The sequence below is a fragment of the Halomonas sp. B23F22_20 genome (assembly GCF_043496985.1).
In the GTDB taxonomy this organism is placed as follows: domain Bacteria; phylum Pseudomonadota; class Gammaproteobacteria; order Pseudomonadales; family Halomonadaceae; genus Halomonas.
Genome location: NZ_JBIEKH010000009.1, coordinates 57,672 through 170,942 on the forward strand (window position 1 = coordinate 57,672; position 113,271 = coordinate 170,942).

General features: G+C 66.2%; 102 protein-coding genes, 1 tRNA gene and 1 pseudogene (1 of these 104 cut by a window edge). 42 read left to right on the plus strand and 62 right to left on the minus strand.

Annotated features, from left to right (window positions below; genetic code table 11):
• A protein-coding gene (rho, locus tag ACGTN6_RS09130; protein WP_016853467.1) for a transcription termination factor Rho crosses the window boundary here: on the minus strand, positions 1 to 1,077 show its 5' portion. The gene continues 183 nt to the left of window position 1, outside the view; the window shows 1,077 of its 1,260 coding nt (coding positions 1–1,077); its start codon is at positions 1,075 to 1,077; the stop codon falls past the left edge of the window.
• Positions 1,078 to 1,515: 438 nt separating this feature from the next.
• Here rho and ppx point away from each other — a divergent pair, with 438 nt between their 5' ends.
• Positions 1,516 to 3,045: an exopolyphosphatase gene (gene ppx, locus ACGTN6_RS09135; protein WP_394591134.1), complete on the plus strand. Its 1,530-nt coding sequence runs from the start codon at positions 1,516 to 1,518 to the stop codon at positions 3,043 to 3,045.
• Between the two features lie 6 nt (positions 3,046 to 3,051).
• Here the strand turns inward: ppx and tilS are convergent, their stop codons facing one another.
• The 17 genes from tilS to rpsB form a co-directional block, all read right to left on the minus strand.
• Positions 3,052 to 4,332, minus strand: coding sequence for a tRNA lysidine(34) synthetase TilS (gene tilS / locus ACGTN6_RS09140; RefSeq protein WP_394591135.1), 1,281 nt, complete (start codon positions 4,330 to 4,332; stop codon positions 3,052 to 3,054).
• Between the two features lie 200 nt (positions 4,333 to 4,532).
• Entirely contained in the window at positions 4,533 to 5,486 is a 954-nt protein-coding gene (locus tag ACGTN6_RS09145) for an acetyl-CoA carboxylase carboxyltransferase subunit alpha (protein ID WP_394591136.1), read from the minus strand.
• Between the two features lie 143 nt (positions 5,487 to 5,629).
• Positions 5,630 to 9,139, minus strand: coding sequence for a DNA polymerase III subunit alpha (gene dnaE, locus ACGTN6_RS09150; protein WP_394591137.1), 3,510 nt, complete (start codon positions 9,137 to 9,139; stop codon positions 5,630 to 5,632).
• A gap of 59 nt (positions 9,140 to 9,198) precedes the next feature.
• The gene (gene rnhB, locus ACGTN6_RS09155; RefSeq protein ID WP_394591138.1) at positions 9,199 to 9,810 is read right to left on the minus strand and encodes a ribonuclease HII; all 612 of its coding nucleotides are present in this window, start codon (positions 9,808 to 9,810) and stop codon (positions 9,199 to 9,201) included.
• Positions 9,807 to 11,012, minus strand: coding sequence for a lipid-A-disaccharide synthase (gene lpxB / locus ACGTN6_RS09160; protein WP_394591139.1), 1,206 nt, complete (start codon positions 11,010 to 11,012; stop codon positions 9,807 to 9,809). Before lpxB ends, rnhB begins: the two co-directional genes overlap by 4 nt.
• A gap of 5 nt (positions 11,013 to 11,017) precedes the next feature.
• Positions 11,018 to 11,785: an acyl-ACP--UDP-N-acetylglucosamine O-acyltransferase gene (lpxA, locus tag ACGTN6_RS09165; RefSeq protein ID WP_394591141.1), complete on the minus strand. Its 768-nt coding sequence runs from the start codon at positions 11,783 to 11,785 to the stop codon at positions 11,018 to 11,020.
• On the minus strand, positions 11,782 to 12,225 hold the full coding sequence (gene fabZ / locus ACGTN6_RS09170; RefSeq protein WP_183388661.1) for a 3-hydroxyacyl-ACP dehydratase FabZ: 444 nt from the start codon (positions 12,223 to 12,225) through the stop codon (positions 11,782 to 11,784). The genes lpxA and fabZ overlap by 4 nt, the downstream gene beginning before the upstream one ends.
• A 104-nt stretch (positions 12,226 to 12,329) precedes the next feature.
• Positions 12,330 to 13,367 (minus strand): UDP-3-O-(3-hydroxymyristoyl)glucosamine N-acyltransferase, encoded by a 1,038-nt coding sequence (gene lpxD, locus ACGTN6_RS09175; RefSeq protein ID WP_394591143.1) that lies wholly within the window; start codon positions 13,365 to 13,367, stop codon positions 12,330 to 12,332.
• A gap of 382 nt (positions 13,368 to 13,749) precedes the next feature.
• Complete coding sequence (gene bamA, locus ACGTN6_RS09180; protein WP_394591144.1) at positions 13,750 to 16,107, minus strand: outer membrane protein assembly factor BamA; 2,358 nt, start codon at positions 16,105 to 16,107, stop codon at positions 13,750 to 13,752.
• Between the two features lie 91 nt (positions 16,108 to 16,198).
• Positions 16,199 to 17,554, minus strand: coding sequence for a sigma E protease regulator RseP (gene rseP / locus ACGTN6_RS09185; protein WP_394591145.1), 1,356 nt, complete (start codon positions 17,552 to 17,554; stop codon positions 16,199 to 16,201).
• A gap of 30 nt (positions 17,555 to 17,584) precedes the next feature.
• The gene (ispC, locus tag ACGTN6_RS09190) at positions 17,585 to 18,769 is read right to left on the minus strand and encodes a 1-deoxy-D-xylulose-5-phosphate reductoisomerase (protein WP_394591146.1); all 1,185 of its coding nucleotides are present in this window, start codon (positions 18,767 to 18,769) and stop codon (positions 17,585 to 17,587) included.
• On the minus strand, positions 18,766 to 19,572 hold the full coding sequence (locus ACGTN6_RS09195) for a phosphatidate cytidylyltransferase (protein WP_394591147.1): 807 nt from the start codon (positions 19,570 to 19,572) through the stop codon (positions 18,766 to 18,768). The genes ispC and ACGTN6_RS09195 overlap by 4 nt, the downstream gene beginning before the upstream one ends.
• Positions 19,565 to 20,323 (minus strand): polyprenyl diphosphate synthase, encoded by a 759-nt coding sequence (gene uppS, locus ACGTN6_RS09200; protein ID WP_394591148.1) that lies wholly within the window; start codon positions 20,321 to 20,323, stop codon positions 19,565 to 19,567. The genes ACGTN6_RS09195 and uppS overlap by 8 nt, the downstream gene beginning before the upstream one ends.
• 72 nt (positions 20,324 to 20,395) lie before the next feature.
• A complete protein-coding gene (frr, locus tag ACGTN6_RS09205; protein WP_394591149.1) occupies positions 20,396 to 20,953 on the minus strand; it encodes a ribosome recycling factor in 558 nt (185 codons plus the stop codon).
• A gap of 4 nt (positions 20,954 to 20,957) precedes the next feature.
• Positions 20,958 to 21,722, minus strand: a complete 765-nt coding sequence (pyrH, locus tag ACGTN6_RS09210; protein WP_183388669.1) for a UMP kinase — start codon at positions 21,720 to 21,722, stop codon at positions 20,958 to 20,960.
• 109 nt (positions 21,723 to 21,831) lie between these two features.
• Positions 21,832 to 22,701: a translation elongation factor Ts gene (tsf, locus tag ACGTN6_RS09215; protein WP_183388670.1), complete on the minus strand. Its 870-nt coding sequence runs from the start codon at positions 22,699 to 22,701 to the stop codon at positions 21,832 to 21,834.
• 146 nt (positions 22,702 to 22,847) lie between these two features.
• Entirely contained in the window at positions 22,848 to 23,588 is a 741-nt protein-coding gene (gene rpsB, locus ACGTN6_RS09220; RefSeq protein ID WP_394591150.1) for a 30S ribosomal protein S2, read from the minus strand.
• A gap of 281 nt (positions 23,589 to 23,869) precedes the next feature.
• Here rpsB and map point away from each other — a divergent pair, with 281 nt between their 5' ends.
• The 7 genes from map (at position 23,870) to ACGTN6_RS09255 (ending at position 31,839) form a co-directional block, all read left to right on the plus strand.
• Entirely contained in the window at positions 23,870 to 24,661 is a 792-nt protein-coding gene (gene map, locus ACGTN6_RS09225) for a type I methionyl aminopeptidase (protein WP_394591151.1), read from the plus strand.
• A gap of 10 nt (positions 24,662 to 24,671) precedes the next feature.
• Positions 24,672 to 27,350, plus strand: coding sequence for a [protein-PII] uridylyltransferase (locus tag ACGTN6_RS09230; RefSeq protein ID WP_394591152.1), 2,679 nt, complete (start codon positions 24,672 to 24,674; stop codon positions 27,348 to 27,350).
• A 228-nt stretch (positions 27,351 to 27,578) separates the two neighbouring features.
• A complete protein-coding gene (dapC, locus tag ACGTN6_RS09235) occupies positions 27,579 to 28,778 on the plus strand; it encodes a succinyldiaminopimelate transaminase (RefSeq protein ID WP_394591153.1) in 1,200 nt (399 codons plus the stop codon).
• A 16-nt stretch (positions 28,779 to 28,794) separates the two neighbouring features.
• Positions 28,795 to 29,133, plus strand: a complete 339-nt coding sequence (locus ACGTN6_RS09240) for an arsenate reductase (protein ID WP_183388675.1) — start codon at positions 28,795 to 28,797, stop codon at positions 29,131 to 29,133.
• Positions 29,134 to 29,192: 59 nt separating this feature from the next.
• Positions 29,193 to 30,218, plus strand: a complete 1,026-nt coding sequence (dapD, locus tag ACGTN6_RS09245; protein ID WP_394591154.1) for a 2,3,4,5-tetrahydropyridine-2,6-dicarboxylate N-succinyltransferase — start codon at positions 29,193 to 29,195, stop codon at positions 30,216 to 30,218.
• A 51-nt stretch (positions 30,219 to 30,269) separates the two neighbouring features.
• On the plus strand, positions 30,270 to 31,445 hold the full coding sequence (gene dapE / locus ACGTN6_RS09250) for a succinyl-diaminopimelate desuccinylase (RefSeq protein ID WP_394591155.1): 1,176 nt from the start codon (positions 30,270 to 30,272) through the stop codon (positions 31,443 to 31,445).
• 7 nt (positions 31,446 to 31,452) lie between these two features.
• Positions 31,453 to 31,839, plus strand: a complete 387-nt coding sequence (locus ACGTN6_RS09255; RefSeq protein ID WP_394591157.1) for a hypothetical protein — start codon at positions 31,453 to 31,455, stop codon at positions 31,837 to 31,839.
• Between the two features lie 179 nt (positions 31,840 to 32,018).
• Here ACGTN6_RS09255 and ACGTN6_RS09260 read toward each other — a convergent pair whose 3' ends face one another.
• Complete coding sequence (locus ACGTN6_RS09260) at positions 32,019 to 32,483, minus strand: cold-shock protein (RefSeq protein ID WP_394591158.1); 465 nt, start codon at positions 32,481 to 32,483, stop codon at positions 32,019 to 32,021.
• A 359-nt stretch (positions 32,484 to 32,842) separates the two neighbouring features.
• On the opposite strand from ACGTN6_RS09260, the gene ACGTN6_RS09265 reads away from it, so the two are divergent.
• The gene (locus tag ACGTN6_RS09265) at positions 32,843 to 33,088 is read left to right on the plus strand and encodes a SlyX family protein (RefSeq protein WP_394591159.1); all 246 of its coding nucleotides are present in this window, start codon (positions 32,843 to 32,845) and stop codon (positions 33,086 to 33,088) included.
• A 128-nt stretch (positions 33,089 to 33,216) separates the two neighbouring features.
• Here the strand turns inward: ACGTN6_RS09265 and trxB are convergent, their stop codons facing one another.
• The 3 genes from trxB to ACGTN6_RS09280 form a co-directional block, all read right to left on the minus strand.
• Positions 33,217 to 34,167 carry a thioredoxin-disulfide reductase gene (gene trxB / locus ACGTN6_RS09270; RefSeq protein WP_394591162.1) on the minus strand — a complete coding sequence of 317 codons (951 nt, stop codon included), beginning with the start codon at positions 34,165 to 34,167 and terminating at the stop codon, positions 33,217 to 33,219.
• A 133-nt stretch (positions 34,168 to 34,300) separates the two neighbouring features.
• Positions 34,301 to 34,903: a peroxiredoxin gene (locus ACGTN6_RS09275; RefSeq protein WP_394591163.1), complete on the minus strand. Its 603-nt coding sequence runs from the start codon at positions 34,901 to 34,903 to the stop codon at positions 34,301 to 34,303.
• 166 nt (positions 34,904 to 35,069) lie between these two features.
• Positions 35,070 to 35,279 (minus strand): CPXCG motif-containing cysteine-rich protein, encoded by a 210-nt coding sequence (locus ACGTN6_RS09280; RefSeq protein WP_394591164.1) that lies wholly within the window; start codon positions 35,277 to 35,279, stop codon positions 35,070 to 35,072.
• A 164-nt stretch (positions 35,280 to 35,443) separates the two neighbouring features.
• Here ACGTN6_RS09280 and acnA point away from each other — a divergent pair, with 164 nt between their 5' ends.
• Positions 35,444 to 38,191 carry an aconitate hydratase AcnA gene (gene acnA, locus ACGTN6_RS09285; RefSeq protein WP_394591165.1) on the plus strand — a complete coding sequence of 916 codons (2,748 nt, stop codon included), beginning with the start codon at positions 35,444 to 35,446 and terminating at the stop codon, positions 38,189 to 38,191.
• A gap of 169 nt (positions 38,192 to 38,360) precedes the next feature.
• On the opposite strand, the gene ACGTN6_RS09290 is transcribed toward acnA, so the two are convergent.
• From ACGTN6_RS09290 to radC, 10 genes are all read right to left on the minus strand, one after another.
• Positions 38,361 to 40,040, minus strand: coding sequence for an NAD-dependent malic enzyme (locus tag ACGTN6_RS09290; protein WP_394591166.1), 1,680 nt, complete (start codon positions 40,038 to 40,040; stop codon positions 38,361 to 38,363).
• A 182-nt stretch (positions 40,041 to 40,222) separates the two neighbouring features.
• Positions 40,223 to 41,248, minus strand: a complete 1,026-nt coding sequence (gene trpS / locus ACGTN6_RS09295; protein ID WP_394591167.1) for a tryptophan--tRNA ligase — start codon at positions 41,246 to 41,248, stop codon at positions 40,223 to 40,225.
• A gap of 141 nt (positions 41,249 to 41,389) precedes the next feature.
• The gene (ald, locus tag ACGTN6_RS09300) at positions 41,390 to 42,505 is read right to left on the minus strand and encodes an alanine dehydrogenase (protein ID WP_394591169.1); all 1,116 of its coding nucleotides are present in this window, start codon (positions 42,503 to 42,505) and stop codon (positions 41,390 to 41,392) included.
• Positions 42,506 to 42,698: 193 nt separating this feature from the next.
• Positions 42,699 to 43,133: an acyl-CoA thioesterase gene (locus ACGTN6_RS09305; protein WP_394591170.1), complete on the minus strand. Its 435-nt coding sequence runs from the start codon at positions 43,131 to 43,133 to the stop codon at positions 42,699 to 42,701.
• A gap of 21 nt (positions 43,134 to 43,154) precedes the next feature.
• The gene (locus ACGTN6_RS09310; RefSeq protein ID WP_394591171.1) at positions 43,155 to 43,475 is read right to left on the minus strand and encodes a putative signal transducing protein; all 321 of its coding nucleotides are present in this window, start codon (positions 43,473 to 43,475) and stop codon (positions 43,155 to 43,157) included.
• 64 nt (positions 43,476 to 43,539) lie between these two features.
• Complete coding sequence (locus ACGTN6_RS09315; protein ID WP_394591172.1) at positions 43,540 to 44,736, minus strand: class I SAM-dependent rRNA methyltransferase; 1,197 nt, start codon at positions 44,734 to 44,736, stop codon at positions 43,540 to 43,542.
• 84 nt (positions 44,737 to 44,820) lie between these two features.
• A complete protein-coding gene (gene mutM / locus ACGTN6_RS09320; protein ID WP_394591173.1) occupies positions 44,821 to 45,642 on the minus strand; it encodes a bifunctional DNA-formamidopyrimidine glycosylase/DNA-(apurinic or apyrimidinic site) lyase in 822 nt (273 codons plus the stop codon).
• A gap of 123 nt (positions 45,643 to 45,765) precedes the next feature.
• On the minus strand, positions 45,766 to 45,921 hold the full coding sequence (gene rpmG / locus ACGTN6_RS09325; RefSeq protein ID WP_016856547.1) for a 50S ribosomal protein L33: 156 nt from the start codon (positions 45,919 to 45,921) through the stop codon (positions 45,766 to 45,768).
• Between the two features lie 24 nt (positions 45,922 to 45,945).
• Positions 45,946 to 46,182: a 50S ribosomal protein L28 gene (gene rpmB / locus ACGTN6_RS09330; RefSeq protein WP_126483875.1), complete on the minus strand. Its 237-nt coding sequence runs from the start codon at positions 46,180 to 46,182 to the stop codon at positions 45,946 to 45,948.
• A 239-nt stretch (positions 46,183 to 46,421) separates the two neighbouring features.
• Entirely contained in the window at positions 46,422 to 47,096 is a 675-nt protein-coding gene (gene radC / locus ACGTN6_RS09335) for a RadC family protein (RefSeq protein WP_394591174.1), read from the minus strand.
• A 123-nt stretch (positions 47,097 to 47,219) separates the two neighbouring features.
• Between radC and coaBC the strand changes: the two genes are divergently transcribed.
• Genes coaBC through slmA form a run of 5 tightly spaced genes read left to right on the plus strand, consistent with a single transcriptional unit; the run spans position 47,220 to position 52,016 of the window.
• Entirely contained in the window at positions 47,220 to 48,458 is a 1,239-nt protein-coding gene (coaBC, locus tag ACGTN6_RS09340; protein WP_394591175.1) for a bifunctional phosphopantothenoylcysteine decarboxylase/phosphopantothenate--cysteine ligase CoaBC, read from the plus strand.
• 38 nt (positions 48,459 to 48,496) lie between these two features.
• Positions 48,497 to 48,964: a dUTP diphosphatase gene (dut, locus tag ACGTN6_RS09345; RefSeq protein WP_183388693.1), complete on the plus strand. Its 468-nt coding sequence runs from the start codon at positions 48,497 to 48,499 to the stop codon at positions 48,962 to 48,964.
• A gap of 50 nt (positions 48,965 to 49,014) precedes the next feature.
• Positions 49,015 to 50,412, plus strand: a complete 1,398-nt coding sequence (locus ACGTN6_RS09350) for a phosphomannomutase/phosphoglucomutase (RefSeq protein WP_394591177.1) — start codon at positions 49,015 to 49,017, stop codon at positions 50,410 to 50,412.
• Between the two features lie 34 nt (positions 50,413 to 50,446).
• Positions 50,447 to 51,349 (plus strand): acetylglutamate kinase, encoded by a 903-nt coding sequence (gene argB, locus ACGTN6_RS09355; RefSeq protein ID WP_394591179.1) that lies wholly within the window; start codon positions 50,447 to 50,449, stop codon positions 51,347 to 51,349.
• A gap of 55 nt (positions 51,350 to 51,404) precedes the next feature.
• The gene (gene slmA / locus ACGTN6_RS09360; RefSeq protein ID WP_183388696.1) at positions 51,405 to 52,016 is read left to right on the plus strand and encodes a nucleoid occlusion factor SlmA; all 612 of its coding nucleotides are present in this window, start codon (positions 51,405 to 51,407) and stop codon (positions 52,014 to 52,016) included.
• Between the two features lie 203 nt (positions 52,017 to 52,219).
• Here slmA and rpoH read toward each other — a convergent pair whose 3' ends face one another.
• The 4 genes from rpoH to ftsY form a co-directional block, all read right to left on the minus strand.
• Positions 52,220 to 53,086: an RNA polymerase sigma factor RpoH gene (rpoH, locus tag ACGTN6_RS09365; RefSeq protein WP_183388697.1), complete on the minus strand. Its 867-nt coding sequence runs from the start codon at positions 53,084 to 53,086 to the stop codon at positions 52,220 to 52,222.
• Between the two features lie 124 nt (positions 53,087 to 53,210).
• Positions 53,211 to 54,182, minus strand: a complete 972-nt coding sequence (gene ftsX, locus ACGTN6_RS09370) for a permease-like cell division protein FtsX (protein WP_394591180.1) — start codon at positions 54,180 to 54,182, stop codon at positions 53,211 to 53,213.
• A complete protein-coding gene (ftsE, locus tag ACGTN6_RS09375; RefSeq protein ID WP_394591181.1) occupies positions 54,179 to 54,847 on the minus strand; it encodes a cell division ATP-binding protein FtsE in 669 nt (222 codons plus the stop codon). The genes ftsX and ftsE overlap by 4 nt, the downstream gene beginning before the upstream one ends.
• On the minus strand, positions 54,844 to 56,283 hold the full coding sequence (gene ftsY / locus ACGTN6_RS09380) for a signal recognition particle-docking protein FtsY (protein ID WP_394591182.1): 1,440 nt from the start codon (positions 56,281 to 56,283) through the stop codon (positions 54,844 to 54,846). Before ftsY ends, ftsE begins: the two co-directional genes overlap by 4 nt.
• A 91-nt stretch (positions 56,284 to 56,374) precedes the next feature.
• On the opposite strand from ftsY, the gene rsmD reads away from it, so the two are divergent.
• Entirely contained in the window at positions 56,375 to 57,025 is a 651-nt protein-coding gene (gene rsmD / locus ACGTN6_RS09385; RefSeq protein ID WP_394591183.1) for a 16S rRNA (guanine(966)-N(2))-methyltransferase RsmD, read from the plus strand.
• A 230-nt stretch (positions 57,026 to 57,255) separates the two neighbouring features.
• The gene (locus ACGTN6_RS09390; RefSeq protein WP_394591184.1) at positions 57,256 to 57,465 is read left to right on the plus strand and encodes a cell division protein ZapB; all 210 of its coding nucleotides are present in this window, start codon (positions 57,256 to 57,258) and stop codon (positions 57,463 to 57,465) included.
• A gap of 7 nt (positions 57,466 to 57,472) precedes the next feature.
• Here ACGTN6_RS09390 and rimI read toward each other — a convergent pair whose 3' ends face one another.
• The 7 genes from rimI to prfB form a co-directional block, all read right to left on the minus strand.
• Positions 57,473 to 57,937 (minus strand): ribosomal protein S18-alanine N-acetyltransferase, encoded by a 465-nt coding sequence (rimI, locus tag ACGTN6_RS09395; RefSeq protein WP_394591185.1) that lies wholly within the window; start codon positions 57,935 to 57,937, stop codon positions 57,473 to 57,475.
• On the minus strand, positions 57,930 to 58,751 hold the full coding sequence (locus ACGTN6_RS09400) for a hypothetical protein (RefSeq protein ID WP_394591186.1): 822 nt from the start codon (positions 58,749 to 58,751) through the stop codon (positions 57,930 to 57,932). The genes rimI and ACGTN6_RS09400 overlap by 8 nt, the downstream gene beginning before the upstream one ends.
• Complete coding sequence (locus ACGTN6_RS09405; RefSeq protein WP_183388704.1) at positions 58,748 to 59,059, minus strand: BolA family protein; 312 nt, start codon at positions 59,057 to 59,059, stop codon at positions 58,748 to 58,750. The genes ACGTN6_RS09400 and ACGTN6_RS09405 overlap by 4 nt, the downstream gene beginning before the upstream one ends.
• Positions 59,060 to 59,102: 43 nt before the next feature.
• Positions 59,103 to 60,515 (minus strand): MFS transporter, encoded by a 1,413-nt coding sequence (locus tag ACGTN6_RS09410; protein WP_394591187.1) that lies wholly within the window; start codon positions 60,513 to 60,515, stop codon positions 59,103 to 59,105.
• A 196-nt stretch (positions 60,516 to 60,711) separates the two neighbouring features.
• Complete coding sequence (locus tag ACGTN6_RS09415) at positions 60,712 to 61,098, minus strand: hypothetical protein (RefSeq protein ID WP_183388706.1); 387 nt, start codon at positions 61,096 to 61,098, stop codon at positions 60,712 to 60,714.
• Between the two features lie 231 nt (positions 61,099 to 61,329).
• Positions 61,330 to 62,865, minus strand: a complete 1,536-nt coding sequence (lysS, locus tag ACGTN6_RS09420; RefSeq protein WP_394591188.1) for a lysine--tRNA ligase — start codon at positions 62,863 to 62,865, stop codon at positions 61,330 to 61,332.
• Between the two features lie 101 nt (positions 62,866 to 62,966).
• Positions 62,967 to 64,065 (minus strand): peptide chain release factor 2 gene (gene prfB, locus ACGTN6_RS09425; protein ID WP_394591189.1). Its coding sequence is split into 2 segments (ribosomal slippage): positions 62,967 to 63,989 and positions 63,991 to 64,065, totalling 1,098 coding nucleotides; the frame shifts between segments, so codons are not numbered across the junction.
• A gap of 252 nt (positions 64,066 to 64,317) precedes the next feature.
• On the opposite strand from prfB, the gene ACGTN6_RS09430 reads away from it, so the two are divergent.
• From ACGTN6_RS09430 to ACGTN6_RS09445, 4 genes are all read left to right on the plus strand, one after another.
• A complete protein-coding gene (locus ACGTN6_RS09430) occupies positions 64,318 to 65,898 on the plus strand; it encodes a peptide ABC transporter substrate-binding protein (RefSeq protein WP_394591190.1) in 1,581 nt (526 codons plus the stop codon).
• Between the two features lie 151 nt (positions 65,899 to 66,049).
• Positions 66,050 to 66,976, plus strand: coding sequence for an oligopeptide ABC transporter permease OppB (gene oppB / locus ACGTN6_RS09435; RefSeq protein WP_394591192.1), 927 nt, complete (start codon positions 66,050 to 66,052; stop codon positions 66,974 to 66,976).
• Positions 66,977 to 66,980: 4 nt separating this feature from the next.
• Positions 66,981 to 67,871 (plus strand): ABC transporter permease subunit, encoded by an 891-nt coding sequence (locus tag ACGTN6_RS09440; RefSeq protein WP_394591193.1) that lies wholly within the window; start codon positions 66,981 to 66,983, stop codon positions 67,869 to 67,871.
• A 176-nt stretch (positions 67,872 to 68,047) separates the two neighbouring features.
• On the plus strand, positions 68,048 to 69,649 hold the full coding sequence (locus ACGTN6_RS09445; RefSeq protein ID WP_394591194.1) for an ABC transporter ATP-binding protein: 1,602 nt from the start codon (positions 68,048 to 68,050) through the stop codon (positions 69,647 to 69,649).
• A gap of 67 nt (positions 69,650 to 69,716) precedes the next feature.
• Here the strand turns inward: ACGTN6_RS09445 and ACGTN6_RS09450 are convergent, their stop codons facing one another.
• Positions 69,717 to 71,054: an OmpP1/FadL family transporter gene (locus tag ACGTN6_RS09450; RefSeq protein WP_394591195.1), complete on the minus strand. Its 1,338-nt coding sequence runs from the start codon at positions 71,052 to 71,054 to the stop codon at positions 69,717 to 69,719.
• A gap of 379 nt (positions 71,055 to 71,433) precedes the next feature.
• On the opposite strand from ACGTN6_RS09450, the gene ACGTN6_RS09455 reads away from it, so the two are divergent.
• From ACGTN6_RS09455 to ACGTN6_RS09490, 8 genes are all read left to right on the plus strand, one after another.
• Positions 71,434 to 71,901 carry a MerR family transcriptional regulator gene (locus ACGTN6_RS09455; RefSeq protein WP_394591196.1) on the plus strand — a complete coding sequence of 156 codons (468 nt, stop codon included), beginning with the start codon at positions 71,434 to 71,436 and terminating at the stop codon, positions 71,899 to 71,901.
• The gene (locus ACGTN6_RS09460; RefSeq protein ID WP_394591197.1) at positions 71,898 to 74,471 is read left to right on the plus strand and encodes a heavy metal translocating P-type ATPase; all 2,574 of its coding nucleotides are present in this window, start codon (positions 71,898 to 71,900) and stop codon (positions 74,469 to 74,471) included. The genes ACGTN6_RS09455 and ACGTN6_RS09460 overlap by 4 nt, the downstream gene beginning before the upstream one ends.
• A gap of 155 nt (positions 74,472 to 74,626) precedes the next feature.
• Positions 74,627 to 75,046 carry a VOC family protein gene (locus tag ACGTN6_RS09465; protein WP_394591198.1) on the plus strand — a complete coding sequence of 140 codons (420 nt, stop codon included), beginning with the start codon at positions 74,627 to 74,629 and terminating at the stop codon, positions 75,044 to 75,046.
• 515 nt (positions 75,047 to 75,561) lie between these two features.
• Positions 75,562 to 76,080, plus strand: a complete 519-nt coding sequence (locus ACGTN6_RS09470) for an Hcp family type VI secretion system effector (protein WP_379812983.1) — start codon at positions 75,562 to 75,564, stop codon at positions 76,078 to 76,080.
• Positions 76,081 to 76,154: 74 nt separating this feature from the next.
• On the plus strand, positions 76,155 to 78,329 hold the full coding sequence (locus ACGTN6_RS09475) for a type VI secretion system Vgr family protein (protein ID WP_394591199.1): 2,175 nt from the start codon (positions 76,155 to 76,157) through the stop codon (positions 78,327 to 78,329).
• 1 nt (position 78,330) lies between these two features.
• Positions 78,331 to 79,485 carry a DUF2169 family type VI secretion system accessory protein gene (locus tag ACGTN6_RS09480; protein ID WP_394591200.1) on the plus strand — a complete coding sequence of 385 codons (1,155 nt, stop codon included), beginning with the start codon at positions 78,331 to 78,333 and terminating at the stop codon, positions 79,483 to 79,485.
• On the plus strand, positions 79,475 to 81,175 hold the full coding sequence (locus ACGTN6_RS09485; protein WP_394591201.1) for a DNA/RNA non-specific endonuclease: 1,701 nt from the start codon (positions 79,475 to 79,477) through the stop codon (positions 81,173 to 81,175). The genes ACGTN6_RS09480 and ACGTN6_RS09485 overlap by 11 nt, the downstream gene beginning before the upstream one ends.
• Positions 81,176 to 81,511, plus strand: a complete 336-nt coding sequence (locus ACGTN6_RS09490) for an immunity protein YezG family protein (protein ID WP_394591202.1) — start codon at positions 81,176 to 81,178, stop codon at positions 81,509 to 81,511.
• Positions 81,512 to 81,603: 92 nt separating this feature from the next.
• Here the strand turns inward: ACGTN6_RS09490 and ACGTN6_RS09495 are convergent.
• Positions 81,604 to 81,834 (minus strand): annotated as a pseudogene (locus tag ACGTN6_RS09495) (IS3 family transposase); the annotation flags it as partial.
• A 408-nt stretch (positions 81,835 to 82,242) separates the two neighbouring features.
• Here ACGTN6_RS09495 and ACGTN6_RS09500 point away from each other — a divergent pair.
• The 7 genes from ACGTN6_RS09500 to ACGTN6_RS09530 all read left to right on the plus strand — a co-directional run bounded on the left by ACGTN6_RS09500 (position 82,243) and on the right by ACGTN6_RS09530 (position 87,609).
• Positions 82,243 to 82,809, plus strand: coding sequence for an HNH endonuclease (locus tag ACGTN6_RS09500; RefSeq protein ID WP_394591248.1), 567 nt, complete (start codon positions 82,243 to 82,245; stop codon positions 82,807 to 82,809).
• A gap of 12 nt (positions 82,810 to 82,821) precedes the next feature.
• Positions 82,822 to 83,193 carry an SMI1/KNR4 family protein gene (locus ACGTN6_RS09505; protein ID WP_394591203.1) on the plus strand — a complete coding sequence of 124 codons (372 nt, stop codon included), beginning with the start codon at positions 82,822 to 82,824 and terminating at the stop codon, positions 83,191 to 83,193.
• A 464-nt stretch (positions 83,194 to 83,657) separates the two neighbouring features.
• Entirely contained in the window at positions 83,658 to 84,794 is a 1,137-nt protein-coding gene (locus tag ACGTN6_RS09510; protein WP_394591204.1) for a hypothetical protein, read from the plus strand.
• A gap of 19 nt (positions 84,795 to 84,813) precedes the next feature.
• Positions 84,814 to 85,578, plus strand: a complete 765-nt coding sequence (locus ACGTN6_RS09515; RefSeq protein ID WP_394591205.1) for a PoNe immunity protein domain-containing protein — start codon at positions 84,814 to 84,816, stop codon at positions 85,576 to 85,578.
• Positions 85,575 to 86,387: a PoNe immunity protein domain-containing protein gene (locus ACGTN6_RS09520; RefSeq protein ID WP_394591207.1), complete on the plus strand. Its 813-nt coding sequence runs from the start codon at positions 85,575 to 85,577 to the stop codon at positions 86,385 to 86,387. Before ACGTN6_RS09515 ends, ACGTN6_RS09520 begins: the two co-directional genes overlap by 4 nt.
• An 81-nt stretch (positions 86,388 to 86,468) precedes the next feature.
• Positions 86,469 to 86,831, plus strand: coding sequence for a hypothetical protein (locus tag ACGTN6_RS09525; protein ID WP_394591208.1), 363 nt, complete (start codon positions 86,469 to 86,471; stop codon positions 86,829 to 86,831).
• Positions 86,832 to 86,850: 19 nt separating this feature from the next.
• The gene (locus tag ACGTN6_RS09530; protein WP_394591209.1) at positions 86,851 to 87,609 is read left to right on the plus strand and encodes a PoNe immunity protein domain-containing protein; all 759 of its coding nucleotides are present in this window, start codon (positions 86,851 to 86,853) and stop codon (positions 87,607 to 87,609) included.
• Positions 87,610 to 87,715: 106 nt separating this feature from the next.
• On the opposite strand, the gene ACGTN6_RS09535 is transcribed toward ACGTN6_RS09530, so the two are convergent.
• The 10 genes from ACGTN6_RS09535 to ffh form a co-directional block, all read right to left on the minus strand.
• Positions 87,716 to 89,515, minus strand: coding sequence for a single-stranded-DNA-specific exonuclease RecJ (locus tag ACGTN6_RS09535; protein ID WP_394591210.1), 1,800 nt, complete (start codon positions 89,513 to 89,515; stop codon positions 87,716 to 87,718).
• Positions 89,516 to 89,634: 119 nt separating this feature from the next.
• Positions 89,635 to 91,023 carry a threonine synthase gene (thrC, locus tag ACGTN6_RS09540; RefSeq protein WP_394591249.1) on the minus strand — a complete coding sequence of 463 codons (1,389 nt, stop codon included), beginning with the start codon at positions 91,021 to 91,023 and terminating at the stop codon, positions 89,635 to 89,637.
• Between the two features lie 89 nt (positions 91,024 to 91,112).
• Complete coding sequence (locus ACGTN6_RS09545; RefSeq protein WP_394591250.1) at positions 91,113 to 92,429, minus strand: homoserine dehydrogenase; 1,317 nt, start codon at positions 92,427 to 92,429, stop codon at positions 91,113 to 91,115.
• Between the two features lie 72 nt (positions 92,430 to 92,501).
• On the minus strand, positions 92,502 to 93,242 hold the full coding sequence (locus ACGTN6_RS09550; RefSeq protein ID WP_394591212.1) for a DsbC family protein: 741 nt from the start codon (positions 93,240 to 93,242) through the stop codon (positions 92,502 to 92,504).
• Positions 93,243 to 93,245: 3 nt separating this feature from the next.
• Positions 93,246 to 94,148 (minus strand): site-specific tyrosine recombinase XerD, encoded by a 903-nt coding sequence (gene xerD / locus ACGTN6_RS09555; RefSeq protein WP_394591213.1) that lies wholly within the window; start codon positions 94,146 to 94,148, stop codon positions 93,246 to 93,248.
• 117 nt (positions 94,149 to 94,265) lie between these two features.
• Positions 94,266 to 94,622 carry a 50S ribosomal protein L19 gene (gene rplS, locus ACGTN6_RS09560; protein WP_183389110.1) on the minus strand — a complete coding sequence of 119 codons (357 nt, stop codon included), beginning with the start codon at positions 94,620 to 94,622 and terminating at the stop codon, positions 94,266 to 94,268.
• A 157-nt stretch (positions 94,623 to 94,779) separates the two neighbouring features.
• On the minus strand, positions 94,780 to 95,541 hold the full coding sequence (trmD, locus tag ACGTN6_RS09565) for a tRNA (guanosine(37)-N1)-methyltransferase TrmD (RefSeq protein WP_394591251.1): 762 nt from the start codon (positions 95,539 to 95,541) through the stop codon (positions 94,780 to 94,782).
• Positions 95,542 to 95,558: 17 nt separating this feature from the next.
• On the minus strand, positions 95,559 to 96,110 hold the full coding sequence (gene rimM, locus ACGTN6_RS09570) for a ribosome maturation factor RimM (RefSeq protein WP_394591214.1): 552 nt from the start codon (positions 96,108 to 96,110) through the stop codon (positions 95,559 to 95,561).
• A gap of 37 nt (positions 96,111 to 96,147) precedes the next feature.
• A complete protein-coding gene (gene rpsP, locus ACGTN6_RS09575) occupies positions 96,148 to 96,396 on the minus strand; it encodes a 30S ribosomal protein S16 (protein ID WP_247854816.1) in 249 nt (82 codons plus the stop codon).
• Between the two features lie 209 nt (positions 96,397 to 96,605).
• The gene (ffh, locus tag ACGTN6_RS09580) at positions 96,606 to 98,006 is read right to left on the minus strand and encodes a signal recognition particle protein (RefSeq protein ID WP_394591215.1); all 1,401 of its coding nucleotides are present in this window, start codon (positions 98,004 to 98,006) and stop codon (positions 96,606 to 96,608) included.
• Positions 98,007 to 98,224: 218 nt separating this feature from the next.
• Here ffh and ACGTN6_RS09585 point away from each other — a divergent pair, with 218 nt between their 5' ends.
• Complete coding sequence (locus ACGTN6_RS09585) at positions 98,225 to 99,025, plus strand: cytochrome C assembly family protein (protein ID WP_394591216.1); 801 nt, start codon at positions 98,225 to 98,227, stop codon at positions 99,023 to 99,025.
• Positions 99,026 to 99,083: 58 nt separating this feature from the next.
• The gene (locus ACGTN6_RS09590; RefSeq protein ID WP_394591217.1) at positions 99,084 to 100,370 is read left to right on the plus strand and encodes an HlyC/CorC family transporter; all 1,287 of its coding nucleotides are present in this window, start codon (positions 99,084 to 99,086) and stop codon (positions 100,368 to 100,370) included.
• A gap of 1 nt (position 100,371) precedes the next feature.
• Here the strand turns inward: ACGTN6_RS09590 and ACGTN6_RS09595 are convergent, their stop codons facing one another.
• Complete coding sequence (locus ACGTN6_RS09595) at positions 100,372 to 101,019, minus strand: 1-acyl-sn-glycerol-3-phosphate acyltransferase (protein WP_394591252.1); 648 nt, start codon at positions 101,017 to 101,019, stop codon at positions 100,372 to 100,374.
• Positions 101,020 to 101,078: 59 nt separating this feature from the next.
• Positions 101,079 to 101,696, minus strand: coding sequence for a TetR/AcrR family transcriptional regulator (locus tag ACGTN6_RS09600; RefSeq protein ID WP_394591218.1), 618 nt, complete (start codon positions 101,694 to 101,696; stop codon positions 101,079 to 101,081).
• A gap of 185 nt (positions 101,697 to 101,881) precedes the next feature.
• Between ACGTN6_RS09600 and ACGTN6_RS09605 the strand changes: the two genes are divergently transcribed.
• Positions 101,882 to 102,565, plus strand: a complete 684-nt coding sequence (locus tag ACGTN6_RS09605) for an SOS response-associated peptidase (protein ID WP_394591219.1) — start codon at positions 101,882 to 101,884, stop codon at positions 102,563 to 102,565.
• A 2-nt stretch (positions 102,566 to 102,567) separates the two neighbouring features.
• Positions 102,568 to 105,399 (plus strand): insulinase family protein, encoded by a 2,832-nt coding sequence (locus ACGTN6_RS09610; RefSeq protein WP_394591220.1) that lies wholly within the window; start codon positions 102,568 to 102,570, stop codon positions 105,397 to 105,399.
• Positions 105,400 to 105,508: 109 nt separating this feature from the next.
• Here the strand turns inward: ACGTN6_RS09610 and sbcB are convergent, their stop codons facing one another.
• The 4 genes from sbcB to minC form a co-directional block, all read right to left on the minus strand.
• A complete protein-coding gene (gene sbcB / locus ACGTN6_RS09615) occupies positions 105,509 to 106,999 on the minus strand; it encodes an exodeoxyribonuclease I (protein WP_394591221.1) in 1,491 nt (496 codons plus the stop codon).
• Between the two features lie 75 nt (positions 107,000 to 107,074).
• Complete coding sequence (gene minE / locus ACGTN6_RS09620; RefSeq protein ID WP_183389100.1) at positions 107,075 to 107,326, minus strand: cell division topological specificity factor MinE; 252 nt, start codon at positions 107,324 to 107,326, stop codon at positions 107,075 to 107,077.
• On the minus strand, positions 107,323 to 108,141 hold the full coding sequence (gene minD / locus ACGTN6_RS09625) for a septum site-determining protein MinD (protein ID WP_183389099.1): 819 nt from the start codon (positions 108,139 to 108,141) through the stop codon (positions 107,323 to 107,325). Before minD ends, minE begins: the two co-directional genes overlap by 4 nt.
• A 74-nt stretch (positions 108,142 to 108,215) precedes the next feature.
• Positions 108,216 to 108,965, minus strand: a complete 750-nt coding sequence (gene minC / locus ACGTN6_RS09630; RefSeq protein ID WP_394591222.1) for a septum site-determining protein MinC — start codon at positions 108,963 to 108,965, stop codon at positions 108,216 to 108,218.
• 259 nt (positions 108,966 to 109,224) lie between these two features.
• On the opposite strand from minC, the gene ACGTN6_RS09635 reads away from it, so the two are divergent.
• Positions 109,225 to 112,002, plus strand: a complete 2,778-nt coding sequence (locus ACGTN6_RS09635) for a DUF349 domain-containing protein (RefSeq protein ID WP_394591223.1) — start codon at positions 109,225 to 109,227, stop codon at positions 112,000 to 112,002.
• 71 nt (positions 112,003 to 112,073) lie between these two features.
• Here ACGTN6_RS09635 and phbB read toward each other — a convergent pair whose 3' ends face one another.
• Positions 112,074 to 112,820 (minus strand): acetoacetyl-CoA reductase, encoded by a 747-nt coding sequence (gene phbB / locus ACGTN6_RS09640; RefSeq protein ID WP_394591224.1) that lies wholly within the window; start codon positions 112,818 to 112,820, stop codon positions 112,074 to 112,076.
• A gap of 202 nt (positions 112,821 to 113,022) precedes the next feature.
• On the opposite strand from phbB, the gene ACGTN6_RS09645 reads away from it, so the two are divergent.
• A tRNA-Met gene (locus ACGTN6_RS09645) sits at positions 113,023 to 113,099 on the plus strand.
• The last annotated feature ends 172 nt before the right edge of the window (positions 113,100 to 113,271 follow it).

Sequence of the window (113,271 nt, forward strand, 5' to 3'; positions counted from 1 at the left end):
GTTGAGGGCCGGGTAGACGCGCTTCTCGGCGAGCTTGCGGTCCAGGTGGGCCTCCATGTTGCCGGTGCCCTTGAACTCCTCGAAGATCACCTCGTCCATCTTGGAGCCTGTGTCGACCAGCGCCGTGGCGATGATGGTCAGGCTGCCGCCCTCCTCGATGTTGCGCGCCGCGCCGAAGAAGCGCTTGGGCTTCTCCAGGGCGTGGGCATCGACACCGCCGGTGAGCACCTTGCCGGAGGACGGCACCACGGTGTTGTAGGCACGCGCCAGGCGGGTGATGGAATCGAGCAGGATCACCACGTCCTTCTTGTGCTCGACCAGGCGCTTGGCCTTCTCGATCACCATCTCGGCGACCTGCACATGGCGCGCCGGCGGCTCGTCGAAGGTCGAGGCCACCACTTCGCCACGCACGGTGCGTGACATCTCGGTGACCTCTTCCGGGCGCTCGTCGATCAGCAACACGATCAGGTGGCACTCGGGATTGTTGCGCGTGATGGAGGTCGCGATGTTCTGCAGCATCAGCGTCTTGCCCGCCTTGGGAGGCGAGACGAGCAGGCCGCGCTGGCCCTTGCCGATGGGAGCGGTGAGGTCGATGATCCGTGCCGTGAGGTCCTCGGTGGAGCCGTTGCCGATCTCCATGCGCAGCCGCTCCTGGGGGAACAGCGGCGTGAGGTTCTCGAAGAGGATCTTGTGCTTGGCGTTCTCCGGCTTGTCGAAGTTGATCTCGCTGACCTTCAACAGCGCGAAGTAACGTTCCCCTTCCTTGGGCGGACGAATCTTGCCGGAAATGGAGTCGCCCTTGCGCAGGTTGAAGCGCCGAATCTGAGAGGGCGACACGTAGATGTCATCGGGGCCGGCCATGTAGGAACTGTCGGCACTGCGCAGGAAGCCGAACCCGTCCTGCAGGATCTCCAGCACGCCATCGCCGTAGATGGCCTCGCCGCTCTTGGCGTGCTTCTTGAGGATGGCGAAGATGATGTCCTGCTTGCGGGAACGCGCCAGGTTGTCGATGCCCATCTCGCGGGCAATCTCCAGGAGTTCCGGCACGGGCTTTTGCTTGAGTTCGGTAAGATTCATCGGTGTGTTCAGAAGTTGCTCGTGAAAGCCGGGCAGTCGTGCGCCGTATGGGAAAAGAGGCGAGACGTTAACGCCGCGTGGATGCGTTCAGAGCCCGGACAGGCTGCTTCTCGTCGAATGCGATTCATGGACACCGGCGGGCAACCGAAGGGATGCCGGGCCAGTCTCAAAGCGAGGGAGCAGGTTCGTTTTCGCCTGAATCAGCGCATCGGGCCGAAGGCCTACAGCGTGGGCTGATTGCAGTGGGCTATCTGACGACTTGAAAAGTGACCGGGGCGAGCTCGCCATGCGCGGTCGGAAAGCATTCGGAACAGGCGAACGACTCGATACTAGTCAAGGCCGAAGCGAAACGCAATACCCGGCATGTCCTCTGCCAGAGCGATTGACAAGCCCGATAGGCACCCGCAACCTTTGGCCAGTCACCCTGAAGGACCCGCCATGACAGCGCCCAAGGACCGATTCGCCGCCGATAACGGCACGCCCGACCACGCTCCCCGACGCCTCGCCGCCATTGACCTCGGCTCCAACAGCTTCCATTTGCTGGTGGCCAATTACCAGGACGACCGCCTGCAGGTGGTCGCGCGCCAGGGCGACAAGGTCCAGTTGGCGGCCGGCCTCGGCGATGACGGCCTGCTCGACGAGGCCGCCATGACCCGCGCCCTGGACTGCCTGGCCCGCTTCGCCCCCTTCCTGGAGGGCATCGCGCCGCGAGACCTGCGGGTGGTCGGCACCAACGCCCTGCGCGACGCTGACAACAGCCAGGAATTTATCGACCGCGCCGAAGCGCTGCTCGGCACCCGCATCGAGATCATCGCCGGTCGCGAGGAAGCTCGTCTCATCTACCTGGGCGCCGCCCAGGCGGTAGCCGAGGAGGGCCGGCGCCTGATCGTCGACATCGGCGGCGGCTCCACCGAGTTCATCATCGGCGAAAACTTCGAGCCCCAGGCGCTGGAAAGCCTGAGCATGGGCTGCGTGACCTTCACGCGGCGCTTTTTCGATACCGGCGAGCTCACCGAGAAGCGCATGCGCCGCGCCGAGCTGGCCGCGCTGTCCGAACTCGCCAACATCCAGAAGCCCTTCCAGAAGCTCGGCTGGAGCGATCCGGTCGGCTCCAGCGGCACTATCAAGGCCGCCGCCGCGGCGATTGCCGCCGCCGGCCAGTCCCCCGAAGGCGTTATCACTCGCGCGGGCCTGCAGGATCTGCGCAAGCGGCTGCTCAAGTGCAAGCGCCTGGACAAGGTTGCCATGGACGGCCTCAAGGCCGACCGCGCCAGGGTATTCCCCGCCGGCATCGCCATTCTGGGCGCCATCTTCGAGGCCTTCGAGCTGGAGGAGATGCGCTATTCGGACGGCGCCCTGCGCGAAGGCGTGCTCTACGACATGGCGGGACGCAACAGTCCCGAGGACTCGCGACTCAAGACCCTGGCCAATCTCGAGCGAATCTACGGCGTCGATACCCGGCAGGCCGACAATGTCGCCGCCACGGCCCTGGCCTTGTTCGACCGGGTCCGTGAGGCATGGCAACTGGACGACGACCAGGCGCGCTTTCTCGAGTGGGCAAGCCGGCTCCACGAGATCGGCCTGGCCATTTCCCACAGCCAGTTCCATCGCCACGGCGCCTACCTGCTGGAACACTCCGACCTGGCCGGTTTCTCACGGCCGGAGCAACGGCTGCTGGCCTTCCTGGTCCGCGCCCACCGGCGCAAGTTTCCGGTCAAGGAGTGGCAGGCACTGCCCACGGCCGAGCAATGCCCCCATGGACGGCTGGCCCGCCTGCTGCGTCTGGCGGTGATTCTCAACCACTCTCGGCCCGAGCATCCTCCGGCCCTGCCCGACCTCGAGGTCGACGGCGAAGCGCTGGTCCTGCGCCTGACCATCGAAGAGCCGAGCCTGCTGTTCGCCGACCTGGAACAGGAAATCGCCTATCAGCGGGCCGCCGACCTGAACCTGGCCCTCGCCACCGACTGAGTCCGCTCAGTCGGGGCGCCAACCCTCGGCACAGGCCAGCCAGCCCGAGGGGCGCCCTACTGCGACGACCCGCTCACCGTGCCAGGCCACCAGCAGTCCGGCACGCTCCCACGGTGGCAATGCCCACTCCTGGCATAGCCGCTTGATATCACGATTGCCGCGTCCCTCCAGGCGCAGGCGCTCGCCACCGAGTCGCGGCGCCAGCACCAGCGCCGCCGGCCGCCCGTCCTCGCGAACCAGCTCGGAGACGAGCATTCCCAGCGGCGTGGGAATCGACGCACGACCATCCCACTCGGCGCGCCACTCGGCCGGCAGCGACGCGACCGGCGCCAGCAGATAGAGCGCGCCCCGCCAGACACGCGCCTCGCCGCCTTCCCAGGAGACACGCACCTCGGCGTCACGGCGCGCCTCGAGCTGCTCGAGCAGGGTCGCCAGGCGAGCGGCGGGCGGCGATGGCACTCCCTGCCGACCCAGGCAGTGACGAATCAGCAGCCGCCGGCGCGGCGGCGAAAGGCGCGACAGGGCCGCGACCGGCAAACGCCCGGGATCGCCGGAGAGCCGAGCCAGATCCTCGGCGGCAAACTCTTCGAGCAGGCCGTCGGCTTCGCCGGCAAGCCGAGCGCTGCGCGCCAGCGACGCACCGGCGACCGGCCAGCGCTCGGCCAGCAGCGGCAGCGCCCGATGGCGCAGGAAGTTGCGATCCAGGCGAGTGTCGGCGTTGCTTGGATCCTCGACCCAGCAAAGCCTCAGACGCGAGGACTCGGCCTTCAGCGCCGCGCGAGAGACGTCGAGCAGCGGGCGGACGAGGCAACGTCCCTCGAGGTTTCGCACCGCCGGCATGGCGCCGAGCCCGCGTGGGCCGGCGCCGCGCAGCGCCGCCAGCAGGAAGGTCTCGGCCTGGTCGTCGCGATGCTGGGCCAGCCACAGGGTCTCACCGGCGCCGACGCGGCGGGCGAAGGCCGCATAGCGGGCGACCCGCGCCTCGCCCTCCAACCCCCGCCCCGCCGAGACGTCGACCGCCGCGCGCTCCACGTAGAGAGGCACCCCAAGCCGGGCGCAGAGCCGCCGACAGTGACGCTCGAAATCGTCACCGGCGGCCTGCAGGCCGTGATGCACGTGCAGCGCCCGCAGCGGCCGCGGATAACGCCGGCAGGCATCCGCAGCCAGGGTCAGCAGCAATGCGGAATCGAGCCCGCCGGACAGCGCCACCCAGACACCGCGCCCCGGCGGGGTCTGGGCCAGGGCGCGGTCGATCGTGCGTTGCAGGGGAGAAGACGAGAGGCTCATGGACAGGGAGACCGCTCAGGCATGTTGAAGGGAAAACTTCCCCAAGCCAGATACCGGCAGCGAATGCCCCTCAGAGCCAGCGCCCTCTTCGAGCGAAGGCAAGACAAGGCAAAAATCGGCGAAAAGACGGAGTTTACAAGTTAGTAAATGAGTACTTTGAGCCGATTTTTAACGCCGTATGGCCGAGCGCAGAAAGGGCTTTACACAGGAGCGCCGTAGGACATCAGCCGCTGGTACCGCCGCTCGAGCAGCTCATCGGTCTCCATGCCACCCAACCGGTCGAGGCTCTCCGTCAGGGCGGTGCGGATGCGCTCGGCGGTGCCCCTCGGCTGGCGATGGGCGCCACCGAGCGGCTCGGGGATCAGGGTATCGACGAAGCCCAGCTCCTTGAGGCGCTCGGCGGTGATACCCATGGCCTGGGCGGCATCTGACGCCTTCTCCGCGCTCTTCCACAGGATGGAGGCGCAGCCTTCGGGAGAAATCACCGAATAGGTGGAATACTGCAGCATGGCCAGCTCGTCGCAGACGCCGATGGCCAGCGCGCCGCCGGAGCCGCCCTCGCCCACCACGGTGGCAACGATCGGCGTCTTGAGCCGCGACATCACCGCCAGGTTGTAGGCGATCGCTTCACTCTGGCCGCGCTCCTCGGCGTCGATGCCCGGATAGGCGCCCGGGGTGTCGATGAAGGTCAGCACCGGCATCTTGAAGCGCTCGGCCATCTCCATCAGACGGCAGGCCTTGCGGTAGCCCTCGGGGCGCGGCATGCCGAAGTTGCGGCGCACCTTCTCCTTGACGTCGCGGCCCTTCTGGTGACCGATGACCATCACCGGCTTGTCATCGAGCCTGGCCACGCCACCAACGATGGCGGCGTCATCGGCGAAGTTGCGATCGCCGTGCAGCTCGTCGAAGTCGGTGAAGACGTAGTCCAGATAGTCGAGGGTGTAGGGCCGCTGCGGGTGGCGCGACAGCTGGGACACCTGCCACGGCGTCAGATCCTTGAAGATCGACTCGGTCAGCTTGCGACTCTTCTCCTCGAGCCGGCCGATCTCGTCGCTCAGGTTGACCTGGCTGTCGTTGCCGACCAGGCGCAGTTCCTCGATCTTGGCCTGGAGCTCGGCGATGGGCTGTTCGAAGTCTAGGTAGTTGGGGTTCATGGGCTAGCCTTGTCTCGTCGGCCGGAGAGGCGACCGGGGGGAAGCGTCAAATGCAGTGCATTATCGCACCCTGACACGTCCACGCAAGGCGGGCCAGGGCGGATGCACATTGTCTGTTCTCACGGCCCAGTGTTCTCGCGGTCTCAACGGTAGCGCAGCCGCACGCCGTCCTGGCCCTCGACCTCGCGCAGGGCGATCAGCAGCTCGTCGGAGGGGGTGACCTTCCACTCTTCGGCCAGCTCCAGCCAGCCGCTGGCTTCGGGGTTTCGATAGCGCAGTCGCACCGGCAGCCCGGCGTCGTTGCGATAGGGGGCCAGGCTGTCGCGCAGGCTGTCCACCAGACGGCCGTTGGCCTTCTCGCCATCCAGCGCCAGCTCCACCGCCTGGCCATAGCGGGTGCGCGCCTCGACCATGGGCGTGATCTCCTTGCCGCGCAGGCGCAGCCCCCCCGAATAGTCGTCGCTCTGCACTTCGCCCTCGACGATCAGCACCTGGTCGGTATCGAGCTGTCCGCGCACGGCATCGAACAGCTCGCCGAACAGCGAGGCCTCGATGCGCCCGGTACGATCATCCAGGGTGACGAAGGCCATGGTATCGCCGCGCTTGGACTTCATGGTGCGCATGCCCACCACCAGCCCGGCGACCCGCTGGGGTTCCCGGGACGGCTTGAGATCGGCGATGCGCGTGGAGACGAAGCGCTCCAGTTCCTTCTCGTACTCGTCGATGGGGTGGCCGGTGAGATAGAGCCCCAGGGTATCCTTCTCGCCGGCCAGGCGCTCCTTGTCGGTCCAGTCGCGCACCCGGCGATAGTCGGCATAGACGTCGCTGTCGGCCTCCTCGTCCGAGGCGGCAAAGGCCTCGCCGAACATGTCCATCATGCCCAGGTTCTGGTTGGCCTGGTTCTGGGCCGCGGCCTTGAGGGCAGCCTCCAGCGAGGCGGCCATCACCGCGCGGCTCGGCCCCAGGTTGTCCAGCGCCCCGGAACGGATCAGCGCCTCCAGGGTGCGCTTGTTCATGCGCTTGGGGTCGACCCGCTTGCAGAAATCGAACAGGTCGCGGAAGGCGCCGCCCTCCTGGCGGGCCTCGACGATGGCACCGATCGGGCCTTCGCCGACGCCGCGAATGGCGCCCAGGCCATAGACCACGCGCCCCTCGTCGTCGACGGTGAACTTGTAGCCACCGACGTTGACGTCCGGCGGGGTCACCGTGAGCTTGAGATGGCGACACTCCTCGATCAGCGGCACCACCTTGTCGAGGTTGTCCATCTCGGTGGACATCACCGCCGCCATAAAGGGCCCAGGGTAATGGGCTTTTAACCAAGCGGTTTGATACGACACCAGGCCATAGGCCGCGGAGTGCGACTTGTTGAAGCCGTAGCCGGCGAATTTTTCCACCAGGTCGAAGATATTGCCCGCGAGATCCTTGTCGATACCGTTCTCGGCACAGCCTTCCATGAAGCCGGCCCGCTGCTTGGCCATCTCCTCGGGCTTCTTCTTGCCCATGGCGCGACGCAGCATGTCGGCCTGGCCCAGGCTGTAGCCGGCCATCACCTGAGCGATCTGCATCACCTGCTCCTGGTACAGGATGATGCCGTAGGTGGGCTCGAGCACCGGCTTGAGCAACTCGTGCTGGTAGTCCGGATGGGGATAGGAGATCTCGGCCCGGCCGTGCTTGCGGTTGATGAAGTCGTCGACCATGCCCGACTGCAGCGGCCCGGGGCGGAACAGCGCCACCAGGGCGATCATGTCCTCCAGCGAGTCTGGCAGCAGGCGCTTGATCAGCTCCTTCATGCCGCGGGATTCGAGCTGGAACACCGCCGTGGTCTCGGCCTTCTTGAGCATCTCGAAGGTCGGCTTGTCGTCCAGCGGGATGCCGTCGATGTCGAGCGGCCCCTGCCCTTCCACGGCGCGAACCTTGTCGACCATCTCCAGCGCCCAGTCGATGATGGTCAGGGTGCGCAGGCCCAGGAAGTCGAACTTGACCAGCCCGGCGTCCTCGATGTCGTTCTTGTCGAACTGCACCACCAGCCCGTTACCGTCCTCGTCGCACAGCAGCGGCGAGAAGTCGGTGAGCTTGGTCGGCGCGATCACCACGCCGCCGGCGTGCTTGCCGGTGCCGCGGGTGATGCCCTCGAGTTTCACCGCCATGTCCCAGATTTCCTGGGCTTCCTCGTCGGCCTCGAGGAAGTCCTTGAGCTGGGGTTCGTCCTCGATCGCCTTGGCCAGCGTCATGCCGACTTCGAAGGGAATCAGCTTGGAGAGCTTGTCGCCCAGCGAGTAGGGCTTGCCCTGGGCGCGGGCCACGTCGCGCACTACCGCCTTGGCGGCCATGGTGCCGAAGGTGACGATCTGCGAGACGGCGTCGCGGCCATAGCGCTCGGCCACGTAGTCGATCACCCGGTCGCGCTTCTCCATGCAGAAGTCGACGTCGAAGTCGGGCATCGAGACCCGCTCCGGGTTGAGGAAGCGCTCGAACAGCAGGTCGTACTCAAGCGGATCCAGATCGGTGATCTTCTGGGCGTAGGCCACCAGCGAGCCGGCACCGGACCCCCGTCCCGGGCCCACCGGGACGTCGTTGTCCTTGGCCCACTGGATGAAGTCCATCACGATCAGGAAATAGCCCGGAAAGCCCATCTGCAGGATGATGTCGAGCTCAAAGTCGAGCCGCTTGCGGTAGCGAGCATCGATCTCGGCGTACTCGGCGCCGTCGCGGGGGTAGTTTTCCGCCGGGTAGAGGAAGTCCAGACGCTCGGTCAGACCGTCGTGGGAGATCTTGCGGAAGAACTCCTCCTGGGTCATGCCCTCGGGGATGCCGTACTCCGGCAGGAAGATCTCGCCCAGGCGCACGTCGACGTTGCAGCGCGCGGCGATCATCACGCTGTTTTCCAGCGCTTCGGGGATGTCCGCGAACAGCTCGGCCATTTCCTCGGGGCTCTTGAAGTACTGTTCCTCGGTGTAGCGACGCTCGCGACGCGGGTCGTCCAGGGCCTTGCCCTCGCCGATCGAGACCCGGGTCTCATGGGCCCAGAAGTCCTCGCGTTCGAGGAAGCGCACGTCGTTGGTGGCCACCACCGGAGTGTCGGTCGCCACGGCCAGATCCACCGAGAGGTGTACGCACTCCTCCTCCAGCGCCCGCCCGGTGCGGGTCAGCTCCAGGTAGTAGCGCCCCGGGAAGGCGGCCTGCCATTCCTCGAGCAGGGCCCGCGCCTCGGCGTGATGGTCGGTCAGCAGATGGCGACCGACGTCGCCCTCGCGGCCGCCGGAAAGCGCGATCAGCCCCTCGCTCTGCTCGAGAACCCAGCGCCGCTCCAGCAGCCCCTGGCCATCCTTCTGGCCTTCCATCCAGCCCCGCGAGATCAGCTCGGTGAGATTGCGGTAGCCGACGTCGTTCATCGCCAGCAGCGTCAGCCGGTAAGGGTGCGCCTCGTCGTGGGGATTGGCGAGCCAGAAGTCACCGCCGATGATCGGCTTGAGGCCAGCCCCCTGGGCGCCGGTATAGAACTTGACCAGGGCGAAGAGATTGGCCTCGTCGGTGAGCGCCACCGCCGGCACACCCTGGCTGCCCGCCGCCTTGATCAGCGGCTTGAGACGCACCAGGCCATCGACCAGGGAGAATTCGCTGTGCACACGAAGATGAACGAAGGGAGCGGTCATGAGGGACTCGGAGCGTTGGTGAACAGGAAATCGGGGCGTCGATGCTGGCGCTATCGACCCTAGAGCAGGGCCAGCTGGCGCTTGACCGGCGCGAAGGAGCGTCGATGCTCGGGCAGCGCGCCAAGGCGCGTCAGGGCCGCCAGGTGTTCGGGCGTCGGATAGCCCTTGTGACGGGCGAAGCCGTAATCCGGATGGCGGGCATCCAGCGCCAGCATGCCGGCATCGCGGGCCACCTTGGCCAGGATCGAGGCCGCGGCGATCGCCGGGTGGCGGGCATCGCCCTTGACCACCGCCTGGCCCGGCACATGATGACCCGGCAGGCGATTACCGTCCACCAGCAGGTACTCCGCGGCAGGCGACAGCGCATCGATGGCGCGGCGCATGGCCAGGTGCGTGGCGTGATAGATATTGAGCGTGTCGATCTCGTCGGGGCTGGCCTCGGCCACCGCGAAGGCCAGGGCGCGGGAGCGGATCTCGACATCCAGCGCCTCGCGACGCTTGGCGGACAGCTTCTTGGAATCGGTGAGCCCGTCGATGGGGTCGGCCGGGTCGAGCATCACCGCCGCCGCCACTACCGGCCCTACCAGGGGCCCGCGTCCCACCTCGTCGACGCCGGCCAGCCGCGTGCCGCGATAGTCCACGACCAGCGGCGGAAAGTCCTCGGCCTTCATGCGCCCTCCTGCGCGTCAGGGGCCACCGACGCGGGCAGCGCGCGGCGTGTCACCAGCGCCTCGACGGCGTCCACCGCACGGCGGCTGGCATCGCGCTGCAGCTCGGCATGCATGGCCGCGAAGCGCGTCTCGAGTGCGTGGCGCGTCTCGGCGTCGTCGAGTAGCCCGGCAAGCTCGGCGGCGATGGCCTCGGGGTTCGCCGCGTCCTGGATCAGCTCCGGCACCAGGGTCTCCCGGGCGATCAGGTTGGGCAGCGAGATCCACTCGGTCTTGACCAGTCGCCTGGCCAGCCAGTGGGTCATCGGCGCCATGCGGTAGGCCACCACCATGGCGCGGTGGCAGAGCATGGCCTCCAGCGCCGCGGTGCCGGAGGCCAGCAGCACGGCGTCGGCGGCCACCATGGCCTCCCGGGAGCGACCGTCGACCAGCACCACCCGCTCACGCAGCGCCGCACGGTCCTCGAGCAGCGCCGTGAGCTCGACCCGACGCGCCAGGGTGGCGGCGGGGATGACCACGCGCAGCGTCTCGCGCTCGCGACACAGGCGCTCGGCGGCGTCCAGGAAGGTCGCTCCCAGGAAGCGGATCTCGTTGGCCCGGGAGCCGGGCAACACGGCCAGCAGCGGTGACTCGCCCGGCTGCTCCGAGGCAGGCAGCCCCAGGGCCTTCCGGGCGGCGGCCCGATCATTCACCAGCGGCAGTTCGTCGGCCAGCGGATGGCCGACGAACGCCACCGGCACCCGGTGGCGAGCGTAGAAGGCGGCCTCGAAGGGCAGGAAGGTCAGCATGGCATCCACCGATCGGGCGATGCCCTTGACCCGTCCCTGGCGCCAGGCCCACACGGAGGGGCTGACGTAGTGGGCGGTGGTCAGGCCGGCCTCACGCAGCTGGCGCTCGAGCCCCAGGTTGAAGTCCGGCGCGTCGATGCCGATCACGATGTCGGGCTTCCAGGCCAGGGCGTCCCGGCGCAGCGTTCGACGCACCCGCACCAGGCCGGGCAGGTGCTTGAGCACCTCGACCAGCCCCATCACTGAAAGGGTTTCCAGGGGAAAGCGGCTGTCGATGCCTTCGCCGATCATGCGCGGACCGCCGATACCACGAAAAGCGACGCCGGGATGGCGCGCCTTGAGCTCGCGCATCAGGCCGGCCCCGAGGATATCGCCGGATAGCTCGCCAGCCACCAGATAGACGCGCGCGATGGTCATGACGCTCAGCGCACGATGCCGCGGGTCGAGACCTCGATGGAGGCGGCGAACGTTTCGGTCTCCGGCAGCGCATAGCGCGTGCGGATCTCGGTGAGCGCCTGCTCCACGGTCATGCCCTGACGATAGACCAGCTTGTAGGCTTCGCCCAGGGCGCGGATGGCCTCGTTGGAGAAGCCACGGCGACGCAGGCCGATCAGGTTGAGGCCGTGGGCCGCCGCCGGATTGCCGTTGATCATCACGTAGGCCGGGGTGTCCTTGGTGATGATCGAGCCGCCGCCGGCCATGGCATGTTCACCGAAGTGGCAGAACTGGTGAATGGCCGACAGGCCACCGATGATCGCGAAATCGCCCAGCTTGACGTGGCCGGCCAGGGTCACCTGGTTGGCCAGGATGCAGTCGTCGCCGATCACGCAGTCGTGGCCGACGTGAACATAGGCCATGAACAGGTTGCGTGAACCGATGGTGGTCTCGCCGCGATCCTGGACGGTGCCGCGATGCAGGGTCACGCCCTCGCGCACGACGTTGTCGTCGCCCATCACCAGTCGGGTGGGTTCGCCGGCATACTTCTTGTCCTGGCATTCCTCGCCGACCGAGGCGAACTGGAACACTCGATTGCGCTGACCAAGCACCGTGGGGCCCTGGATCACCGCGTGGGGGCCAATCCGCGATCCGGCACCGATCTCGACGTCGGCGCCGATCACGCTGAAGGGCCCGACCTCGACGTCATCGGCCAGGCGCGCCCCCGGGTCTACGATGGCGGTAGGATGAATCAAGCGACCTTCCTCTCGGCACAGATGATCTCGGCCTCGCAGGCCACCTCGCCGGCCACGCTGGCCTTGCAGCTGAACTTCCAGATGCCGCGCTTCTCGCGGATCACGTCGGCACGCAGTTCCAGCTGGTCACCGGGCATCACCGGACGCTTGAAGCGCACGTTATCGCTACCGACCAGGTAGTAGACATAGCCGTCAGCGGGCAGCTTGTTGACCGTCTTGAAGCCCAGGATACCGCAGGCCTGGGCCAGGGCCTCGATCACCAGCACGCCTGGCATGATCGGGTGGTGCGGGAAATGGCCATTGAAAAACGGCTCGTTGATGCTGACATTCTTGTAGGCAACGATGGATTCGCCAAGGGCAAGCTCCGTCACCCTGTCCACCAGCAGGAAAGGATAGCGGTGGGGCAGATACTCACGAATCTCGTTGATGTCCATTACCATCGTAGCGACCTCTGAAATGACAGGATGCCCGCTCCGCAATGCGGGCACGACCGTCGCCGCCACGCGGCGACGGGCGGGGGATTATACCGCCCCGTTAGGGGGCCTCAAGCGTCGCGCCCGGCTTTTTCCAGGCGCTGCAGGCGACGTGCGATATCGTCGAGCTGCTTGAAGCGCACCGCGTTTCGACGCCACTGGGCGTTCTCCATGGCGCCGGTCCCGGAAGAGTAGATCCCGGGCTCGTGGATCGAGTTGGTGACCAGGCTCATGCCCGTGACCTGGACGCCATCGCAGATCGTCAAGTGGCCGGACAACCCCACGCCGCCGCCCAGCATGCAGTGGCGCCCCACTCGAGTGGAGCCGGCTATGCCCACGCAGCCGGCCAGGGCGCTGTGGTCGCCGATCTGAACGTTGTGGGCGATCTGTACCTGGCTGTCGATCTTGACGTCCTCGCCGATCACGGTGTCGCCCAGCGCGCCGCGATCAATGCTCGAGCAACTGCCCACTTCGACGCCGTCGCCCAGCACTACCCCGCCGAGCTGTGCGATCTTGTGCCATCCGGCACCATCATGGGCGAAGCCAAAACCGTCGCCGCCAATCACACAGCCGCTATGCAGGATGACCCGCGCGCCGATCTCCACCCCATGATAGACGGTGACGTTGGCATGCAGCCGCGAATGGGCGCCGATACGGCTGTCGGCACCGACCACGCTGCCGGGCCCGACGACCACGCCCTCGGCGAGCTCGACACCGGATTCGATCACCGCCTGGGGGCCGATGGAGACGCCTTCTCCCAGCGTTGCGTCTTCGGCGACCACCGCCGAGGGATGGATGCCGTGTACCTCTCGGTTCGCCAGGGGATCGAACAGCCGCGACAGCTCGGCATAGCCCAGATAAGGGTTGTCCAGGGTCAGGCAGGCAGTCGGACACGCCTCGGCATGGCTGGCGTGCAGCAGCACAGCCGCCGCCCGGGTGACGGCGAGGTCCTTGAGGTAGGCGCGATTGGCCAGGAAGGCGATCTGATCGGGCCCGGCGTCACGCAGCGTGGCCAGGCCCCGCACGCGGCGTTCGCCGTCGCCCTGGAGGCCGGCCCCCAGTTGCGCGGCAATCTCGGCCAGCGTCAGGGTAGGAGAATCTTGAGTCATGGGAACCCGGTGTCGGTTGAGAAAACACTCTGCGATGACGGTGTTCGACCCCCGGGCCGTCCGCGATCGCCACGTTCGATAGGGCAGGAGCCTGCCCCGATGGCCCCCCATGGACCACTGATCGGCGTACCCGTTCGGAGATCGCTCGACACCATCCTTGGGCCGCCCCTTCTCAGTCGAGCGAAACGAGGATCACCTCACGCATCTGACCGGGCAGCGACCCCGATGCGCAGGAAACCTCCGGCATCGGCCAAGGCCGCCCGCCGTGCAGGCGTGGCAGCCTCGGCGCCCTGGACAGGCAGCACGCAGGCCGAGACGACCGTCAGCCCACAGCGCCGAGCGTTCTGGCGCAGGCGACACGCCTTCCCATCGTCGGGCCGGGTCAGAAAGACTGCCCCAGCGAGAACTGGAAGAACTGGGTGTCATCGCCTTCCTTCTCGTTGAGCGGCTCGGCGACGCTGAAGGTCAGCGGCCCCACCGGCGTCAGCCAGGAAATCCCCAGCCCCGCACTATAGCGCAGCTCGCCCAGGTCGACGCCCGACTCGCACTGAGCCTGGCCGGCATCCTGATCGAGCACCGGGTAGCAGTCGGTCAGGTAGGTGTTACCGGCATCCAGGAACAGCGACGGCTGCACCGAGCGCTTGTCCTCGACGAACGGCATGGGGAATATCAGCTCCATGCCGCCCTCGACCAGGATATTGCCGCCAAGGGTACGATCCTCGTCGGAGCCGCTGCCCGCCGGTGGCGTGGTCGCAGGCCCCAGGGTATTGCCGGTGAAGCCACGTACAGACCCCAGGCCGCCCGAGAAGAAGTTCTCGTAGAACGGATAAGGGTCGTCGCCGATGCTATCCGCGTAGCCGACCTCGCCGCGCAGCTTGAGCGACCAGGTTTCTTCCTCGTTGAAGGGGAAGAACTGGCGGGCGCGGGCACGCAGCTTGTAATACTCGGCGTCGCTGCCGGGCACCGCGGTCTCCAGTGACAGGCGCTGGTAGTTGCCGGCGGTGGGCATGATGCCGCGGTTGAGATTGTTGCGCGTCCAACTGGCGGTCAACTTCAGCGTCTGGGCATTGTCACCTTGCTCCTGCACGTAGCGCTGGATCTCGGAGGCCGTGTCTCTGTAGGTCTCGATGGTCAGGTCTTCGATGTCGGCGCCGAAGTTGAGCCGGGTCAGCTCGTTGATCGGATAACCGAAATTGATGCCGCCGCCATAGGCATCGGTCGAGTAGGTCGAGATATCGGAATCCTCGTAGTCGGTCTCCCGATAGAACAGGTTGTAGCCGCGGGAGATGCCGTCGAGGGTCCAGTAGGGATCGGTGAAGCCGAAGTTCAGACTGGTGTAGGTGTCGCTGCGCTGGGCGCCGATGTTGACCCGATTGCCGGTGCCCAGGAAGTTGTTCTGCGACAGCGAGGCACCGTAGATGACCCCCGCGCTTTGGGAGAAGCCGATACTCGCCGAGATCGAGCCAGACGGCTGCTCCTCCACGGTATAGGTGACATCGAGCTGATCCTGGGCACCGGGCACCGGCTCGGTCTGAACCTCGACCTGCTTGAAGAAGCCCAGTCGCTCCAGGCGCTGGCGGGACTGGCTGATCGACTCGGTGGAGGCCGGTGCGCCCTCCATCTGGATCATCTCACGGCGCAGCACCTCGTCCTGGGTGGTGGTATTGCCGACGAACTCGATGCGCCTCACGTAGGCCCGGCGACCTGGCTCGACCCGGAAGGTCAGGTCGACGGTGCCGTCCGAGCGCGTTTCGGGGATGCCATCGATGTTGGCGAAGGCGAAACCCTCGGCGCCGAGCCGCGAGCGCAGCGCCTCGGCCGAGGCCGTCACATCGCTGCGCGAGAAGATCTGATCGGACTCGACCTGGAGCAGCCCACGGGCCTCACGCTCGGGAATGCGCAGGTCACCGACGAAATCGATGTCGCCGAGGCGATAGCGCTCGCCCTCGCTGACGTTGATGGTGACGAAGATTTTCGACTTGTCGGGACCGATGGCCACCTGGGTGGAGTCGATATTGAAGTTCACATAGCCGCGATCCAGGTAGTAGGAGCGCAGTCGCTCCAGGTCGCCGGACAGCGCCTGACGGGAATACTGGTCGCTGGAGAACCAGCCGAAGAACCAGCTCGGACGATCCTCCAGCTCGAAGACCTCGCGCAGGGTCTCGTCGTCGAAGGCCTGATTGCCGACGATGTTGATCTGGCGGATCTTGGCCACCGCACCTTCGTCGATGTCGATGTTGACCTGAACGCGCCCCTCGCCGAGCTCTTCGACCTCGGTGCCGATGCTGGCGCTGTAGCGGCCCTGGGCCTGGTAGACCCCGGACAGCTCGCGTTGGATTTCCTCGAGGGTGGAAAGCTGCAGCACCTGCCCCTCGTCGAGACCGGCCTCACGCAGACCGCGACGCAGCTCTTCTTCGGGGATCTGGCTGTTGCCTTCGATGTTGAGGCGGGTAATGGTGGGGCGCTCTTCCACCTCGATGATCAGTACGTTGCCTTCGCGGGCCAGTTGGATGTCCTCGAACAGGCCGGTGGCGAACAGCGCCTTGGCGGCCTCTGCCAGCTCACGCTCGTCGACGCGGTCGGGAGCGTTGACAGGGAAGGCATTGAAGACGGAGGCCGCCGACACACGCTGCAGGCCCTCCACTCGTATGTCCGTTACGTCGAAGGATTCCGCTTGTGCCGTGCCGCTGGCGGCACCGGCGAGCAGCAGCGCCGCCAGTCCGATGGTCTTGATCTTCATGCAGTCGATTCGCTCGCGTTGGTCTGCCTACCTGTCCAGACAGGCACCTTATACATTCGCATGGGTAACTGACAAGCCGCGCCTCGGCCCATCACAGCCGCATCAGGTCGAAATACAGCGCCATCAGCATCAAGGTGCCAACCAGCGCCAGCCCGATTCGCAGGCCCACAGCCTGTACCCGCTCCGATACTGGCCGCCCGCGCACCACCTCGACCAGATAGTAGAGCAGGTGCCCGCCATCAAGCACCGGAATCGGCAGCAAGTTGAGCACCCCGAGGCTGATCGACAGGTAGGCCAGGAAACTGACGAAGCTCTCCAGCCCGGAACGTGCCGAGTCACCGGCGATACGGGCGATGGTGATCGGACCGGAGAGGTTGGACGGCGAGATGAGGCCGACCAGCATCTTGCGGATGGCGTCCAGGGTCAGCACCGTCATCTCGCCGGTGCGCGAGACGGCCTGACCCACGGCGTCCAGCGGCCCATAGCGGATCTCACGCCGGTACTCCTCGGGCCAGCCGACCGACGCGACGCCGGCGCCGACATACCCGATGGTGGTACCGTCATCGAGGGTGTTGGGGCGAGGCGTGAGCGACAGCGAGCGCCGCTCGCCGTCACGCAGCACGGTCAGCGCCAGGGTCTCCCCGGGACGACCCCGTACCAGTTCGACGAAGCGATTCCAGTCGGCCAGTGGCTCATCATCCACCGCCATGACCTCGTCGCCGGACTGGAGCCCGGCAGTCGCTGCAGGCTCACCGTCCACCACCTGATCGATCACCGCCGGCAGCCGCGGCCGCCAGGGCGTGATGCCCAGGCTTGCCAGCGGTTGGGGCGGATCCTGGCGTACCAGCCAGTCCTGCACCGGCAGGCGATGCTCTCGGGCGACGCTGTCGCCCTCGTCACGGGCGCTCACTGTCAGCTCGCCGCTGGCGCCGATCGCCGCCACCAGTTCGAGGTTGATGTCCTGCCAGGAATGCACGGCTTCGTCCCGCACCGCGGTAATCTCCTGGCCGGCGACCAGGCCGCCGCGAGCGGCGGGCGAGTCGGGCGCGACCTCGCCGATCACCGGCACCACGGTGGTGGTGCCGACCACGAACAGCAACCAGTAGGCGACCAGCGCCAGCAGGAAGTTGGCCAGCGGCCCGGCGGCCACGATAGCGATGCGGGACCAGACGCCCTTCTGGTTGAAGGCACGATGGCGCTCTTCTTCCGCTACCGGCCCCTCACGCTCGTCGAGCATCTTCACGTAGCCGCCCAGCGGGATCGCCGCTACGGCGAATTCAGTGCCGTGGCGATCGACGCGCGACCACAGCGGCTTGCCGAAGCCCACCGAAAAGCGCAGCACCTTGACGCCACAGCGACGCGCGACCCAGAAGTGGCCGAACTCATGAAAGGTGATCAGCAGGCCGAGGACCACGATCACGGCCAACACATTCTGGATCAGACCCATGGCAATCTCCCGATGGCGGTCAACAAGGGTTCAGCGGCACGCCAGCCAGGCCCGCGCCTTGCGGCGGGCGCTGTCATCGGCGGCGAGGATACCCTCCAGCTCGTCGGCGGGGGTAACCGGGCAGGCGTCGCGAACCCGGGCTACCAGCTCGCCGATCTCGGCAAAGCCCAGCGTCCCGTCGAGGAAGGCCGATACGGCCACTTCATTGGCGGCATTGAGGATCGCCGGCGCCGTACCGCCGTCGGCCATGGCGTCTCGTGCGAGGCGCAGGCAAGGAAAGGCGGCCTCGTCCGCGGGCTCGAAGTCGAGCCGCGCCACCTGAAACAGATCCAAGGCCTCGACGCCGGCGTCGATGCGCTCCGGCCAGGCCAGCCCGAAGGCGATCGGAGTGCGCATGTCCGGGTTACCCAGCTGCGCCAGCACCGAGCCATCACTGTAGGCGGCCATGGAGTGGATGACGCTCTGGGGGTGCACCACCACCTGGACCTGCTCGGGGCCGGCGTCGAACAGCCAGCATGCCTCGATCAGCTCGAGCCCCTTGTTCATCAGGGTGGCGCTGTCCACCGAGATCTTGCGCCCCATCGACCAGTTGGGATGGGCACAGGCCTGCTCGGGGGTGACCCCCGCCAACGCCTCACGCGACCAGCCTCGGAAGGGGCCACCGGAAGCGGTCAGCAACAGCTGGGTGACGCCGTGACGCGCCAGCCCGCCACGATGCTCGACGGGTAGACACTGATAGATGGCATTATGTTCGGAATCGATCGGCAGCAGGGTCGCCTCACAGTGCCTTACGGCATCCATGAACAGCGCCCCGGACATCACCAGGGCTTCCTTGTTGGCCAACAGCACGCGCTTGCCGGCACGCACCGCGGCCAGCGTCGGCAACAGGCCGGCGGCGCCGACGATGGCCGCCATGACGATCTCCACCTCGGGCGCCTCGCTGACCTCGACCAGCGCGTCGCGACCGACCCGGACCTCGGTGGCGAGCCCCGCCTCGCGCAGCTGCTCGCGCAGCCACACGGCATCTGGCTCGCGGTCGAGCACGGCCAGCGCCGGTGCATGCACCCGGCACTGGGCCAGCAGCGTCTCACGGGAACGATGGGCGGTCAGCGCATGGACCCGATAGCGCTCGGGATGTCGCGCAATGACGTCCAGGGTGCTGGCGCCGATGGAGCCCGTGGCACCCAGTACGGTAACGGCACGGGGTGCACTCATGACCAGAGCCCTGCCGAATGAACGAGCGCGAACAGCGGCGCCGCCGCGGTGAGGCTGTCGATGCGGTCGAGCACACCGCCGTGGCCAGGCAGCAGCTGGCTGGAATCCTTGATCCCGCGATGGCGCTTGAGCATGCTCTCCAGCAGATCACCGACCACCGAGGCCAGAGTGACCACGGCGGTGGTAGCCAGCAGCGCCAGGGTGGCACCCATCGACAACGACTGCCAAGCGGCGAAGGCCAGCGCCAGCAACGCCGTCACCGCCAGGCCTCCGGCCACCCCTTCCCAGGTCTTGCCCGGGCTGACGCGAGGCGCCAGCTTGCGCCGCCCCAGGGACTTGCCGACGAAGTAGGCACCGATGTCGGCACCCCAGACCAGCAACAGTACGAACAGCAGCCAGGCGGCACCGGCGTCGCGCAGCACGTTGAAACCGATCCAGGCGGGCATCAGCACCCACAACCCCATGACAAGGCGCATCGTAGTGCTGCGCCATTGTTCGAGGCGTGCCGGATAGCCGACCACCCAGGTGAAATTGACCAGCCAGCCCACGGCGCCGAGCCACAGCGGCCAGTGCGCGAGCCGCCAGTCAGCCAGATAAAACAGCGCTATCAGCGCTCCGAGGCCGACCACCGGGGCCAGGCGCTTGCCGCCGCGCTCGAGACCGGCCAGGTTGGCCCACTCCCAGGCGCCAAGCAGCACAATGGCCGCGGTGAAGGCCGCGAAGGCACCGCCGGACAGCCCGAACAGGCCGGCCAGCGCCAACGGCAGTAGCCAGGCGGCGGTGAGAATACGTTGCTTAAGCACCCTGGGCCTCGACTTGCTCGTCGGTCATGCCGAAGCGTCGCTTGCGGCCGCTGAAGTCGGCCAACGCCGCATCGAAGGCCTCGGCACCGAAGTCGGGCCACAGCACCGGGGTAAAATAGAGTTCGGCATAGGCCAGTTGCCAGAGCAGGAAATTGGAGATGCGCTGCTCGCCGCTGGTACGAATGCACAGGTCTACCGCCGGCACCAGGCCCAGCTCGGCGTCGAGCGCCTCCTCGTCGATGTCCTCGGCGGAAAACTCACCGTCGGCAACCCGGCGCCCCAGCCGTTGGGCGGCCTGGGCGATATCCCAGCGCCCACCGTAGTTGGCGGCGATCACCAGGTGCAGGCCCCGGTTGTCGACGGTGAGCTCCTCGGCCTGGGCGATGTGCTTCTGGATCGCCTCGGAGAAGCCCTCACGGTCGCCGATCACCGAGAGGCGAATACCATGCTGGTGGAGCTTCTTGACCTCGCGTTTCAGCGCCATCAGGAACAGCTCCATCAGGGCATTGACCTCGACGGCGGGTCGCTTCCAGTTTTCGCTGGAAAAGGCGAACAGCGTCAGGGTCTCTATGCCACGCTCGGCAGCTCGGCGAATGACGGCACGCACCGACTCGACGCCGGCATGATGGCCACGCACGCCGGACATGCCGCGCGCCTTGGCCCAGCGATTGTTGCCGTCCATGATGATGGCCACATGCTGTGGCAGGGCGCCCCCGTCGGCACGGGGCTGTGGAGACTGGGGTGACGTCATGGTCTCTCGCATGGCGGGTGGGACGGTGGCATTCCGTGAACGGCGGCACCCGACGGTGCCGCCGAGCCGTCCTCAGACCTGCATCAGGTCGTGTTCCTTGGATTCCAGCGCCTTGTCGATCTCGCCGACGATCTTGTCGGTGAGCTTCTGGATGGCCTCCTCGGCCTGACGCTGCTCGTCCTCGGTGATGTCCTTTTCCTTGAGCAACGACTTGATGTCACCGTTGGCATCACGCCGCACGTTGCGCACGGCAACCCTGGCGTTCTCGGCCTCCTGGCGAGCCTGCTTGATGTAACCCTTGCGGGTTTCCTCTGTCAGCATCGGCATCGGCACCCGGATGACGTTGCCGGCACTGGCCGGATTGAGGCCCAGCTCGGCGGTCAGGATGGCCTTCTCGACCTTCGGCACCATCTGTTGTTCCCAGGGCACCACGGTCAGGGTCCGGGCGTCCTCGATGTTGACCGAGGCCACCTGGTTGATAGGCACCTGGCCACCGTAGTAATCGACGGTCACCGCATCCAGGATGCTGGGATGCGCCCGGCCGGTGCGGATCTTGTTGAAGTTGTGATGAAGAGCGTCGAGGCTCTTCTTCATGCGGCTTTCTGCGTCCTTCTGGATCTCGTCAATCACGATTTCACCCTCTATCAATCAGCGTGCCTTCCCGGCCGCCCACCACCAGGTTCAGCAGCGCTCCCGGCTTGTTCATGTTGAACACGCGAACCGGCATGTCATGGTCACGCACCAGGCAGATGGCGGTCAAATCCATGACGCCAAGCTTCTGGTCGAGCGCGTCATCATAGGACAGCTGGTCGTACTTGACCGCATCGGCGTGCTTGACCGGATCCTTGTCGTACACCCCATCCACCTTGGTGGCCTTGACCACCACGTCGGCATCGATCTCGATGCCGCGCAGGCAGGCCGCGGAATCCGTGGTGAAGAAGGGGTTACCGGTACCGGCGGAAAACAGCACCACGTCGCCGGAGGTCAGGTAGCGAATCGCCGTCCGGCGATCATAGTGCTCCACCACGCCGCTCATGGGGATCGCCGACATCACCCGAGAGCGGATATTGGAGCGTTCCAGAGCGTCACGCATGGCCAGGGCGTTCATCACCGTGGCCAGCATGCCCATGTGGTCACCGGTGACCCGCTCCATGCCCGCCTCGTGCAGGGCGGCCCCGCGGAACAGGTTGCCGCCGCCGACCACGATGCCGACCTGAACGCCGATGCCGACCAGCTGCCCGATCTCTAGTGCCATGCGATCCAGCACCTTCGGGTCAATGCCGAACTCGGCATCCCCGGTCAGGGCTTCGCCGGAGAGCTTGAGCAGGATGCGCTTGTACTTCGACACCTCGGCACGAGGCTTGTCGGACTTGAGAGGAACGTGCTCGGCACTGCTCATGGCGTGTCTCCCGGAAACTCGAGGAATCTGGATGGCCGGATGCACCGACCGGATACGCGAAGGCGTGCGCTCGCGCGCACGCCATCTTCACTCAGGAACCGACGCCGGCTTAGCTGCGCTTGGCCTGTTCCATGACTTCCTTGGCGAAGTCGACCTCTTCCTTCTCGATGCCCTCGCCCACTTCGAAGCGGGTGAAGCCAACGACCTCGCCACCGGCGGCCTTGACGTACTCGGCAACGCTCTGGTTGGGGTCCTTGACGAAGGGCTGCTCGGTCAGGCTGTTTTCGGCCAGGTACTTCTTGAGGCGACCCTGGACCATCTTCTCGGCAATCTGCTCCGGCTTGCCGGCCATGTCCGGCTGGGCCAGGATGATCGCCTTCTCGGCGTCCAGCTTGTCCTGCGGCATGTCTTCCGGCAGGGCAACGGCCGGGTTGATGGCGGCCACGTGCATGGCGACGTCCTTGGCGGCCTCGGCGGTACCGCCCTTGATGACGGTCAGCACGCCAATGCGGCCACCGTGGACGTAGGCACCCACGCGAGCGCCTTCCGGCGCCTCGACGACGACGCTACGGCGCACGCCGATGTTCTCGCCGATCTTCTGCACCAGCTGCTCGCGAGCGGCCTCCAGATCGCCTGCCATGACGGCAGCGACGTCTTCGCTCTTGGCGGCGAAGAAGGCGTCGGCAACCTGGTCAGCGAAAGCCTTGAAGTTGTCGTCGCGGGCGACGAAGTCGGTCTCGGAGTTGATCTCGACCATCACGCCGTAGCTGCCGTCCTCGGCGATGCGAGTCACAACGGCGCCCTCGGCGGCGGTGCGACCGGCCTTCTTGGCGGCCTTGAGACCGGAGTTCTTGCGAAGGTTCTCGATCGCGGTATCGATGTCACCGCCGGCTTCGGTGAGCGCCTTCTTGCACTCCATCATGCCGAGCCCGGTGCGCTCGCGCAGTTCCTTGACCTGGGAGGCGCTGATAGCTGCCATGGTAGTGTCCTCTGAATGGTTAGAACTGGAATGTTGAAGCCGGGCATGAGCCCGGCACGTCCATTACCCGCCCTGGAGACAGCGAAGGGCCAGCCCCCGGAAGGGGGACGCCGATGCACGGCGCCCCCTCTCGGGCGGGCCGACGATCACTCGGCGGCGGCGTCGCTTTCGTTCTCTTCGGTGACCTCGACGAACTCGTCGGGACGACCTTCCTTCGCGCGAGCGCAGGCGTCTGCCACGGCCTTGACGTAGATCTGGATGGCGCGGATGGAGTCATCGTTGCCCGGAATCACGTAGTCGACGCCGTCCGGGTTGGAGTTGGTGTCCACCACGCCGATAACCGGAATGCCCAGCTTGTTCGCCTCGTTGATGGCGATGCGCTCGTGATCGACGTCGATCACGAACAGCGCGTCGGGCAGGCCGCCCATCTCCTTGATACCGCCGATGGAACGCTCGAGCTTGTCCTGCTCGCGGGTCGCCATCAGGACTTCTTTCTTGGTCAGCTTCTCGAAGGTGCCATCCTCGCGCATGGTCTCGAGGTCGCGCAGGCGCTTGATCGACTGACGGATCGTCTTGTAGTTGGTCAGCATGCCGCCGAGCCAACGATGGTTGACGAACGGCTGACCGACGCGGTTGGCCTCTTCCTTGATGATCTTGCTGGCGCTGCGCTTGGTGCCCACGAACAGGATCTTGTTGTTCGCGGCCGCCATCTTCTCGACCACCTCGATGGCCTCGTTCAGGGCCGGGAGGGTATGCTCGAGGTTGATGATGTGAATCTTGTTACGAGCGCCGAAGATGAACTTGCTCATCTTCGGGTTCCAATAACGGGTCTGGTGACCGAAGTGAGCGCCTGCCTTCAGCAGGTCACGCATATTGACGTGTGCCATGGATGACTCCTGGAAATCGGGTTAGGCCTCCATGCACCCCATGGATCCGACCGGCGGCAAGACCGACGGCACCCGGGACCATGTGCCGGTGCATGTGTGTTTTCAAGGCATTGCGTTGATTGCACCTATCCTGGCAACGGAATCGGCGGGCCGCGAGCGGCACCAGGGATCGGCGATTGCAGGAAGGCGCGCAGCTTTATACCATGGATCACCTTCGAGATGAAGTCGCCCGACGCCCTCCCCCGTTAATCCGGCGACACCACCCCTGATACCGAGATTCCATGAACGTACCCATCAAGACGTCCGACGAGATCGAGAAGATGCGCGAGGCGGGTCGCCAGGCCGCCAGCGTGCTGGAGATGATCGCCCCCCATATCGAGGCCGGCGTCACCACCGGCGAGATCGATCGCCGCTGTCACGACTATATCGTGCGCGAACTGGGCTCGACGCCCGCGCCTCTCAACTACCACGGCTTCCCCAAGTCGGTCTGCACCTCGATCAATCACGTGGTGTGCCATGGCATTCCCGATGATGGCAAGAAGCTCAAGAAGGGCGACATCATGAACCTGGACGTCACGGTGAAGACCGTCGACGGCTACCACGGCGACTCCAGCGTGATGTTCATCGTCGGCGAGAGCATCCAGGGCAGCCGCCTGTGCCGGGTCACTCAGGAGTGCCTCTACAAGAGCATCGCCCTGGTACGCCCTGGCGCGCGCCTTTCCGAGCTTGCGCGCGTCATCCAGCAGCATGCCGAAGCCAACGGCTACGCGGTGGTACGCGATTTCTGCGGCCACGGCATCGGTGCCGGCTTCCACGAGGATCCGCAGGTGCTCCACTACGACGGCTATGCGCCGGAGGCGGACATCGCGCTTAAGGCAGGAATGTGCTTCACCATCGAACCGATGATCAATGTCGGCGACCATCGCACCAAGGTACTGCGTGACGGCTGGACCGCCGTGACCAAGGACAAGAGCCTCAGCGCCCAGTGGGAACACACCCTGCTGGTCACCGACAACGGGGTGGAGGTGCTCACCGCGCGCAGCGACGAAGACCTTTCATTCCTCTCTCGCTGAGCCGGCCGCCATGCTGCTCCACCACTACGCCTTCACGCCAGACGAGAGCCTGTTCGACGTCGAGGCCTTCCGCTCCGAGCTGACCGGCAGCCGTTCGCCGATCGCCCCGTTCAAGGCGGCGCTGGCCGAGATCCAGACCCGGCTGGAGGCTCGCTTCCATGCCGGCAGCGACATCCGCGACCTGATACATGGCCGCGCCTGGTGCCTGGACCGACTGCTGGCACTCGCCTGGGAGCAGCATGACTGGCCCGAGGGCATCGCCCTGCTCGCCGTGGGCGGCTACGGTCGCGGCGAGCTGCATCCCCACTCCGACGTCGACCTGCTGCTGCTGCTCGAGGGGGATGATGACCACCCCTATCGCGAGTCACTATCGGCCTTTATCACCTTCCTGTGGGACATCGGCCTGGAGATCGGCCACAGCGTACGCTCGCTCGGCGACTGCGAGCGCGAGGCGGCCGCCGACGTCACGGTGATCACCAACCTGCTCGAGTCGCGCACCCTGGCCGGCCCCGAGCGGCTGCGAGAGGCCATGCAGGCGCGCATCGCCACCGACCGACTGTGGCCGGCGGACTACTTCTTCGAGGCCAAGTGGCAGGAGCAGATCGCCCGCCACTATCGCTTCAACAACTCCGAGTACCACCTCGAACCCAACATCAAGAGCTCGCCCGGCGGGCTGCGCGACATCCAGATGATCGGCTGGGTCGCCAAGCGCCACTTCGGCACCCAGCGCTACGAGGACATCGTCGACATCGGCTTCATGAACGACGCCGAGCTTCGCATCCTGAGCCAGGGCCAGGCCTTCCTGTGGCAGGTGCGCTATGCCCTGCACATGCTCACCGGGCGCGCCGAGGATCGCCTGCTGTTCGATCACCAACGCACCATCGCCGAGCTGTTCGGCTACCAGGACACGCCCGAGCGCCTCGCCGTCGAGCAGTTCATGAAGCGTTATTATCGCCACGTCACCGCCCTGGCCGGACTCAACGACATGCTGCTGCAGCACTTCGACGAGGCCATCCTGCGCGGCGGCGAGGCACTGGAGACGGTGTCGATCAACGCCCGCTTCGAGATCACCGGCGGCTATATCCAGGCGCGCTCTCGGGCGGTGTTCCGAGAATCGCCCTCGGCGCTGCTCGAGCTGTTCCTGCTGATGGCCGAACACCCGGAGATCGAAGGCGTTCGCGCCGACACCATCCGCCTGATCCGCGACCATCGCCACCTCATCGACGATCGCTACCGCGAAGATCCACGCCACCAGCGGCTGTTCATGGCCCTGCTGCGCTCCAGCGGCAACGTCGCCCGCCAGCTGCGGCGCATGAATCGCTACGGTGTGCTCGGCAAGTACCTGCCCGCCTTCGGCCAGGCGATAGGGCTGATGCAGCACGACCTCTTCCACATCTACACCGTGGACGCCCACACACTGCGGCTGCTGAAATGCATCCACGGCTTCCGCAAGGCCGAGGCCCGGGAGACCTATCCGGTGGCCGCCAACCTCGTGCAACAGCTACCCAAGCTGGAGCTGCTGTGGATCGCCGGGCTGTTCCACGACATCGGCAAGGGCCGCGGCGGCGACCACTCGCTGATCGGCGCCCGGGACGTGGAAGCCTTTGCCGCGCTGCACGGCCTGTCGAGCCGCGATACCCGTCTGGTGGCCTGGCTGGTGGAACATCACCTGCTGATGTCGATGGTCGCCCAGAAGCGCGATATCAGCGATCCGGAGGTGATCAGCGAATTCGCCCGCGAGGTCGGCGACGAAACCCGCCTCGACTACCTCTACGTGCTGACCGTGGCCGACATCACCGCCACCAACCCCACGCTGTGGAACGGCTGGCGGGCCTCGCTGCTGCGCCAGCTCCATGCCCAGACCAAGCGCGCCCTGCGCCGCGGCCTGGAGAACCCGCTGGAGCGCGACGACTCGGTGCGCGAGACCCGCGACGAGGCCCACTCCCTGCTGGCCACCGTGGGCGCCGACATGACTCGCGTCGACCGGCTGTGGGAATCCCTCGGCGAAGACTACTTCCTGCAGTATGCGCCCAGCGAGATCGCCTGGCAGACTCAGGGCATCCTCGCTCACCAGGGCAGCGAGCTGCCGCTGGTGATGATCAGCGCACCCACCGACGACATGGCCGAGGGCGGCACCAAGGTGTTCATCCACACCCGCTCGGTGGACGACCTGTTCGCCGCCACCTCGGCGGCCATGGAACAGCTCGGGCTGTCGATCCACGATGCCCGCATCGCCACCTCCAGCAACGACTGGACGCTCAACACCTTCATCGTCCTCGACGACCTCAACCGCGCCATCCGCGAGCCGGCACGCCTGGAGGAGATCCGCCGCCACCTGGTGGAGGAGCTCGACGACCCGGACGACTACCCGCAGATCGTCACCCGTCACACCCCGCGCCAGCTCAAGCATTTCCGGGTACCCACCGAGGTCGCCATCGAGCAGGACACCGCAGGCGGACGCACCCTGCTGGAACTCACTGCGCCGGACCGCCCCGGCCTGCTGGCTCGAGTCGGGCGCATCTTCATGGAGCAGGACATCGCGCTCTCGGCGGCCAAGATCGCCACCCTCGGCGAGCGGGTCGAGGACGTGTTCTTCATCACCGACAAGGCCGGCGAACCGATCACCGACCCTGAGCGCCAGCAGCGCCTGCGCGAAAGGCTCATCGAGGTGCTCGATATTCGCGGCTGAGCGGGCCGGCCACGGATGGCCAGCACCGGACCTGCAAGCGGAGCAGGGCCAAAGGAAGCGCCCAGGGACGGGCTCATCGCGCCTCGGAGGGCCGGCCCCGCTCGAAGACTTGTCGACGGATCAGCCTGCGCAGTGTCTGGCGTTTGAGGCCCCACTGGGGGTTCCCTATAATCGGCGTCTTGCCACGAGACATCATAACGACGCCGACCACGGCCAGACTGGACACCCATGAACCCCGATCTCGACGCTCTCCAGCCTTACCCCTTCGAGAAGCTCGCCGCCCTCAAGGCCGGCACGACACCGCCCGAGGGTCTGGCCCACATACCGCTGACCATCGGTGAGCCGCGCCACGCCCCCTATGCCGGCGCCCTGGAGGCGCTGACGGCCCACCTCGGCGACATGGCACGCTACCCGGCCACCAACGGCACGCCCGAGCTGCGCGGCGCCATCGCCGACTGGACCCGGCGGCGCTTCGCCCTCGAAGGACTGGACGCCACGCATCAGGTACTGCCGGTCAACGGCACCCGAGAGGCGATCTTCGCCTTCGTCCAGGCAGCCCTTGATCGCACTCGCCCGGCCCGGGTCGCCGTGCCCAACCCCTTCTACCAGATCTACGAGGGCGCCGCCCTGCTGGCCGGCGGCACACCGCTCTACCTGGACTGCCGCGCCGAGCACGGCTTCCGCCCCGACCTCGACGCGGTGCCGGCCGAGACCTGGCGCGACGTGCAGATCGTCTTCACCTGCTCGCCGGGCAACCCCACCGGTGCAGTGACGCCCCTCGGCGAGCTCAAGAAGCTGATCGCGCTGGCCGACGAATTCGACTTCATCGTTGCCGCCGACGAGTGCTACTCGGAGCTCTACCTGGACGAGCAGGCCCCGCCGCCGGGCCTGCTGCAGGCCTGCGCCGAACTTGGCCGCCACGATTATCGGCGCTGCCTGGTGTTCCACTCGCTGTCCAAGCGCTCCAACCTGCCGGGGCTCCGCTCGGGCTTCGTGGCCGGCGACGCCGACCTGATAGCGGCCTTCCGCCGCTACCGCACCTATCACGGCTGTGCCATGTCGCTGCCGCTGCAGCACGCCTCGATCGCCGCCTGGCACGACGAGACCCACGTGCGCGCCAACCGTGACGCCTACCGCGAGAAGTTCGCCGCGGTGACCGAGATCCTCACCCCGGTGATGGATTTCCCCACCCCCGAGGCCAGCTTCTACCTGTGGCCGGCGGTGCCCGGCGGCAACGACGAAGACTTCGCCCGAACGCTGTTCGCCGAACAGCACGTCAGCGTGCTGCCCGGCAGCTACATGGGCCGCCCGGGGGCCGACGCCACCAACCCAGGCGCTGGCCGTCTCCGTCTGGCGCTGGTGGACGAGCTCGATGCCACCGCCGAAGCCGCCCGCCGGCTGCGCCGCCACGTCGAACGCCACGCATGACCAGGAGGTCAACGCCATGATGACGCTGTTCGGGATCAAGAACTGCGATACCTGTCGCAAGGCGCGCAAGGCTCTGGATGGCAAGGGCCAACCCTTCCAGTTCCACGATCTGCGCGAGGACGGCCTGTCCGCCGCCTTGCTCGAGCATATCCTCGAGCAGGTGCCGGTGCTGACTCTGCTCAACAAACGCAGCACCACCTGGCGGCAGCTGCCCGACGAAGACAAGGCAGAGGTCGATGCCAACAAGGCCCGCGAGCTGATGCTGGCCAACCCCACCCTGCTCAAGCGCCCGCTGCTGGATACCGGCGACGAGATCCGCGTCGGCTTCCGCGACGGCGACTACGACGACCTATAGACGGGCCAAGGCCCATCCCTTACGACGACGCCAACGACTTACGCGAGAGGACACCCTCAATGCTCAGCTTTGCACTCGGAATCGGCTCCCAGAACACCCAGGGCGACTGGCTGGAAATCTACTACCCGGCACCGCTGCTGAACCCTGACGCCGCCCTCGTCGAGGCCGCCGCCAAGGTGCTCGACGCCCCCGCTGGCAACGCCGCCATCAGCTTCCTGCCGGAGCAGTGCGCCGAACTCGCCGCGGCCCTCAAGGCCGCCGGCCACGCCGCCCAGGCCGAGCTCGCCGAGACCATGGCGTCCAGCCAGCGGCCGCTGGTGGCAACCTTCATCGCCGAGGACCTGCCGCCGCAGAGCGCCCCGGAGGTCTACCTCAAGCTGCACCTGCTGTCGCATCGCCTGGTCAAACCCCACGGCGTCGACCTGACCGGCATGTTCGGCCTGCTGCGCAACATCGCCTGGTCCAGCGAAGGCCCGATCGACATCGAGGAGCTGCCGGCACGGCGTCTCAAGGCGCGCCTGGAAGGCCGCACCCTGTCGGTGGATTGCGTCGACAAGTTCCCCAAGATGACCGACTACGTGGTCCCCGCCGGCGTGCGCATTGGCGACACCGCCCGGGTGCGCCTGGGCGCCTACCTCGGCGAAGGCACCACCGTGATGCACGAGGGTTTCGTCAACTTCAACGCCGGCACCGAAGGCCCGGGCATGATCGAAGGCCGCATCTCTGCCGGCGTGATGGTCGGCAAGGGCTCCGACCTGGGCGGCGGTTGTTCCACCATGGGCACCCTGTCCGGCGGCGGCAACATCGTGATCAAGGTCGGTGAGGGCTGCCTGATCGGCGCCAACGCCGGCATCGGCATCCCGCTGGGCGATCGCTGCACCGTGGAGGCCGGCCTCTACATTACCGCCGGCGCCAAGGTTGCCGTGCTCGACGACCAGGGCCAGGAAGCCGAGGTGGTGGCGGCCCGCGAGCTGGCCGGCCAGGACGACCTGCTGCTGCGCCGCAACTCCCAGAACGGCCGCATCGAGTGCCTGACCAACAAGAGCGCCATCGCCCTCAACGAAGCCCTGCACGCCCACAACTGAGCCTCGCCCCGGCGCTCTCGGGCGCCGGGGTTCGGCCCGCCGGAACCCCGAATGACCTCGACCACTTCCGATTCCTCGCTATCCCCGACCCTCGAACTCGCCATGGCGCTGATGCGCCGCCCATCCGTGACGCCCGACGACCTGGGCTGCCAGGACCTGATGATCGAGCGCCTTGAACGCCTCGGCTTCAACATCGAGCGCCTGCCCTTCGGCGATGTCGAGAACTTCTGGGCGGTGCGCGGCCACCACGGACCGGTGCTGGCCTTCGCCGGCCATACCGACGTGGTGCCCAGCGGCCCGGACGTGCACTGGGAGTATCCTCCCTTCGAGCCACGCATCGATGACGACGGCATGCTGTGCGGGCGCGGTGCCGCCGACATGAAGGGCAGCCTGGCCGCCATGATCACCGCCGTGGAACGCTTCGTGGCCGCCCACCCCGACCACTCGGGTCGCCTCGCCTTCCTGATCACCTCCGACGAGGAAGGCCCAGCGGTGGACGGCACCCGCGCCGTGGTCGAGCACCTGCGCGAGGCCCACGATCGCCTCGACTACTGCATCGTCGGCGAGCCCTCCTCCACCGAGCGACTCGGCGACGTGATCAAGAACGGCCGCCGCGGCTCGCTGGGCGGCGTGCTGCACATCAAGGGCGTGCAGGGCCATGTGGCCTATCCGCACCTGGCGCGCAACCCCATCCACCAGGCCGCCCCGGCGCTGGATGCCCTGGTGCGCGAACACTGGGACGGCGGCAACGACTTCTTCCCGGCGACCAGCTTCCAGATTTCCAACATCCGCTCGGGCACCGGCGCCACCAACGTCATTCCCGGCGACGTGGAGGTGGTGTTCAACTTCCGCTACTCCACCGCCCTGACCCACGAAACGCTGCGCGCGCGCACCGAGGCGATCCTCGAGGCCCACGGCCTGGACTTCCACATCGACTGGACCCTCAACGGCGAGCCTTTCCTGACCTCGGAGGGCGAACTGGTGGACGCCGCGGTCGGCGGCGTCGAAGACGTGCTCGGCCGTCGGCCCGAGCTGTCCACCGCCGGGGGCACCTCCGACGGCCGCTTCATCGCCACCCTGGGCAGCCAGGTGGTCGAACTCGGCCCGCGCAACGACACCATTCACAAGGTCAACGAACGGGTGCGTGCCGCCGACCTGGACGATCTCAGCCGGGTCTATGAAGCCATCCTGACGCGGCTGTTCGTCGACGGCACGTCACGCCCCTGAGGACGTCATGGAACGCTATCCCGATATCGAGATCTACCTGGCGCGCGTCGAACCCGAGGCACTGAATGCCTGGCTCGGCGAGGCACTCGACGCCGCGCCCCTGGCGCCGGCCGGCAAGCACCGCTGGCGCACCCGCGGCCACCACGGAGATGCAGAGATACCGGTACTGCTGGTGGACAAGGCCGCCGACGGCTTCGCCAGCCTGTGGCTGGACAGCGCCGAGTCGCCCTGGCCCACCGACACCGACCTGGCGCGTGCGGCCGCCAAGCGGCTCGGCTGCGAGGTACGCTGCTCGCTGGGCGGCTGGCAGCCCGGCGACGATCCGGACCGCTTCCTGCAGGTGCTGCCGGACGGCGCCGAAGCCACCATCGACTGGCCCGACTCGGGGCAGTAACCCAATACGACATCGCCCCGCAAGAATGCGGGGCGATGTCGTTGCATGGCAGCAAGGAAAAACGGCGCCGAGCGAAGATCAGACAAGGCGGAAGGTCGCCGAGAGAGCGGAGTTTACTTTAGTAAATGAGCATCTCGAGACGACCTTCCAACGCAGTATGATCGAGCGCAGGCCAGTTTTCAGGTGATGACGGTGACGTCATCGGCCTGCAATCCTCTGTCATTGCGCGAGACGTGATACTTCACCTTCTGCCCCTCGGCCAGGGTGCGATGACCACGGCCGCGGATGGCGCGGAAGTGGACGAAGACGTCCTCGCCGCTGTCGCGGGTGATGAAGCCATAGCCCTTGTTGACGTTGAACCACTTCACCTCGCCGATCTCGCGACCGTCTTCCTCGACCTCGGCGATGTTGGACAGCTGAGGCGTCAGGGCGTTGATCGCCAGGGTGGCCACCAGCAACAGCAGGAAGACCGCCAGGGCTGCGGCGACATAGACCACCGACAGACCACCGACCTCGAGGCTGGCAAACAGCTCACGGGACAGCTCTCCCCCGGTGAGCTGAATGAACAGGGCGATCAGCAACGGCGCCGGCGCGGCGAGCAACAGACTGACGACACTACAACGAAACACGATCTTTCGATTCATAAACCTCGGATACTCTCTTATCGTTGGGAACGGATGTGATGGGATCGAGGCACCGAACGGCCAGCGGACCGCCCCCGATCCGATTGCATGGACTTGGTCTGACAGATCAGCGCGACAAGGCGAGACAAGGCCCATTCCATACGGACCTACGCCCTTTCCGCTACCACGTGGGTCGCCAGGCGAAGAACCGGCGGGGATACCCCATCCAAGCTCGAGCCGGCCGGCTATCGATGAACGTACGGACCGGACGTATGCAAGAGCCGATGTTCGACGCTGAATCACCAAACGCAGACACTTGTCAGAGACGACCAAGACAAGCCGCGCCATGACGAGCATTGACGCGACATAAGGAGTCTATCATGCACGACGACGACACGCCCTCCGACCAGGCGGCACGACTAGAGGCCCTGGAGAGTCGCCTCGCCCACCAGGAACACTGGCTGGACACCCTGGACCAGGCAATAGCCACCCAGGAACGGCGCCTGATGCAGCTGGAACGCCTCAACGCGCTGATGCAGCAGAAACTGCGCGAGCAGCAGCAGGCGCTACAGGAAGCCGATGCGACGACACCCGGTCCGGAAGACGAGGTGCCGCCGCATTACTAGCCGCTTCGCGGCAGCTGGAAGCTGGAAGCTGGAAGACAGCCTGATCCGGCCATGTAGTGAGCTTTTACTCAAAGCTTCCAGCTTAAGCCCGCGAAGCGGGCGTTCTTCCAGCTCCGGGCGAAGCCCGGTTACAGCTCGTCCAGATACCGCTCGGCGTCCAGCGCCGCCATGCAGCCGGTACCGGCGGACGTCACCGCCTGGCGGTAGACGTGGTCCATGACGTCGCCGGCGGCGAACACGCCGGGCACGCTGGTGGCGGTGGCGTTGCCCTCGAGGCCGGACTGCACCTTGATGTAGCCGCCGGCCATGTCCAACTGGCCCTCGAAGATGCCGGTGTTGGGGCTATGGCCGATGGCGATGAACACGCCAGGCGCATTGATCTCGCGGGTGCTGCCATCCTCGGTAGACTTCAGCCGCGCGCCGGTGACGCCGGTATTGTCGCCCAGCACTTCGTCCAGGGTATGGTTCCATACCAGCTCGACGTTGCCGTTCTCGGCTTTCTCGAACAGCTTGTCCTGAAGAATCTTCTCGGCACGCAGGCTGTCGCGGCGATGCACCAGGGTGACCTTGGAGGCGATGTTGGAGAGATACAGCGCCTCCTCCACCGCAGTGTTGCCACCGCCGACCACCACGACCTCCTGGTTGCGGTAGAAGAAACCGTCACAGGTCGCGCACGCCGACACGCCCTGGCCCATGAACCGCTGCTCGGACTCCAGGCCAAGATAACGGGCGCTGGCGCCGGTGGCGATGATCAGCGCGTCGCAGGTGTAGGTGCCGTTGTCACCCTTGAGGGTGTAGGGCTTGCCGCGCAGCTCGACCTCATGGATATGGTCGAACAGCACTTCGGTGTCGAAGCGCTCGGCATGGCGCTTCATGCGCTCCATCAGCTCGGGGCCCTGCACGCCGGTGTCGTCACCCGGCCAGTTGTCCACGTCCGTAGTGGTGGTCAGCTGGCCGCCGGCCTGGATGCCGGTGATCAACAGCGGCTTCAGGTTGGCGCGGGCCGCATAGACCGCCGCGGTATAGCCGGCCGGACCGGACCCGAGGATGATCAGGCGTTCGTGGCGCGCTTCGCTCATGGGGGAACCTCGCAATTCTCGAAAGGATGGAGCAACGGGCTTGGCGATGGCGGCGAGCCGTCGGCATCGCGAAGGCCGCTGTCGGGGACGCAAGGGGCGGCCCGAAGGCCGCCCCTGGAGACATCACGCGGGCTTAGAGAGCGCCGGCGTGGTTGCCCAGGTAGCTCGCGACACCTTCGGCGGTGTCCTTCATGCCTTCCTGGCCTTCGTCCCAGCCGGCCGGGCAGACTTCGCCGTTCTTCTGGTGGAACTGCAGGGCCTTGACCATGCGCAGCATCTCGTCGACGTTGCGGCCCAGCGGCAGGTTGTTGACGACCTGGTGCTGGACGACACCGTCCTCGTCGATCAGGAAGGAGCCGCGCATGGCGACGCCGGCGTCCGGATGCTCAATGCCGTAAGCCTGGGTGATCTCGTGCTTGACGTCGGCCACGATCGGGAAGCCGACCTCACCGATGCCGCCCTTCTCCGGCGCGGTCAGGCGCCAGGCGTGGTGGGTGAACTGGGAGTCGATGGACACGCCGATCACCTCGACGCCGAGCTCCTTGAACTGGGCCAGGCGGTTGTCGTGGGCGATGATCTCGGACGGGCACACGAAGGTGAAGTCCAGCGGCCAGAAGAACAGCACGCGCAGCTTGCCGTTGCTGTCGGAGAGCTTGAAGTTCTCGACGATCTCGCCATTGCCCAGGACAGCGGCGGCTTCGAAATCGGGGGCTTGACGTCCAACCAGTACGCTCATGCAAAACTCCTTGCAGTCGTGAATGACACTCAGGGTGAGTGAATGCGAAATGCCTACGCTAGGTCAGGCATTCTCGCGGCGCCATTAGGTCAGATCAATGGCATTGATAGACAATGGCTATGTATTCGTATTCCGCTGCGACTCGCCCAGGCAGGGACGCCCGGACTCACAGCACGTCGTCGTCGCGGCCCAGGCTGAGAGATTCGAGTTCACCACTGACGAGTGACACCTCGATACGCAGCTGTATCGGCGCACAGCAGCGTGGACAGTCTTCCCAGGTCGCATGGCTGCCTTGCGATGCATCGACCTGCAGCTCGAAGGCCGTATCGCAATAGGGACAGCGAACAGCATGGCTGTCGAGCGCTTCCTCGTGCACGAAACCTCCCTCGGCGTGAGTCGCCGCAGCGTATATGGGGGTCGGGGGCAGCATTTCAAGGGGCGAGCTCATCGACGCGCCGCTTGAAAAGGCCATCTATCATGACCATGTCATACTGAAAGGACCAGGATGGTTCGATAACTTCCCCGTGACAGGAGGACAGCATGAGCACCTCGTCCCTACCGGAGACCCTGCAGCCCCTGAAGGCCGCCGGCATCACCTATCACTATCATAGCCTGCCGAAGGCGGCCGAGGCGCTGGGCGACATCGACCGCCTGCCGATGACGCTGAAGATCCTGCTGGAAAATCAGCTGCGCTTCGCCGGCCAGGAAGGCGTCAGCCAGGAGGACATGCAGGCGCTGGTCGACTGGCAGAAGACGGCCTCGTCCGATCGCGAGATCGGCTATCGGCCGGCCCGAGTGCTGATGCAGGACTTCACCGGCGTGCCCGGTGTAGTCGACCTGGCCTCGATGCGTGCCGCCGTCGAGACTCTCGGCGAGGAGCCCTCGCGCATCAACCCGCTATCGCCGGTGGACCTGGTCATCGACCACTCTGTGATGGTCGACCACTTCGGCGATCCCAGCGCCTTCAAGGACAACGTCGCCATCGAGATGGAGCGTAACCGCGAGCGCTACGAGTTCCTGCGCTGGGGCCAGCAGGCCTTCGACAACTTCCGCGTGGTACCGCCGGGCACGGGCATCTGCCACCAGGTCAACCTGGAGTACCTCGGCAAGACGGTGTGGACCAAGGAGGAGGACGGCAAGACGCTCGCCTACCCCGACACACTGGTCGGCACCGACTCCCACACCACCATGATCAACGGCCTGGGCGTGCTGGGCTGGGGCGTCGGCGGCATCGAGGCCGAGGCCGCCATGCTCGGACAGCCGGTGTCGATGCTGATCCCCGAGGTGGTGGGCTTCAAGCTCACCGGCAAGCTGCGCGAGGGCATCACCGCCACCGACCTGGTGCTGACGGTGACCCAGATGCTGCGTGAGCGCGGCGTGGTCGGCAAGTTCGTCGAGTTCTACGGCGACGGCCTCAAGGACCTGCCGCTGGCCGACCGTGCCACCATCGCCAACATGGCCCCCGAATACGGCGCCACCTGCGGCTTCTTCCCGGTGGACGACGAGACGCTGCACTATATGCGCCTGACCGGCCGCGACGACGAGCAGGTCGCCCTGGTCGAGGCCTACTGCAAGGCCCAGGGCCTGTGGCGAGAGCCCGGCGCCGAGCCGATCTTCAGCGACATGCTGGCGCTGGACATGGGCGAAGTGGAAGCCAGCCTGGCCGGTCCCAAACGCCCGCAGGACCGGGTCGAGCTCAAGGACATGCCCCGCGCCTTCGCCAAGGTCATGGAAGACGACGGCAAGCAGCCCGCGTCCTCGACCGAGAACGGCAAGCTGATGTCCGAGGGCGGCCAGACCGCGGTGGGCGTGGAGGAAAGCTACGAGCACCACGACAGCCAGGAGGTCGACCTCGACGGCGAGGCCTTCCGCCTCGACCCCGGCGCGGTGGTGATCGCCGCCATCACCTCCTGCACCAACACCTCCAACCCCAGCGTGATGATGGCCGCCGGCCTGCTGGCCCGCAACGCCCGGGCGCGCGGGCTCGACACCAAGCCCTGGGTCAAGACCTCGCTGGCGCCCGGCTCCAAGGTGGTCACCGACTACCTGGCCGCCGGCGGCGTGCAGGACGACTTGGACGCCCTGGGCTTCAACCTGGTGGGCTATGGCTGCACCACCTGCATCGGCAACTCCGGCCCGCTGCCCGAGCCCATCGAGCAGGCGATCACCGACGGCGACCTGGCGGTGGCCTCGGTGCTGTCCGGCAACCGCAACTTCGAGGGCCGCGTCCATCCGCTGGTCAAGACCAACTGGCTGGCCTCGCCGCCCCTGGTGGTGGCCTATGCGCTGGCCGGCAACGTCCAGATGGACCTGGTCAACGACGCCCTCGGCGTCGACACCCACGGCAAGCCGGTCTACCTCAAGGACCTCTGGCCCTCCCAGGCCGAGATCGCCGAGGCGGTCGAGCAGGTACGCACCGAGATGTACCGCAAGGAATACGCCGAGGTGTTCGAGGGCGACGAGGTCTGGCAGGCCATCGACGTGCCCGAGAGCCAGGTCTACCAGTGGGACGAGGCCTCGACCTACATCCAGCATCCGCCGTTCTTCGACGGCATGGGGCGCGAGCCCGCCGCCACCGAGGACGTCGAACGCGCCCACGTGCTGGCCCTGCTCGGCGACTCGGTGACCACCGACCACATCTCGCCAGCCGGCGCCATCAAGCCCGACAGCCCGGCGGGCCGCTACCTGCAGGAGCGCGGGGTCAAGCCGGTGGACTTCAACTCCTACGGCTCGCGGCGCGGCAACCACGAGATCATGATGCGCGGCACCTTCGCCAACGTGCGCATCAGAAACGAGATGCTCGACGGGGTGGTGGGCGGCGAGACACGCCATGTGCCGTCCGGCAAGCAGATGGCCATCTACGACGCGGCCATGCAGTATCAGCAGGAAGGCACGCCGCTGGTGGTGATCGCCGGCAAGGAATACGGCACCGGTTCCAGCCGCGACTGGGCCGCCAAGGGCACCCGGCTGCTCGGCGTGCGTGCGGTACTGGCCGAGTCCTTCGAGCGCATCCACCGCTCCAACCTGATCGGCATGGGCGTGGTGCCGCTGCAGTTCCCCGAAGGCGAGACCCGCCAGACCCTCGGCCTGACCGGCGACGAGCGAGTCTCCGTCAAGGGGCTCGGCGAGCTCACCCCGGGCGGCACGGTCGAGGTGACCATCGAGAGCGACAAGGGAGAGGAGACCCTCGAGGCGCTGTGCCGCATCGACACCGCCAACGAACTGGAGTACTACCGCCACGGCGGCATCCTGCACTACGTGCTGCGCAAGATGATCGGGTCGGCCTGATCGAACGGCCCTCAGTGTCCTGAAAGTGACAGGCCCCGCCGGCTATCCGGCGGGGCCTGTTTCGTTTCGGGCCTCGAGCAGTCTCCATCGCATCGGGCTGGCAACCAACCGCTCGTAGCTCGTGGCCCTTAGCCCGCAGCTCCCTTAACCCGCAGCCCTCAGCCAGACGTCAGAACGAGCGGCGACGATAGCGGCGATATGCCGGCGTCCAGAAATTGCGTTCGATGGCGTCACGCAGGGTCTGGGCATCGGACTGAAGCGCCACGCCTTCATGCTGGGCCTGGGCCGCCACCTCGAAGGCGATGGCCTTGGACAGCTCGCGAATGTCGGACAGTGCCGGCAGCACCGCCCCCTCACCGGTCTTGGCCACCGGCGCCTCGCGGGCCAGGGCCCGGGAGGCGGACATCAGCATGGCGTCGGTGATGCGCCCGGCCTTGGCGGCGAGCACCCCAAGGCCGATGCCCGGGAAGATATAGGCGTTGTTACACTGGGCAATCGGATAGCGCTTTCCCTTGTATTCCACCGGCGGGAAGGGGCTGCCGGTAGCCACCATGGCATGGCCGTCGGTCCAGCGAATCACGTCCTCGGGCACCGCCTCGACGCGCGAGGTGGGATTGGACAGCGGCATCACCAGCGGCGAAGCGCAGCCGGCGTGCATGGTGCGGATTACCTCTTCGGTGAACAGGCCCTGCTGGCCACAGACCCCGAGCAGCACGGTCGGCTTGACCTGCTTGACCACCTCCAGCAGCGACTGGCCGTCCCAGTCGGCGACCAGCGCCGGGTCCTGGGCCAGGCGACGCTGGAAGCCGCGCAGCCACTCCTGATTCCCGGTCACCAGGCCCTCGCGGTCGACCATGAAGATGCGCCGTCGCGCCTCGGCCTCGGTGAGCCCCTCGGCCTGCATCGCCACCACGATCTGCTCGGCAATGCCGCAGCCGGCCGAGCCGGCCCCGACGACCACCACCCGCTGATCGCCGACGCCCTCCTCTCGGGCCTGGCAGGCCGCCATCAGGGTCCCCACACAGACTGCGGCGGTGCCCTGGATGTCGTCGTTGAAGCAGCACAGCTCGTCGCGATAGCGCTCGAGCAGCGGCAGGGCGTTGGTCTGGGCGAAGTCCTCGAACTGCAGCAGCACATTCGGCCAGCGACGCTTCACGGCGCTGATGAAATCGGCCATGAAGGCGTCGTAGTCTTCCTGGGCGATACGCGGATGGCGCCAGCCCATGTACATGGGATCGGCCAGCAGCGCCTCGTTGTTGGTGCCCACGTCGAGCTGGATCGGCAGGGTGTAGGCCGGGCTGATGCCGCCGCAGGCGGTGTACAGCGACAGCTTGCCGATGGGAATGCCCATACCGCCGATGCCCTGGTCGCCCAGACCAAGAATGCGCTCACCATCGGTGACCACGATCACCTTCACCTGGTCCTTGGTGGCGCTGCGCAGGATGTCATCCATGCGGTCGCGATCGGGGTAGGAGATGAACAGCCCGCGGTGGTTGCGATAGATGTTGGAGAATTCCTCGCAGGCCTGCCCCACCGTAGGCGTATAGATGATCGGCAGCATCTCCTCGAGATGCTCGGACACCAGGCGAAAATAGAGCGTCTCGTTGTCGTCCTGAATCCCGCGCAGGTAGATGTGGCGGTCCAGATCTGTCTGACACTGGCGGTACTGGCGATAGGCCCGCTCGGCCTGCTCCTCGATGGTCTCGACGTTCTGGGGCAGCAGCCCGATAAGATTGAACTCGAACCGTTCCTCACGGGTAAAGGCGCTCCCCTTGTTGAGCAGGGGCATCTCGAGCAAGGGAGGGCCGGCGTAGGGCACATAGAGGGGGCGCTTGGCTTCGCTGGTCATCAAGTTCGTCTCATGCTGTGTCGGGAATGCGGGCCGTGACGCTCTGGCCATGTCCGGGGAAGTGTCTACACTCTCCAATGTTTCGAACACGGCTCGGCGGCGTCTTGCTCGCTACTCTATCATGCCGGTCCCTCGGCCATGGACCATGACACCGGCGCAGGCAAAAACGTGCGACTCTCAGGCTAGACGAATCGGCCCAACCCGACCGCCTGGCGTAGGCGATCCATGAAGGGAGCGGCTTCGGCACGGGCACGCTCGGCCCCCTGGCGCAGCACCGTCTCTATGTGAGCGGGATCTTCCAGCAGCGCCTGGTAGCGCTCGCGGGGCTCGCGCAAGTGGGCGTTGAGGTACTCGAAGACCCGGTTCTTGGCCTCGCCCCAGCCGATGCCGTTCTCGTACTCGGTGCGCATGGCCGCGGTCTCCTCGGCGCTGGCGAACGCCGAGTAGATCTGGAACAGAGTGCAGGTGTCGGGGTCCTTGGGCTCGCCGGGCTCCAGCGAGTTGGTCTTGATCTTGCGCACCAGCTTCTGCAGTTTCTTCTCGGAGACGAACAGCGGAATGGTGTTCTCGTAGCTCTTGGACATCTTGCGGCCGTCCAGGCCGTTGAGCACCTGAACGCGCTCGTCCACCACCGCCTCGGGCTGGGTGAAGAACTGGTCCTTGAACAGATGGTTGAAGCGCCCGCCCATGTCCCGGGCCATCTCGATATGCTGGATCTGATCGCGCCCCACCGGCACCCGGTGGGCGTTGAACATCAGGATATCCGCCGCCATCAGCACCGGATAGCCGAACAGCCCCATGGTGACGCCGCGGTCGGGGTCGGGGCTGCCCGATTCCTCGTTGTCGGCCACCGCCGCCTTGTAGGCATGGGCACGGTTCATCAGCCCCTTGGCACAGACACAGGACAGCATCCAGGTCAGCTCGGGAATCTCGGGGATGTCCGACTGGCGGTAGAAGATGGCGTTGTCGGTATCCAGGCCGAGCGCCAGCCAGGTGGCGGCGATCTCCAGGCGCGACTGCTGGACGCGCTTGGGGTCCTGACACTTGATCAGCGCATGCAAGTCGGCGAGGAAATAGTAGGACTGAACGCTGGGGTCCTGGCTCGCCGCGATGGCGGGTTTGATGGCCCCGACATAGTTGCCGAGGTGAGGCGTGCCGGTGGTGGTGATGCCCGTCAGCACACGGGTCTTGTCGGAAGGTGCGGTCATGAATGCGGAACTCAGCTGGCTCTCGAATGCCCGCTATGGTAACGCGGCGCCCCGGTCAAGGCGACCTGCCGGACGGCATACCGCAAAGGGCCGGGCTCCCTCACGGGAGTCCCGGCCCTCCGGTCCGCACGCGTGACGGCCTCAGCCAATCAGCCGCGCGGTCTCCACGTACTCGAGCCCGAAGGCTTCGGCCACGGCCCGGTAGGTCAGCTGTCCCTCATGGACGTTGAGCCCCTGGGCGAAGTGGGCGTCATCGGCCAGCGCCTGTTTCCAGCCCTTGTCGGCCAGGGCGACGACGAACGGCAGGGTGGCATTGGTCAGCGCCTGAGTGGAGGTGCGCGCCACCGCGCCCGGCATGTTGGCCACGCAGTAGTGCACCACGCCGTCGACCACGTAGGTCGGCTCGGCATGGGTCGTCGGCTTGCTGGTCTCGAAGCAGCCGCCCTGATCGATGGCCACGTCCACCAGCACGCTGCCCGGCTTCATGTCGGCCAGCATCGCCCGGTTGATCAGCTTGGGCGCGGCGGCCCCGGGCACCAGCACGGCACCGATGATCAGGTCGGACTCGCGAACCGCCTCTTCCAGGCTGTCGGCGGTGGAGAAGACGGTCTTCATGCGGCCCTGGTAGCGATCGTCCAGGGTCTCCAGGCGCGGGATGGACTTGTCCAGCACCGTCACCTCGGCGCCCAATCCCAGCGCCATGCGCGCGGCGTTCTCGCCGACCACGCCGCCGCCGATCACGGTCACCTTGGCCGGCGCCACGCCCGGCACGCCCGGCAGCAGGATGCCGGCACCGCCCTGGGCCTTCTCCAGGCTGTGGGCGCCCGCCTGCACGGCCATGCGCCCGGCCACGGTGCTCATCGGCGCCAGCAGCGGCAGGCCGCCCTGGGCCGCGGTGATGGTCTCGTAGGCGATGCAGGTAGCGCCGCTCTCCATCAGGCCGCGGGTCAGCGGCTCCTCGGCGGCCAGGTGCAGGTAGGTGAACAGCGTCTGGCCGCGAGACAGGCGTGCCACCTCCTCGGGCTGGGGCTCCTTGACCTTGAGGATCAGCTCGGCCTCGGACCACACCTTGGCCACGTCAGCCTCAAGCCGCGCCCCGGCCGCCTCGTAGTCGGCGTCGGGGAAACCGGCGCCCTCGCCGGCACCGGCCTGGACGGTCACCGTGTGACCACGGCCAACCAGTTCACGGGCGCCGCTGGGGGTCAGGGCGACGCGATATTCATGATTCTTGATTTCCTTGGGGACGGCGATCTGCATGGGGAGGTCCTCCGGTGCCGAGTCGTTGAACGACATATTGTTGGATGAGGTGACTCACCGCTTCATTACAGCACAGCAGGACAATCACGAAGAGATCACGCAATAAAAAGACAAAAAATCCAGGAAGAGGCCGCCTCGCTCAGAACATATATCCAACAGCGAGACAGAAATCAGAAAATCCCTTCAAGAGTGATCACTCTTTCACCAGCGCGCGTCCATAGCCGGCCAGGAAGGCCTCGGGCAGGCGACGGGGGCGGCCGCTGGACAGCGCGATACAGGCAAAACGCGTGCGCGCTCGCAGCAGGGTACGGCCATCGGCGGGACGATAGAGCTGGAAGCGGCGGGTCAGGGTCAGGCGGCCGTCGCAGGCGACGATCCAGGTGGCCAGCCGCAGGCCATCGCCCTCGAACGCCGGCGCCAGGTAATCCAGCTCGTGACGCTGCACTGCCATGGCGCGGTCGAGTTCTCGATAGCGTGCGAGGGTCAGGCCGAGGGACGCCGAATGCGCCCAGCTCGACTGCTCCACCCAGCGCAGATACTCGGCATTATTGGCATGGCCGAAGGCATCGATGGCCGACCCCTCGACCTCCAGATCGATCACGAAGGGCTCGGGTAAATCCCAGCACATGGCAGGCACTCCTTGCGCGGCTCAGGGCTTAGGGCGACCGCAGTTCCAGCAGGCCTCGAACACGCCTTCCAGGCGCTCGCCACAGCCGGAACAGGTCCAGGCCGGCCGGTCGTCCGTGCCGGACAGGGCGTCATGAATCAGTGCCTCGGCCCGATCACGGTTATGAGGCGCCACCCAGACCTCCGGCTCGCACTCCGCCGGTGGAAGCTCGCCGGCGCCACCGCCCAGCGTCTGATTACGACGCTCGACGGGGATGCCGGCGACCTCCAGCAGGTTGGCCACATGGCCGACCAGCAGCGGATTCGAGTGGGCAAAGACGCAGATGAAGGCAAAGTCGTTCATGGGCGCTCGTGGGGAAGGAAGACGGAGCCCGCCGGACGGCGCGCCCCGTTCTTCAGAGACGCGATCAGTCGCGGAAGACGCGCACGCCCAGCGCCTTCAGGTACGCCGTCTCGGGAATCGCCGGATGCACCGGATGATCCGGCCCCTGGTGGCCCTGGAACAGGAGCTGGGCATGGCGGTCCTGATGGCGGGCCGCCCCGCGCACCACGTCCACCAGGCGCTCCGGCGCCAGATGCATCGAGCAGGAGGCCGAGAGCAGCAGGCCGTCGCGCCCCAGCAGACGCATGGCCTCGCGATTGAGCTTGCCGTAGGCGCGCTCGCCGGCGGGGATGTCCTTGCGCTTCTTGATGAAGGCGGGCGGGTCGAGGATCACCACGTCGAACTGCTCGCCGTCGGCCTTGAGCGCGGCCAGGGCCTCGAAGGCGTCGCCCTCGCCCACCGCCACCTGCTCGTGGAGGCCGTTGAGGGCGGCGTTGTCGGCGACCCGCTCCAGCGCCGGAGCACTGGCGTCCACGCACAGCACCTCGCTGGCGCCGCTGGCGGCGGCCTGCACGCCCCAGCCACCGACATAGCTGAACAGGTCGAGCACGCGCTTGCCGGCCACCTGCTGGTTGAGCCAGGCGCGGTTGACGCGGTGGTCATAGAACCAGCCGGTCTTCTGGCCGTCGAGCACCGGGGCGACGAAGCGCACACCGTTTTCCTCGAGCTCCACCGCCTCCGGCAGCGTGCCCTTGACCACCTCGACCTGGCTCTCGAGGCCTTCCTGGCGGCGCCCGGAGGTGTCGTTGCGCAGCACCACGACGCTCGGAGAGACGACCTTGTCCAGGGCGTCGAGCAGTGGCTCGAGCTGCGCCTGCATGCCGGCGGTATTGAGCTGCACCACCAGCACGTCGCCGTAGCGGTCGACGATCAGCCCCGGCAGCAGGTCGCCCTCGCCGTGCACCAGGCGATAGAACGGCTTGTCGAACATGCGCTGGCGCAGGGCCAGCGCCTGGTTCAGGCGGTGGACCAGCAGCGAGCGGTCGAGCAGCATGCCCGGATCACGGGACACCAGGCGCGCGCAGATCAGTGAGTGGGCGTTGACGTAGGCCACGCCCAGCGCCTTGCCGTTGGCGGCCTCGACCTGGGCCTGCTCGCCGGGAGCGAAATCCTTGAGCGGCGTGGCCTTGGTGTCGATTTCGTTGGAGTACAGCCAGAGATGCCCCGCCTTGAGGCGGCGATCGGCATTCTTCTTCAGGCGCAGGGAGCGTAGGGCGGTCATGTCGTGGCTCTCATCGTGGGCGTCATGGGACGTTCAGGGAATGCCGGCCGTGGGCCGGAGCATCGAATCGAATAACGGCGGTGCTCAGGTCTGGCACTCGCCGCAGAATACGCTGGCTCGCTGGCCCAGGGTGACCAGGCGCAGCTCGGCGCCGCAGCGCCGGCAGGGCTCGCCGTCACGGCCGTAGACGTTGAGCCGCTGGGCGAAGTAACCCGGCTCGCCGGTGCCGCTGACGAAATCGCGCAGGGTGGTGCCACCCTGGGTGATCGCCGCGGCCAGCACCTCGCGCACCGCAGCCCCCAGACGATCGTAGCGCTCCCGAGAGATGCGCCCGGCGGCGCGACGGGGATCGATGCCGGCCAGGAACAGCGCCTCGGCGGCGTAGATGTTGCCGACGCCGACGACCACGGCATTGTCCATCAGGAAGGGCTTCACGGCCATGCGCCGCCGGCGCGACAGCTCGTACAGCCGCCCGCCGTCGAAGGCCTCGGAGAGCGGCTCCGGGCCCAGCTTCGCGAGGCGCGAGTCGTGCTCGGCGTCGCCGGCCAGCCAGTCGACGAACCCGAAGCGCCGCGGGTCGTGATAGCGCAGCACCGCGCCGTCGTCGAGCACCAGGTCGACGTGGTCGTGCTTCTTGGGCAGCTCGCCGAGCCGGGCGATGCGCAGGCTGCCGGACATGCCGAGATGCCACAGCAGCGTGCCGCCGTCGCCCTCCACGGGGATCAGCAGGTACTTGGCGCGACGCCCCAGCGGGCCGATGCGCGCGCCCACCAGGCGGTCGATCAGGTCTTCCGGCACCGGCACCCGCAGGCGGGACTGGCGCACGATCACCTCGGTGATCTCGCGGCCCTCCACGTGCGGGGCAATGCCGCGCCGGGTGGTCTCGACTTCGGGCAACTCGGGCATGGGGCGACCTGCTATGGGCGGCGTGCGGCGATCATACGCAAGAACCCGACCATCGGGCCGGGTTCTTGAGGACAGGCCGAGGCCTGCGGCGGAAGCGATCTCGGGAACCGCGGGGATCCCGAATTACTTGATCTTGGCTTCCTTGTACATCACGTGCTTGCGAACCACCGGATCGAACTTCTTCATTTCCATCTTGTCCGGGGTGTTCCGCTTGTTCTTGTCGGTGGTGTAGAAGTGGCCGGTACCGGCGCTGGACACCAGACGAATCTTGTCACGCATGAGTCTTCTCCCTGATGGAAACGCTTAGACGGCTTCGCCGCGCTTGCGAATGTCGCTGAGCACCGCTTCGATGCCCTTCTTGTCGATGATGCGCATGCCTTTGGAGGAGACGCGCAGCCGGACGAAGCGCTTCTCGGACTCCACCCAGAAACGGTGGCTGTGCAGGTTCGGCACGAAACGACGACGCGTCTTGCGCTGGGAGTGTGAGACGTTGTTACCAGTCACCGGGCGCTTGCCGGTAACCTGACATACTTTGGACATGAGAGCCTCCAACCGCTTGGCCAGGTAGGAATACCTGATTGTTCAAAACCTGTCGGGCAAAACCGGGACGACCCCGCTGTCATTTGACCCAAGGGAATTCAAAGGCTGCACTTTATACCAGAGTCAACGCTGCCAGACAAGCGACGTACAGAATTATACAGCGCCACCGCCCATCGACATGCCCCCTGGGGTCTATCTCGGACGAACGCGACTGCGACTGCTGTTTTGATCGCGGCGGATTATAGCAGCCCTCGCTCGGCGAAGGACACCACCTCACCATCGCCGACCACGAAATGGTCCAGCACCCGGATCTCGAACAAGCCCAGCGCCTCCTTGAGCCGCTCGGTGATGCGTTGGTCGGCGTCGCTGGGCTCGGCCACCCCGGAGGGATGATTGTGGGCAAAGATGATCGCGCCGGCTCCCAGCTCCAGGGCGCGGCGCACCACCTCACGTGGATAGACCGAGGCGCTGTCGAGCGTGCCGCGGAACAGCGACTCGAAGCGAATCACCCGGTGCTGGCTGTCCAGGAACAGGGCGGCAAACTCCTCGTGGCCGAGATGGCGCAGCTTTGAGGCAAGATAGGCCCGTACCAGCGCCGGAGAGGTAAGCGCCCCTTCGCGCGCCAGACGGCTGGCCAGGTGGCGCCGCGAAAGTTCCAGCGTGGCCTGTAGCTGGACGAACTTGGCCTCGCCCAGGCCTCGCTCGGCGCAGAAGCGCGTGCGATCGGCTTCGAGCAGCGGACGCAGGCCGCCGAAGGCCGACAGCAGGTCCCGAGCCAGGTCCACCGCCGAACGTCCGGTCACGCCAACGCGCAGGAAGATCGCCAGCAGTTCGGCATCCGAGAGCGCCTCGGCCCCCAGTGCCAGCAGCTTCTCCCGAGGGCGTTCGCCCTCGGGCCAGTCACGAATCGACATCCGGGCCTCCTTGCCATGCTGGCGTCCTGACACCAGTGTAGCCTCGCCCCCGACGGGACGCGGCTACGCAAGGGTGCGGCCGGATGATAAGGTAGGCGATCGGATTCTCGCTCGGATATCGCCATGTCGACACCCTCCGGCTCCCGGGGCCCCGCCCCACGACGCATCCTGCTCGGCATCAGCGCCGGCATTGCCGCCTACAAGAGCGCGCAGCTCGCCCGGCTGCTCAAGCAGGCGGGCCATGAGGTCCGTGTGGTGATGACCGAGGGCGCCCAGGCTTTCATCACTCCGCTGACCCTACAGGCACTGACCGGCGAGCCGGTACGCACCTCGCTGCTCGACCCGGAAGCCGAGGCCGGCATGGGCCACATCGAGCTGGCCCGCTGGGCCGACCTGATCCTGATCGCTCCGGCCACCGCCGACCTGATGGCGCGGTTGGCCCACGGCCACGCCGACGACCTGCTCACCACCCTGTGCCTGGCCAGCGACGCCGAGAAGGCGATGGCGCCCGCCATGAACCAGGCCATGTGGCGTCAGCCGGCCACCGCCCGTAACGCCCGCCGACTGGCCGAAGATGGATGGCGACTGCTGGGGCCTGACAGCGGCGATCAGGCCTGCGGCGACGTCGGTCCCGGCCGAATGCTGGAGCCAGAGGCCATCCTGGCCGCCCTGTCGGCTCCCGTCGAGCAGCCCGCCGAGGGGGTCCGCGTGGTGATTACCGCCGGTCCCACCCGCGAGCCGCTGGACCCGGTGCGCTACCTCTCCAACCATAGCTCCGGCAAGATGGGCTTCGCCCTGGCTTCTGCCGCCGCGGCTCTTGGCGCTCGAGTGCAGCTGATCAGCGGACCGGTAGCACTGCCCACCCCGGCCGGCGTGGAGCGCTTCGATGTGGAAAGCGCACAAGAGATGCATGACGCCGCCCAGCGTCTGGCGGGGGAATGTGACCTGTTCATCGGCTGCGCCGCGGTGGCGGACTTTCGCGCCGAGACGCCGGCCGAGCACAAGCTCAAGAAACGCGAGGGCGAGGACACTCTGACCCTGCGTCTGATCAAGAATCCCGACATCATCGCCGCCATCGCCGCGCGCGCCGACCGTCCCTACGTGGTGGGCTTCGCCGCCGAGACCCGGGACCTGGCGACCTACGCCCGGGACAAGCTCGAGCGCAAGGGCCTCGACATGGTAGTGGCCAACGACGTCTCCCGGGCCGGACTCGGGTTCGGCGCCGACGACAACGCCGCCCTGCTGCTGTGGCGCGACGGCGATGCCACCGGCCAGGCCGAACTGCCGCCCCAACCCAAGATCGCGCTGGCCGAGACCGTCATCCGCCAGGCCCTGGCGCAACTGGCCGACGACGCCGACTGACACCCCCGATTTCGTCCTTACTCCCTGGAAGACATTCGATGCCGACCTTTCCCGACCGCCCCCGTCTCGCCGTCAAGCTGCTCGACGAGCGGATGCGCGACCACCTCCCCCACTACGCCACTCAAGGCTCCGCCGGCATGGACCTGCGCGCCCTGCTCGACGCCCCACTGGTGCTCGAGCCCGGCGACTGCGAGCTGGTTCGCACCGGGCTGGCCATTCACATCGCCGACCCGAGCCTCGCCGGAATGATCCTGCCCCGCTCGGGTCTGGGCCACAAGCACGGCATCGTGCTCGGCAACCTGGTGGGCCTGATCGACTCCGACTACCAGGGCGAGCTGATGGTCTCGGTGTGGAACCGCGGCAACACCCCCTTCACCCTGGAACCCTTCGAGCGCCTGGCCCAGTACGTGCTGGTGCCGGTGGTACAGGCCGAGCTCGAGGTGGTCGACGACTTCGACGCCAGCGCCCGCGGCGATGGCGGCTTCGGCAGCTCAGGGCGCCACTAACGTTTCTGGCCGTCACTGACGCCGACCACCCCATGCACAAGGACGACGACATGAACCACAGCAGCACGAGCCCGGCCCCGGCCTCGATCTTTCGTGCCTACGATATCCGCGGCATCGTCGACGACACCCTCACCGAGGCCGGCGTCGAGGCTATCGGCCAGGCCATCGGCAGCGCCGCCCTCGCCCGCGGCGAATCCCGAGTGGTCGTCGCCCGCGACGGACGGCTCTCCGGCCCCCGGCTGCAAGCGGCCTTGACCCGCGGCTTGACCGCCAGCGGCTGCGACGTCATCGATGTCGGCATGGTGCCGACTCCGGTGCTCTACTTCGCCACCCACGAACTGGAGAACACCGCCTCCGGGGTGATGGTCACCGGCAGCCACAACCCGCCGGACTACAACGGCTTCAAGATCGTGCTCGACGGCGAGACCCTGTCCGGCGAGTCGATCACCGACCTGCACCGCCGGATCGAGGAAAGCGACCTGGCCGAGGGTGCCGGCGAGGTGCACGAGCAGGACGTGCGTGAGGCCTATCTCGACCGCATTCTCGGCGACGTGTCCCTGGCCCGCCCGCTCAAGGCGGTGGTGGACTGCGGCAACGGTGTGGCCGGCGAGCTCGGCCCTGCACTTATCGAGCGCCTGGGCGCCGAGACGGTCCCGCTGTTCGCCGAGATCGACGGCACCTTTCCCAACCACCACCCGGACCCGGGCAAGCCCGAGAACCTCGAGGACCTGATCCGCGCCGTGCGCGAGCACGATGCCGACATCGGCCTGGCCTTCGATGGCGACGGCGATCGCCTGGGCGTGATCACGCCCCAGGGCCAGCTGATCTACCCCGATCACCTGATGATGGCCTTCGCCGAGGACATGCTCGAGCGCAACCCCGGCGCGCGGGTGATCTTCGACGTCAAGTGCACCGGCAATCTTGCGCGCGTCATCGATGAGGCCGGCGGCACCCCGGAGATGTGGCGCACCGGCCACTCGCTGATCAAGGCCCGCATGAAGGAGACCGGCGCCCAACTGGCCGGCGAAATGAGCGGCCATATCTTCTTCAAGGAACGCTGGTACGGCTTCGATGACGGCCTGTACGGCGCCGCCCGGCTGCTGGAGGTGCTGTCGCGGCAAAGGGAGGACGCCGACGCCTTCTTCGCCCGCTATCCCCAGGATATCGGCACCCCCGAGATCAACGTCGCGGTAACGGACGACGCCAAGTTCGACCTGGTGGATCGGCTGGCCCGGGAGGGTGACTTCGGCGAGGATGGCATCAAGACGACCCTGGACGGCATTCGCGTCGACTATCCGGACGGCTGGGGGCTGTGCCGCGCCTCCAACACCACGCCGATGCTGGTACTTCGCTTCGAGGGCAAGAGCGACGCAGCGCTGGCGCGCATCCGCAATCGTTTCGCCGACGCTCTAGCCCAGGCGGCACCGGATCTGAAACTGCCGCAGTGAACCGGCTCAACAGACACCATCAGGACAGGACGAGATGACCGAACAGACCCGCGACCCCCGCCAGGTAGTGGAGGTGCTCTCCGAGGCACTGCCCTACATCCAGCGCTTTTCCGGCAAGACCGTGGTGGTCAAGTACGGCGGCAACGCCATGACCGAGGACACCCTGATCGACTCCTTCGCCCGTGACATGGTGCTGATGAAGGAAGTCGGCATCAATCCGGTGGTGGTTCACGGCGGCGGCCCGCAGATCGGCGAACTGCTCGAGAAACTCAAGATCGAGTCACGCTTCGTCAACGGCATGCGGGTCACCGACGCCGAGACCATGGACGTGGTCGAGATGGTACTCGGCGGCCTGGTCAACAAGGGCATCGTCAACCTGATCAACCAGTGCGGCGGCAAGGCCATCGGCCTGACCGGCAAGGACGGCGCCCAGATTCGCGCCCGGCAGCTCAAGGTCGAGCACAAGACGCCCGACATGGCCGCCTCCGAGATCATCGACATCGGTCACGTCGGCGAGGTGGAACACATCTCCACCGACCTGATCGAGATGCTCGCCGCCCGCGACTTCATCCCGGTGATCGCCCCCATCGGCGTCGACGAGGCCGGGCGCAGCTACAATATCAACGCCGACTTGGTGGCCGGCAAGGTCGCCGAGGCCCTGGACGCCGAGAAGCTGATGCTGCTGACCAACGTCGCCGGCCTGATGAACGCCGAGGGAGAAGTGCTCACCGGCCTGACCACCGCCCAGGTCGACGCCCTGATCGGCGATGGCACCATCCATGGCGGCATGCTGCCGAAGATCCGCTGCGCCCTGGACGCGGTCAAGGGTGGCGTGGCCAGCGCCCACATCGTCGACGGCCGGGTGCCTCACGCCACCCTGCTCGAAATCTTCACCAACGCCGGAGTAGGCACCCTGATCACCAACACGACACGATGACGCCAAGGCCGGCTGAGACCGGCCGATTCTCAAGGACCGACAAGAAAATAACGCTATGACGCAGGCAAACCCCACCCCCAGTCGCCGGGAGCAGATCCTCCAAGGTCTGGCCCTGATGCTGGAGGAAGACAGCGGCAAGCGCATCACCATCGCCGCCCTGGCTCGCCAGGTCGGCGTCTCCGAGGCCGCGCTCTACCGCCACTTCCCCAGCAAGGCACGAATGTTCGAAGGGCTCATCGAGTTCATCGAACAGACGCTGTTCGAACGCATCGCCCGCATCCTCGAGGACGTTCCCGAGGCACTGCCCCGCTGTGGCCAGATCCTCACCCTGGTACTGGCCTTCGCCGAGAAGAACCCCGGGCTGTCGCGACTGCTCGGCGGCGACGTGCTGACCGGCGAGACGGCCAGGCTACGACAGCGCATCCACCAGCTCTTCGAGCGCCTGGAGACCCAGCTCAAGCAGGTGCTGCGCGAGGCCGAGCTCCGCGAGGGGCTTCGCCCCACCCTGCCGATTCCGGCCGCCGCCAATCTGCTGGTCGCCCAGGCTGAGGGGCGTATCGCCCAGTACGTACGCAGCGACTTCCGCCGACGGCCCACCGAGCACTGGGATGACCAGTGGCCGGCGCTGTCGGCGAGGTTGATGCGCGAGGCGGTGCAGACGGCCTAGCTGAAAGCCCGAAGCCGCTCTTGAAGGTTCACCGAAGCCCGAAGCCCGAAGCCCGAAGCCCGAAGCCCGAAGCCCGAAGCCCGAAGCCCGAAGCCCGAAGCCCGAAGCCCGAAGCCCACAACGCTAGAGGGTGCCGAGCAAAACAAAACCCCAAAGGCCTTGGCCCTCGGGGTTTTGTTCGTGCGGCGCCTGTGCCCGCGGCATCAGGCGGCCAGGGTATCGCCGAGCTGCTGCTTGATCTTCTTCATGGCGTTCTTCTCGAGCTGCCGGATACGCTCGGCGGACACACCGTAAACGTCGGCCAGCTCGTGAAGGGTCGACTTGTCGTCGCTCAGCCAGCGCTGCTGCAGGATGTCTCGGGAGCGCTCGTCCAGCCCCTCGAGGGCCACCTGCAGGCGCCGGGTGGCGTCGGCTTCCCAGTCGCTGTCCTCGAGCTGGGTGGCGGGATCCTGGCTGGCGTCGTCCAGATAATGGACCGGCGCCTGGTAGGCGGTCTCCTCGTCTTCCCCCGGCGCGGCATCGAACCCTGCGTCGTGGGCCGACAGGCGGCCTTCCATCTCGCGCACCACCTCGGGCTTGACGTCGAGGTCCTTGGCAATCGCCTCGACCTCGTCCGTGTTCAACCAGGCCAGGCGCTTCTTGGCGCTGCGCAGGTTGAAGAACAGCTTACGCTGCGCCTTGGTGGTGGCAATCTTGACGATCCGCCAGTTACGCAGCACGAATTCGTGAATCTCGGCCTTGATCCAGTGCACGGCGAAGGAGACCAGCCGCACGCCCTGATTGGGGTCGAAACGCTTCACGGCCTTCATCAGGCCGACGTTGCCCTCCTGGATCAGGTCGGCCTGGGCCAACCCGTAGCCGGCATAGCTGCGCGCAATGTGCACCACGAAGCGAAGGTGCGACATTACCAGGCGGCGTGCCGCCTCGAGATCGCCTTCGTCGTGCAGGCGGTAGGCCAGCTCACGTTCTTCATCGACGGTCAGCATGGGAATGCCGTTCACCGCCTGGATATAACCGTTGAGGTCGTGGCCCGGGGAAAGGTGGCCCACCGGCAGAAGACTGGTGCTCATGTGCAGGGTGTCTCCATCGAAGCCCGTGTGTGGAATCCCGTGACTGGAATCCCTATAGTCGCCGCCTTTGACGGCGAGCTCTCGATTTGGTTCCCGCGATCTTCGCGTCGAGAGACCGCGTTTTCTAACGGGGGCGGATCTGCGCCAGATGGCGGCTTACGGCGATCCACGCCCCCAACCAGCCCAACAGTGTACTACAGCCCAACAGCATTGCCGACCCTGCAAGACCCAGGCCGGGAAGCGCAAAGCTGGCACCGTAGCTGGCCGCCAGGGCCGCTATCGGCGCAGCCAACCAGTCGCCGCCGAGCGTCAGCAATCCCCAGGCCAGAAGGCCGCCGCCGAGCCCGTACCAGGCGCCGCTGTAGAGGAACGGGCGGCGCACGAAGGCATGGGTGGCACCGATCAGGGTCACCACCTCGATCTCCTGACGACGATTCTCCACCGCCAGACGAATGGTATTGCCCACCACCAGCAGCACCCCGAGCCCGAACAGGACGGCGAGCCCCAGACCGACCCGACGCCCCAGCTCGGCCAGGTGGCGCAGCCGTTCCAACCAGGCCAGGTCAAGGCGAACTTCCTCGACCCCGGCCACCGTCTCGAGGCCGTCCGCCAGGCCCTGCACTGCTGCCGGGGCAGGATCCTGCGGGTGGATCACTACGCTGGCCGGCAAGGGGTTGTCGGGCAGTCGTGCCAAGGCATCCTCCAGCCCCAACGCCTGCTGGAACTCAGCCATGCCCTCGGCGGCAGTGATCAGCCGCGTGCTCGCCACGCCCTCGCGCGCCACCAGCGCCTGCTCGATGCGCCCCGCCTCATCGGCCCCGACATCCTTCTCCAGGTAGACGGTGAGGGTCGCGCTCTCGTCCAGCTCGGCATCGAGCAATCGAGCCCCATCCAGGGTCAGCCACAGCCCGGCGGGAAGGACCAGGGCGATGGCGATCGCCAGCATGGTGAGCAGACTGCCGACAGGATGACGCAGTAGCCGGCTCGCGCTGTCCAGCGACATGGCGCGATGGTGGCGCAGCCAGCTGCGCCAGCGGCCACCGGCAGTGGCCCGCTGGGCTCGGGCCCCGCGACGAGATGGCGTCTCTCGGCTCATGCGACCTCCTCGTCGGCCACCAAGCGCCCTTCCTGAAGGCGCAAGGTGCGGTGACGAAGCCGGGCAATCAGCGCCAGATCGTGACTGGCCACCATGACCGTGGTGCCGATGCGATGGAAATCCTCGAACAGCGCCATGATGTCCGCCGACAGCTGGGGATCCAGGTTACCGGTAGGCTCGTCGGCGAGCAGCAGGGCCGGCTTGTTGACCACCGCCCGAGCGATGCCCACGCGCTGCTGCTCGCCGCCGGACAGCTCGATGGGCAAGGCCTTCTCGCGGTGCAGTAGCCCCACCTTGTCCAGCGCCGCCCGTACCCGGCGTGCCGCTTCGCGAGGCTCGGCGCCCTGGATCTCAAGCGGCAGCGCCACGTTGTGGTAGATCGAGCGATCGAAAAGCAGCTGGTGGTCCTGGAAGACCACGCCGATCTGGCGCCGGTAGAACGGCACCTGGCTGGCGTGCAGGCGATCGATGTCGTGGCCGGCGACCAGGATACGGCCGCGGCTGGGTCGCTCCAGGCGCATCAACAGGCGCAGCAGCGAACTCTTGCCGGCACCGGAGTGGCCGGTGAGAAACACCATCTCGCCGCGACGCACGCGGAAGTCGAGGTTGGCGAGCGCATCAAAGCGCCCGCCGTAGCGCTTGCCGACGTGCTCGAAGGCGATCATGCCGAGGCGTCGTCGCGGTCGAACAGGGCGTCGACGAACTCCCGGGCATCGAAGGGCCGCAGGTCATCCAGGGTCTCGCCGACGCCGATGAAGCGGATTGGCGTGCCCAATTGCTGGGCCAAGGCGAAGATGACGCCGCCCTTGGCGGTGCCATCGAGCTTGGTCAGGGTGATGCCGGAGACCGGCACCGCCTCGTTGAAGGTGGCCGCCTGGGACAGCGCGTTCTGGCCGGTGCCGGCATCGAGCACCAGCATCACTTCGTGGGGCGCCTCGGCATCGAGCTTGCCCATCACCCGGCGCACCTTCTTGAGCTCCTCCATCAGGTGCGCCTTGTTGTGCAGCCGGCCAGCGGTATCGGCGATCAGTACGTCGACGCCGCGGGCGCGGGCCGCCGCCAGGGCGTCATAGACGACCGAGGCGCTATCGGCGCCGGTGTGCTGGGCCACCACCGGCACCGAGTTGCGCTCGCCCCAGACCTTTAGCTGCTCCACGGCGGCGGCACGGAAGGTATCGCCGGCAGCCAGCATTACGCTGCGCCCCTCGCGCTGGAAGCGCTGGGTGAGCTTGCCGATAGTGGTGGTCTTGCCGACGCCGTTGACGCCGACCACCAGGATCACGAACGGGCCCTCCCCCTTGGGCGGCAGCGCCAACGGCGCGGTGACACCCTCGAGCAGAGTCGCGAGCTCATCCTGCAAGGCCTTGTAGAGCGCCTCGGGATCCTTGAGCTCCTTGCGCGATACCCGCTCGGTGAGCCGGTCGATGATCTGGGTGGTGGCCTCGATGCCCACGTCCGCCAGCAGCAGCTGGGTCTCGAGCTCCTCCATCAGATCGTCGTCGATCTGCTTGCGCCCGAGGAAGAGACCGGCGAGCCCCTCGGTCAGGTTGGAGCGAGTCTTGCCCAGCCCCTCGCGCATGCGTGCGAACCAGCCCTTCTTCTCGCTCTTGGGCTTCTCGCGAAGCTGGGCCTTAGGCTTATCGCGGGGCTCGGTCCTGGGCGACTCCTCGGGTGCCGAGACGGGCTCGGGCTCAGGTGCGGGCTCGGCGGCCGACTCAGGCTGCGCAGCGGCGGCCGGCTCGGGGTCAGACTCGGCCGCGGGCACCGCATCGGTCTCGTCAACAGGCTCGGCGCCTGATTCCGACACCTCGGGTTCCGCCCTGGACGCGTCCGATGCCACGGCGGGTTCCGGCTCGACATCGGCGACGGGAGGCTCGGGCTCATCAGCGGGCTCGGGCTCCGGGACCGCGACGGGCTCTGCATCGCTCTCGGCGGCGGGCTGTGACTCGCTCGCCGGCGCCGAGGCGGACTCCGGCTCGCGCGGCGACTCGGCCGGCGCGCCGTCAGGTCCCTCCTGCTCGACCTCGCCGGAGGCCTCCGGCGTCGCCTTGGGATCCTGCTGCTCTTCCTGCTTCTTCTTGCGCTTGAGAAAACCGAACATGTAGAGATTCAGCCTCGCGGATGAACGAATCGCCACATCCTACCATCGCGCACCATGACTGTGGACACGACGCCCGCTACAATCGGCGCCCATGAGCCGACGACGCCCCTCCCCCCGCCACTCGAAACCTTCCCGCTCCAGCAAGGGCGCAGCCCCGCGACCCGCCGGCCAGCTGCGCATCATCGGCGGTGAGCACCGCCGTCGCCGGCTCCCGGTGCTGGATAGCCCCGGGCTGCGCCCGACGCCGGACCGCGTCCGCGAAACGCTGTTCAACTGGCTTGGCATGGCCACCCCCGGCGCCCGGGTACTGGATCTTTTCGCCGGCACCGGCGCACTGGGGCTCGAAGCGCTGTCTCGCGGAGCCGCGCAGGCGGTGCTGGTGGAGCGCGATCCGCGGGTCGCCCGGGCGCTGAGCGATAACCTGGCGACCCTGGGCATCGCCCGCGCCGAGGTCGCGGTCGCCGATGCCCTGGCGTTTCTCGCCGGCACGCCCCGAGCGGTAACGCTGGCCTTCATCGATCCCCCCTTTCGCCAGGGCCTCGCGGCCCCCTGCTGTGACGCCCTGGAAGACGGCTGGCTGGAGACGGAGGCCTGGGTCTACCTGGAGACGGAGTCGGAGCTCGAGCCCACGGTTCCAGGCACCTGGAAGCTGCACAGGGAGGTTCGCGCCGGAGACAGCACCGGGCGGCTCTATCACCGAACTGAAGAAACCGAGAAGTCGCACACAGGCGACGCTTGCTGAGCCCCGCGCACGGGGTTACGCTGCCGCTGCAGGACGCCCACTGGCCGCCTGACGGATTTAGCGATCGTCACGGGAACTCCGGTCTTGGCGTCAAGATGATCGATCGCGGCCGATAGCTCGCCACTGATCGACATGGATCGGACAGCGCTGGCCGAGAGGCCTGGGTCCACACAAGATACGCATTAAATCCGCCAGGCTGCCTGCCCCACGGACATCGTCAGGAGAAACGGATGAGCATCGAACTCTTCAATCAGCTCGAACAGAAAGTCGCCAGCGCCGTGGAGGCCCTGGAATTGATGAAGATGGAAGCCGAGGAGCTGCGCGAGGAGAACACGCGCCTCAAACAAGAGCGCGAAGATTGGGAGCGTCGCCTGTCCGCGCTGCTGGGCAAGTTCGACGACGTCGAGACCGACAGCACTGCCGAGCAGCAAGCCGGCTGAGACACGCTCACCCCTCGGTCAGGGGGCGAGACATCAGCAGAGCGTCCTCCCGGCGGGCGCCGGCCAGCGGCGGATAATAGCCGCGCCGTCGCCCGTCTTCCTCGAACCCCGCTCGCCGATACAAGGCAATCGCCGGGGCGTTACCCGCCCTGACCTCCAGCAGCAGCCTTTCGGCTTCCCATTCGCAGGCGCGCGCGAGCACCGCCGCCAGCAACCGCGTGGCCAGGCCCTCGCCGCGCCGCGCCGGCGACACCAGGATCGCCTCGAGTTCGGCATCGAAGGGCTGGCGCGCCAGCACCGCATGGCCGATCAATCCCGTCGCGTCCTCCAATCCCAGTACGGCATGCTGCGCCGAGACCAGCACGGCCTCGAACCGCTCTGTGGGCCAGGGCTGAACCTGCCCGGCTTCCTCCAGTGCCGCCAGCGCCGCCAGGTCTGCGACCGCAAGCTCACGCAGTCGCGGCTCAACCATCGTCGGCCTCGCTGCACCAGTCTCGATGCCAGCGGGCGAGCCGCGGCCACAGCTGGCGCTTGAGCTCAGCGCTGCCCGCCATGGCATCCAATGAGGGACCCTGCCAGGCCGGCAAGTCGAGCGCCGTCGAGCGCTCGGCCTCGATGGCCAGCACCGTCGCGAGAATGGCGTCCTCGCCGAATACCAGCAGCCGCTCCGGTGCCCAGCCACGACGCGCCCGACCGGCCAGGAAGGCCGCAAGCCCCTGACGGGCCTCGTCCAAGGGCGCCTGCACTGGCATCCCCTCGATCTGGGGCCAGTGGAAGGATTCGAAGGCCGGCGGCTGTTCCGGCGTGACACCGGCGGCACGCAGCAGATTGGCCAGCAGCCGCTGGGCTACCGGCGAGGGTGCCGCCTCACCGGGCAGCACCACCAGCCAACGACCATCCAGACAAGCCACCTGAAGGGCAAACCGCAGCGCCTCCTGCGGTGCAGCCTCTTCGGCCGCATCGGTCCCGGCATCCGCTGCCGGCGCTTCATCGACCGTCGCCGCCTCGGGCACCACGCCGCCGAGCAGGGCTCGCGCCTTGCGCGGCCCTGCGGGCCTTTCATGCGGCTCGGCCTGGGGCGCGGCGGGCGCCGGAGCGGGCTTCGCCGGCGTCTCGAGGAGCGCCTGGAGGCGCTCGGCTGGCGCCTGGCGAACCGCATCGTCGGGCGTCGGCAGCTCCCACTCGCAGGCTTCGGTCGGCCGGGCATTGGGCAGCAGATAACGGGCCGTCCAGGCCGTCAGGCCCATGGCCTCAAGGTATTGCAGCCGCTGGGGCTCGGTGGTCACGAGTGCCCGCCGCCCCGGCAGTCGGGGGAATCCGGCCGCGCCTCGCCGCGGGCCTGCCACTCCTCGGGGGTATAGGGGTGCAAGGCCAGGGCATGCACGGGACCCGCCAGCTCATCGGCCAGCAGGGCATAGATCTGCTGGTGGCGCTTCACCGGCATCATGCCGGCGAAGCGGGGCGACACCAGGGTCACCTTGAAGTGGGTCTCGGAATTGGCGGGCACGTTGTGCTTGTGGCTCTCGTTCTCCACCGACAAGTAAGTGGGCTCGAGGGCCTGGAGCTTGTGCTCGATGGTCGACTGGATGCTCATCTCGGCGTTCCGCTGGTGAGTGTCGGGGATCATGTATCGGGGATCATTGTACGCGTTCGGCCGCAGCGCGACGACGGGCACGCTGCGCTTCGCCAGCCATCGAGACGCGCCCGAGGCTGGCCAGTAGCGACAATCCGGTGGTCGCCATACCGGCCCAGAGCGTCGTCTGTATCGGGGCTCCGGCGGCCAGGCAAGCGCCGACCAGGGCCACGCCCAGCGACTGCCCCACGGTCCGGGTGGTGCTCATCACACCCGAGGCGTTGGCGCTCTTCTCCGCCGGCACGCTACCCATCAGCTCGCGATTGTTGGGCGGCTGGAAGAAGCCGAAGCCAAGCCCGCACAGCGCCGTGCGCCACAGGCAGTCGACCACGTCGGCATCGGCCTCGAGCAGCGCCAGGCTGCCCAGGCCGGCCATCAGCAGCAGCAGGCCCACCGAGCTCAGCAGGCTGGGATTGAAGCGGTCGGCCAGACGCCCGGCGAGCGGCCCCGCCACCATGATGGTCAGCGGCCAGGGCGTGAACAGCCAGGCGGTTTCCAGCGGCGTGAAGCCCATCTCCTGTTGATACAGGAAGGACAGCGCAACGAAGGCCAGCCCCTGGCCGACGAAGGCCAGCCCCTGGGAGGAAAGGGCCAGGCTGAAGCGCCGCTCGGCAAACATCGAGAGCGCCATCAGCGGATAGGGCGCGCGGCGCTGGCGGGCCAGGAAGGCGGCTCCGGCGATCACGCCGAGAGCGAGCCAGCCCAGCGTCTCTAGCCCGGGCAGCTCGGCGCCGTTGCCGTCCATGGCCACGAAGAAGCAGCCCAGCGTGGCCATCGCCAGCAGCGCCCCCCAGACGTCGAAGCCACCGCGGCGGCGCGGCTCCCTAGGCAGTGCCCGCCAGGCCAGCGCAGCGGCACCCAGCGCCGGCAGCGCCGGCAACGCGAACAGCCAGGGCCAACCGGCCACCGAGAGGATCGAACCGCCAAGCGCCGGCCCGGCGGCGTAGCCGATGCCCACCACCAGCGAACTCAATCCCAGGGCGCTACCCAGCAGTCGTGAGGGGAAGATGACGCGATACAGCGAGGGGCCGATCGACAGCGTCGCCGCCGCCGCCACGCCCTGCAGGGCGCGAAACGCCAGCAGCGATTCCAGGCTGCGCGACAGCGCACAGCCCAGCGCGGCCACGGCGAACAGCGCCAACCCGCCCATATAGATACGACGCCGGCCGACCAGCTCGCTCAAGGCGGCGAAGACCAGCAGAAAGCCCGCACAGGTCACCTGGAAGAGGTTGGTCACCCACACCGCATCGGCCGAGGCCACCTCGAGATCGGCGGCGATGGACGGCAGCGCCAGGTTGACCATGGAATTGTCCATCACCGCCATGGTAGTGCCGAGGATCAGCGCCAGCACAGCAATACGGCGTTCGGAACCCGGCAGGCCATCGTCGCCGGGGCGGTTCGAGAAGAGTCGACTCATGTTTGATCGTCGCTGACAAGAAAACCGGCCGCAGCCGGTTCTGAAACACTCATGAAACGCCGAGACCAACAGGCATCGAGCACGTCACGAGCGTCAACAAGCGGGGCGCCTAGCCAGGCCAGGTTCTTTCCCGACGAGCCAGCGCGCGCCCCATTTTCATGCGGGTCGTCGCGCGCAGCAGTGCATCGCTGTCTTGCTAGTCCTGATCCGTTTCCAGCAGCAGATTATCGTCCACTTCGGCCACTTCGAGTGCCGCCTCGTCGTCGAGGTCGATGGCCAGATAGCTGTACTCGAAGTGCAGGAAGCGTTGGAACAGCGCCCAGTCGAGCGTCTCGGGCCACTGGCGCTCGTCTTCTTCCCAGGCGCGCAGTTCGGTCTCGAGGATCTCGAGGTAGCGCTCACGCACGAAGGCCTCGAGAGCCTCGGGGGTATCCATCTCCGGGATCAGATAGACGGTGCTTTCCCTTTCGACGTCGCCGAGCGAGAGGTCATCGTCGCCTTGGGTCGGCTCCAGGTCATTGATCCAGTCAACGAAGTGCTGGGTCGGCCTGACGCTCAGGGCGGAACGGTTGAGCAGTTTCATCGCGGTCTCCTCGACGTCGAAACGCTGCCATTATGGGCGCCAGAGGCGCTCGTTACCAACACTTCCCGACCGAACCATCTTATGCGGGCATACGCGGCCCCACCGGAACACGCGGAAGGCGGCGAGCTAGGGCCAGGCTAGGCGCGCGGGGGGGCGCTGGCGGAATGTACGAGTTTGTACATGAGCAAAGCGAAACCCCGCGCAACGCCGCCTGGCCGACGCGCAGCGCCTTCAATCCCCTGAAGGGCGCATGGCCGGGAACAGCAGCACATCCCGGATCGAAGCGCTGTCGGTCAGCAGCATCACCAGCCGATCGATGCCGATGCCCTGGCCGGCGGTCGGCGGCAGGCCGTACTCCAGCGCGCGTACGTAGTCGGCGTCGTAGTACATGGCCTCGTCGTCGCCGGCCTCCTTCTCGGCCACCTGGGCGGCGAAGCGCTCGGCCTGGTCCTCGGCGTCGTTGAGCTCCGAGAAACCGTTGGCGATCTCGCGGCCACCGACGAAGAACTCGAAGCGCTCGGTGACGAAGGGATCGCTGTCCTTGCGACGCGCCAGCGGGCTGACCTCGGTCGGATAGTCGGTGATGAAGGTCGGCTGCTGGAGGCGATGCTCGACGGTCTTCTCGAAGATCTCGATCTGCACCTTGCCGAGCCCCCAGCCGTCCTTGACGTCGATGTCCAGACGCTCGGCGATCTGGCGCGCGGCGGTTTCGTCGGCCAGCGACTCGGCGTGGATGTCCGGGTTGTACTCGAGGATGGCGTCGAACACGCTGAGCCGACGCAGCGGCCGGCCGAAGTCATACTCGTAGGTCTCCAGCACCTCGCCCTCGGCGTCACGCACCGTGTTGGTGACGACGGTGGTGCCCAGCACCCGCTGGGTGACCTCGCGCAGCATGGCTTCGGTGAGGTCCATCAGGTCCTGGTAGTCGGCGTAGGCCTGATAGAACTCGATCATGGTGAACTCGGGGTTGTGCCGGGTCGACAGCCCCTCGTTGCGGAAGTTGCGGTTGATCTCGAAGACCCGCTCGAAGCCGCCCACCACCAGGCGCTTGAGGTAAAGCTCCGGGGCGATGCGCAGGTACATGTCGATGTCCAGCGCGTTGTGATGGGTGATGAAGGGCCGAGCCGTGGCGCCGCCGGGGATCGGCTGCAGCATCGGCGTCTCGACCTCCATGAAGCCGTGATCCTCGAAGAAGCGGCGCATGGCGCTGATCACCCCGGCGCGGGTCTTGAAGACCTCGCGAGAGTCGGTATTCATGATCAGGTCCACGTAGCGCTGGCGATAGCGGGCTTCCATGTCGGTCAGGCCGTGGAACTTGTCGGGCAGCGGGCGCAGGCTCTTGGTCAGCAGCCGCGCTTCCTCCATCATCACGTAGAGGTCGCCCTTGCCCGACTTGTGCACCGGACCGCGCCCGGCGACGATGTCGCCGATGTCCCAGCCCTTGATGTCCTCGAGCACGTCCGCCGGCAGCCCCTTCTTGTCGACATAGAGCTGGATCTGGCCGCTGGCGTCCTGGATGACGATGAACGGCCCGCGCTTGCGCATGATCCGTCCGGCCACGGCGGCGGGGCGCGCCAGCGCCTCGAGCTCGGGCTTGTCCTTGTCGCCCAGCTCGGCGGCGAGCTCAGCGGCGGTGCTGTCGCGACGGAAGTCGTTGGGGAAGGCACTGCCGCCGTCGGTGGCGGCGCGCTCGCGGCGCTCGGCCAGCTTTCCGCGGCGCTCCGCGATCAGGTGGTTCTCGTCCTGGGAAGTGTCCTGGTTAGCCATGTCGCTACCTGTAAAGAATGGGCTACGGGCTACGAGCAACGGGCCGCGAGCGATGGAAGCTGGTTGCCCGCTGCTCGCGACCCGTCACCCGACGCTAAGGGCTATAGGCCTTGTTTGAGGCTCGCCTCGATGAACTGGTCCAGATCGCCGTCCAGCACCTTGTCGCAGTTGCTGGACTGCACGCCGGTGCGCAGATCCTTGATGCGCTGGTCGTCCAGCACGTAGGAGCGGATCTGGCTGCCCCAGCCGATGTCGGCCTTGGAGTCCTCGGCCGCCTGCTTGGCGGCGTTGCGCTTCTCCATCTCGTGTTCCCACAGCTTCGCCTTGAGCTGCTTCATGGCGAAGTCGCGGTTGGCGTGCTGGCTGCGCTGGTTCTGGCAGGCCACCACGATGCCGGTCGGCTCGTGGGTGATCCGCACCGCCGAGTCGGTGGTGTTGACGTGCTGGCCGCCGGCGCCGCTGGAGCGGTAGGTGTCGACGCGCAGATCCGAGGGATTGATGTCGATCTCGAAGCTGTCGTCCACTTCCGGCGACAGAAACACCGAGGCGAAGGAGGTATGGCGACGACCGCCGGAGTCGAACGGACTCTTGCGCACCAGACGATGCACGCCGGTCTCGGTACGCAGCCAGCCGAAGGCGTACTCGCCCTGAATATGCACGGAGGCCGACTTGATACCCGCCACCTCGCCGGCGGAGAGCTCGATGATCTCGGCCTTGAAGCCGTGATGCTCGGCCCAGCGCAGGTACATGCGCAGCAGCATGTTGGCCCAGTCCTGGGCCTCGGTGCCGCCGGAGCCCGCCTGGATGTCGAGATAGGCGTTGTTCTCGTCCATCTCGCCGGCGAACATGCGCCGGAACTCGAGCTTCTCGAGGCTGGCCTGCAGCCCCTCCAGCTCGCGTTGTACCTCCTCGACGGTGCCCTCGTCCTCCTCCATCTCGGCCAGTTCCAGCAGGTCGGCGCTGTCGGCCAGGCCCTGATCCAGCTCGTCGATGGTGGACACGATCGCCTCTAGGGTCGCCCGTTCCTTGCCCAGTTTCTGGGCATAGTCCGGATCGCTCCAGACATTGGGGTCCTCGAGTTCGCGGGTGACTTCCTCTAGCCGATCCTTCTTCTCGGCATAGTCAAAGATACCCCCTCAGGACATCTGTCCGCTCAGACAGGTCCTTGATGAGGTGGTTGATCGGGTTGGTTTCCAGCATGGGGGTCGCCTGAATCCAAGAGAGATGAGGCGCGCGCCGACGGCATGGCGTCGGCGGCGGAGAAAAGACGCACATTGTAGCGAAATGCGCCGCCTCCGACCATCCCGCCGCGGGCGTCACGGCGGGGATATCGAATTCTTGGATAAGCCCATGCGCAATTTCAAATGGACCCCGTTCGGGGTCTCGGCGAAGGTGAGGAACAGCCATTTAGCACTCGAACGACTCCAACAACCACAAACCAAGGAGTGACCCATGCGCAAGACGCGCCTTTTCGCCGGCAGCCTGTTGCTGGCTTCGACCTGCCTTTCTGCGTCCGCCTTCGCCGAGACCCTCGACATCGGCGTCACCGGCGAGCTCGCCTCCTTCGACACCTCCCAGGTCTCGGGTGGCATCTGGGAGTCCCAGATCCTGATGGACGTCTACGAGGGGCTGGTCAAGAAATCCCCCGACGGCGAACTTCTGCCCGGCATGGCCGAATCCTGGGAGATATCCGAGGACGGACTGACCTATACCTTCCACCTCCGCGAGGACGCGGCCTGGTCCGACGGCGAGCCGGTCACCGCCGAGGACTTCGTGTTCGGCTGGCGCCACCTTCTCGACCCGGCCAACGCTTCCAAGTACGCCTACATGCTCTACCCGGTGGCGGGGGCGGAGGCAGTCAGCACCGGCGAGCAGCCGCCCGAGGCGCTGGGCGTGGCCTCTCTAGACGACGGCCGCACCTTTCAGGTCACACTCGATGCGCCGACGCCCTACTTCCTCCAGCAGTTGACCCACTACACCGCCTATCCGGCGCCCAAGCACACCCACGAGCAGTACGGCGACGACTGGGTCAAGCTGGATCACATCGTCACCAACGGCGCCTTTACCCCCGTGGAGTGGGTCTCCCAGTCGCATATCGACGTGCGCCCCAACCCCGAGTACTACGACGCCGAGGACGTGACGCTGGACGGCGTGACCTACCACACCATCGAGGACCGCAACGCCGGGGTCTCGCGCTTCCGCGCCGGCGAACTCGACATCATGCGCGAGTACTCTTCGAGCATGTACGGCCTGCTCAAGGACGAACTGCCCGAGGCCACTCACATGAGCACCTACCTCGGCAGCTACTACTACGTCTTCAACCACCGCGAGGGACACCCCACCACCGATCCTCGCGTGCGCGAGGCGCTCAACTTGGCGGCCCGCCGCAATGTGATTTCCGAGCAAATCATGGGCGGCACCTTCCAGCCGGCGCTGTCCTTCGTGCCCGACGGCATCGCCCACTACGACGTCCAGGAAATGGCCCTCGAGGGCGACATGGACGCCCGCCTGGCCCGCGCCCGAGAGCTGCTCGAGGAGGCCGGCTACGGCCCCGACAACCCGCTGCACCTGCGCCTGCGCTACAACACCACCGACGAGCACAAGAAGATCGCCGTGGCCATGGCGGCCATGTGGCGTCCGCTGGGCGTCGAGATCGAGATGATCAACGCCGAGGCCACGGTGCACTACCAGACCATCCAGCAAGGCGACTTCGACATCGCCCGGGCCGGCTGGATCGCCGACTACAACGACGCCGAGAACTTCCTCACCCTGCTGCACACCGGGGTCGGCAACAACTACGGCGCCTACTCCAACCCAGACTACGACGCCCTGCTCGACCGAGCCGCCGAGACATTGGACCTGGACGAGCGCCAGCAACTCCTGGAGCAGGCCGAAGCCCTGGCACTGGAGGACGATGCGCTGCTCCCGATGCTGTATTACGTCTCGCGCAACCTGGTGAATCCGAGCCTGGCGGGCTGGGAGGACAACATCGAGGACGACCATCCCTCGCGCTGGGTCCACTTCGCCGACTAGCCCCCTTCGCCGACTAGTCTCATTCCGCCGGGGACGGCCCTGCCGCCCCCGGCCTGAATTCCCCCTGGCCCCGCATACCCTGTGACGTCCGCCGCAGGAGGAGACGCCCCATGCCCGTTCGACCCCGACACCGCTCCCGGAGCCTGCCGCCATGCTGAGCTACACCCTCAAGCGCCTGCTGCAGGCCATCCCGACGATGCTGATCGTCATCACCATCGCCTTCTTCCTGATGCGGGTGGCCCCCGGCGGCCCCTTCGACGGCGAGCGCGCCCTGCCGCCGGAGATCGAGGCCAACCTGATGGCCGCCTACCACCTTGACGAGCCGCTGCCCCAGCAATACCTGCGCTATCTCGGCAACCTGCTGCAGGGCGACTTCGGCCCTTCCTTCAAGTACAAGGACTTCAGCGTCACCGAGCTGATCCTGCAGGGCTTTCCGGTCAGCCTGGAAATCGGCGGCCTGGCGATCCTGCTGGCGCTGGCGCTCGGCCTGCCGCTGGGCATCGCCGCCGCGCTCAAGCGCAACAGCGCCATCGACTACGCGGTGATGGGCACCGCCCTGGCCGGCATCGCGGTCCCCAACTTCGTGGTCGCCCCGCTGCTGGCGCTGGTCTTCGGGGTGCTGCTCGGCTGGCTGCCCGCCGGCGGCTGGAACGACGGCGCCCTGCCCAACCTGGTGCTGCCGGTGGTGGCGCTGTCGATCCAGCAGATCGCCTACATCGCCCGCATGATGCGCGCCAGCATGATCGAGGTGCTGGGCAGCCACTACATCCGCACCGCCCGGGCCAAGGGCCTCAGCGAGCGTCTGGTGGTGTGGCGCCACGCCATCCGACCGGCGCTGCTGCCGGTGGTCTCCTACCTGGGCCCGGCGATCGCCGGGATCATCACCGGCTCGGTGGTGATCGAGCAGATCTTCGGCATCCCCGGCATCGGCCGCTACTTCGTCCAGGGCGCGCTCAACCGCGACTACACCCTGGTGATGGGCACGGTGGTGTTCTACGGCGCCCTGATTGTGCTGCTCAACCTGGTCGTCGACCTGATCTATTCCGCCCTCGACCCGCAGATTCGCTATGACGACTGATGCCATGACTTCACGTTCACTGACTCCCGATGCCGATGCCGGCATGGCCGGCGACAGCCTGGGCCGCGAGGCCTGGCGCCGGCTCAAGCAGAACAAGGCCGCCATGGCCAGCCTGTGGCTGCTCGCCACCATCACCCTGGTCTGCGTGGCCGGCCCCTGGCTGACGCCCTGGGGGCTGGCCGACGTCGACTGGAACGCCTTCGGCGTTGCTCCGACCCTCGAAGGCGGCCACTGGCTGGGCACCGACGCCAACGGCCGCGACCTGCTCACCCGCACGCTCTACGGCGGCCGCGTCTCGCTGTCCGTAGCGCTGGTGGCAACCCTGGTCAGCCTGGCGATCGGTGTGCTCTACGGCGCCGTCTCCGGTTACCTGGGCGGGCGCGTCGACAACCTGATGATGCGCTTCGTCGACATCATGTACTCGCTGCCGTTCATGTTCCTGGTGATCCTGCTGATGGTGGTGTTCGGCCGTAACATCCTGCTGATCTACGCCGCCATCGGTGCCGTGGAGTGGCTGGACATGGCGCGCATCGTGCGCGGCCAGACGCTGGCGCTCAAGCGACGCGAGTTCATCGAGGCCGCCCACGCCCTGGGCGTCAAGGATCGCAAGATCGTCACCCGCCACCTGATTCCCAACGCCATCGGCCCGGTGATCGTCTACGTCACCCTCACCGTGCCCAAGGTGATCCTGCTGGAGAGCTTCCTGTCGTTCCTGGGGCTCGGCGTGCAGGAGCCGCTGACCAGTTGGGGGGTGCTGATCAGCGAAGGCACCGACATGATGCAGACGGCCCCCTGGATGCTACTGGTGCCGTCGGTGTTCCTGGCGCTGACGCTGTTCTGCCTCAACTTTCTGGGCGATGGGCTGAGAGATGCCCTGGACCCCAAGACACGCTGATGGAAGCACCGATTTATTGCTGCGCTCGAGATCTTGGCCCCCGGCGGTGCTCACAATCCTCATTGAGCACACTGTCAACTCCGGTTGCTGCGCGCCGGCGGTAACCAACCTCTCTTCGCTCGCGACATAAATCGGCACTCCCATGTCACGCACATGAGCGATACCAGGAGTGAAAGATGACAACCCCATTGCTCGAGGTCGACGAACTTTGCGTCGACTTCGCCCTGCCCCACGGCACCGTGTCTGCCGTCCGGCACGTCAGCTACCACATCGAGGCGGGCGAGACCCTGGCCCTGGTCGGCGAGTCCGGCTCCGGCAAGTCGGTGTCCTCCACCGCCGCCATGGGCCTGCTCCCGGACCTGGCCCGCACCCGCGGGGCCATCCGCTTCGAGGGCGAGGACCTGCTGGCCGCGACGCCGAAGCGCCTGCGCCGGCTGCGCGGCAACGACATCGCGATGATCTTCCAGGAGCCGATGACCTCGCTCAATCCCCTGCATCGCATCGGTCGCCAGATTGCCGAGGTGCTCGAGCGTCACCGCGGCCTGAAGGGACGCGTCGCCCGCGAACGGGTGCGGGAGCTGCTCGAGCAGGTCGGCATTCCCGAGCCCGAGCGACGCCTCGACAGCTATCCCCACGAACTGTCCGGCGGCCAGCGCCAGCGGGTGATGATCGCCATGGCGCTCGCCTGCGAGCCCAAGCTGCTGATCGCCGACGAACCGACCACGGCGCTCGACGTCACCGTTCAGGCGCAGATCCTGGCCCTGCTCAAGGACCTGCAGCAACGCTATGGCATGGCCATCCTGTTCATCACCCATGACCTGGGCATCGTGCGCCACTTCGCCGACCGAGTGTGCGTGATGCGCCAGGGCGAGCTGGTGGAAAGCGGCGAGACCCGGGCGCTGTTCGACGCCCCCCGGCATGACTACACGCGGATGCTGATCGACGCTGAGCCGCGGGGCCGCAAGACGCCGGTTACCGAGGACGCCCCGATGCTGCTCGAGGCGCATGGCGTGCGGGTACGCTTCCCGCTCAAGAAACGGCTCTTTCGCCCCTCGACATATTTCGAGGCGGTACGCGGCATCGACCTGGCGATTCGCCGAGGACAGACGGTAGGCATCGTCGGTGAATCCGGCTCCGGAAAGTCGACGCTGGGACGCGCCCTGCTGCGGCTGCTCGACAGCCGCGGCGACATCCGCTTCGAGGACACCGCCCTGGACGGCCTCGACAGCGCCGCCATGCGACCGCTGCGCTCGCGGATGCAGGTGGTCTTCCAGGATCCCTTCGGCTCATTGTCGCCGCGCATGACGGTGGGCGAGATCGTCGGCGAAGGCCTGCGAGTGCACGCTCCGGAACTCACCGCCCGGGAGCGCGATGCCCGAGTCCAGGAGGCGCTGGGCGAGGTGGCCCTCGACCCGGCGATGCGTCGGCGCTATCCCCACGAGTTCTCCGGAGGCCAGCGCCAACGCATCGCCATCGCCCGTGCGCTGGTGCTAAAACCCGAGTTCCTGCTGCTCGACGAGCCCACCTCGGCGCTGGATCGCTCGGTGCAGGCCACGGTGATCGAGCTGCTCCGCGACCTGCAGCGCCGGCACGGCCTGACCTATCTGTTCATCAGCCACGACCTGGCCGTGGTGCGCGCCCTGGCCGATACCGTAATGGTGATGAAACAGGGCGAAGTGGTCGAACAGGGCGACACCCAGGCACTGTTCGAGGCGCCGCGAGAAGCCTATACCCGCGAACTGATGCGCGCGGCCTTCCTCGACGTCGAGGCCGCCTGAGCGAACTCCGCGCATGAAAAACCCCGGCCGAGGGCCGGGGTGCAGGACATCGCGAGGCGAACCGTCGTTAGAAACGATAATCCATCGACAGCGCGAAGACGTCGGCCTCGACCTCGTAGTTGCCCGAGAGGTTGCCGCGAGAGGCGTTCTCGTTGGTCGGGGTTGCGTCCTGATCCATGTCGACGTCGTCACCGAAGATGTGCAGATAGCCGGCGGTGATGCCCAGGTTCTGGGTCGGCTGGTAGGTGGCACCCAGCGAAGCCCAGCGGCGATCGGAATCCGGCACCCGCGGGGTGCGGTGCTGGGCGTCCGGCACCGGCGTCTGGTCGATGCCCAGGCCGCCGCGCAGGGTCCACTGCTGGTTCAGCGCGTAGTTCGCCCCCACCGAGAAGGCCCAGGTGTCGTCCCAGTTCTCGGTGGTGGTGCTGTTGGAGCCGTCCTCGAACTCCACCACCAGCTCATCGAAGCTGCTCCACTCGGTCCACTCGGCGTTGGCCATGACCGTCAAACGATCGGTCAACTGGTGGTTGACCCCAAGATTCAGGCTGGCCGGGGTGGTTAGATCGGCGGAGCCCCCCATATCGGACACCTGCCCCGCGGCGATGGCCCCATCGGAGACTGGATCGGTGCCCGAGACATCGAGGTCGCCCTCCAGCGTCAGGTCGACCTCGGAGCGATAGCTGACGCCGAAGCGGGTGCGCTCGGTGGCCTGAAACAGCGCCCCGAGGGTATAGCCATAGCCCCAGTCGTCGCCGGTCAGCTCACCGATGACATCATTCTGCCCCGGGGTCGCCAGCGGGCTCCCCATCTGCGCCGCCGCGGCGCCGAAGTCGATGGCGTTGGACAGCGTCGCGTCGGCATATTGCGCGCGCAGGCCGACCGCCAGGTCGAGGCGATCGGTGGCCCGATAGTTGAGCGTGGGCTGGATGTCGATCGTCTTCAGCTCGGTTTCGATGGCGTGATAGCGACCGATCCAGTCCTCGTCGTACTTGGTTGACAGGCCATAGGGCGAGTAGATCGCCAGCCCCAGGTCCCAGCGGTCATTCAACTGGGTCTTGGCGGCGAAGCTCGGCACCACGGCCGCCTCCCCCCCTTCTCCCGAGGCATCAGAGGCATAGGGCATGCCGAGCACGTTGGACGCCTCGGCATCCTGCAGTTCGAAGGTGGCATCGATATAAGACACGCCACCGGCCACCTGACTGCCATCGATGTTGCCGATGGCAGCCGGGTTGTAGGCCATGAAGCTGGCGTCCTCGGCGCCGGCGGTGGCATTGGAGAAGGCATTGGCCAGGGTCTTGGCACTCTGTTCCCGAACCTGGAAGCCGGAGGCAGCGGCCTGGCCGGCTGCCAGGGTCGCGGAGGCCAGAGCGATGGCGACGGTGAGCGTACGGGGCGTGATCTGCATGGCGCTGGGCATCCTTTTCGATGGCTGTCGTTGTGACTGTTGTTGTGGCGGTCTTGGTGACTGTCGTTGTGGCGGTCTTGGTGACTGTCGTTGTGGCGGTCTTGGTGACTGTCGTTGTCACTGTTGTTGTGATGATTCGGGTGATGACTCAGGTGCTGACGACAGTGTTTGCAGAATCCCCCCAAGGGTTCAAGGCCAAACGTTCGTTTTAATCCCTAATTCGCTAATACTTTGGTAGGACAGCCGTTTCATACCCTGACACATCAGAGAGTTAGCCATGACACCGGAAGAAGCCTCGGCGCGAACCGACGGGCGCTTGACCTTTGTGTAACCCAAGGGTTTTACACTTCATTCATCCCATGACCCAGGAGCCGATGGCATGAAGGTCAGCGAACTCGCCCGCCGGGCCGGCGTTACCGCCGAGACCGTACGCCATTACACCCGTGAAGGGCTGCTGTCCCCCGAGCGCGATCCAGACAACGGTTACCAGCTCTACGACGATGACGATCTGCGCCGGCTGCGCTTCATCCAACGGGCCCGCACCCTGGGCTTCGGCGTCGCCGAGATCCGCGAGATCCTCGAGCAGTCCGATCGCGGCGATTCCCCCTGCCCACTGGTCCGCGACCTGCTGGCCCAACGCCTGCCGGAGATCCGCGAGCGCATCCGCGAGCTCGAGGCCCTGGCCGGACGCATGGAGGAGGCGCTGGCTGCCTGGGAGCACCTCCCGGACGGCACGCCCGACGGCCACAGCCTGTGCCGGCTGATCGAGAGCTTCCCCGAGCCGCTGGAGTCGTCGCCGCGAGAAGTATCACCGCGAGAAGCATCGCCCAGGGAGGCATCGTCATGAGTACCTCGTCCATGCGACGCGAACGCGACATTCCCGCCATGAGCTGCCAGGGCTGCGTCAAGCGCATGCGCGAGGCCATCCAGGCCCAGGACGCCGAGGCCGACGTCATCGGCACGCCCGCCGAGCATCGCCTCGAGGTCGTGAGCACACTGAGCGACGCCGAGCTGGACCGGGTGCTGGCGGACGCCGGCTACCCGCCCGAGACATCGTCCCTCGAGCCGGACGCCGCAACCGAGCCCGCGCCGGAAACCACGCCGGCGCCGCACGCCAACAGCCATAGCGAGGGTGACGACGATGGCGTCACCACCCAGCGCCTGTCGATCACCGGCATGACCTGCGCTGGCTGCGTGAAGAGCGTGCAGCAGGCGCTGGCGCGCACGCCGGGCGTCGAATCGGCCACGGTCAATCTCGGCAACCACACCGCCCAGGTGCTCGGCAGCGCCGACACCCAGGCGCTGATCGACGCCGTGGATGCGGCCGGCTACGGCGCCGAACCGATCCTCGACCTGCGCGAAGCCGAGCGGGTACGCGCCGAGCGCGACGCCGTCGAGTATCGGCGCCGACTTCGCGGCAGCGCCCTGTCGCTGGCGCTGGCCGTGCCGCTGATGATCAGCATGTTCGTCTATCACCCCCAACCGCTCGGCGCCGGCCGATGGTTCTGGCTGGTGGTGGGCCTGCTGACCCTGGCCGTGATGGCCGGCCCCGGCCGGCACTTCTTTCGCAACGCCTGGAAGAACCTGCGCCATCACCAGGCCAACATGGACACCCTGATCGCCATGGGCACCGGCACCGCCTGGCTCTACTCCATGGCGGTAGTGGCCTTCGCCGAGGCCCTGCCCGAGATGGCCCGCAGCCTCTACTTCGAGGCCTCGGCGATGGTGATCGGCCTGGTGCTGCTGGGCAACGCCCTGGAATTGAAGGCCAAGGGCCGCACCAGCGACGCCCTGCGCCGTCTGCTCGACCTGCAGAGTCGCACCGCCCGGGTGATCCGTGACGGCCAGGAGTTCGAGGTCGACATCGACGAAGTACGCGAGGGCGACCGGCTGCGCGTGCGCCCCGGCGAGCGCCTGCCGGTGGACGGCGAAGTCCTCGAGGGCGAGAGCCACCTCGACGAGTCCATGCTCACCGGCGAGCCCGCCCCGGTGGCCAAGGCGGCCGGTGACGAGGTCAGCGCCGGCACCGTCAACGGCCAGGGCGGGCTAGTCTACCGTGCCACCCGCGTGGGCGCCGACACCCGTCTCGGCCGTATCACCGAGCAGGTGGCCCGCGCCCAGGCCTCGCGGCCGCCCATCGGCCGGCTCGCCGACACCATCTCCGGCATCTTCGTACCGTCGGTGATGATCATCGCCGTGATTACCGCGCTGGTCTGGTTCAACGTCGGCGCCGAGCCGCGCGTGCTGCATATGCTTGTCACCGCCAGCACGGTGCTGATCATCGCCTGCCCCTGTGCGCTGGGCCTGGCCACGCCGATCTCCACCATGATCGGCGTCGGCAAGGCCGCCGAATATGGCGTGCTGGTGAGAAGCGGCGAGGCGCTGCAGACCGCCAGCCGTCTCACCACCCTGGTGGTGGACAAGACCGGCACCCTCACCGAAGGCAAGCCGCGCCTCACCGAGGCCGAGATTCTCAAGGGTGACGAACAGGAAGCGCTCGGCTGGGTGGTGGCGTTGGAGCGCGGCTCCGAGCACCCGCTGGCCAGCGCCCTGCTCGCCCACGCCGAGGCACAGGGCGCCGACGCCGCCGAGATCCGCGACTTCACCAGCGTGACCGGCGGCGGCGTGCGCGCCAGCACGCCCGACGGCCGGACACTGCTGCTCGGCAACGCCCGCCTGCTCGAGGAGGCCGGCGTCGAACTCACCCCGGGCAAGGAGCGCGTCGACGAGCTCGAAGGCCAGGCACGCACCGTGGTTCAACTGGCCGTCGACGGCCAGCTCGTCGCCCTGTTTGGCGTCAGCGACCCGCTGCGTGCCGATGCCCGGGAGGCCGTCGCGCGCCTGCGAGACGAAGGGCTGACCATCGTGATGCTGACCGGCGACAACGCGCACACCGCCCGCGCCATCGCCGACGAGGTCGGCATCGATGAGGTCCGCGCCGGGCTGCTGCCCGAGGACAAGCACGCCGAGATCGAGCGGCGTCAGGCCAACGGCGAGACGGTCGGCATGGTCGGCGACGGCATCAACGACGCCCCGGCGCTGGCCCGCGCCGATGTCGGCTTCGCCATCGGCCAGGGCACCGACGTGGCGATCGAGAGCGCCGGCATCACCCTGATGCGCGACTCTCTGCACGGCGTGGCCGACGCCATCGCCATCAGCCGCGCGACGCTGACCAATATCAAGCAGAACCTGGTGGGCGCCTTCGGCTACAACGTGCTCGGCATCCCCATCGCCGCCGGCGCGCTCTATCCGCTGACCGGCAGCCTGCTGTCGCCGGTCATCGCCGGCGCCGCCATGTCGGCCTCCTCGATCACCGTGGTCGGCAACGCCAGCCGCCTGCGCGCCTTCCGCCCCAGGAATGCCGGCGCGTCATCCACCGGAACACCAGCCGCTCACCAACAGGAGGTCTCCACATGAGCTGGATCGTCAATCTCGCCGGCCTGGCGCTGATCGTCCTGATCGCCTGGTGGTTCTGGGGGCCGACTCGCTGAAGCCTGCCCGACGAGGCCGCCCGCGGCCTCAGCCACGGGACTGCTAGGCTGATAACCAGGCGGCCACAGGGAGCAAGCCGAATGCCCGAACTCAACGGGGTACTGGAGACGGCCCTCTACGTAGAGGACATGGCACGGGCCCAGACCTTCTTCGAAGGCGTGATGGGCCTCACCCCCTTCACCGCGGACCATCGTTTCACCGCCTTCGACGCCGGGGCGGGGTCGGTATTGCTGCTGTTCCTGCGCGGCGAGACTCTGGAGACGGTGGTCCTCCCCGGCGACATGGGGACCATTCCGCCCCACGACGGCAGCGGCCGGGTACACATGGCCTTTGCCATCGCCGCCAGCGATCTGGCGCCCTGGGAGGCCCAACTACGCGACCATGGCGTCGCCATCGAAGGTCGCACCCACTGGCCGCGGGGCGGAGAAAGCCTGTATTTCCGCGATCCCGACGGGCACCTGCTGGAACTCGCCACCCCCGGGGTATGGCCGAGCTACTGAGGCCGCTCTCGGGAGAGCCTGCTCTCTACCCGACCGCGATCCCGACGGGCACCTGCTGGAACTCGCCACCCCCGGGGTATGGCCGAGTTACTGAGGCCGCTCTCGGGAGAGCCTGCTCTCTATCCGACCGCGATCCCGACGGGCACCTGCTGGAACTCGCCACTCCTGGGGTATGGCCGAGCTACTGAGAATGCTCTCGGGAGAGCCTGCTCTCTATCCGACCGCGGTCCCGACGGGCACCTGCTGGAACTCGCCACCCCTGGGGTATGGCCGAGCTACTGAGACCGCTCTCGATCAACTTCCGATGCAGGACGCTGAATTCCGCCGGGCAAGATCTTGCCCGCTGGGCAACTTTTTGCTCGATCTGGGCAAGATCTTGCCTAAACCAACTTAATCATTGTGGTGAGTATTTTTTCAATTTATTGATTTTTAAATGAAATGTGCCTATTGGCACAGGGCGTGCTCCTTTTAGGGTGTCCCTCGGACATTATCATTCAACGTCAAGGAGCAGACCCATGCCCACGCCGTGTTATATCAGCATCGAAGGCCAGACCCAGGGCAACATCACCGCCGGAGCCTTCACCCCCGAGTCCGTCGGCAACATCTACGTCGAGGGCCACGAGGACGAGATGCTGGTGCAGGAGTTCAAGCACATCGTCACCGTGCCGACCGACCCGCAGTCCGGCCAGCCCGCCGGCCAGCGCGCCCACAAGCCGTTCATCTTCACCGTGGCCCTGAACAAGGCCGTACCGCTGATGTACAACGCCCTGGCCTCCGGCGAGATGCTGCCCAACGTCGAGCTGAAGTGGTATCGCACCTCCGTGGAGGGCAAGCAGGAGCACTTCTTCACCACCTCGCTGACCGACGCCACCATCGTCGACATCAACCTGCGCATGCCCCACGCCCAGGATTCCAACAGCGCTGAATTCACCCAACTGATGGACGTGTCCCTGGCCTACCGCAAGATCGACTGGGAGCACACCGTCGCCGGCACCTCCGGCTCCGACGACTGGCGCGCCCCGATCGAGGCCTAAGGCCTCCTGAGCCCCACGCCATGTGGGGCTTCGTACCGCACATGGACGTTACTGGTGCCAGGAGATCCACTTTCATGTCCTCTCAACATCGTTGGCAGTTCACGCTGAAGATCGCGAGCCATTCCGACACCGATATCGCGGTCGTCGAGTTCACGCTTCACGAAATGATGTCCACGCCCTTCGAGGTCAATATTGCGTTCGCCAGCCGCGACGATGGCCTCGAGCCTGATTCACTGCTCGACCAGTACGCGACGCTCACCATCTGGGAACATGGTGTTCCGCAACGCCGCGTGCATGGTGTCGTGACCGAGTTCGCCCGCGGAGACCGCGGCCATCGTCGCACGCGCTATGACGTGGTGATCCGCCCGGCACTTTGGCGGCTGGCGCTTCGCCAGGATTCACGCATCTTCCAGAAGATCTCGCCTAACACCATCCTGACCCAGCTGTGCGAGGACATGGGCATCACCGATGTCGCCTTCGCCACGCGGCGCCAGCCATCCGAACGCGAGTATTGCGTGCAATACCGGGAAAGCCACCTGGCCTTTTTCGAACGGCTGGCCGCCGAGGAAGGGATCTTCTACTTCCACGAGTTCGAGGACGTGGAGGGCGGCATGCATCGCCTCGTGCTCGCCGACTCCCCGCAGGTTCTGATCAGCCTGGGAGAGCTGCCCTACCACCATCGGGCCGGCGGCACCGCCCCCCATGCGCACGTGCGCAGGCTGCGCCAGGTCGCGCGGCTACGTTCGAATGCCGGCACGCTCAAGGACTACACCTTCAAGAACCCCGCCTACGGCCTGCAGCACGCTCACCAGACCGGCGACGGTGGCCACTATGAGCACTACGACGCCCCGGGGCGTTACAAGGCCGATGCCTCCGGGGCGTCCTTCGCCCGCATCCGCCTCGAGCACCTGCGAGGCGATGCGGCAACGGCCGAAGCCGAAAGCGACATTCCGGCCCTGGCACCCGGCCATCGCTTCACCCTCACTCAGCACGAGACCCGCAGCCTCAATCGCGGCTGGCAAGTCATCGCGGTAACGCATCACGGCCAGCAGCCGCAGTCCCTCGAGGAAGACGCCGCCGACGCCAGCGGAATGACCCGCTATCACAACACCCTGAGCCTGGTGCCCGACGATCGCACCTGGCGGCCTAAACCCAACCCGCGCCCCCGGGTCGACGGCCCGCAAATGGCCTTCGTGGTCGGGCCGCCCGGTGAAGAGATCTATTGCGACGAGCACGGCCGCGTCAAGGTGCGCTTTCCGTGGGACCGCAACGCCCCCGGCGACGAGAAAAGCAGCGCCTGGCTGCGCGTCTCCCAGGGTTGGGCCGGCCCCGGCTACGGCGCCATGGCCATTCCGCGCATCGGCCATGAAGTCATTGTCTCCTTTCTCGAAGGAGACCCCGACCAGCCCATCATCACCGGCCGTACCTACCATGCGGTCAACACGCCGACGGACGCGCTACCCGCCAACAAGACGCGTACCAGCATCCGCACCCAGACCCACAAGGGCGACGGTTTCAACGAACTGCGCTTCGAGGACGAAAAAGACCGGGAACAGGTCTGGCTGCACGCCCAGAAAGACTTCGACCTGCTGACCCTCAACGACCGCACCGAGGACATCAAGCGCGATAACACCCTGCACGTCTATCGCGACCGCACCACCGACATCGACCGCGACGAGACCCACCTCGTCCACCGCCATGAAGTGCACACCGTGGACGGCAACGAAACCCATACCGTGCACCAGAACCGCCGCAAGACGGTCGACGGCAACGAAACCAATACCATCGGCAAGAACCAGTCGACCCAAGTGGGCAAGAACGCCTCCACCCGCATCGGCAAGAACAAGACCGAAACCGTCAACATGGCCTACATGCAAAACGTCGGCATGGGGCGCATGGAGAACGTCGGGCTCGGCTACAGCCTGAATGTGGGGGCGCTGATGAACACTTTCGTCGGGCTCAGCCAGACCAGCCAGGTCGGCCTCAATCACTCTCTCAACGTCGGTCGCAACATCACCCTCGAGGCCGGCAACCAGTTGACCCTGCAGGTCGGCAACAGCCGGTTGGTGCTCACCGAGGACGCGATCTACCTCGACGCCGGCGAAATCCACGTCAAGGCCGGCACCACAGTGCATGTCGACGGCCCCGATGACGTCTTGCTCAACACCGGCACCGCCCAGCCCGCACCGGGCAGCGAAGAGGAAAGCGATGGCCCTGAACCAAGCGACGTTAAGTCGCCGGGGTGGTAGCGTGGCGAAAATCATTAACCCAACATCGTTTCCCCATGCGCTGTATCGCAAGCTCGGCCCCGGCGACCAAGAGTATGACGTGGTGGTGGTACGCGCCACCTACCGCTTCACCGAAGACAACTGGCCACTGTTCGAAGCCAGCCAGCAGCAGCCGATTCGCTGGCAGCCCACGCTAGAGGGCGACAGCGACAACCTGTATGCCCAAGTCATCACCGACGACCGCGACGTGTTGCTCGGCAAACTCAGCACCGAAGTACACGTGCATGGCACCCTGCGCTCGCCCACTGGGCAACCGCGCAGCGCCTGGCAAGTCAGGGTACAGGTAGGCCCGGTGGACAAACGCCTGATTGTACGCGGGCCACGGGAGTTCCGCTGGCAGTTGCTTGGCGGTTGGCGGGTGACGCAAGCCGAACCGGTCAGCGAAGTGCCGCTGGACTACCGCTATGCCTTCGGCGGCCACTACAGCCTGCCCGACGAGGACGCCCTCACCAACACCCTCTACTATCCCGACAACCCCGTAGGGCGGGGTTGGCTACCGAAACGTGCCGACTATAAGCAGGTACCGGGCGAGGTCGCCCGGTACCTAAAATCCGACCTCAACGCCGTCACACGGCTACCCGCGCCTCAACTGGAAGACCCCGACTGGCTGGTCACCTCGCCCTTTGACCGCCCGGCCCCGGCAGGCTTTGGCCCCATCGCCCCCTGGTGGGCGCCCCGGGTCAGCTATCAAGGCACCTTCGACGACCACTGGAAAACCCAGCGGTTACCCTACTGGCCAGAAGACTTCGACGATCGCTTTCACCACAGCGCCCCGGCGGATCTGGTCGCCCCCGACTACCTGCGCGGCGACGAACTGATGATTCTCACCAACTGCCTGCCCAATAGCCGGGCGATCATGCTGGGAGACCGCCAACATTTTCGCCACCGCACCCGGTTGCCGGGCATCGCCCTGCACGCCCTTACCGACCATGCCAGCGGCCAGCGCGGCAATACCCCGCTAGCCCTCGACAGCGTGGTGATCGACCTGGATCGCGAAGACATCAGCCTCACCTGGCGGGCACTGTTCCCGCTCGATGACCCGCTCAAACAGGTACGTATCCGGCGCACACCACTGGCGGCGTTATCATCCACCGGAGGGGCACGCCATGTCGGATAACGCGCACGAACTGCCCCCGATGTGTGTCACCCCCGACGGCTTGTGCGAAGAGGGCGACGGCCCACCCGGTGCTGACAGCAGCACCCCACGCGATACCCAGGGAACGTCACCCCAGGGCGACGCCCTTACCGGGCAGGCCCGCCACGCTGGTAATGCGGATGCTCAATGGACAGCGTTGACCAGCTTTCCTGATTTTTGTCAGGTGGGTGACAAAATCATTGGCTTTGAGTCCAGAGCGACGCTCGGCAACCCTGTGAACTACTCGCCTAACGTGATCATCGCCGGGCAGCGCACCTACCGGGTCGGCGACCTGTGCCAAGGCACCGAGGGCAACGATGGGGCGGGGGTAGGCTCCGGCACCTCCCAGGGCAGTGGACACGTACTGTTCTTAACCGGGCAAGACAACGTCAAAGCCAACGGGCAACCGGTCGTCCGCGACGGCAGCGAATGCATGATCAACTGCAACGCTGGCGGGGTAGGCGGCGCCAAGGGCTATGTCCACACCAACACCGAGAGCGTCAACAGCCAGCCCGAAGAGCCCCGCGAACTCAGCGAAGCGGAGCGATTACAGCAACAGGCACAAGCCAACCTAGAACGTGCAGGTGAACTGCGCGAGGCGCTCAACAACAACCCCAACGGCAAAACCGCCGCCGAGGCCGAAGCGCTCTATGGCGAGGTGCAGCAATTAGCCAGCGAGACCCGCGCTCAACAAGACGCCCTGATGGATGCGCTAAGGGAAGGGCGTATCAGTAGTGACGACTATATCGAGAGCAGTCTTGAGGTCGACGAAGCGGCGAATCGTGCCGCCGGCATGCAGCAAGAAGCCGAACGGCAGGTGCGTTACACCTCCTCATCCGGCCGGTCGACCCGCGCAGCGGGCGAGTTTGCGGCCGAAATGGCGACGCCGTATGGCACGGCTGTGGATATCAAAGATACAGCGCAACTATGGAGCGAGGGCCGCTATCTCGCCGCGTCAGGAATGACCCTGCTAACGGCGGTATCGGTTATTCCGGGCGTCAGGCTGCTACGTAAGGCGGATGACGTCGCGGACGTTGCCCGGAGTACTGATAGGGCAGAAGATGCGGCGGGAAGTGCCAATCGCGGCGGGACGTCGGGAGATAGCGACGGGCTGCAGGTTAGCGCGAAGCAAGGAGGGGAAATTGTTCACCGGTTTGATAACGTTACGGATTTCAATCGGGCGGCTAACAATCCTCAGCCAAATGCGCGTTATGAATATGGTACATATGCTTGGGAAACTGATAATCTAGGTCGAGTCACGGAAGCTTCCGGAACAGTCCGGTTGGATGCGCTGGATGGCCGAGCAGGCACGGACGGCATTAGCACTAGCGTTATTGGAAAGGAAGGACGGCCAGGAGATGTAGGCTTCCACCTTATTGGTGATCAGTTCGGTGGGCCTACAAATAGATTGAATGTGGTTCCGGGTAATGGTGCGCGAGCAGATCCCAGCGGCCCGCCGAATTTGAACCAGGGCCAATATGGGAAATTTGAGCTCTCTATGAAGCGAGCTGCTCAAGATCCAGTAAATGCTGGGAGGAATATTGAAGTTAAAATTACCCCTCAGTATGCCAAAGGCAATGCCACTAATAGACCGGATGCTTTTGTTGCATCCTACCGCATTGAAGGCAAGAGACCTCGAAAATTTCGATTTAAGAATCAACAGGGTGGTTAAATGAGCACTGAGTTACAGAAAAAAATTGTACAAGAGATTGCAAGAAGCGCCCCCCCCGTATGGGATAAGCTAACTGTTAACATGGAAATTGATGACATTGATGGCGAAATAGTCAGCAGTGAAGAAAGCGATCTTTGGGTTAATGGAGAATCTAAAGAGCTTGATCTTACATTTGAAGCCTCTGAGTATTTTGAAAAGCTTCGTGAGATCATGACTCAGAACGATAGGGAAAACCGTGCTTGGACGATCTGTGATCTTGAAATCCAGAATAATGGTCAATTCAAATTTACGTTCTCATATGATGAACCGCCTAGACTGGCTACTTTGAAGGAGTGACAAAGAGAGCACTTAATATGCTGTGTCAGCTAGCTCACAGGTTGTACAGTGATGGTTATCACCTGACACATGCCCCCGTGGGTTCTCTATAGTTAAGCAGTGTTTTCTGTCGTTTTCCTGGGCTCCTTTTTCGTCGCCTTGGGGAGTCCCTTCTTGAAGACGGCATAGGGCGTCGCCCCCTTCATGTTGCGGCCCTGATGCGGCCGTTTCGTGTTGTAGATGACCAGATAATCGTCCAGGTCCTGCTGCATCTCTTCCAGGGCCTCGTACCACTTGGTGCGCCCCTGGATGCGGAAGTGCTCGTCCAGCAGGGTGCGGTGCAGAGCGCCCCCGGCCAGGCCGGCGCCGCGAGCGACAGCGAGCCGAGCTGGAACGCCGGCCAGGAAGCCGGCCGAGTCATCAGCGACAAGTGGGAAAGCGCCAAGTCGGCGGCCCGAACCGCCTGGGAGGCGCTGCCCTTCAGCGGCGATGCCGCCACCACCGCGGCTGCGCGGGAACGGGTGGTGCAAGGCGCCGTCGACACCTACCGAGGCCTGGACACCCTCACCGGCCCAAGCCCCCTGGATCTGCTCGACAGCGGCATCGGCCTGGCCACCGGTGACGCCGAGCGCGCCGCACGATACGGTGAGGAGTGGCAACGCACCGCGGACGCCTACGGCGGCATCAAGGACGCCGTGGTGGACGCCTGGCAAGAGGCCCGCGAGCGCAATGGCACCCTGGGCGCGATCGAGATGAGCGCCACGGTGTTTGCGTTCGAGCTTGTGGGCCCCAAGGGCAGCGGCGCGGCCAAGTCGGCCGCCGACCTAGCCGAGGCCGCGGGGGATGTTGGTCGGCATGCCCCCAAAAGACCGTCAGACGTTGCAACGGATGATGGGGTTCATATATCTTCTAATGCAGATATAAATCCGGACAAAAAAATCAATGGTCGAAAAACAATAAACTCCGAACCGCCTGAAAAGACTGTAGAAACCGCTGGAGGCATTGTTCAGTTCGACAAAGATGGTTTTCCTGATTTTACCCCCTACTCCCAAAAAACAGTTCGGGTTGAGGGTCTAAATGGAAGCATGGTCAACGATGTCCCCCTTGCCATGGAAAGGGCAGGAATCACATCTTATAATAAGAGCAAGTATGTATGGCACCACCACCAAGATGGCAAGACCATGATGCTGGTCCCAAAAAGCGTCCACTCGGTCAGAAATGGTGGGGTTGCACACACTGGTGGCAGAGCCGTCATCCAACATAACGCAAACAACCCTGACAGCTTGTTAACCTATCCATCACCGGATGAAATTTTCTGAAAGGATCTTAGAATGAAACAGCCCTCAAACATTACAACCATGGCAAGAAAGATATGGAAAGAGCCACTACACACAGAGCTTTCAAAAAAATATATAGACGTCTCTTTTTACAGAGAGCTAAAAAATAACATACCAGACTCAGCCATCGCCTTGGAAGAGGTATTCCCCATGAGCGAGCTTGAAGAAATATGGGAAAATTTCAAACCCTACTTAGAGCCGCATAAAATATTCCCCCTAATTGGAACCTTAGGCGAAACCGTTATATGCATTGGCTACGGCAAAGAGAATAGAGAAAAAATTTATTATTTCGACTTCGACTTCGGAAAAATTCCATTAAACAACGACAACCTAGATGACTTCATCGAAAAACTAAAAACCAAATAAAAATATGAGATCTTCAACCATGAAACTGAACATCAATACTCTGACAGCAGTCGCCACTGGCTTGGTAAAGCCTCTTTCGCCGTTCCCCTTTCTGCTCAGCCACCAGTAGATACATAGCATCGCTTTTCGAAAATCAAAAAGACGGCGGTTTCAATGACCAAATGCAACACATGACCCATCAGGCCGGTGTTGCCATGACCCATTGCTATCGCCATTTCCCTGCTGCAGGCCGAACCACCATCAGCAAGCGGTGATGGGAGCGACCTGAGACCAACTCCGCAGCGGCGATGAGCTGATCGACGTGATGGCGGACACCGATGTAGCCGCCAACCGCACCTAGGACTTACGCCCCGGACGTCATCGCGGCCGGGCGCGAACTCTATCGTGTCGGCGACCTGATCTGCGGCGTCCAGGGCGATGCCGGGTCCGGCATCGTCTCCGGCACCTCGCTGGGCAGCGGTCATGTGCTGATCACCGATGGCCAGGATAACGTCAAGGTCAACGGCCTGCCGATGGCACGCCACGACAGCGCCTGCCTGATCAACTGCAACGCCTCGGGCGTCGGCGGTGCTCCGGGCTATCTGACCACGCTGCGCCAGACGGTGCAGAGCGCCCCCGGCCAAGCCGGCGCCGCGAGCGACAGCGAGCCGAGCTGGAACGCCGGCCAGGAAGCCGGCCGAGTCATCAGCGACAAGTGGGAAAGCGCCAAGTCGGCGGCCCGAACCGCCTGGGAGGCGCTGCCCTTCAGCAGCGATGCCGCCACCACCGCGGCTGCGCGGGAACGGGTGGTGCAAGGCGCCGTCGACACCTACCGAGGCCTGGACACCCTCACCGGCCCAAGCCCCCTGGATCTGCTCGACAGCGGCATCGGCCTGGCCACCGGTGACGCCGAGCGCGCCGCACGATACGGTGAAGAGTGGCAGCGCACCGCGGACGCCTACGGCGGCATCAAGGACGCCGTGGTGGACGCCTGGCAAGAGGCCCGCGAGCGCAATGGCACCTTGGGCGCGATCGAGATGAGCGCCACGGTGTTTGCGTTCGAGCTCGTGGGCCCCAAGGGCAGCGGCGCGGCCAAGTCGGCCGCCGACCTGGCCGAGGCCGCGGGGGATGTCTCGCGACGCACACCGGACACCCCCTCACGGGCCCCCGAGGGCGATGGCGTTCATATCTCGAGAAACGCCACCAACCATCAGAAGGGGGCCTTCGGCGAGGCACGGGCCCACGAGACGATGACCCGAAACGGCATGACGCCGGTGGGCCGCACAGACGGCAAGTATGTCCCTGGACAAACCGGCATCGACGGCCTTTACCGCCATCCCGACCCGCCGCCGGACTTCGTGGTCACCGAGGCCAAGTTCGGTCGGGCTCGCCTGGGTAAACTGGCCGATGGCACCAAGCAGATGGATGATTTCTGGGTGGAGGAAAGGCTTGCTGATGCAGTAGACCCCAAAGCCAACCCAGCCCTATACGACGAGCTTATGGAGTCTTGGGAAACAGGGCGTGTCGACAAGTACCTGGTGCGGGTGAAGCATAACGGCAGCGCCCGGGTAAGGCAGCTCGATGAGCGGGCCCGAGTCATCGGCACCCCAAAGGGATTTTAACCTTCAAGGAGTCAATACCATGCTACGCGAGACCACGCGTCGGAAAGAAGACCTCGACGAATATATTCGGTTCTTCTCGGAGAGCACCCGCAAGCGTAAAGAGCGACGCGATCGACCGGAGCAACTGCCGCCGGAAGGCAAAGTGAAGGCAGCCTCCGGCGTATTCTCGCAGACGCTCGATCTCATGGTCGCCCGTTATTCGCGCGGCGACGATCTGGCCAGTCTTTGCGACGACCTGCCCGGCCTGCTCGAGCAGCGCGAAGCGCTACTGCACTACCTCGATGCCTTGCCCGAGGAGAATCAAGAGTACCGCGTTCAGTATGAGCGTTTAAGTCAGTCAAGGTATATTCACTATTGCCGCTGGCTGACCTTTGCCGCCTGCCTCGGCGCCGATCAGGCGCATATCGACCGCGCCCTGGCACTGATCGACAACGCCGGCGTCGATGCGCTGTTCGATCGCATCGCCATCGCCCTGGGCGATCGTGAGCGTCCGGTGGCCGACGGCCTGCTGTATCCCAAACCTTATGCGCCACTTTTTGAGGCGTTGGATGCAGCCCCCGTTCAGCAGGGCAAGCTGATCACAAAATTCCTCGATGGTTATGCCAAGACTATTTATAAATGGGGCCTAGGGTTCATGACGATGCCCGATGATGATGGTCCCTATCATCCCGGTGACTGGTGCTTCGAGGCCGCCCTCGTGGTCAAGCTGTTTGGCATCGACGATAGCGATTTCCGCGAGCATCCCCTCTATCCCGCCGCCCTGGTGCATGGAGACCCTGCATGAGTGCCGATGCTTTGATGCGCGACACCCGCAAGTCGCCTGCCTACTTCAGCGCCTTGCTGAGCGAGCTCGAGGTCGGCCTGCAAGGCGAGCCCACCGATCCGGTCAACCGCCTGCCCGATGACCGGGTGCGAAGCGCCTGGCAGCTCTTCGAGGGCAGCCTGTATGGCCTCATCGCCCGCTACTCGCAGGGCGATCCCCTGGAGAGCCTGCGCCCCCGGCTGGACGAGGTGCTCAGACGCCGCGAACAGCTCGCCGAGTTCGGCGACAAGCTCCCGGAACGCCAGCAGGTCATGCGACGCTCGCTGGAGCAGTTCGACAGCCGCTTCGAGACCTTCGACACCTACCTGTATCATCTTTGGTGGTGGTCGCTGGCCGTCTGCCTGGATGTCGGCGAGGATTACCGTCGGCGCATGCTGGCCGTGACCGGCAACGTCGGTCAGGACGCACTGTTCGATCGGCTGGCCCAGGCGCTGGGCGATCGCGACCGCCCGCAGGCGGATCGCCTGAACTATCCCCACCTTCATGCGCCACTGCTCGAAGCGATCGAGGCGCCCGCCACGCTGCGCCCTCACGCCCTCAAGCGCTTCCTCGATGGCTGGTATGCCGGATGTGAAGCCGCCGCCTGGTACGACAACCACCTCAAGGAGGATGACGAGTTCGAGCTGACGGATTTCTACGTGGGCTACTGGTGCTTTGAAGCCGCGCTGGTCGTCGCACTCTACGAAGTGGACGACACCGAACTGTGCCATCACCCCTGCTACCCGGCCGACCTGGCGGCGCAATATCGGGCATCGACCAACAGGCGTTGATCCGCCGGGAGCGGCCATATCGCTGGCCCAACGGCCGGCGATGCCCTTTGTCGCTCCTCGCCCCTCAAGAATGGGCGGACTGTGTCTCGTATCACGGCAATAAAACCGGTGGTGGTGACAATCCCTGGACAAACCGGCATCGACGGCCTCTATCGCACCCCTCCGCACAAGCGGCCGCCGGACTTCGTGGTCACCGAGGCCAAGTTCGGTCGGGCTCGCCTGGGTAAACTGGCCGATGGTACCAAGCAGATGGATAACCGCTGGGTAGAGCGTAATCTTGCTAAGGCCGTGGACGATGATCCAGTGCTCTTGGATGAAGTTCAAGCGTCTTGGGATGCTGGCCGCATCGATAAGTATCTGGTGCGTGTCAAACCTGACGGCTCATCCCGGGTAAGGTTGCTAGATGACAATGCTAGAGTAATAGGCGATGCCCCGGATTTTTAAGTAAGAGGGAGATAAACGTATGCTGCGCGAAACTTCACGTAAAAAAGAAGATCTGGACGAGTACATTCGGTTTTGGACTGAAAGCAACCAAAAGCGGAAAGATAGGCGTGATCACCCAGAACAATTACCGCCAGAAGGCAAGGTAAAGGCAGCTTCAGGAGCATTTTCACAAACGCTCGACCTAATTGTCGCCCGTTATTCACGTGGGGACGATCTGGTGGCTCTCCGTGACGACCTACCTGGGCTGCTTGAGCAGCGTGAAAAGCTGCTTTACTACTGCGATGCACTACCCGAAGAAAAGCAAGAAAATCGCGTGATGTATGAACGCTTGAGCGATGGGGCTTATATCGAGTACTGTCGCTGGCTGACCTTCGCCGCCTGCTTGGGCGCCGATCAGGCGCATATCGACCGCGCCCTGGCACTGATCGACAACCCCGGCGTCGATGCGCTGTTCGATCGCATCGCCATCGCCCTGGGCGATCATGAGCGTCCGGTGGCCGACGGCCTGCTGTATCCCAAACCCTATGCGCCACTTTTTGAGGCTCTGGATGCAGCCTCCGTTCAGCAGGGCAAGCTGATCAAGAGCTTCCTCGACGGCTATGCCAAGACCGTCAAAAGCTGGGGCATCGGCATCATCAGCAAGGGCACGGAGCCCTATCATCCCGGCGACTGGTGCTTCGAAGCCGCCCTGGTGGTCAAGCTGTTCGGCATCGACGATAGCGCCTTCCGCGACCATCCCCTCTATCCCGCCGCCCTGGTGCATGGAGATCCGGCATGAGCGCTCCCAGCATCGCCCTGCGCGACACTCGCAAGTCGCCCGCCTACGTCACCGCCGTCGGCGAGCGTTCACTGCCGTCTTGGCGCTGGGGGGCTGACGCCTTCCCTCACGTCGGCGCGGCGTGCTCGACCATCAGTTGCAGCGATTCGCGGCCGCGCCAGCGGTTGCGGTTGAGCTTGTAGGCGCAGTGAAGCCGGTCGCCGACCCCGAAGGCCGGTACCTCTCCCGGGGTCAGCGCCCGGAACCAGATCGCCCTGGTCGCCACCGGGCCGGCCGAGAGCTCCATCATCAGGTGATTGCCCTCGGCGCCCACCGGGCGCAGCGATTCCACCAGAAACGCCCCTTCGAACAGCGGCGGATCGAACTCGCGGCCGTAGGGCCCGAGCGCCTCCAGCTCGTCGAGGGTGGCGAGACTCATCTGAGCCGGTTCCAGTTCGCCGTCGGTGAAGATCCTGGGGAACAGCTCGGTGTCGCCGAGCTGCTCGCCTACCGCCTGCAGGAAGGCGGTGCGGAAGGCCTCGAGCGCTTCTACCGGTACGCCGACGCCGGCGGCGCCGCGATGGCCGCCGAAGCGCGGCAGCGCCTCGGGGGCGAGCTCGAAGGTGCGCTGCAGAGCATCGCGCAGGTGCAGCGCCTCGATGGAGCGCCCCGAGCCGGTCAGCATGCCGGCCTGGGCAGCCGGGGTCAGCACCAGGGTCGGCCGGCCGAAGGCCTGCACCAGCCGTGACGCGACGATGCCCTGCACGCCGGGATGGCCATCCTCGAGGAAGACCACCAGCGCCGGCGCGTTATCGGCGAGCTGCGGCCGGGCCAGCGCCCTCGCCTGCTCGGCCATGTCTGCCTCGATCGCCTTGCGCGACTGGTTGTCCTGATCGAGCGTCTCCAGGTGCCGCGCCGCCGTGGCATCGTCCGTCGCGAGCATGAAATGCAGTGCGGCGTAGGGGTCGTCGAGCCGCGAGCGGGCGTTGATCCGCGGGCCCATCTGGAAGGCCAGGGTCTCGGCGTCGAAGGGCACGCTGTCGGCGCCCAGCCGCTCGGCCATGGTCCGCCAGCAGGCCGCCTCCATGCGATTGATCAGCACCAGACCCTGGGTGACCACGGCGCGGTTGGCCGCGCTGCCGCCGAGCGACACGCAGTCGGCCACGGTGCCCAGCGCCACGTAGGAGAGCCAGGGCGACAGCTTGGGCGTGGCGGCCGACAGCACGCCCCACTCGATCAGCACCGAACGGGCCAGCGACATGGTCAGCCAGGCGACCATGCAGCCGGCGATGGTCGGGTCCGGGTAATCGCAGTCGTCGCGGGTCGGGTTGACGGTGGCGAAGGCCGAGGCCGGCGGTCCCTCCACCGGCAGCGCGTGGTGGTCGCTGACCACCACGTCGATGCCGGCGGCCTTGAGCCGGGCGATGCGCGGCTCATCGGAGCTGCCGCAGTCGGCGGTGATCACCAGGCTCGGCCGCGGCGAGAGTTTCAGGGTGCGCTCCACCAGCGGCAGGCTGATGCCGTAGCCGTCGTGGATGCGGTGACCGATCAGGCTATGCAGCCTGGCCTCGGGCACGCCGAACAGCTCGTTCAGGGTGCGGCGGATCACCACGTGGGAGGTGATGCCGTCGACGTCGTAGTCGGTGAGGATGCCGATATGCTCGCCCTCGACCACCGCCTGGGCGATGCGCTCGGCGGCCGGGCGCGCGTCCTTGAGGCGCTCGGGATGCGCCAGGTGGCGCAGGCTCGGCGACACCAGCGGGGCGAGCTCGCCAGTATGGCCGGGCAGGCGCCCGGCCAGCACGCGGGCCTGCAGCGGCGTCAGCCCTTCGGCCAGGGCGCGGGCCTCCAGGGCCTCGTCGCGGGGACGCGGCAGGATGCGGGGCGTCAGCGAAGCGTCGGATACGGGCGTCTGGGTAGCGTCCACGGAAACTCCTGGAGGTGACGGCAAGACGCCCGGCGAACCGGGCGTCATGGGTGCAACGGCGATGGCGGGGAGCCGCCGGGGACGGACGCCCCCGGATCGGCTTCCGCATCGGGACCGACTTAGCGCCGATTCTCAGCCACGAACCGCTGCACGGCGGCGAGCTCGGCCGGCAGCACGCTGTAGCGCTCCTCGCGCTCCAGCAGGTCGTCCATGTGCGGCGGCAGCGGCACGCCCGGGAAACCGGCCTTGACCACCGCCTCGGCGAACTTGGCCGGATGCGCGGTGGCCAGGGTGACCATCGGCACGCTCTCGTCGCCGCGCTCGCGCTCGGCGGCGCGATAGCCGGTGGCGGTGTGCGGGTCGAGGATCTCCTGGGTGCGGTGATGCGCCTCGCGAATCACCTCCAGGATGGTGGCGTCGTCGATGCTGTGGCTGGCGAACATCTCGCGCAGCCGCGCCAGCGGCGCATCGGACAGCGCCGAGGGCTCGTCCTGGAAGCGCTCGAGCAGCGCGGCCACGGCGTCGCCGTCACGCTGGTAGGCTTCGAACAGCAGGCGCTCGAAGTTGGACGACACCACGATGTCCATGGACGGCGCCAGGGTCGCGACCAGCTCCTTCTTGGAGAAGTCGTTGTCGGCCAGGGTGCGGTGCAGGATATCGTTGGCGTTGGTGGCGATCACGAAGCGCTCGACCGGCAGGCCCATGCGGTAGGCCATGTAGCCGGCGAAGACGTTACCGAAGTTGGCCGACGGCACGCAGAAGCTCGCCTTGCGGTGCGGCGCGCCGAGCGCCACGGCGGAGGCCACGTAGTAGACGATCTGGGCCATGATGCGCGCCCAGTTGATCGAGTTCACCGCCACCAGCCGGGTGCCGTTCAGGAAGTCCTGGTTGGCGAAGCTGGCCTTGACCATGGCCTGGGCGTCGTCGAAGTTGCCCTCGATGGCGACGTTGAAGACGTTGTCCGCCAGTACGGTCGTCATCTGGCGACGCTGGACCTCGGACACCCGCTGGTGCGGATGCAGGATGAAGATGTCCAGGTTGTCGCAGTGGCGGCAGCCCTCGATGGCGGCCGAGCCGGTGTCCCCGGAGGTGGCGCCCATGATCACCGCGCGCTCGCCGCGCTTCTTGAGGAAGTGGTCGAGCAGCCGGCCGAGCAGTTGCAGGGCCACGTCCTTGAACGCCAGCGTCGGGCCGTGGAACAGCTCGAGCAGGAAGTGATTGGCGTCGAGCTGGTTCAGCGGCACCACGGCGTCGTGGCTGAAGGTCGCGTAGGCGTCGCGGACGATCTCGCGGAAGGTGTCGTCATCGATCTCGCCGCCCACGTAGGGCTGCATCACCCGGAAGGCGATCTCGGCGTAGGAACAGCCAGCCATGTCGGCGAGCTGCTCGTGGCTGAGCTGGGGAACGGCCTCGGGCACGTAGAGGCCACCGTCGCTGGCCATGCCGGTGAGAACGACCTCCTCGAAGGACAGCGCGGGCGCCTGCCCGCGGGTACTGATATAGCGCATCATTCCACTCCGTGGGACTCGAGCTACGGGCTACGGGCTACGGGCATATCGCTGCCCGCCGCCCGCTGCCAAAGGCTCGCGGCCGATGGTTATTGGTTCTCGTCCAGCGACTCGACGCGAATGCGAGTGACGGAGCCGGCGATATCGGCCATGGATTCGATCTTGCGGATCGCCTCGTTCATCTGCTTTTCGCGAGTGCGATGGGTCATCAGGATGATCGGCACCAGTTCGCCCTCGGTGGCCTCCTTCTGGATCAGCGCCTCGATGGAGATGCCTTCCTCGGAGAGGATGGTGGCGACCCGTGCCAGCACGCCGGGGCGGTCTACCGCCAGCAGGCGCAGATAGTACGCCGTGCTGATCTCTTCCATGGCCAGGATCGGCGGCTGGTCGGCGTTCTCGCCGATGCCGCTGAAGGCCAGGTAGGGCACCCGGTAGTGGTGATCGGTGGTGATGTCGCGGGCGACGTCGAGCACGTCGGCCACCACCGCCGAGGCGGTCGGCTCGGCGCCGGCGCCGGCGCCGTAGTAGAGGGTCGGGCCCACGGCATCACCCATCACGGCGATGGCGTTCTTGACGCCATGCACGTTGGCCAGCAGCCGCTCCTTGGGAATCAGCGTCGGGTGGACGCGCAGCTCCAGGCCGTCATCGGTGCGCTTGGAGATGCCCAGGTGCTTGATGATGTAACCCAGGTTATCGGCCTGCTCGACGTCCTCGGCGGTGACCCGGGAGATGCCCTCGGTGTAGGCCTTCTCGAACTGCAGCGGCACGCCGTAGGCGATGGAGGCCAGGATGGTCAGCTTGTGGGCGGCATCGATGCCTTCCACGTCGAAGGTCGGATCGGCCTCGGCATAGCCCAGCGCCTGGGCCTCGGCGAGCACGTCCTCGAAGGCACGGCCCTCGTCGCGCATGTGGGTGAGGATGAAGTTGCCGGTGCCGTTGATGATGCCGGCCAGCCACTCGATGCGATTGGCCCCCAGGCCCTCGCGCAGCGACTTGATCACCGGAATGCCGCCTGCCACCGCGGCCTCGAAGGCCACGATCACGCCCTTCTCATGGGCGGCCTTGAAGATCTCGTTGCCATGCACCGCGATCAGCGCCTTGTTGGCGGTGACCACGTGCTTGCCGTTTTCGATGGCGGTCAGCACCAGCTCCCGAGCCACGTCATAGCCACCGATCAGCTCGACGACGACGTCGATGTCGGGGTTGGCGGCCACTTCGAAGACGTCCTGGGTGCTCTTGATACCGGTGACGTCACACTCGGGGTTGGGGGTTCGGTAGGCCACCTGCTCGATGACGATGGGACGCCCCGCCCGACGTGCGATCTCGTCGGCGTTGCGCGTCAGTACGTTGAAGGTCCCGCCCCCGACGGTGCCCAGGCCACAGATTCCCACTCTCACCGGTTTCAATGTCATTCCCCTCGTTACTGGCGTGTGTCACAGCGATGTCGGCCCCAAGGGCCCCCGCACTCGATGGCGCGGCTATTGATCGTTCAGGCCCAACATGGCCGCCAGGCGCTCCGCCGGCACGTAGCCGGGCACCAGGCGCCCATCGGGCAGGACGATGGCCGGCGTGCCCTGCACGCCGAGCTCCATGCCCAGATGATACTGTGCCTCGACCGGATTGTCGCAGGTCGTGTCACCCTCGAGCGCCCCGTCGCGCTTGGCTGCCGACATGGCCTCGCTCGGATTGTCCGAGCACCATACTTGCTGCAGTTCCCGAGCGCCCGGCGAGTTCATGCCACCGCGCGGAAAGGCCAGGTAATCCACTTCGATACCCATGGCATTGAGGCGCGGCACTTCTTCATGCAGGTGACGGCAATAGGGGCAAGTGGTGTCGGTAAACACCGTGACCCGTGCCCGCGGCTCGTCGGTGCCGCGAAACACGACCCGCTCGTCGTCGGGAATCGCGGCTATCCTGGCGGCACGTTCGGCATTTTGTGCCTGCTCGGTCAGGTTGACCAGACCACCCTGGGCGTTTTCGTAGAGGTCCCCGACCAGGAAATAGTCGCCCTCGGCATCGGTGTAGAAGCGCTCGCCGGTCTCCAGCCGCACCTCGTAGAAACCTGCCAGCGGCGTTGGCTCGATGCGCTGCACCGGCATGGACTGGCCATCGACCTCCAGATGCTCGGTCAGCCGCTCGATGACCGGGTCCTGGGCCATGGCGGAGAGGGACAGGGTGGTGAGAGCTCCGGCGACAAGGGCACGTGTGGTTCGTCTCATGTTTCAGCCTCGGGGGTGATGATCGGCGTGCAGGGCCTCGAGCCGGGCCTGCGCCACATGGGTATAGATCTGGGTGGTCGAGAGGTCACTGTGACCCAGCAACAGCTGTACGACACGCAGGTGGGCCCCATGATTCAACAGATGGGTGGCAAAAGCGTGGCGCAGCGTGTGCGGCGACAACGGCCGGTCGATGCCGGCGACCAGGGCATGCGCCTTGATCCGGTGCCAGAACGCCTGCCGGGTCAGGCAGGCATCACCGCGGCCGGGGAACAGCGCCGGACGCGTGGGATCGCTCATCAGCGCCGGGCGGCCGGTGCGCAGATAGCGCGACAGCCAGTCCACGGCCTCCTCGCCGAGCGGGACCAGCCGCTCCTTGTCCCCCTTGCCTCGCACCCGCACCACACCTTGGCGCAGATTGACGGCATCGGTGGTCAGCCCCACCAGCTCGCTGACGCGCAGCCCGGCGGCGTAGAGCACCTCGAGCATGGTGCGATCGCGTAGCCCAAGCTCGCTGTCGAGGTCCGGCGCAGCGAGCAGTCGCTCCACCTCGTCCTCTTCCAGGGTATTCGGCAGCGAAGGCCTGGCCGGCGGTAGACGCACCTCGGCGAGCGGGTCGTGGTCGATACGCCCCTCGGCCAACGCCCAGCGATAGAAACGCCGCAGGCTAGACAGCAGCCGGGCATTGCTGCGCAGCTTGTAGCCGCCCTCACGGCGCTCTTCCAGCCAGGCTGGCAGGGCATCGGAACCGGGCGCCAGCAGAGTCGCGTCATGCGCCTCGAGCCAGCGAGACCAGGCCGTGAGATCGCGGCGGTAGGCCGCCAGGGTGTTGTCGCTGGCGCCCTGCCCCAACCACAGATCGTCGAGGCAGGCCTCGATCAACGCCACGGCATCATCACCGACCGTCATGCCGCCTCTCCTCGGACATCCCTGAACGACGAAACCCCGCCCCGCGGCTGCGGTGACGGGGTTTCGATGTCACGCGGACTGACAAGCCGCGTCACCACTGGCCGGTGAGGCGTTGCCTCAGGCCAGCTTTTCCTTGATGCGGGCGGACTTGCCGCTGCGCTCGCGGAGGTAGTACAGCTTGGCCTGACGCACGTCGCCGCGACGCTTGACGCTGATGGAGTCGACCAGCGGGCTGTAGGTCTGGAAGGTCCGCTCGACGCCGACACCGTGGGAGATCTTGCGCACGGTGAAGGCGGAGTTCAGACCGCGGTTGCGCTTGCCGATGACCACGCCTTCGAAGGCCTGGAGACGCTCGCGGTTGCCTTCCTTGACCTTGACCTGGACGATCACAGTGTCACCCGGGGCGAATTCCGGCACTTCCTTGCTCATCTGCTCGGCTTCGAGCGCCTGGATCACCTTGTTCTTGCTGCTCATGACGATAACTCCTCGATAACATACGTTGACTCGCCGGTCCGGCAGTGGATGGCCGGCGAATCGTGATCCCGGCGCTCGAACGCGTCGAGGCACGGGAGTGCTGTTGGTGACACAGGTCCGTCGCCCCTCGGGGCACGTCCTGCACCTCCGCCCTGGCCTATCGGGTGGCCAGCGCGTACTCCTCGATGAACTCCTTCAGCAGCGCCTGCTGCTCGGCGCTCAGCGTCCTGCCCTCGAGCAGGTCGGGCCGCCTGAGCCAGGTCCGCCCCAGGGACTGCTTGAGCCGCCAGCGCCGAATGGCGCCATGGTGGCCGCTGAGCAGAACGTCCGGCACTCGTCGTCCGTCGATGACCTCGGGACGCGTGTAGTGCGGACAGTCCAGCAGTCCGTCGTTGAAGGAGTCCTCGACCGCGGAATCCTGGTGGCCCAATACGCCGGGCACCAGCCTTGCCGCGGCATCGATCAGCACCATGGCCGGCAGCTCGCCGCCGCTCAGCACGTAGTCGCCGATCGACCATTCCTCATCGATGTCGGCTTCAACGACCCGTTCATCGATGCCTTCGTAGCGTCCGGCCACCACCACCAGAGGGGGACCTTCCGCCAGTTCCTGCGCGCCGCGCTGATCCAGCTGCCGCCCCTGGGGCGAGAGATAGATCACTTTCGGGCGTTGCCCGGTCGCTTCCTCGGCCCGCTCGCGGGCGTCGTGGATGGCCGAGCGCAGGGTATCGACCTTCATCAGCATCCCCGGGCCGCCGCCGTAGGGGCGATCGTCCACGGTGCGATGCCGATCGGTGGCGTAGTCCCGGGGATTCCAGAACTCCAGGGCAATATGCCCCTTCTCCACCGCTCTGCCCGTCACGCCCTGACGGGTCAGCGCCTCGAACATCTCGGGGAACAGCGATACCACGCCGACCCACATGGAGGCCTCGCTGCGACTCAAAAGTCCGGATCCCAGTCGACGGTCATCACGCCGGCCTCGAGATCCACTTCCAGCACGACCTCGTCGGGCAGGAAGGGCAGCAGCCGTTCGCGATCGTCGACGGCATCCTCGCCGCGCCCCTTGACCACCAGCACGTCGTTGGCGCCGGTCTCGAAGAGGTAGTCGACCTGACCCAGCGTCACGCCCTCGCGAGTCACCACGCGCAGGCCTTCCAGCTGGTACCAGTAGAAGTCGTCGTCGCCGTCGAGCTCGGGCAGCTCGGCCGTCGGCAACAGCACCTCGGCGCCGGCCAGGGCTTCCGCCCGACCGCGGTCGTCGACGCCTTCCAGGCGAGCCACCAGCCCTTTGCCCTGCGGGCGTCCCTGGGCAAGGCGAAAGCGTTCCAGGCGACCCTCATGGCGCAGCACCCACTCGTCGTACTCAAGGATGCCTTCCATCGGGCTGGTGTACGAATACACCTTCAGCCAGCCCTTCACTCCGTAGGGGCTGGTCAACTTGCCCAGCACTACGTGTTCGTCGGCTGGGCTGCGCTCGACGCCTGCGCTCATCGCGATCCTGCCTCAGACATTCGGGGCAACAGGCCGATCAGGCCTGCTTGCGGGCTTCCTTGACCAGCTCGGCGACACGGCCGGAAAGCTGGGCGCCCTGGTCCTGCCAGTGCTGGATGCGGTCGAGGTCGACGCGCAGACGCTCTTCCTGACCACGGGCCACCGGGTTGAAGAAGCCGAGGCGTTCGATGAAACGACCGTCGCGAGACTTGCGAGAATCGGTCACGGTCAGGTGGTAGAAGGGACGCTTCTTGGCGCCACCACGTGCCAGACGAATGGTAACCATGCGTTGACTGTCCTTCGGTTGAGTTACGGAGGTTGTCGGTCGGGAGCGAAGCCCTCGACAATCGGTTCGACCGCACGCCGGTGGGCGTGCCGCCGGGGTGTTCGGTCACGACGAGGCCCGCGATGAATCGCAGGCCTGCCAGTGAAGACGCCGCATTCTACGGAAATCTCCCCGGCTTGGAAACCTTTTTAGCTGGCGGCGCCGGCGGCTCAGCGCCACGGCATGCCGCCGGGACCGCCCATGCCGCCCGGTCCTCCCGGGCCGCCGCCGCCCATCATGCCGGACATGCCGCGCATCATCTTCTGCATGCCGCCCTTCTTGCCGGCCTTCTTCATCATCTTCTGCATCTGCTTGTGCTGCTTGAGCAGGCGATTGAGATCGGGCACCTGCAGGCCGGCGCCGGCAGCGATGCGGCGCTTGCGAGAGCCATTGATGATGTCGGGCTTGCGGCGCTCCTGGGGCGTCATGGAATTGATCAGCGCCTCGAGCTTGCCCATCTCCTTCTCCGGACCGGGGCCCTGAGCCATCTCGGCCATCTGCCCCATGCCGGGCAGCTTGCCGAGCAGGCCGCCCATGCCGCCCATCTTCTTGAGCTGCTGGAGCTGGTCGCGGAAGTCCTCGAGATCGAAGCCGTCGCCCTTCTTGACCTTCTTGGCCAGCTTCTCGGCCTTGCCCTTGTCGACGGTACGCTCGGCCTCCTCGATCAGCGACAGGACGTCGCCCATGCCCAGGATGCGCGAGGCCACGCGGTCGGGATGGAAGGGCTCCAGGGCATCGACCTTCTCGCCCACGCCCATGAACTTGATCGGCTTGCCGGTGATGTGGCGCACGGACAGCGCCGCACCGCCGCGGGCATCGCCGTCGGCCTTGGTCAGGATCACCCCGGTCAGCGGCAGCGCCTCGTGGAAGGCCTTGGCGGTGTTGGCCGCGTCCTGGCCGGTCATGGCATCGACCACGAACAGCGTCTCATCCGGCGACACGGCGGCGTTGAGGGCCTGGATCTCGGCCATCATCGCCTCGTCGATGGCCAGTCGGCCGGCGGTATCGACCAGCACCACGTCGTGGAACTGGATCTTGGCGTGCTTGATCGCCGCCTCGGCGATAGCCACCGGCTGCTGGTCGCTGCGCGACGGGAAGAAGTCGACCTCGACTTCTTTCGCCAGCGTCTCGAGCTGGTCGATGGCCGCCGGGCGATAGACGTCGGCGGAGACCACCAGCACCTTCTTCTTCTCGCGCTCGCGCAGGTAGCGCGCCAGCTTGGCCACGGAGGTGGTCTTGCCCGCGCCCTGCAGGCCGGCCATCAGCACCACCGCCGGGCGACTCTTGAGCGTCAGGCCTTCATTGGCCTCGCCCATGATCGCCTCGAGCTCCTGCTGGACGATCTTAACGAACTGCTGCCCCGGGGAAAGGCTCTTCGACACCTCCTGACCCACGGCGCGCTCGCGCACCCGGTCGATGAAGGCCTTGACCACCGGCAGGGCGACATCGGCCTCCAGCAGCGCCCGGCGCACCTCGCGCAGGGTATCCTTGACATTGTCTTCGGTCAGGCGAGCCTGACCCTTGATCGACTTGAGCGTCTGCGACAGACGATCACTGAGATTCTGGAACATGGGCCTCTCCGCGTGCGCTGGCCTGGAAAGCCGTTCGACATCCCCGCATCGACGGGGAGAAGGGGCTTTTCCTGCAATGGGGCAAAATTATACGCCTTGTGGCGACGAGTCTCCATGGCGTCGCGCTCGCCCGGCTGGGCGGGGCAAGGAGGATTCGGTATAGTGACGGCTCCATTCCTTACCGTCACACGCTGGCAAAGGCGCACGGATAGCCATCGATGCAAGCGCTCCCCCTAGCCCTCATGGCCTTTATTCTCTATATCGCGGCGGCTTCCTGGCAGGCCCTGGCGCTGACGCGAAGGGTTCCGCCGCGCAATGCGCTGGTGAGAGGTTTCGGCACACTAGGCCTGCTTTGTCACCTGCCACTCGCCGTGGACCTGCTCGATAAGGGAGACTCGCTGCTGCCCGGCTTTTCCACCAGCCTGGTACTGGCCGGCGCCCTGGCGGTGCTGGTACTGCTGGTAGTCAGCCTGTTCAAACCGGTACTCAACGTCGCCACCGGTCTTTTCCCGCTGGCCGGCGTGGTGCTGCTGCTGGCCGTCGAGTGGCCGAGCCCCGAGAAGGCCTCGGGCATGACGCCAGGCATCGCCCTGCATGCCCTGAGCTCGGCGCTGGCCTTCGCCCTGCTGGCGATCTCCGCCGTACAGGCGATCCTGCTCGGCGTGCAGAACCAGGCCCTGCGACATCACCATATTCGCGGCGTGGTCCAGTCGCTGCCGCCGCTGACCACCATGGAACGGGTGCTGTTCGAGCTGATCTGGGCCGGCATGATCCTGCTGACCCTGGCCATTGCCAGCGGATTCGCGTTCGTCGACAACATGTTCGCCCAGCACCTGGTGCACAAGACGGTGCTATCACTGGCCGCCTGGGTGATCTTCGCCGCCCTGCTGATCGGGCACCATCGCCTGGGGTGGCGCGGCATGCGCGCGGTGCGCTGGACGCTCGGCGGCTACATGATGCTGCTGCTGGCCTATTTCGGCAGCAAGTTCGTGCTCGAGGTCCTGCTGGCCCGTCCTTGACACCGGGGTGCCCCATCCCTACAACTCAAGCCTGATACGCGATTGAGGATCCTTCGACTTGAGCGACGACTTCCCTCTGGGATTGCTGTTTAGCCTGCTGCTGCTGCTCATCTGCCTCTCTGCCTTCTTCTCGAGCTCCGAGACCGGCATGATGTCGATCAACCGCTACCGCCTGAGCCATCGGGCCGGCGAGGGCGAGGGCCGAGCCCAGCGGGTGATGCGCCTGCTGGGCCGCCCCGACCGGCTGATCGGCGTCATCCTGATCGGCAACAACTTCGTCAACAACCTCGCGGCCTCGATCGCTACCATCATCGCCATCCATTTCTTCGGCGAGGTAACCGGACCGGCTGTGGCTACCAGCCTGCTGACCATCACCATCCTGATCTTCGCCGAAGTCACCCCCAAGACCTACGCCGCGGTGAAGCCGGAGCGTATCGCCTACCCCGCCTCGCGGGTCCTGGAGCCGCTGCTCAAGCTGCTCTATCCGCTGGTATGGATGGTCAATGCCATCTCCAATGGCCTACTACGCCTGCTCGGGGTCAAGACCCTGGAGGCCGGCGGCGACAACCTGACCCGCGACGAGCTGCGCACCGTGGTTCATGAGGCGGGACCGCTGATCCCCCGCCGCCACCAGGCCATGCTGGTGTCGATTCTCGACCTCGAGAACGTCACGGTGAACGACATCATGGTGCCCCGCCACGAAGTGGTAGGCATCGATCTCGACGACGCCCTGGATGACATCCTGACGCAGATTCGCACCAGCCAGCACACCCGGTTACCGGTCTACAAGGGCGACATCAACAACATCATCGGTATGCTTCACCTGCGCAACGCGGCGCGCTTCCTGTCTCGCGGCGAGGTCACCAAGGCAGCCATCGTCCAGGAGGCTCGCGAGCCCTACTTCATTCCCGAATCGACGCCGTTGCACACCCAACTGCTCAACTTCCAGAAGCAGAAGCGGCGTATCGGCATCGTGGTGGACGAGTACGGCGACGTGGAGGGCCTGGTGACCCTGGAAGACATCCTCGAGGAGATCGTCGGCGAGTTCACCACCGACGTGGCCGGCCAGGACCAGGAAATCCACCTGCAGGAAGACGGCAGCCACGTCATCGACGGCACCGCCAACATTCGCGACATCAACAAGTCACTGGGCTGGCAACTGCCCACCGACGGGCCCAAGACCCTCAACGGACTGATCCTCGAGCACCTCGAATCCTTCCCCGACGGGCCGGCCTGCCTGCAGATCGGCCCTGTGCGCATGGAGATTCTCGAGGTGCGCGACAATCTGATCACCTCGGCACGCTGCTGGCAGGCCGTGCGTCGAGCGGAGGCGGCTCAGCCCTGATTCAGCGCGCTGATGCCTGGTTCACCCAAGCATCGGCCTCGGCTTTCAATTCCCGAACCCGCGCTTCCACTCGAGGGCGCTCGGCCGATCCGGCAGGCAGCGGTTCGCCGAAATACAGCGCCACTCGTGCCCGGAAGCGTCGCGGCCACTTGGACAGCGCCCGGCCGCCACAGTGTGACGTCCAGGAACCCCACAGGCCAGACAGCCCCGCCGGCACCACCGGCACCGGATCGCGAGCCAGGATCAGCTCAAGGCCCCGCCGGAAGCGCTTAACCTCGCCGTCCGTGGTCAACCGCCCCTCGGGAAACAGCATCACCACCTCGCCGGCACGCAGCGCCTGGCTGACTTGCCCCAGCGCACGCCTCAGCCCACCGGGATCGCTACGCTCGGAGTCCACCGGAATCGCCCCGACCAGTTTGAACAGCCAGTGCAGCCAGGGCGATTCGTAGATCGGCCGATCCATCAAGAAGCGCAGCGGGCGCGGGCTGGCACCGCCCACGACCAGGGCATCGACGAAACTGACATGGTTGCATACCACCAGGGCGGGGCCATGGGCGGGAATGTGGCGACGGCCACGGAAACGCAGCCGGTAAAGCAGATGAATGATCAGGAACACCAGCCGCCGCAGCGCCCGGCGCGGCGATCGCAGCCACCAACCCAGCGCGGCCAGTGCCAGCAGGGTCGGCCACCCCCAGCCGAGCAGATCCGTCAAGAGGCGCCGGACCTCGCCTTCAGCCCCGCCAGCAGGGTCGACAGCAGCTGGTCGAGCAATTCACCCACCTCCAGCGGCTCGCTCTGCCAGTAGCCCAGGCGCTCGTTAAGCCCCAACTGCACCAGTCCATGCACGCTTCCCCAAAGGGTGCGCCCCAGGCGACGCGCCTCAAGATCGTCGAGCGCCGGCTGATACTCCTTGAGGGTGGTCTCGACCCGCAGGAAGAGGGCCTCGATCATGTCGCTCTGGCGTTGATCCAGCTCGCCCTCCTGGGCCAGCGGGTAATCGAACAGCAACTGCCAGCGAAACGGCTCGCGGCGAGCAAATTCCCAATAGGCCCGAGCCAGCGCCTTGAGTCTCGCCTCGGGCGTCGACTCCTCGAGCAGCGGATCGATGGCGGTGCGCAGCCGGGCCAGGGATTCGATGTTCACGTGCTGAAGCAGGTTGCCGAAACTGCCGTAGAGCTTGAGCAGCGTGCTTGGTGCACACCCTACTTCCCTCGCCAGGGAGCGCAGCGACAGCGTATGGACCGGCCGCTCCTGCAACCAGGCATCGCAGGCGGCCATCACCTGGGCATGAAGGGCTTCTGGAGCATGCTGTCTGGGACGAGCCATCGACTTCCTCGCGAGCCGGAGAGCGCGCGGCACCCCCAAGGGGGCGGACACCGGCAACGATCTCATATGAAAACACTGTTTCCGCTAGCATATCGTGCCTGCGGACCAACGCAAGTCCGCCACCGGCAAGCTTTCTTCTCCGGGGCGTCTTGGTTACCCTGACGCCCCCAGTCTGCGGAGGTTCCATGGCCGGTCGTCTCTATATTCCGCCCCTCGACCTCGAACGCCTGCTGCCTGGCCTGATCGTGGACGATGCGCCGATCACCGGCGTCAACCTGGCCCCGCGCCGCCCGCTGTCGATGATTCGCCACGAAGCTGGCCGCCTTCGGATGTGCCATGCCTTCTGGGGCCTGACCCCACCCTGGTTGGAAGTGCTCGACCGTGCGCCCCACTGCGCCCGGGCCGAATCGCTCGCCTCGCGCCCCATGTTCCGCGAAGCCTTCGCCGCCCGGCGCTGCCTGGTGCCGGCAGGTGGTGTCTACGTCTGGAAATCCCAGCCACGGGCCAAGCAACCCTTCCTGGTGACCCGCGTCGATCGAGGCCCGTTGTTGCTCGCCGGCCTGTGGTGCCGCTTTCACACCACCCTTACCCGCTACCACGACTCCCTGGCGCTGATCACGGTCCCTACCAACGACCTGCTGGCGCCGCTCACCGACCGGCTGCCGGCGACGATTCCGGTTGCGTCCGTCGAGCGCTGGCTGGCTCCCTCGACGCCCACAGCGGACCTGAATGACCTGCTGACCCCAGCCCATGGGGAACTGTTGGGCGCTTTTCCGGTATCAAGACGAGTGAACGACCCCAACCATCAGGAGGCCGCCTGCGCCTACCCCACCGGCCCGATGCTGCGCCGGACCGCCGCCAAGGAGTGATGATGACCCGACACCCCCGCCCCCACCTGGTGCTGCCTCTCGCGCTGGCCATGGCCCTGTTGCCGACGCTCGCCGCCACCTCGGCGGCGGCTGACGCCTCGACGACGAGCACGCCGCTGGTCAGCCCCTCGGACGAGCGCGAATACCGGGCCCTGACGCTGGACAACGGTCTCACCGTGCTGCTGGTCAGTGACGCCGAAGCGGACAAGGCCGCCGCCTCGTTGAACGTGGGCGTGGGCAGCGCTCAGGATCCGGACGACCTGGCCGGCCTGGCCCACTACCTGGAACACATGCTGTTCCTGGGCACCGAGGCCTACCCCCAGGCCGACGCCTACCAGAGCTACCTGTCGCAGCACGGCGGACAGCACAACGCCTACACCGCAGCCCAGGACACCAACTACTTCTTCTCGGTGGATCCTGACGCCCTGGACGGCACGCTCGATCGCTTCAGCCACTTCTTCGTCGACCCGCTGTTCAACGCCGACCGGCTGGCCAGCGAACGCCAGGTGGTGCACTCCGAATACATGGCGCGCAAGCGCGACGCCGGCCGTCGCCATATCGCCGTCCTCGACCAGCTGCTGAACCCGGCGCACCCCACCACCCGCTTCTCGGTGGGCAGCAACGCCACCCTGGCCGACCGGCCGGAGGGCGAGACGCCGCTGCGCCAGCGCGTGATCGAATTCTACGAGCACCACTACGACGCCAATGTGATGCATCTGGCGGTGGTGGCGCCCCAGCCTCTCGATGAGCTCGAGGCGTTGGTGCGCGACGACTTCGCCGCGGTGCCCGACCGCGGCCTGACACGCCCGGAGATCTCGACGCCGCTGGTGACCCCGGACGAGCTGCCCGCCGCCGCCGAGCTGCGCTCGCTGCGCGACGACCGCCGTCTGACCTTCTATTTCCCGATCCCCGATCCCGACACGGCCTATCGCCTGAAACCCGCCAGCTACCTGGCCAACCTGCTCGGCCACGAGGGAGAGGGCAGCCTGCTGCACGTCCTGCGCGAAGCCGGCTGGGCCGACGGCCTCTCCGCCGGCGCCGCCCAGGGCGACGGCAAGGAAGCATTTTTCAACGTCGATATCAGCCTGACACCGGAAGGAGCGAAGCATCTCGACCGCATCCAGGCCAGCCTGTTCGCCGCCATCCGGGAGATCCGCCAGCACGGCATGGAGGCCTGGCGCTACGACGAGCAGGCCCGGCTCGCCGAGCAGCAGTTCCGCTTCCAGGAGCACGGCAGTGCGCTGGGCACGGCCATGCGACTCGCCACCAGTCTGGCTCGCTACCCGCTCGAAGACGTCAACTACGCCCCCTATCGTATGGACGGCTTCGATGCCGAGCGCATCGACGAATGGCTATCGGCCCTGCAGCCAGAACGCATGCTGCGCCTCTACAGCGGCCCCGATGTCGAAGGCAACCAGGAAACGCCCTGGTTTGACGTGCCTTGGTCGCCGGTTGCGCCCGATGTCGGCGACGCCGCGCCCCTGGCCGGCCTGTCGCTGCCCGAGTCCAACCCCTACATCGCCAAGGATCTGAGCCTGCTGGAGGGCCAGGACGAGGCCCCGATACAGCGCATCGACAGCCCCGAGTTCGACTTCTGGCAAAAGCGCGATGACAGCTTCGACACGCCCCGGGTCGAGTGGCGCTTCAGCCTGCAGCATCCTGGCGCCAGCCAGGATGCCCGTGAAGCCGCCCTGTCGCGACTGCTCGCCGGCTGGCTGCAGGACAGCCTCAACGAAACCCTCTACCCGGCTCGCCTGGCCGGACACGGTTTCGAAGCCTACGCCCATGCCCGCGGCATCACCCTGTCGTTTTCCGGCTGGCGAGACGGCCAGCAGGCACTGATCGAGCGAGTGCTCAATCAGCTGCGCGAGGGCCCGATCGAAGCGGCGAACGTCCAACGCGTTCGTCAGCGGCTGCACCAGGAATGGCGCAACGCGCCCGAGGACGCGCTCTATCGTCAGGCCGGCCGCACCCTGGCCGAGACCTTGATCCGCCCGCAATGGTCGCCCGAGGCACTGCTCGCCGCCAGCGAGTCGCTGGATGCCGAGGCGCTGAGCGAATTCCGCGATGCCTTCCTCGCCGACCTGCACCTGGAGGCCATGGCAGTGGGCAACCAGACCGCGGAGGCGGCCACCCAGCAGGCCCGCGAGGTGGCCAGGACGCTGTCGCCTCAGCTGGCCAGCACGGCGATCCCGGAGCTGACACCGCTGCGAGCCGATGTCGAACTGCCGGCCCTGACCCCCGACACCACCCGCGACGAGTTCCTGGTGATGCGCTATCTGCAGGGCGCCGATCGCTCGCTGGCCAGCCAGGCGCGACTGGCGGTACTCGGTCGGCTGCTCGAGACGCCCTTCTATCAGCAGCTGCGCACCGAGCAGCAGCTCGGCTATGTGGTCAACGCCGGTTACCAGCCGCTCCTCGATGCGCCAGGCATCGGCCTGCTGGTGCAATCGCCCAGCACCGACAGCGCCACCATCCAGGCACGCATCGATGCCTTCCTGGCCGCCTTCGGCGAGCGGCTCGGGAAACTGGATGACGACGCCCTGGCCCCCTACCGCCAGGCGGTCCACGACGATCTGCTGGTTCGCGATCCCAGCCTGACGGCACGCACCAACCGGCTGTGGCAAACCCTGGCCCTGGACGACGGCGACTTCGACCGCCGCCAGCGCCTAGCCGAGCGCGCCCTGAAGGTGACACCCGAGGCACTGCGCGATCTCTGGCCGGGCCTGGTCGACGATGCCGTGGTCCACATCACCCACGACCCGGGCGACGCCGCCAGCGACGTCATGGCGCTCAAGGCCGACCTGCCACCGCTGCCCGGCGGCGGCGACTAGCCATCGCCCCCAACGACGAGGCCCGGCCGAATGGCCGGGCCTCGTCGTTAAGCCCAGGTCGGCTCGCCCTGCCGGTAGAGACAAGGGCCGACCAGGAAGCGCCTGCCGGTCAGCCGAAGGCCTGGGCCGGCATGATCGACTCCACGTGCATCACCAATTCCTCCAGCACCTGGCGGTCGCGGTCGCCGAGCGCCTCCTGGTTCAGACGCTCGATCTCCCGGGCGAAATCCTTCAGCGCGAAGCCCGCGACGGCGGCGTCGTTCATGCGCTCCCAGCGGAAGGCCTCCCAGCGCGCCTGCTCCTCACCGGTGAGGGTGTCCGGGTAGCTGCGCGCCCGATAGCGAAACAGCATTTCCTCGAGACGAGGATCCTGGAAGGCAAAACCCGCGCCCACCAGGTCCCAGGGATCGGTGGCCCGCACCCGCTCCATCTGCTGGCGATCCGAGGGCGAGAAGAAGCCACCGGAATAGAGCATCAGGTCCGGGTCATGGGGTGGTTCCGGCGGCGGCGCAGCAAATACCTCGGCGACTCGAGCGACAACCTCCGGATGGTCGGACAACGTTTTCCAATGGCGGCGACAGGTCGGCATGTCCAGCGCCAGGCGCTCGACGATATCGCCGTACTCGCCCTGGCGTGGCCCCGCGACGTCCTTGAGAGCATTGGGCGGCAGCACCACCGGGCACTTGTTGATGTGTATGACCTTGAGCGGGATGCGCGACTCGCCCTCGGCCAGGTCGTCGTTGCTGACGAAGACCCGCTCGCGGATCTGCTCCGGGGACAGCGTCAGCAGCGGTTCGGGGTCGACGGCCAGGTCATAGACGATCACCCCGTTGGGGTTGGTGGGATGCTCGGCCAGCGGCATCACCAGCGCGCTGCAACCGCGGCTGGCGGGGTAGCGCCGCGAGATGTGCAGCATCGGCTTGCGACCCGGCACGTCCAGTTGACGGGCCACCTGGCGCTTGCCGCGCTGGGCCAGCAGGTAGTCGAACAGATTGGCATTGCAGCGTCGCAGCAGCCGGGCCAGGGCAATGGTGGCGCGCACGTCGGCCAGCGCATCGTGGGCGCCGGCGTGCTCGATGCCGTTGGCCGCCGTCAGGTCTTCGAGCCGAAAGCTCGGCGAACCATCCTCCCGGGTTGGCCACTCGATGCCCTCGGGGCGCAGGGCGTGAAAGGCCCGCACCACGTCGATCAGGTCCCAACGCGAGTTGCCGTTCTGCCACTCCCGGGCATAGGGATCGAGCAGGTTGCGGTAGAAGAGATGACGACCGACCTCGTCATCGAAGCGCAGGCTGTTGTAGCCAAGCGCGCAGGTGCCCGGCTCGCTCATGGCGTCCATCACGCGACCGGCGAACTCCGCCTCGGGCAGCCCTCGGCGACGTGCCTGCTGCGGCGTGATACCGGTAATCAGACACGCCTGGGGATGCGGCAGATAATCGTCGGCGGGCTTGCAGAACAACTCGATGGGCTCGCCGATCTCGTTGAACTCGGCATCGGTACGAATGGCCGCGAACTGGGAGGGCCGATCCCGGCGCGGATCGGCACCGAAGGTCTCGTAGTCGTGCCAGAGGAAGGTCAGGGGGGCGGCTTTCGACTGCGCCATGAGCGAGCTCTCCGAGCAGGCATTGGAAAACGGGCCCCAAGCCTAGCACAGGGCACACGGCGGCTCAGCCGCCGCTCAGCTCTTGGGCAGTGTGACGTTGAGTTCCAGCACCGAGCAGTTGTCCTCGCTGTCGAGGGTGATGTTGACGGCTTCGTCATCGACCTGCACGTAGCGCCGGATCACTTCCAGCAGCTCTTTCTCGAGCATCGGCATGTAGTCCGGCTGCCCGCGTTGACTGCGCTGGTGCGCCACGATGATCTGCAACCGCTCCTTGGCGACGGAGGCAGACTTCTTGCGCTCGCGCTTCAGGAAATCGAGTAGCTTCACCGACGACCTCCTCCGAACATGCGGCTCAACAGGCTCTTCTTCTGATACTCGTGGAAGCGCAGCGGCACCTCCTCGTCCATCAGGCGCGCCACGGTGTCGGCATAGGCTTGACCGGCATCGCTGGCCTCGTCGTGAGTGACCGGAATGCCCTGGTTGGAGGCCCGCAGCACCGCCTCGGACTCGGGAATCAGGCCGACCAGCTTGATGGCCAGGATCTCCTGGATGTCCTCGAGGTTCAGCATGTCACCGCTGTCGACCCGGTTGGGGTTGTAGCGAGTGATCAGCAAGTGTTCCCTGACGGGATCCTCGCCGCGCTCGGCACGCCGGGTCTTGGAGGCCAGCAGGCCGAGGATGCGGTCGGAGTCGCGCACCGAGGAGACCTCGGGGTTGGTGACCACGATGGCCTCGTCGGCGAAGTACATGGCCAGCTGGGCGCCACGTTCGATACCCGCCGGAGAATCGCAGACGATGTAGTCGAAATCCTTGTTCAGGGTATTGAGCACGGTCTCGACGCCTTCCAGCGTCAGAGCGTCCTTGTCGCGCGTCTGGGAGGCCGGCAGGATATGCAGGTTGTCGACGCGCTTGTCGCGGATCAACGCCTGGTTGAGCCCCGCCTCTCCCTGGATGACGTTGACCAGGTCGTAGACCACGCGCCGCTCGCAGCCCATGATCAGGTCGAGGTTGCGCAAGCCTACGTCGAAGTCGATGACCGCGGTCTTCTGACCTCGCAGCGCCAGGCCCGTGGCGATGGCGGCCGCACTGGTTGTCTTGCCGACCCCACCCTTGCCGGAGGTCACAACGATGATCTTGGCCAAGTGTCACATCCTGTCTGTCGTGTAATGGAAAAGGCGACCCGCCGGAGGCCTGTCACCCCATTGTCGCCCGAGCCTCAAGCCAGCGAGGTGATCCCCAACTGGTCGTCGTCCAGGCGTACCTGAACGGGAGTTCCCAGCAGCCGGGGATCGATGTCCTCCAGCCGCTTGTAATTGCCGGCCACCGACAGCAGCTCGGCGCGCAGCTCGCGGCAGAAGATACCGGCTCGGGCATTGCCATGAATGCCGGCCAGCGCACGACCGCGCAAGGCCCCATAGACATGTATGCTGCCGCCGGCAAGCACCTCGGCACCGGCATTGACGGCGCCCACGACCACCAGGTCGCCGTCCGGTGCGGTGATCTGCTGACCGGAACGTACCGTGCCGCGAAAGATTCGCCCGCCCGTTCCCGGCAAGGGCTGGTCTTCCTCGACCGCCGCCGCCTCCGGCGGAGCCTCGTCCTCGGGGGTGGGCACGCTCTCCAGGGTTCGGGGCCGTGCCGCTTCCTGGGGCGGAAACCAGCCAAGCCCCAGGGCCCAGGAGGACTGCTTGACGGGATCCGCCCCGCCCCGAACGGCCACAGGCAACAGCTTGTGCGCCCGGCATACCGCACAGATTCGCTCGAGGGCCAGGTGCGGCTCGTCGAGGCGCTCAACGCTGAGCACCACAGGCGTATGCTGAAAGAAGGCGGGAGACTGGCTGAGCTTACCGGCGAGCTGCTCGCGAATGCGCTCTGGATCAGCGCTGGCCAGCTCCATGACCGTCATCGGCAGCATGCCGCCCTTGAAGGTGAATGCCATCCCATCCCTGTCCACTTTGAGACTCATTGCCGAACTCCACGTCGGGTGATGGTCGAGGGCCTGATCCCAAGCTAAGCGAGTGCCCACGATCCCGCAACCGATCATAAGTCACGGTAGGGCGCCTTGTCAGTGTCTCGGAACGGCTACACCCGACCGGGATTCCCCTTTTCTGCCGGCACGCCACATGCTTAGATAAGTCAATGATCCCGCGTCCTTGCGACGCGACTCACACTACCGCGCGCCGGCCTTTACCGCCAGGTTTACCGGCCCATGTGCAGGAACCCCCATGCCAGGACTCCTTCGTCGCCTGTTCGCCCCCCGATGGCAGCACCCGGATCCCGAGGTTCGCCGCCAGGCCGTGGCTCGCCTCGACCCGGCCCATTCGGAACAGCGCAAGCGACTGGAGCACCTCGCTATCGATGCCGATTCCGAGGTGCGTCGCCGCGCCCTGGACATGCTCGACGATCCCCAGCGACTGCTGGCGATGCGCCGCGAAGGCGCCGGATCGGTCGAGCTGCGCGAGCGGCTTCTGGCCCTGCTGTGTGGCCGTGATGGCACACTCGAGCTATCTCGCCGCATTGACCTGGTGGAGACGCTGGACGACGTTGACCTGCTCGAGCGCATCGCCCTGCAGGGCGACAACCAGCAGCTGCGCCTGGCCGCCCTCGCTCACCTGCACGAAGAGAGCGCACTGATCCGCCAGGCCTGCGACAACGGCATCGCTGCCGTGCGCCAGGCCGCCGCCGCCCGGGTGGAGAGCGAGGCCGGCCTGCAGCGCCTGGTCCAGGAAGCCAAGCGCGACCGCCGGGTGGTCCGCCAGGCGCGAGAGCGCCTCAACCGGCTGCGCGCCGATGCGGCCTCCCTGGCCGAGGCCCGGTCACACCGCGAGGCGCTGCTGGAACGGCTCGAGACCCATGCTCGAAGTACCTGGGAGCCGCTCTACGCGGGACGCTTCAGGCACCTGATGCGTGAATGGTCGTCCCTCGGCGACTTGCCGAATGCCGACCAGGAACACCGCTATGTTGATGCCTGCCTGCGCTGCCGCAAGACAATCAGCGACCACGAGGCTCACGAACAGGCTCAGCATGCCGCCGAACGTCGCCGCGAGGATGCCGATCAGGCGCGGGAGTCGCTGATAGAGACGCTGGAAGAAAGCCTCGAGGGGCTGCGCCACGGCGAGCGCCTGGCGGATCAGGACATCGCTAGCCTGCGCGCTCAGAAGCAACTGCTGGCCAGCCGCTGGCAGGCCCTGTCCGAGCAGCACCTCGCCGATGAGGCCCTGCGCCGTCGCTACGACCAGGCGCTGGCCGGCTATGACCAGATCGTCCAGGCCCGAGTGCGCCTCGACGAGCGGGCCGGCGCCATCGAGCAAGCCCTCCAGGAGGGTGACGAAGAGCGCCTGGCCGGCCTGATCGAGGCCTGCGGCTGGCCACCGAACCTGCCGCCCTCGCCGCTGCTGCAGCGGGCTCGATACCGACTCGCGGCCCAGGATGACGAAGGCGACCTGGAGGCACGGCTCGCCCGATTCGGCGACGACCTGGATCGCCTCGAGGATCTGCTCGACCAGGGCGCCTTCAAGGGCGCAAGCCGACTCCACCAGCGACTCCGCCAGCAAGCCGAGACGCTGTCGGAGACTCGCCTGGGCGAGCGGCATGCCCGCCTCAAACGACTCGGCGCCAGGCTGGCCGAGCTGCGTGACTGGCGTGGCTTTGTCGCCGGTCCCAAACGTGCCCACCTCTGCGAGGCCATCCAAGCCCTGGTGGAGGATCATGGCCTCGATGACGCCGAGCTCGATCGCCGCCACCGCCGGCTGGTCAAGGAGTGGCGCGCCCTGGGGGATGCCGCCGCCAACCGGGAACAGGCCGCCGCCTTCCGCGCCGCCTCGGATCGCATTCATGAGCGGCTGAGCGACTGGCACGCCCGCCAGCAGCGGCAACGCCAGGACAACCTGGCGGCCCGGGAGACCCTTTGCGAACAGCTCGAGACGCTGCTCGCGCAGCCTGCCGCCGAGGCCGATCCGGACGCGCTGCGCGAAATACGTGACCGCGCCCGCCAGCAGTGGCGGCGCTTGTCACCGGTGCCGCGGGATGAAGCCGAGGCCATCGGCAGGCGCTTTGGCCGCATTCGTCACGACCTGCAGGCGCTTATCGAGCAGCGCGCCATCGAGATTGCCGACGCCAAGCGCGAACTGATCGAAGCCGCCCGCACGCTACGCGACCAGACACTACCGGCGCACCGGCAAGCGGAACAGGCCAAGACCCTGCAGCGACGCTGGCGCGAGCTTGGTCGCGCCCCCAAGGGCGAAGAACAGGCGCTGTGGCGCGAGTTCCGTCATCTTTGCGATGAGATCTTCGCGAATCGCGACGCTGCACGCGATGACCAGGCACAACGCAGCCGCGCTCGCCTGGATGCCATGCAGGCCCTGATCGATCGCATGGACGCCTGGCAGCCCGCCAGCAGCACCGACGTGGGCGAACTCGAGAACGTCATCCAAGAGGCCGCCGCGCTGGCCCCGCTCCCCTCGGGGCGCCGCAGCGAAGGCATGCGCCGGCGCTGGTCGGGCATCGTTCGCGCTCGTCGCGAGCGGCTGGCCCGGCTGGCTCTGATGGAAGAGGTAGAGCGTTGGCAGCGTGTACGGCCATTGCTGGAAGCGCACCTCGAGGCCGATGCGGCCAGCCTGAGCGGCGGCTCGTCGCGCGAGATCGAGGCGCCGGACGCACCTGCCCTGCCAGCCGACCTGCGACGCGCCCATGATGAACGCAATGCCGCACGCCGTGATCCCCCCGCAGAAACAGAGGTGGCAGAACGCCTGGCAAGACTCCGTGTGCATCTGTCGGTGCTGGCAGGAGATCCGACACATCGGCAGGACGATCCACTGCGACTGGCGATTCAGGTAGAGCGACTCAACGACAGCCTGGGACGCGACCCTTCCCGGGCCGAGGAGCTGCGCGGCGTGCTCGCCGAGCTGCTGGCCACTGGGCCGATCCCCAAGGCCCTGTGGGAGCGCGAGGTCGGCGAACTCGACCGCACCCTGGAGAGCCTGACGCGTCTCCCGCCGCCCTGATCCGATCATCCCGCCACAAACGAGAACGCGAGGCCGAAGCCTCGCGTTCTTGTCGTGAGTGACAACGGCTCTCAGCCCATGAACTGGCCGCCGTTGATGTCGATGTTAGCCCCGGTGATGAAGCCGGATTCCTTGTCAGCCAGGAAGACCACCAGGCGGGCGATCTCCTCCGGCGTACCATAGCGCTTCACCGGGATGGTCTCGCGGATCGCCTCGCGAACCTTCTCGGGAATCTTCATGATCATGTCGGTGGCGATGTAGCCCGGCGACACCGTGTTGACGGTGATTCCCTTGGTGGCCGTCTCCTGCGCCAGTGACATGGTCAGACCGTGCATCCCCGCCTTGGCCGCGGCGTAGTTCACCTGGCCGAACTGGCCCTTGCGACCATTGATCGACGAGATGTTGACGATACGGCCATAGCCCTGCTCGAGCATGTCCTCGATCACGCTGCGACAAGTGTTGAAGACGCTGTTGAGATTGGTGTCGATGACCTCACTCCACTGCTCGGACGACATCTTCTTGAGGGTACCGTCACGAGTGATGCCGGCGCAGTTGACCAGCACGCTGACCGGGCCGTAGGTGTCATGGATCTCCTTCGCGCCCGTCATGCAGGCCTCGTAATCGGAGAGATCCACGCCGGACAGGGCGATGTTGTCGTAACCGTCCGCCTTCTGTTGCTCAAGCCAGGCCTTGGCCTTTTCGGGGTTGTGGTATCCAGCGACTACCTGATAGCCAGCATCGGCCAGGGCACGGCAGATCGCGCTCCCGATGCCTCCGGTTCCTCCGGTCACCCAGGCTACGGCAGTAGATGTTGTCATTGGTGCTCTCCCTGATGGTTGCCGACCTAGACTGGGCATCTGCCCAGCCCCTCGACGACATTATCGTCGCCAAGGCTGTCATTCTTGTGACAGCTCAGCCCGAGTATGGACCAGATCGCGCGGACAACACGAGGGCCCACGACAAGACAGCGGTCCACTGTTGACCTGCGTCATCTCCCGTGTATAATGTGCCTCACGTTGATGCGGGGTGGAGCAGTCTGGTAGCTCGTCGGGCTCATAACCCGAAGGTCATCGGTTCAAATCCGGTCCCCGCTACCAAACATCAGAAAAAGGCCGATACCCACGGGTGTCGGCCTTTTTCGTGTCTCCAGGGTGGCTCGATGACAGGCCCAGCGCCTCACCATCCTGGGAAGGTCATCGGTTCGCTCTCTCAAGCCCGGCGGTCCCCGCTACCAAACATCAGAAAAAGGCCGATACCTACGGGTGTCGG

Bases quoted from the DNA above. Each gene is read 5' to 3' on its own strand.
- ACGTN6_RS09490 (WP_394591202.1), top strand. From the start codon at position 81,176: ATGAGCACTGAGTTACAGAAAAAAATTGTACAAGAGATTGCAAGAAGC.
- ACGTN6_RS09255 (WP_394591157.1), top strand. From the start codon at position 31,453: ATGGAACGCTATCCCGATATCGAGATCTACCTGGCGCGCGTCGAACCC.
- rpmG (WP_016856547.1), bottom strand. From the start codon at position 45,921: ATGCGTGACAAGATTCGTCTGGTGTCCAGCGCCGGTACCGGCCACTTC.
- ACGTN6_RS09550 (WP_394591212.1), bottom strand. From the start codon at position 93,242: ATGAGACGAACCACACGTGCCCTTGTCGCCGGAGCTCTCACCACCCTG.
- ACGTN6_RS09605 (WP_394591219.1), top strand. From the start codon at position 101,882: ATGGCCGGTCGTCTCTATATTCCGCCCCTCGACCTCGAACGCCTGCTG.
- rseP (WP_394591145.1), bottom strand. From the start codon at position 17,554: ATGGGTCTGATCCAGAATGTGTTGGCCGTGATCGTGGTCCTCGGCCTG.
- ACGTN6_RS09310 (WP_394591171.1), bottom strand. From the start codon at position 43,475: ATGAACGACTTTGCCTTCATCTGCGTCTTTGCCCACTCGAATCCGCTG.
- ACGTN6_RS09505 (WP_394591203.1), top strand. From the start codon at position 82,822: ATGAAACAGCCCTCAAACATTACAACCATGGCAAGAAAGATATGGAAA.
- lpxB (WP_394591139.1), bottom strand. From the start codon at position 11,012: ATGACCATCGCGCGCGTCTATCTGGTGGCTGGCGAGCTATCCGGCGAT.
- ACGTN6_RS09350 (WP_394591177.1), top strand. From the start codon at position 49,015: ATGAACCACAGCAGCACGAGCCCGGCCCCGGCCTCGATCTTTCGTGCC.
- trxB (WP_394591162.1), bottom strand. From the start codon at position 34,167: ATGAGCGAAGCGCGCCACGAACGCCTGATCATCCTCGGGTCCGGTCCG.
- ispC (WP_394591146.1), bottom strand. From the start codon at position 18,769: ATGAGTGCACCCCGTGCCGTTACCGTACTGGGTGCCACGGGCTCCATC.
- xerD (WP_394591213.1), bottom strand. From the start codon at position 94,148: ATGACGGTCGGTGATGATGCCGTGGCGTTGATCGAGGCCTGCCTCGAC.
- lpxD (WP_394591143.1), bottom strand. From the start codon at position 13,367: ATGACTCAAGATTCTCCTACCCTGACGCTGGCCGAGATTGCCGCGCAA.
- ACGTN6_RS09260 (WP_394591158.1), bottom strand. From the start codon at position 32,483: ATGAATCGAAAGATCGTGTTTCGTTGTAGTGTCGTCAGTCTGTTGCTC.
- ACGTN6_RS09475 (WP_394591199.1), top strand. From the start codon at position 76,155: ATGTCCTCTCAACATCGTTGGCAGTTCACGCTGAAGATCGCGAGCCAT.
- ACGTN6_RS09145 (WP_394591136.1), bottom strand. From the start codon at position 5,486: ATGAACCCCAACTACCTAGACTTCGAACAGCCCATCGCCGAGCTCCAG.
- ffh (WP_394591215.1), bottom strand. From the start codon at position 98,006: ATGTTCCAGAATCTCAGTGATCGTCTGTCGCAGACGCTCAAGTCGATC.
- mutM (WP_394591173.1), bottom strand. From the start codon at position 45,642: ATGCCCGAGTTGCCCGAAGTCGAGACCACCCGGCGCGGCATTGCCCCG.
- rnhB (WP_394591138.1), bottom strand. From the start codon at position 9,810: ATGAAGGCCGAGGACTTTCCGCCGCTGGTCGTGGACTATCGCGGCACG.
- dut (WP_183388693.1), top strand. From the start codon at position 48,497: ATGCCGACCTTTCCCGACCGCCCCCGTCTCGCCGTCAAGCTGCTCGAC.
- slmA (WP_183388696.1), top strand. From the start codon at position 51,405: ATGACGCAGGCAAACCCCACCCCCAGTCGCCGGGAGCAGATCCTCCAA.
- ftsE (WP_394591181.1), bottom strand. From the start codon at position 54,847: ATGATCGCCTTCGAGCACGTCGGCAAGCGCTACGGCGGGCGCTTTGAT.
- trmD (WP_394591251.1), bottom strand. From the start codon at position 95,541: ATGTGGGTCGGCGTGGTATCGCTGTTCCCCGAGATGTTCGAGGCGCTG.
- ACGTN6_RS09290 (WP_394591166.1), bottom strand. From the start codon at position 40,040: ATGACCAGCGAAGCCAAGCGCCCCCTCTATGTGCCCTACGCCGGCCCT.
- ACGTN6_RS09445 (WP_394591194.1), top strand. From the start codon at position 68,048: ATGACAACCCCATTGCTCGAGGTCGACGAACTTTGCGTCGACTTCGCC.
- ppx (WP_394591134.1), top strand. From the start codon at position 1,516: ATGACAGCGCCCAAGGACCGATTCGCCGCCGATAACGGCACGCCCGAC.
- tsf (WP_183388670.1), bottom strand. From the start codon at position 22,701: ATGGCAGCTATCAGCGCCTCCCAGGTCAAGGAACTGCGCGAGCGCACC.
- ACGTN6_RS09610 (WP_394591220.1), top strand. From the start codon at position 102,568: ATGACCCGACACCCCCGCCCCCACCTGGTGCTGCCTCTCGCGCTGGCC.
- ACGTN6_RS09275 (WP_394591163.1), bottom strand. From the start codon at position 34,903: ATGAGCGTACTGGTTGGACGTCAAGCCCCCGATTTCGAAGCCGCCGCT.
- ACGTN6_RS09585 (WP_394591216.1), top strand. From the start codon at position 98,225: ATGCAAGCGCTCCCCCTAGCCCTCATGGCCTTTATTCTCTATATCGCG.
- ACGTN6_RS09455 (WP_394591196.1), top strand. From the start codon at position 71,434: ATGAAGGTCAGCGAACTCGCCCGCCGGGCCGGCGTTACCGCCGAGACC.
- ACGTN6_RS09515 (WP_394591205.1), top strand. From the start codon at position 84,814: ATGCTACGCGAGACCACGCGTCGGAAAGAAGACCTCGACGAATATATT.
- bamA (WP_394591144.1), bottom strand. From the start codon at position 16,107: ATGAAGATCAAGACCATCGGACTGGCGGCGCTGCTGCTCGCCGGTGCC.
- thrC (WP_394591249.1), bottom strand. From the start codon at position 91,023: ATGCGCTATATCAGTACCCGCGGGCAGGCGCCCGCGCTGTCCTTCGAG.
- ACGTN6_RS09520 (WP_394591207.1), top strand. From the start codon at position 85,575: ATGAGTGCCGATGCTTTGATGCGCGACACCCGCAAGTCGCCTGCCTAC.
- fabZ (WP_183388661.1), bottom strand. From the start codon at position 12,225: ATGGTAATGGACATCAACGAGATTCGTGAGTATCTGCCCCACCGCTAT.
- coaBC (WP_394591175.1), top strand. From the start codon at position 47,220: ATGTCGACACCCTCCGGCTCCCGGGGCCCCGCCCCACGACGCATCCTG.
- ACGTN6_RS09485 (WP_394591201.1), top strand. From the start codon at position 79,475: ATGTCGGATAACGCGCACGAACTGCCCCCGATGTGTGTCACCCCCGAC.
- dnaE (WP_394591137.1), bottom strand. From the start codon at position 9,139: ATGACCGCTCCCTTCGTTCATCTTCGTGTGCACAGCGAATTCTCCCTG.
- ald (WP_394591169.1), bottom strand. From the start codon at position 42,505: ATGCAGATCGCCGTCCCCAAGGAAATCAAGAATCATGAATATCGCGTC.
- ftsY (WP_394591182.1), bottom strand. From the start codon at position 56,283: ATGTTCGGTTTTCTCAAGCGCAAGAAGAAGCAGGAAGAGCAGCAGGAT.
- rpmB (WP_126483875.1), bottom strand. From the start codon at position 46,182: ATGTCCAAAGTATGTCAGGTTACCGGCAAGCGCCCGGTGACTGGTAAC.
- uppS (WP_394591148.1), bottom strand. From the start codon at position 20,323: ATGACGTCACCCCAGTCTCCACAGCCCCGTGCCGACGGGGGCGCCCTG.
- minC (WP_394591222.1), bottom strand. From the start codon at position 108,965: ATGAGTCTCAAAGTGGACAGGGATGGGATGGCATTCACCTTCAAGGGC.
- ACGTN6_RS09600 (WP_394591218.1), bottom strand. From the start codon at position 101,696: ATGGCTCGTCCCAGACAGCATGCTCCAGAAGCCCTTCATGCCCAGGTG.
- ACGTN6_RS09305 (WP_394591170.1), bottom strand. From the start codon at position 43,133: ATGTGCTGGGATTTACCCGAGCCCTTCGTGATCGATCTGGAGGTCGAG.
- dapE (WP_394591155.1), top strand. From the start codon at position 30,270: ATGACCTCGACCACTTCCGATTCCTCGCTATCCCCGACCCTCGAACTC.
- rplS (WP_183389110.1), bottom strand. From the start codon at position 94,622: ATGAGCAGCAAGAACAAGGTGATCCAGGCGCTCGAAGCCGAGCAGATG.
- ACGTN6_RS09240 (WP_183388675.1), top strand. From the start codon at position 28,795: ATGATGACGCTGTTCGGGATCAAGAACTGCGATACCTGTCGCAAGGCG.
- dapD (WP_394591154.1), top strand. From the start codon at position 29,193: ATGCTCAGCTTTGCACTCGGAATCGGCTCCCAGAACACCCAGGGCGAC.
- ACGTN6_RS09410 (WP_394591187.1), bottom strand. From the start codon at position 60,515: ATGAGTCGACTCTTCTCGAACCGCCCCGGCGACGATGGCCTGCCGGGT.
- ACGTN6_RS09430 (WP_394591190.1), top strand. From the start codon at position 64,318: ATGCGCAAGACGCGCCTTTTCGCCGGCAGCCTGTTGCTGGCTTCGACC.
- ACGTN6_RS09265 (WP_394591159.1), top strand. From the start codon at position 32,843: ATGCACGACGACGACACGCCCTCCGACCAGGCGGCACGACTAGAGGCC.
- ACGTN6_RS09635 (WP_394591223.1), top strand. From the start codon at position 109,225: ATGCCAGGACTCCTTCGTCGCCTGTTCGCCCCCCGATGGCAGCACCCG.
- rimM (WP_394591214.1), bottom strand. From the start codon at position 96,110: ATGAGCGCAGGCGTCGAGCGCAGCCCAGCCGACGAACACGTAGTGCTG.
- map (WP_394591151.1), top strand. From the start codon at position 23,870: ATGAACGTACCCATCAAGACGTCCGACGAGATCGAGAAGATGCGCGAG.
- ACGTN6_RS09465 (WP_394591198.1), top strand. From the start codon at position 74,627: ATGCCCGAACTCAACGGGGTACTGGAGACGGCCCTCTACGTAGAGGAC.
- ACGTN6_RS09440 (WP_394591193.1), top strand. From the start codon at position 66,981: ATGACTTCACGTTCACTGACTCCCGATGCCGATGCCGGCATGGCCGGC.
- lysS (WP_394591188.1), bottom strand. From the start codon at position 62,865: ATGGCTAACCAGGACACTTCCCAGGACGAGAACCACCTGATCGCGGAG.
- dapC (WP_394591153.1), top strand. From the start codon at position 27,579: ATGAACCCCGATCTCGACGCTCTCCAGCCTTACCCCTTCGAGAAGCTC.
- tilS (WP_394591135.1), bottom strand. From the start codon at position 4,332: ATGAGCCTCTCGTCTTCTCCCCTGCAACGCACGATCGACCGCGCCCTG.
- argB (WP_394591179.1), top strand. From the start codon at position 50,447: ATGACCGAACAGACCCGCGACCCCCGCCAGGTAGTGGAGGTGCTCTCC.
- rpoH (WP_183388697.1), bottom strand. From the start codon at position 53,086: ATGAGCACCAGTCTTCTGCCGGTGGGCCACCTTTCCCCGGGCCACGAC.
- trpS (WP_394591167.1), bottom strand. From the start codon at position 41,248: ATGACCGCACCTTCCGACAAGACCCGTGTGCTGACGGGCATCACCACC.
- pyrH (WP_183388669.1), bottom strand. From the start codon at position 21,722: ATGAGCAGTGCCGAGCACGTTCCTCTCAAGTCCGACAAGCCTCGTGCC.
- ACGTN6_RS09450 (WP_394591195.1), bottom strand. From the start codon at position 71,054: ATGCAGATCACGCCCCGTACGCTCACCGTCGCCATCGCTCTGGCCTCC.
- sbcB (WP_394591221.1), bottom strand. From the start codon at position 106,999: ATGGCGCAGTCGAAAGCCGCCCCCCTGACCTTCCTCTGGCACGACTAC.
- ACGTN6_RS09530 (WP_394591209.1), top strand. From the start codon at position 86,851: ATGCTGCGCGAAACTTCACGTAAAAAAGAAGATCTGGACGAGTACATT.
- radC (WP_394591174.1), bottom strand. From the start codon at position 47,096: ATGTCGATTCGTGACTGGCCCGAGGGCGAACGCCCTCGGGAGAAGCTG.
- ACGTN6_RS09405 (WP_183388704.1), bottom strand. From the start codon at position 59,059: ATGAGCATCCAGTCGACCATCGAGCACAAGCTCCAGGCCCTCGAGCCC.
- ACGTN6_RS09415 (WP_183388706.1), bottom strand. From the start codon at position 61,098: ATGAAACTGCTCAACCGTTCCGCCCTGAGCGTCAGGCCGACCCAGCAC.
- ACGTN6_RS09230 (WP_394591152.1), top strand. From the start codon at position 24,672: ATGCTGCTCCACCACTACGCCTTCACGCCAGACGAGAGCCTGTTCGAC.
- phbB (WP_394591224.1), bottom strand. From the start codon at position 112,820: ATGACAACATCTACTGCCGTAGCCTGGGTGACCGGAGGAACCGGAGGC.
- rpsP (WP_247854816.1), bottom strand. From the start codon at position 96,396: ATGGTTACCATTCGTCTGGCACGTGGTGGCGCCAAGAAGCGTCCCTTC.
- ACGTN6_RS09460 (WP_394591197.1), top strand. From the start codon at position 71,898: ATGAGTACCTCGTCCATGCGACGCGAACGCGACATTCCCGCCATGAGC.
- ACGTN6_RS09470 (WP_379812983.1), top strand. From the start codon at position 75,562: ATGCCCACGCCGTGTTATATCAGCATCGAAGGCCAGACCCAGGGCAAC.
- ACGTN6_RS09390 (WP_394591184.1), top strand. From the start codon at position 57,256: ATGAGCATCGAACTCTTCAATCAGCTCGAACAGAAAGTCGCCAGCGCC.
- ACGTN6_RS09500 (WP_394591248.1), top strand. From the start codon at position 82,243: ATGAGCGCCACGGTGTTTGCGTTCGAGCTTGTGGGCCCCAAGGGCAGC.
- rsmD (WP_394591183.1), top strand. From the start codon at position 56,375: ATGAGCCGACGACGCCCCTCCCCCCGCCACTCGAAACCTTCCCGCTCC.
- ACGTN6_RS09315 (WP_394591172.1), bottom strand. From the start codon at position 44,736: ATGACCGCCCTACGCTCCCTGCGCCTGAAGAAGAATGCCGATCGCCGC.
- oppB (WP_394591192.1), top strand. From the start codon at position 66,050: ATGCTGAGCTACACCCTCAAGCGCCTGCTGCAGGCCATCCCGACGATG.
- acnA (WP_394591165.1), top strand. From the start codon at position 35,444: ATGAGCACCTCGTCCCTACCGGAGACCCTGCAGCCCCTGAAGGCCGCC.
- rpsB (WP_394591150.1), bottom strand. From the start codon at position 23,588: ATGGCACACGTCAATATGCGTGACCTGCTGAAGGCAGGCGCTCACTTC.
- rimI (WP_394591185.1), bottom strand. From the start codon at position 57,937: ATGGTTGAGCCGCGACTGCGTGAGCTTGCGGTCGCAGACCTGGCGGCG.
- ftsX (WP_394591180.1), bottom strand. From the start codon at position 54,182: ATGAGCCGAGAGACGCCATCTCGTCGCGGGGCCCGAGCCCAGCGGGCC.